Origin of the sequence: Aminobacter sp. MET-1 (assembly GCF_026521175.1) — a bacterium.
In the GTDB taxonomy this organism is placed as follows: Bacteria; Pseudomonadota; Alphaproteobacteria; order Rhizobiales; family Rhizobiaceae; genus Aminobacter.
In genome coordinates, this window is the sequence record NZ_JAMSHL010000007.1 from 1 (window position 1) to 115,099 (window position 115,099).

Below are 115,099 nucleotides of genomic sequence, written 5' to 3' on the forward strand. Positions count from 1 at the left end.
CCTGGAGTGTTTTTCTGTCGCCCCCTCCTAGGGCTCAGCGGGCGTGTTAGACACTATGGCGCGGGCGGTGGACGCCGGCGCCAACCCCGCGCGCGAGGTGGGCGCCAAGGCAGGCAAGGGTGTCTCGATCAAGGTCGAGGGTGCCGAAGGCTGGAGCGGCGGCATGCTGGGTTCAGGCCCTGGTGCCGGTGCCGAAACCACGGTCAAGGCGTTCATCGACTTCCAGAACGATGTCACGGCCAAGGACATCCGACAGGCGGTGCGCGAGGGCATGCGCTCGATCGAGCACGTCAAGCGCTTCACCACCAACGGCATGGCCACCGACCAGGGCAAGACCTCCAACATGCACGGTCTCGCCATTGCCGCCGAGGCGCTGAACAAGGAGATCCCCGAGGTCGGGCTCACCACCTTCCGCGCGCCTTATACGCCGGTGACTTTCGGTGCCATCGTCAACCATTCGCGCCACGCGCTTTTCGATCCGACCCGCAAGACCCCGACCCACGCCTGGGCGGAAGGTCATGGCGCCGTGTTTGAGGATGTCGGCCAGTGGAAGCGCAGCTGGTACTTCCCGCACGCGGGCGAGGATATGCACGCCGCCGTCAACCGCGAATGCGCCACCGTGCGCAAGACCGCCGGCCTGTTTGACGCCTCGACGCTCGGCAAGATCGAGGTGGTCGGTCCTGACGCGGCCAAGTTCATGGAGCTGCTCTACACCAATCCGTGGGAGAAGCTCGAGGTCGGCCGCTGTCGTTATGGCATCATGCTGCGCGAGGACGGTTTCATCTATGACGATGGTGTCGTCGGGCGCCTGGCACAGGATCGCTTCCATGTCACCACCACGACGGGCGGTGCGGCCCGTGTCATGAACCACATGGAGGACTACCTCCAGACCGAGTTCCCCGAACTCAATGTCTGGCTGACCTCTGTCTCCGAACAATGGGCAGTCATCGCCGTCCAAGGACCGAATTCGCGAAAGATCATCGAGCCGCTGGTCGAGGGCATCGACATGTCCGACGAGGCCATGCCGCACATGTCGGTGCGCGAGGGCAAAATTTGTGGCGTGCCGACCCGGCTGTTCCGCATGTCGTTCACCGGCGAGCGCGGCTTCGAAGTCAACGTGCCGGCCGATTACGGTCGCGCCGTCTGGGAGGCGCTTTGGGCCGAAGGCCAGAAGCACGAGGCTTGCGCCTACGGCACCGAGGCGATGCATGTGCTGCGCGCCGAGAAGGGCTACATCATCGTCGGCCAGGACACCGACGGCACGGTCACGCCCAATGACGCCGGCCTCGACTGGGCCGTGGGCAAGAAGAAGACCGACTTCGTCGGCATCCGCGGCCTGACGCGGCCGGATCTGGTCGCCAAGGGTCGCCGCCAGCTCGTCGGTCTCAAGACCCGCGATCCGCGTGACGTGCTCGAAGAGGGCGCGCAGATCGTCGAGAACCCCAAGCAGGCGATACCGATGAAGATGATCGGCCACGTCACCTCCAGCTACTGGTCGGAAAACTGTGGCCGCTCGATTGCCATGGCGCTGGTCGCCGGTGGCCGCGACCGCATCGGCGAGACGCTGTATGTGCCCATGCCCGACAAGGTGATCGAGGTGGAAGTCACCGGCACCGTGTTCTTCGACGAGAAGGGAGAGCGCCTCAATGGCTAAGGTTGCAACAGCCGTCAGGAACCCGGCTCATTCAGGCAAGAGTGTCGGTGGACAGGGCGTCGCCCTCAAGGTGCTGGAGCCGGCAAGCCGGCTATCGTTGCGCGCCCGGCCGGACGCCGTTGCCGCTCTGTCCAAGGCGCTCGGCCTGACCCTGCCGCAGAAGCCGAAGTCGTCCGCGGCCAAGGCCGGCCGCACTGCGCTTTGGCTCGGCCCGGACGAATGGCTGGTCATCGACGAGGCCGGCGGCGATCCAGTCGCCGACTGCGCTTCGGTCAAGGGCCTGCATTCGGCGGTCGACGTCTCGCACCGCAACGTGGCGATTGCGGTAACCGGCGCGCACGCGGCTGCCACGATCAGCTCAGGCTGCCCGCAGGACCTGTCGCTCACTGCCTTCCCGGTGGGCGCTGCCTCGCGCACCATCCTCGGCAAGGTCGAGATCGTGATCCTGCGGACTGGCGAAGACACCTTCCGTGTCGAGTGCTGGCGCTCGTTCTCCGACTATGTCTGGGGCTTCCTGTCGGAAGCTGCTCGCGACAGCTGACGCCGGCCTTCAGGCCGCCGGAAGAGGTGCCTTGCCCGGAACCTCGGGGCAAGGCAGGCGTTTGTCCTCGACGCTGAAGAGAGGACAGAGCCATGCCATCAATGCCAATGCAGGGGCCCGGCCGGATGCGGCCGAAACGCGAAAGACGCGCGCGCCGCAGCGACCAACGGCCTAAGGACCAGCATGTCCTGCAGGAAGAACTCGACGAGGGCCTTGAGGACAGCTTCCCCGCCAGCGACCCCGTGTCGGTGACCTCGACGACCATTTCCGGCGCGCCGGTGGCAACCGGAGCTGCAAAGAACGGGGGCCGGAAGAGCAGCTTGTGACGTCGACCGGTCGAACAATACGTCCGAAAGCACAAAAGCCGCCCTTGTGGGGCGGCTTTTGCGTCAACGTCTCGGGAGGATCAGTTGAAGCTCGGCACAATCCATGGATTGATGTCGATGCCGAGGCGCGGTTCGGTGCGGCCGGTGGCGCCGGTCGTGACCGGCCCGTCATGACGATCGCGGGTGATCGAACCTGTGGTGCCGCAATCGAGCTTCTGCTTGGTCATGGTTTGACTGCAAACAGCATGTGCGTGCGGCTTGGCGATGTGGGTGTCCTTGGCCATGGCAAAGCCGCTCGTCGCGGCAAGCGCCGCGAGCGCCAGAATAGTCCGTCGCATTGTCATCTCCGTAAATTTTTGCCGTACATGTACGGAACAACTTACAGATACGGCCGCACCTTGCGCATTGCAAGGGGTCTAGCCGTACATGTACGAAATTATTCTGACTGCACTGACTGCACTGCTACCCAGAGCACTTGCTGGGTTCGTCCGTGAGCGGCGGCGTCTCGGTTGTGGCCAGTCCGGCCAAAGCGAGGTCGCCCATCCGCATCACGTAAGCCTTCGGATCTCCGAAGGGGTAGAAGGGGAAAGTGATCAGCAGAGACACTGCACCATGGGCGATCGTCCAAAGTGCGGTGGTGATGGCGCGAGCGTCGCCCTTCAGCTTGCCGGCTGCAACGCAGGCCTCGACATGCTCGATGATGACCTGGAAGGCGGGGTTCTCCCGTTCCATCTGGTCGAAGGTCTCTTCGGGCGGGTGCCGCAGCTTCTCGGTCATGAACACGGTGCGGTATTCGTTCGGATTGCCGAGGGCGAACTCCGCATATCCGCTGAGCGCTGCCTTCAGCGCCTCGATGGGGTCTTCGGGCTGGTTCTGGCGCATCCGCTGCGCCAGCTCGGCAAAGGCGTTTTCGGCCAGCGCCATCAGAATTTCGTGCTTGTCGGCAAAGTAGGAGTACACGGACATCGGTGCGTAGCCGACGCGGGTGGCGAGCTTGCGGATGGTCAGGCCGTCATAGCCTTCCTCCCGCACCAGCGCGTGCGCCGCCGCAACCAGCTCGGCCCTCAGTTCGGCTTTCTGGATTTCGCGTCGCTGTGCTGCACTGCTGGACAAGGATACGCCCTACAACTTTCCTCGATCTGAGCGAGCGACTCTATACGCAGCCCCAAGATGCGGCAAGGCGAGGGTCGTAGCCCATCGGGGCTATGATCAATAGTCAGGTCAGGCTGTTTCGCGCTTGGGCTCGACGAAGGTCATGGTCAGCCAGCGAGCGGTCAGCGCCGGCTTCTTCTGATCCTCGATCTCGATCGTCACGTCATGGGTCGCCTGGATCCAGCCGGAGGGACGGACCTTGAGGCTGGCCAGCACGAAGCGGGTGCGGATGCGCGAACCGGTCTTCACGGGGGCGACGAACTTCAGCTCCTCGAAGCCCTGGTTGATGCCCATGCTGCCGCCTTCGACCGGCGGCAGCGTGTCGAAGGTCATGGGCGACAGCAGCGACAGCGTCAGGAAGCCATGGGCGATGGTGCCGCCGAAGGGCGTCTCGGCGGCGGCGCGTTCCGGGTCGCAATGGATGAACTGGTGGTCGTCGGTGGCGTCCGCAAACTGGTCGATCATGGTCTGGGTGACCGTCCGCCACGGCGACACGCCGATCTCCTTACCGACGCTGGCCTGAAGTTCGTCGACAGTGATCGATTTCAGGCTCATGTCGTCCCGTCCTGCATAAGAAAAAGTCATGCCCCATACCAAGTTCGAGGACTGATACAGAATCAGATCGCAGATGTCATCGTCTGCGGCGGCAATTCCGTCGCAGACTGGCCATCCGGCCCCGAAATCCTAGAACTTAAAACTACTCGGCAGGTTCCACGCCGGTATAGGCGGCTTCCTCCAGCTCGCGCTTGAGCCTGGCCTCTTCCGCCACTTTGGGGGTGATGAAGCGGCCGAGCAGCAGATAGGCCACCGGGGTCAGGAACAAGGTGGAGAGCGTGGCGAGGCCGAGGCCGCCGACGATCACCCAGCCCAGCGCGATGCGGGCCTCGGCGCCGGCGCCTTGCGCCAGCACCAGCGGCACGCCGCCGAGCACCGTACAGATCATGGTCATCATCACAGGCCGCAGGCGGATGGTCGCGGCTTCCTCGATCGCCTGGCGCACGCCCATGCCGCGGTCGCGCAGTTGGTTGGCGAATTCGACGACAAGGATGCCGTTCTTGGCCATGACGCCGACAAGCAGCACCAGGCCGATCTGGCTGTAGGCGTTCAGCGAGGTGCCCGTCAGGATCAGCGCGAAGACGGCGCAGGCGAGGCCCAGCGGCACTGTCGCCATGATGATGACGGCCGAGACGAAGCTCTCGAACTGGGCGGCGAGCACCAGAAGGATGATGACGATGGCGAAGCCGAAGATGGTCAGCATGCTGCCGCTGGTCTCATTCAGCGTTGCGGCTTCGGCAAGCGGCAAGAGCCTGCTGCCGGCGGGCAGCACGGGGCCTGCGATTTCCTGCACGCGCTTCAGCGCGTCGCCGAGGGCGAAGTCGTCAGACAGCCCCGAGGTGATGGCGACCGAGCGCTGTTGCTGCTCGCGCGACAGCGACGGCGGCACGGCGCGCTCGGACAGGGTGGCGATGGTCGACACCGGCACGAAGCGGCCGTCGGCCGCCTTGACGAAGATGTTCTCGAGGTCGGTCGAATCGTTGATCGGGTTGGTGGTCGATACAAGCTTCACGTCGTAGGAGCGGTCCTCGATGAAGACGCTTGATATCTTGCGGCCGTCGAGCATTGCCTGAAGGGCAGGGGACAGGCCCTTGATGTCGATGCCGAGGTCGGAGGCGCGTTCGCGGTCGACGGTGACAAAGAGTTGCGGCTGCGTCGCCTCGGTAGACAGGCGTGGCTGGCGGAAGCGCGGGTCCTTCTCCATTTCGGCCAGCACCTTGGCGGCGGCGTCGCCGAGTTCGGCATAGCTGTTGCCGACCAGGGCGAATTGCAGGCCGTTGCCGGCGCCCCGGATGCCAAGGCTGTTGGCCTGGGCAAGCGACGTGCGCACGCCGGGCACCTGGGCGGTGCGGGCGGTGATGTCGGCGGCGATCTGCTGCTGGGTGCGGGTGCGCTGGTCCCAGGGCGCTAGCGACAGCACCATGAAGCCGCTGTTCTTGCTGTTGCCCATGCCGCCGCTGACGAAGGTGCTTTCGATCTCGCCGGATTTGCGCAGCGGTTCGATCAGCGTTTCGATGCGGCGCATTTGCGAAGTCGTGTAGTCGAGGCTGACGCCCTGTGGCGCCGAAATGCGCAGCATCACCATCGAACGGTCTTCGGTCGGTGTCAGTTCCTGGCGCACATTGCCAAAGGCGATGTAGGCGGCACCGGCAAACAGCACCGACACCAGGATGACGATGATGGGCGCGTTGAGGCAGGCGAGCAGGCAGCTTTTGTAGATGGCGGCCAGTTTGCCGCCAAGCTTGCCGAGAATGCCGGAATGGCCGTGCTCGATGCTCTTTTCGGTCAGCATGCGCGAAGCGAGCATCGGGCACAGCGACAGTGCCACGACGGAGGACAAGAGCACGGAAATCGCCAGCACGAAGCCGAACTCGCGGAACAGGCCGCCGGTCTGGCCGGGCAGGAAGGAGATCGGGATGAACACGGCAGCGAGCGTCGCGGTCGTCGCAACGACGGCGAAGAACACCTCCTGCGTGCCGAGCACGGCCGCCGCACGCGGCCCCATGCCCTCGTTGCGCCGGCGCACGATGTTTTCAAGCACAACGATGGCGTCGTCGACGACAAGGCCCGTTGCAAGCACCATCGCCAGAAGCGTGAGGATGTTGACCGAGAAGCCGGCGAGATAGATGCCGGCAATGGTGCCGATCATCGCCACCGGCATGGCGAAGCCGGGAATCAGCGTGGCGCGCCAGTCCTGCAGGAACGCGTAGATGACGAGCAGCACGATGGTCACCGACAGGACCAGCGCGATCTCGACCTCGTGGATGGCACCCTGCACGAAGGTGGCGTCGTCGGAGGTGACGCGGATGCTCATGCCCTCGGGCAGCGTCTGCTGGATCTTTTCGGCCGCCGCGCGCACGCCCTTGGAGATGTCGAGCGTGCTCGACTGGGCCTGGCGGACGATGCCGATGCCGATGCCGGTCTTGCCGTCGGAGCGCAGCGAGGTCGAGCCTGGATCGCCGCCCAGCGTCACCTTGGCGACGTCGCCGAGCTTGGTCTTGCCGTTGATGATGATCGCCTCGAAGGCCTCAGGCGTCTGCACAGCGGCGCTCGCCCGGACGATGATGTCCTGGCTGCCGACGGTGAGCGAGCCGGCCGGCGCGTCGAAGGAGACGCTCGCCAGTGCGTTGGAGAGGTCGGCCAGCGTCAGGCCAAGGCTCGCGACCTTTGCCTGGTCGATGTCGACGCGGAAGATCTTGGCGCGGTCGCCATAGGTCTGGACGTCGGCGACGCCGTCGACCGAAGCGAGCACGTCGACGATCTGGTCCTCGACCAGGATGGTCATGTCCTCGACCGGCATGGTGTCGGAGGTGACGGCAAGACGCATCACCGCATCGGCATTGGCGTCGGCCTTGACGATGCGCGGGGCGTCCGCGTCGTCGGGCAGGGAGTTGGTGACGCGGCCGACCGCATCGCGCATGTCGGAGGCGGCGACATTGAGGTCGACGCCGTCGTTGAACTCCACAGTCACCCGGCTGCTGCCGTAGGACGAGGCGGATGAGATCGACTTCACGCCGGTGACGCGCGCCACCGCACCCTCGACCACTGCCGTCACCTCGCGGTCGACGATTTCGGCGGCAGCGTCGGAGTAGGTGGTCGAGACGGTGATGACAGGACGGTCGACGTCAGGCAGTTCGCGCACCTCGACGCCGAAGAAGGCGGCGAGGCCGGCAACCACGATCAGTGTGTTGATGACGAAGGCAAGTACGGGCCGGCGCACGAAGAGTGCGGTGATGCCCTTCTCGGCATTATCGGTGTGGTTCACGGACATTTGCGGCCCCTCGTTCAGGAGCCGCTGCGCTGGGCGCCTTCGCTGCCGGCAACGAGCAGCGCGGCGCCTTCACGCACGGCATGGATGCCTTCGGTGACGACCTGGTCGCCACTGTTCAATGCGGCGTCGACCAGCACGGTGTCGGTGTTGCGCTGGATGATGCGGACGGGCACGCGCTTGGCCTTGCCGTCGTTGAGCGCCCAGACGAAGGCGCCATCGCCGCCCCACTGGATCGCCAGCGGGTCGACGGATGGGAAGGTGTCGCCGGGGAACCGCATCGACACCTGGAACGACATGCCGGCGCGCAGTGCGTCGCCGTCATTGTCGATCCTGGCCTGGATGTGCAGGGTGCGGCTCTGCTCCTCCAGCCTGTTGTCGACGGCGCTGACCACGCCCTCGAAAAACTGGCCCGGCCGTGCCACGGAGTTGGCGGAGACCGGCTGGTCGGCTGCGATCAGTCCGGTAAAACGCTCCGGCACCCAGAAGTCGACGATGATGCGCGAACGGTCGTCGATGGTGGCGATGGTCGTCTGGCTGGTGACGTAGTTGCCGGCCTCGACCGGCAGGATTCCGACGATGCCGGAAATGGGAGCCGTGATGGCGCGGCGGTCGAGCGCCAGCGAGGCGTCGCGCACGGCAAGCTTTGCAGTATCCAACGCCAGTTCGGCCTCGCGCTGCTGCACCGTCGTTGCCGTGTTGGTGGCCCTGAGTGCCTTGATGCGCTCCAGTGCCGCCTCGGCGTCGCCCTGGTTGATGCGGGCGCGTTCGAGCGCGATCTCTTCGGAATCGGAGTCGAGCTTGGCGATGACGGCGCCAGCCTCGATCTTGTCGCCGGCCTTGACCGCGATCTCGGTCAGGCGGCCCGACGCATAGGGGTTGATGACGACCGAGTTGAGGGCGCGTCCGGTGCCGATGGCCGACAGCTGGTCGTTGATGGTGCCCGATGAAACGGGCCGGGTGACGACAGGCGTCTGGGCAGCCCCATTACGCCCGCCCTGGCGGTTGCCGCCGGCACCGTTGCCGGACTGCGTCTGTTCGGACTTGCCCGTGGAGGCCTGGGCCCAGTCGATGCCCCAGCGCGCCAGCACATCGCGCGAGCTCGGCACGAACATCACCCAGCCTGCCGCGGCGGCGAGCAGAATGACAATTGCCGAGACAAATTGCTTCCAGGCGGCCATTCGCACTCCAGTCTTGCTAAAATCGCACTGTCCGGAACCAGTCCGGACGAACGCCGCGACAAGCGGCGTGTCCCACATCATCTCGCGACATCTTGCGCGAACCCGTCAGGGCTGCGCAGGGCATCGCATTATAGCCTAATTCGATGATGGAGGCTTATGGCAATTCGCCCGCTGCCGCACATTAAATCTGCGTAATCTTTGCAGGATCGGCCGTTCAGCGCAGATCCTCGATCTCCCGGATGCGGCGTGCGCCCTCGGCTTCGAGCTTGCGGGTCAACGTGCCGATCAGCGTCTCGACGGTGACGAACAGCGCCGACGAAGAGTCCCATGCCGAGGGCACCGCGGTGCGGCCGGCGATGACATGGCGGGCGAAGCGCGCGATCGGTGACAGCCACTGGTCGGTGAACAGCACTATGGTGGTGCCGCGCTGATGTGCCTTCTCTGCGAAACGGATCAGGCTATCCTGGTAGCGCCTGATGTCGAAGATCAGCAGCGTGTCGCGCTTGTTCATGTCGATCAGCCGGTCGCGCCACAGGCTTTCCTGGCCGACAAGATGGGTCACGTTCGGCCGGATCAGATTGAGATGGGCGGCCATGTAGCGCGCCAGCGGATCGGTGAAGCGGCCGCCGATCAAATAGATGTGCGAGCGCTGGTTGGCGAGCTGGGCGACGACATCGGCCATTTGCCGCTCGGAGATGTGGCGGAAGGTCTCGCGGATGTTTTCGAGCACGGCCTCCAGCATCGGCGCGCTGGATGCGGGCAGGGGAGAAAGTGGCGTGGTCGTGCGTGATGCCGGCGACTGCAGCTGTGCTGCCAGCTCGTCCTGCAGGGCGGACTGGAACTCGGCATAGTTCTGGAAGCCGAGACGGGCAACGAAGCGCAGGATGGTCGGCGAGGACACGCCCGCCTGCTGCGAGAACTCCGCCACCGTCTTGAGGCCGACCACGGGGTAGCTGGCGATCAGCGTCTGCGCGGCGCGGCGCTCGCCGGCCGGCATGGAATCAATCTTCTCGGTGATCAGTTCTGCAACGCTTGAAACCACCATTCATCCCCCCGCTTCGGTACTGCACCGCCGCGCTCTTTTCCGGCCCTTCTGTGGCCCAGCGCTTAGTCCGGTGCATGCCTTCAAATGGCATTTGACAAACTCTGATTATGTGTATGAAATCATCCACAGGGGCGCAATGAACAAAAATACGTAACATACGATACGGCCCCGGGGATGAATGAATGGGAACGGGCCAGGCTGCTGTGCATGCCATCTCCAATGCTGTCCGCGTGACCAACAGGGCTGGTCGCAGCCCTTACGTCATCCTTTGCGATCACGCGTCGAACCACCTGCCGGCCGACTTCGGCACGCTCGGCCTCGCCGCCTCCGACATGGTCCGGCACATCGCCTGGGATCCGGGCGCGTTGCCTGTCGCCGAGCGTCTCGCCGAAGGGCTCGACGCGACGCTGATCGAATCGCGCGTGTCGCGGCTCGCCATCGACTGCAATCGCCCTCTGGCCGCACATGACCTGATCCCCGAGATCAGCGAGACGACAGCCATTCCCGGTAATGCAGGGCTGACGGCTGCCGAGCGCGAGGCGCGCATCGCGCTGTCGTGGCGGCCGTTCCATAACGCCATCGACGAGGTCGTGGCCGAGCGCCTGCGCGACGGGCGCGAGACACGGCTGGTCTCGGTCCATTCCTTTACGCCGGTCTACAAGGGGGTCTCGCGACCCTGGCACATCGGCATCATCCATGACGAGGACGGCAGGCTGGCATCGCCGCTTGTGGGTGCGCTCCATGCCCTCGAGGGCGTGACGGTGGGCGTCAACGAGCCCTATTCGCCTGAAGACCGCGTCTACTTCACCCTGGAACATCACGGCAGGTCGCGCGGGCTGCCGTGTGCGATGATCGAAATCCGCAATGACGAAATCTCGGCGCAGACCGGGCAGCGGAAATGGGCGGATCTGCTCACGGGCATCTTTGCCGAGCTCGAACCGGAGGCGGGTGAAGCAGCCCCATTCCGGCCGAGCGCCGGCCGCGCGTCTCAATCGATGGCATAACAATAAGGGGACACTCACATGGCATCACCTGGTTATTCCGAACATGACAAGAGCGAGGACGTCAAAGTCCTCCACAGCATGGGCTACGCCCAGGAACTCGAAAGGAGAATGAGCCAGTTCTCCAACTTCGCGGTTTCGTTCTCCATCATCTGTATTCTGTCGGGCGGCATCAATTCGCTCGCCCAGGCGACTTCGGGCGCCGGCGGCGCTGCCATCGGCATCGGCTGGCCGCTCGGTTGCTTCGTGTCGCTGGTCTTCGCCGTCGCAATGGCGCAGATCAGCTCGGCCTATCCGACGGCCGGCGGCCTCTATCACTGGGGTTCGATCCTCGGCAACCGCTTCACCGGCTGGCTGACCGCCTGGTTCAACCTGCTCGGCCTCGTCACCGTGCTCGGCGCCATCAATGTCGGCACCTACTACTTCTTCATGGGTGCCTTCGGCTCCAGCTATTTCGGTCTCGAAGACACCACCACCACCCGCATCATCTTCCTGGCCGTGATCACCGGGGCGCAGGCGCTGGTGAACCACATGGGTATCGGCCTCACCGCCAAGCTCACCGACTTCTCCGGCTATCTGATCTTCGCAACTGCCATCGCCTTGGCCATCGTCTGCCTGGCTGCGGCGGATACCTATGAGTTCAGCCGTCTCTTCACCTTCGCCAACTATTCGGGCGAGGCGGGTGGCAATGTCTGGCCGGCGAACTCGTCGATGTGGGTGTTCCTGCTCGGCCTTTTGCTGCCGATCTACACCATCACCGGCTACGACGCCTCGGCGCATACTTCCGAAGAAACGCTGAAGGCGGCGCATTCGGTGCCCCGCGCAATGATCGGTTCGGTGCTGTGGTCGGCCCTGTTCGGCTACATCATGCTGTGCGCCTTCGTGCTGATGCTGCCGAGCATGGACGAAGCTGCCAAGCAGGGCTGGAACGTGTTCTTCTGGGCCATGACCGAAAGGGTCAACCCGGTGGTCAAGGACCTGCTCTTTCTTGCGATCCTGATTGCGCAGTGGCTGTGCGGCCTGGCGACGGTGACGTCGACCTCGCGCATGATCTTCGCCTTCTCGCGTGACGGCGGCCTGCCGGGCTCTAAGGCGCTGGCCAAAGTCAGCCCGACCTACCGCACGCCTGTCGCGGCGATCTGGACCGGCTCGATCCTTGCCGTGCTGTTCGTCTGGGGTTCGTCGCTGGTCTCCATCGGCGACACGCCTGTCTACACCATCGTCGTGGCCTGCACGGTCATCTTCCTGTTCTTCTCCTTCACCATCCCGATCGCCCTCGGCCTGTTCGCCTGGGGTACGTCGAAGTGGGACAAGATGGGGCCGTTCGATCTCGGCGCCGGCGTCTTCAAGCTGTTTGCCATCCTGTCGATCATCGCCATGGTGCTGATCTTCGTGATCGGCATCCAGCCGCCGAACGACTGGGCGCTCTACATCACCGTCGGCTTCCTGGTGCTGACCGCCATCATCTGGTTCGGCTTCGAAGCCCGTCGCTTCCAGGGCCCGCCCATCGGCGACGAGGTGGCCAAGCGGGCGGCCGATATCGCTGCGGCCGAGCGTGCCGTCGGCGAAAGCAGTCACTGACCTCTGATCGAAAATGGCCGTGGCCGGCCTCGTGCCGGCCACTGCTTTTCCCAAACCTCTCAAAATCAATCTTCATCGATCCTCAAACAGAAGTGGCATCGCCCCGGAGCGGAAAGAAATGGCTGGAAATCTCTCATTCGATCAGTTGAAAAAGGCGGTTGCAGACGGCGAGATCGATACGGTCCTCGCTTGCGCCGTCGACATGCAGGGTCGACTGGTCGGCAAGCGATTCCTGGCCAAATATTTCGTCGAATCCGCATATGACGAGACGCATGGCTGCAACTACCTGTTGGCCAACGACATCGATATGGAGCCCGTGCCCGGCTACAAGGCGGCCAGCTGGTCGAAGGGTTATGGCGACTTCGTCATGAAGCCCGACCTCGGTACGCTGCGCCACATTCCCTGGCTCGAAAAGACCGCACTTTGCCTGGTCGACGTGCTCGACCATCACACCCATGCCGACCTTCCGCATTCGCCGCGCGCGATCCTGAAGAAGCAGGTCAAGCGGCTGCAGGAACGCGGCTATCTCGCCTATTTCGCCTCGGAACTCGAATTCTACCTGTTCAGCGAGACCTATGATTCGGCGCGCGGAAAGCACTGGCAGAACCTCGACACCGCGTCGCCCTATATCGGCGACTACCTGATCGGCATCACTACCAAGGAAGAAGGCGTGATGCGCCGCCTGCGCAACGAGATGGAAGCCGCGGGCGTTCCGATCGAGAATTCCAAGGGTGAATGGGGCCCGGGCCAGGAAGAGATCAACGTCCGCTACGCCGAAGTGCTTGAAATGGCGGACCGCCATGTCATCCTGAAGAACGGCGCCAAGGAGATCGCGGCCAGCGAAGGCAAGTCGATCAGCTTCATGGCCAAATACAATTACGGCCTCGCCGGCAACTCCAGCCACATCCACAACTCGCTGTGGAGCGCCGACGGCAAGACGCCGCTGTTCTATGAAAAGGGCGCCGAGTGGACCCTGTCGAAGCTCGGCCAGCAATGGTCGGCCGGCCAACTCAAATACGCCAAGGAATTCACCTGGTTCCTGGCGCCCTACATCAATTCCTACAAGCGTTTTCAGTCGGGCACGTTTGCGCCGACCAAGATCATGTGGAGCGAGGACAATCGTACCGCCGGCTTCCGCCTGTGCGGCGAGGGCACCAAGGGCATCCGCATGGAGTGCCGCATCGGCGGCGCCGATCTCAACCCCTATCTCGCCTTCGCGGCGCTGATCGCGGCGGGCCTTGCCGGCATCGACGAGAAGCTCGACCTGGAAAAGCCGTTTGTCGGCGACGCCTATCAGGCGGCCAGCCTGCCCGAGATCCCCAAGACGCTGCGCGACGCTGCCGACACGCTCGAGAACTCCGTCATGCTCAGGGCGGCCTTCGGCGAGGATGTCGTCGATCACTATGTGCACACGGCGCGCTGGGAACAGTTCGAATATGACCGCCGCATCACCGACTGGGAATTGCACCGCGGCTTCGAACGCTACTAGGCCGCAGGGGAGGGGCTGCCTGCCCCATATCCGCCTGCCGGCGTCTTCTCCCCGCAGTGACGGGGAGAGGGAAGGACTGCCGCGATGCCGACGCCCCCTCGCTCCGTCTGCGGGGAGAGGGTAAGGGTGAAGGCAGCGCGGCGCGCCCAAGTTTAAAGGAAGGACAACAAAATGACCGAAACGGTCAAACTCAAATCCCCCGTCGATGGCTCGATCTATGTCGAGCGCCCTGTCGCCACCGATCAGGCGGTCAATGCGGCTGTCGAACGCGCCCGCACGGCGCAGGCCGACTGGGCCCGCGTGCCGGTCGCCGAGCGCGCCGCCTATATGCTCAAGATGCTCGAGGCCCTTGTCGGCATGAGCGACGAGATCGTGCCCGAACTGGCATGGCAGATGGGCCGGCCGACCCGCTATGGCGGCGAGTTCGGCGGCGTCAAGGAACGCACTCAATACATGGTCGAGATCGCCGAGCGCGCGCTCGCGCCGGTGCCTGCGTCCAATCCCAAGGACGGTTTCCGCCGCTATGTGAAGAAGGACCCGCTCGGCGTGGTCATGGTCATTGCGCCCTGGAACTATCCTTATCTCACCGCGGTCAACACCATCGTTCCGGCGCTGATCGCCGGCTCGACCGTCATCCTCAAGCATGCCGCGCAGACGCTGCTCGTCGGCGAGCGCTTCGCCAAGGCCTTCGAGGCCGCCGGCCTGCCGAAGTATGTGTTCCAGAACCTGGTGCTGAATCACGCCCAGACCGAGAAGCTGCTTGGCTCGGGCAAGATCGACCACGTCAACTTCACCGGCTCGGTTGCCGGCGGTCGCGCCATCGAGAAGGCTGCTGCGGGCACCTTCATGACGCTCGGCCTCGAGCTCGGCGGCAAGGACCCGGCCTATGTGCTGTCGGACGCCAAGCTCGATCACGCCATCGTCAATCTCGTCGAGGGCGCGTTCTTCAATTCGGGCCAGTGCTGCTGCGGCATCGAACGCGTCTACGTCCACGAAAAGGTCTACGACCAGTTCGTCGAGGGCTTCATCGCCGAAACCAAAAACTATGCGCTCGGCAATCCGCTGGAGCAAGCGACAACCATGGGCCCGATGGCCCAGGCGCGATTTGCCGACTTCATCCGCGAGCAGAAGGCGGAAGCCCTGCGCAAGGGTGCCGTCGCCCACATGAACACCAGGGATGTGCAGGACAAGGAAGGCTCGCCCTACCTACCGGCCGAGGTGCTGACCAATGTCGACCACCAGATGTCGGTGATGCGCGACGAGAGCTTCGGCCCCATCGTCGGCATCATGAAGGTGCGCAACGACGAGGAGGCGATCGCGCTGATGAACGACAGCCCCTATGGCCTCACCGCCTCGATCTGGACCGCCGACACCGAGCACGCCATCTCGATCGGCGACCGCGTCGAGACCGGCACCGTGTTCATGAATCGCTGCGACTATCTCGATCCTGCGCTGGTCTGGACCGGCGTCAAGGATACCGGCAAGGGCGCTGCCCTGTCGCAGATCGGCTACGACAATTTGACCCGGCCGAAGTCCTATCACCTGCGCGAGAAGATCTAGGGAGCACGGCCAGAATCCGGATGACCATCCAGCCTCCCATCACCGAAGACGAACCCAAAGGTTTGGGGGGCTGGCTGATTCTGCCGATGGTAGGGTTGCTCGCGGCACCGCTGCTTGGGCTGGGGCATTTCGGCTTGCTGCTGAGCTTCGGAAAGGTTCGGTTGCCAGAGCTGCAATTGGATCTATTGAGGACTAGCTTCTTCCCGTATGTCTTTTTTTACGTCGCCAGCTCGATCTTGGGGCCGATTGGGCTTTTGGTTCTGATGTTTAGAAAGAAGCGCTCATTTCCGTCCATGTACTGGCGTTGGGCCGTCCTCAACATCGCCTTGGTCGTCATGGACTTGGCCCTAGCCGTAGCGTTCTTTGGGGGGCTTTTCCGAGGCAGGACATCGTTGCTGGATTACGTGCTGACTGCTCTATGGCGCGCCGGCGGGCTCTACGGCATCGGCATCATCTACATGCGAAGGTCTCTTCGCGTCCGCAATACCTTCATCAACTAGTGAGAAAAGACGTGTCCAAACTCGTTTCCAAATGGAACTTCCCGACAACCGTGCGTTTCGGCGCCGGCCGTATCTCCGAATTGCCCGACGCGCTTGCCGCCACCGGCATCAAGCGTCCGCTGTTCGTCACCGATCCCGGCCTTGCCAAGCTGCCGGTCGTCGCCTCGACGCTGAAGATCCTCGACGAGGCCAAGATTCCCTACGGCGTCTTTTCCGAGGTCAAGCCGAACCCGGTCGAAGCGAACCTCACCGCGGGCATTGCGGTGTTCAAGAAGGGCAAGCATGACGGCGTCATCGCCTTTGGTGGCGGCTCGGCGCTCGACCTCGGCAAGCTGATCGCCTTCCAGTCTGGTCAGACGCTTCCCGTCTGGGACTTCGAGGACATCGGCGACTGGTGGACCCGTGCCAATTCCGACGCCATCGCGCCCATCATCGCCGTGCCGACCACTGCCGGTACCGGTTCCGAAGTCGGCCGCGCTGGTGTCATCACCAATGAAGAGACCCACACCAAGAAGGTCATTTTCCATCCCAAGCTTTTGCCGGCGATCGTCATTGCCGATCCCGAGCTGTCGGTCGGCATGCCGTCCTTCATCACCGCCGGTACCGGCATGGATGCCTTCGCCCACTGCCTCGAGGCCTATTGCGCGCCCGGCTACCATCCGATGGCCGACGGCATCGCCGTCGAGGGCATCCGCCTGGTGTTCGAGAACCTGCCCAAGGCCTTTGCCAACGGCAAGGATCTGACCGCCCGCGCCCACATGATGAGCGCTGCCGCCATGGGTGCGGCCGCCTTCCAGAAGGGGCTCGGCGCCATCCACTCGCTGTCGCATCCGATCGGCGCGCTCTACGACACCCATCACGGCATGACCAACGCCGTGTTCATGCCTTACGTGCTCGCCTTCAACCGCGACGCCATCGAGGAGAAGATCGTCCGCCTTTCGGCCTATTGCGGCATCAAGGGCGGCTTCGACGGCTTTGCCAAGGCGGTCATCAAGCTGCGCAAGGAACTGAAGGTGCCGCACGCGCTGCCGGGGCTGATCAAGGGCCTCGACATGGACAAGAAGCGCAAGACCCTGATCGCCGACATGGCGGTGGTCGATCCGACCGCCGGCGGCAACCCGGTCAAGCTCACCAAGAAGGCCGCCCTCGGCTTGCTTGAAAACGCCATCGAGGGGACGGTTTGAGACAAGTGTCGGCTAAGGAACTTCCATCTTATCAACGTCAATAAAAGGGGAGGGGAAGGGCTGGGGAGCCCCGAATTAATTAGCCGGAAAACAACGGCGACGATTGCGACAACCGATTAAAAGTAGTTAACTTTTTTCCACTGCGGGGTACGGCTTCACGTAACCTTCATGTGATTGTCACATGAAGCCGATACCGCATCGCAGACGTCTCAGGGCGTTTAGTTCAACGGAGAGGACAACATGTTCAAGCTTACGGGGAAAGTGCTTTCCCTCACCGCGGCGTCGCTGATGGTGACGACTGCGATCGTTTCCGCGCAGGATCTCGCTGCGCTCGAGGCCGCCGCCAAGGCGGAAGGCCAGCTCACCACCATCGCGTTGCCACATGACTGGTGCGGTTACGGCGCGGTCATCGATGGCTTCAAGAAGAAGTATCCCGAGATCACCGTCAACGAACTGAACCCCGACGCGGGCTCCAGCGACGAGATCGAGGCCATCAAGGCCAACAAGGACAACAAGGGCCCGCAGGCGCCTGACGTCATCGACGTCGGTCTCTCCTATGGTCCGCAGGCCAAGGCCGACGGCCTGATCCAGCCCTACAAGGTATCGACCTGGGATTCGATCCCGGATACCGCCAAGGACGCTGACGGCTTCTGGTATGGCGACTATTACGGCGTGCTGTCGTTCGAAGTGAACAAGGACCTCGTCAAGAACGCCCCGCAGGATTGGGCCGATCTGCTCAAGGACGAGTACAAGAACTCGGTCGCTCTCGCCGGCGATCCGCGCGCTTCCAACCAGGCCATCCAGGGCGTTTACGCTGCCGGCCTCGGCTCGGGTGCCACCGACGCTGCTTCGGCCGCCGAGAAGGGTCTCGCCTTCTTCAAGGAGCTGAACGCCAAGGGCAACTTCGTTCCTGTTATCGGCAAGTCGGCGACGCTGGCTCAGGGCCAGACCCCGATCCTGATCACCTGGGACTACAACGCGCTTGCCGGCCGCGACACCCTCAACGGCAACCCGCCGGTTGAAGTCGTCGTTCCGAAGTCTGGCGTCGTCGCCGGCGTCTACGTGCAGGCGATCAGCGCCTACGCACCGCATCCGAACGCTGCCAAGCTGTGGATGGAGTACCTCTATTCCGACGAAGGTCAGCTCGGCTGGCTGAAGGGCTACTGCCACCCGATCCGCTTCAACGATCTCGCCAAGAACGGCAAGATCCCGCAGGACATGCTCGACAAGCTGCCGCCGGCCGCTGCCTATGAAAAGGCCGTGTTCCCGACGCTTGACGACCAGGCCAAGGCCAAGGAAGCGATCACCAAGCAGTGGGATGCCGTCGTCGGCGCCAACGTCAAGTAATCGTATCCTCTGACAGCGGGCGGCCGCTTGCGGCCGCCCGTATTTTCTCCAGAGCGTCTCGGCCGCCATTGGCATTGCGAAAACGTTCTGACACCTTGTTTCGACGCAGTTCCGGGCGGAAAACCGCCTGTCGGTTGAATTGCTCCAGCGACGGCGCCCCATGACCCAGGCCAGTATGACCACCACGGCTGATGCCGCCCGCTCCGCTCCGCCGGATGCGCGCAGCGGTTTCCGCTTGCCGACCCATTGGCTCGGCGTCGCGCCGTTCTTCATCTTCGCCCTGATGTTTCTGATCCTGCCGACGCTCTATCTTGTCATCGGCGCGTTCCAGAACGACCAGGGCCAGTACACGCTCGACAACATCCGCCAGCTGTTCCTCGACGCTTCGATCCGCGATGCCTACTGGGTGTCGATCAAGATCAGCTTCTGGTCGGCCACCATCGGCGCCTTCGTCGGCCTCGCCATGGCAATCGCCATCGTGCGTGGCGGCCTGCCGAGCTGGGTGCGTTCGTCGACCATGACGTTCTCGGGTGTCGCTTCCAATTTCGCCGGCGTGCCGTTGGCCTTCGCGTTCCTGGCGACGCTCGGCCGCCTCGGCCTGGTGACGGTGCTGTTGCGCGGCATCGGCATCGACATCTACGCCATGGGCTTCAACGTGCTGACGTCGTGGGGCCTGATCCTCGTCTACCTGTTTTTCCAGATTCCGCTGATGATCGTCATCATCACGCCGGCCATCGATGGCCTGAAGAAGGAATGGGGCGAGGCGGCCGCAACGCTTGGCGCCACCACATGGCAATATTGGCGCATGGTCGTCATTCCGGTGTTGTGGCCGAGCTTCCTCGGCACGGTCATCCTGCTGTTCGCCAATTCCTTCGGCGCCATTGCCACGGCCTATGCCTTTACCGGCTCGTCGCTCAACATCGTGCCGATCAAGCTCTATGCGCAGATCCGCGGCGACGTGCTGCACAACCCGCATCTCGGCTATGCGCTTGCCTTCGGCATGATCGTGGTCACCGGCCTCGCCAACATCTTCTACATCTGGTTCCGTACCCGCTCGGAGAGGTGGCTCAAATGAAGACCTCTCGCTTCTGGGCCTGGCTCGTCTTTATCGTCGGCGCCGCCTATTTCTTCATTCCGCTGATCGCCACCTTCGAGTTCTCGCTGCGCATGCGCCGAGGCGTCTATTCCTTCGACGCCTATCGCGTCGTGCTCGGCGACAGCCGCTTCCAGGAAACATTCGCCTATTCGGTGACGGTGGCGGTGTTCACCATCCTGCTCGGCGTGTTCCTCGTCGTGCCGACCGCCTACTGGATCAGGCTGCGCATGCCGCACCTGAGGCCTATCGTCGAGTTCATCACGCTGCTGCCGCTGGTCATCCCGGCCATCGTCATCGTCTTCGGCTACATCAGGATGTACGGTTCCAACTCGCCTCTGCCGTTCCTCGGCTCGGCACGCGGCACCGATGCGTTGCTGGTCATAGGTTATGCGACGCTGGCACTGCCCTACATGTACCGGGCCGTCGACACCGGACTGCGTACCATCGATGTGCGCACCCTGACCGAGGCGGCCCAGATCCTCGGCGCAGGCTGGGGCACGATCATCGCGCGTGTCATCCTGCCCAACGTGCTGATCGCCGTGTTGTCGGGGGCCTTCCTGACCTTCGCCATCGTCATCGGCGAGTTCACGCTTGCAAGCCTGCTCAACCGGCCGGCCTTCGGACCCTACCTGCAGAACATCGGCGCCAACCGCGCATATGAGCCGGCGGCGCTCGCGGTCATCGCCTTTGCCATCACCTGGGGCTGCATGTCGGTGATCCAGATCCTCGCCCGTTTCGCGCCGAAGTCGGCAAACCGCCCGAACTGAACAAGAAGAGCAAAAGCCAATGGCCGATCCCTTTCTTTCCATCCAGAGCGTCAAGAAGTCCTTCGGCAACGTTGCCGTGGTCAAGGATTTCAACCTCGACGTCGGCGCCGGCGAGTTCGTCTCCTTCCTCGGACCGTCGGGCTGCGGCAAGACCACCATGCTGCGCATCGTCGCCGGCTTCGAGGAGCCAAGTGCGGGCAAGGTGCTGATCGGCGGCAAGGACGTCACCGGTCTCAAGCCCAACCAGCGCAACATCGGCATGGTGTTCCAGGCCTATGCGCTGTTCCCCAACCTGACGGTCGCGCAGAACATCGGCTTCGGCCTGAAGGTCGCCGGCGTGCCCAAGGCCGAGGCGCAGGCGCGCATCCAGGAGATGCTCAACATCATCAAGCTGCCCGATTTCGGCGACCGCTACCCTTACCAGCTGTCAGGCGGCCAGCAGCAGCGTATCGCCCTGGCGCGCGCACTCGCACCCAAGCCCAAGCTGCTCCTGCTCGACGAGCCGCTGTCGGCGCTCGATGCCAAGGTGCGCATCTCGCTGCGCGAGGAAATCCGCTCGATCCAGAAGAAGCTCGGCATCACCACCATCTTCGTCACCCACGACCAGGAAGAGGCGCTGTCGATGTCCGACCGCATCGTGGTCATGAACGAAGGTCGCGCCGACCAGACCGGCACGCCGTTCGAGATCTACAACCGTCCCTCGACCAAGTTCGTCGCCAATTTCGTCGGCACCCTCAACGTGCTCGAAGGCACCGTCTCCGATGCCGCGACCGGCAAGGTCCGGATCAACACCGAGGAAGTCGGGCTCCAGGGCAAGCTCAACGGCTCCAAGTCGGGCGACACGCTGTCGCTCGCCCTGCGCCCCGAAGCAATCTCGCTCGGCCGTCGTCCCGGCACTGACACCAGCCTTACCGGCCAGATCGCCGACGTGCATTTCCTCGGCTCCGTCATCCGCGTCCGCGTCGGCGTCGGCCAGAACGTCGTCTCGCTTGACACCTTCAACAATTCCTCGACCCCGCCGCCAGTCGTCGGCGAAAAGACCGAGATCAGTTTCTCGTCCGGGGATGTGCTGGTGCTGCACTAAGCGGCGCCATCGGGCCGCCGCGCCCGGAACATCAGCTTTTGCAACAAGGCGGGGATTTCCCCGCCTTGTTTTGTTTGAGAGCAGGCGGGCGCGCCAATCACGGCTTCATCCGCGCTTCGCGCAATTGCCCAGGTAGCCAGTCTTCTGGGCTCTTCAGTGCGACTCTCTGCGGCGTGGCAGGATGGGCGCATCCGGCGGCGCGACTAATCTCCCTCCTTGTGGGGGAGATGGCTGGCAGGCCAGAGGGGGCGAAGGATCGCGAGGCCGAAGGAGGTTTGCTTCGTCCGCCTCCAGTCTTCTGACACTCGGGGAGAAGGATGGGACATCACCACCGCAGGCCTTTCCAAATCTCCCGCCGCCCTGTCTACTCCGGCCATGGCCTTCACGCTTCGCCAGCTTCAGTTCTTCGTTGCCGTTGCCGAGCAGGGCACGATCTCGCGTGCGGCGCAGAACCTGTCGATCTCGCAGTCGTCGGTGACCGAGGCGATCAAGGAACTGGAGGGAGATCTCGGCGTCGAGTTGTTCGAGCGCCATCCGCGTGGGCTCAACATCACCCACAAGGGCCACCAGTTCCTGCGCCACGCCACCAAGATCCTGGCCGACGTGTCGGACGCGCGCCGCACCTTCTTCGGCGGACAGGCGGCGACGACGGGCCAGCTCAAGCTCGGCGTCACCTCGCTGGTCGCGGGCTATGTGCTGTCGGACCTGCTGGCCCGCTATCGCCGCGCCCATCCGGCGGTCGAGATTTCGGCCATCGAAGACAATGGCGACTATCTCGAGCACCTTTTGGTCGGCGGCAAGCTCGACGTCGCCGTCATGGTGACCTCCAATTTGCGCGACCGCATGGCGCTGCAATCGGAAATCCTCGAGGTCTCGGCCTATCGCCTGTGGCTGCCGCTCGGCCATCCACTGGCGTCGGCCGAGATCATCGGCGTCGGTGACATCGCCGGCGAGCCGCTGATCATGCTCTCCGTCGACGAGATCGAGGAGAACACCGGCAAGCTGCTTTCTGCCATCGGGGCCAAGCCGCATGTTGCCTTTCGCACCCGTTCGGTCGAGGCAGTGCGCTCGCTTGTGGCGACAGGGGCAGGGGTGGCGCTTTTGCCCGACCTTGTCTACCGGCCCTGGTCGCTGGAAGGCGACCGCATCGAATCCCGCGATGTCTCCGGCTCGCTGCCAGTGGTTCAGGTGGGCATGGTCTGGCGGCGAGGCTCGTCGCTTCCGGCCGCCGCGCGCGACTTCATCGGCGTCGCCCAAGGGCAAAGAACCCTGCGCCAGAAGCTCTGAGCGCACCGGCCCGAATACCGGGATCGATACTTTGCCTTAAGGCGCAAGAGCGCCCGTTGCTCATCCGAATGCACGCGCGTTGCTCTAGGTATCGGAAAAACCGATATCACCCTTCTATCGAATGAATTTGCGAAACCTGCTCATTCGCAGCACCTTCCATATCAGGGCAATACCGCCGATCGAGAGCGGCCCCCTGCAAATGGGAGAATCGACATGAAGTCATTTTTGAAATCCTGCACAGCCATCGCCTTGGCGTGCAGCTTTTCCGGACAGGCCGTCGCGCAGGAGCTGAAGGAAGTCGGCAAGGGCGAAGGCCAGGTCAACATCATCGCCTGGCCGGGCTACATCGAGCGCGGCGAGACCGACAAGAATTACGACTGGGTCAGCGACTTCGAAAAGCAGACGGGCTGCAAGGTCAACGTCAAGACGGCCGCGACATCGGACGAAATGGTGGCGTTGATGAACGAGGGCGGCTTCGACCTCGTCACCGCCTCGGGTGACGCCTCGCTGCGCCTGGTTGCCGGCAAGCGCGTCCAGCCGATCAACACAAGCCTGATCAAGAGCTGGTCGACCGTCGATGACCGTCTCAAGGATGCGCCGTGGTTCACGGTCGAGGGCAAGCACTACGGCGTGCCCTACCAGTGGGGCCCCAACGTGCTGATGTACAACACCAACGTCTTCAAGGAAGCGCCCAAGAGCTGGAACATCGTGTTCGAGCCGATGGACCTGCCAGACGGCAAGCCCAACAAGGGGCGCGTCCAGGCCTATGATGGGCCGATTCACATCGCTGATGCCGCCAACTACCTGATGGCGCACAAGCCGGACCTTGGCATCAAGGACCCCTACGAGCTCAACGAAGACCAGTACAAGGCAGCCCTCGACCTGCTGCGCGTCCAGCGCACACTGGCCGGCCGCTACTGGCACGACGCCATGATCCAGGTCGACGACTTCAAGAATGAAGGCGTTGTCGCCTCAGGCTCGTGGCCGTTCCAGGTCAACCTGCTCAAGTCGGAGAAGCAGCCGATCGCCTCGACCATTCCGGAAGAGGGCGCCACGGGCTGGGCCGACACGACGATGATGCATGTCGAGGCTGCCAATCCGAACTGCGCTTACATGTGGCTCGAGCATTCGCTGAACCCCAAGCTGCAGGGCGATCTCGCGTCCTGGTTCGGCTCGAACCCGGCAGTGCCGGCTGCCTGCAAGGGCAACGCGCTGCTCACCGACGAAGGCTGCAAGACCAACGGCTTCGAGGACTTTGCCAAGATCAAGTTCTGGAAGACGCCGGTGTCGAAATGCGCCACCCAGAACGACCAGTGCGTGCCCTACTACCGCTGGGTGTCGGACTATATCGGCGTGATCGGCGGCCGCTGAGGCCGGCAACGAAACGATGCCCCCCTCGCCAGGCCGCTTGCGGCCAACCCTCTCCCCCGCGGGGAGAGGGGGCGGAGGGCACCAACCGACCTGAAACGACCGCGTGACGGCGGCAGACAAGCATCGGCGGCCGTGGGTCGGCCGGATGCGCAGCCATGGCATGGGCACATCACCCTGCCAGCATGGCCCAGACTTCGGAAGCTAAAGACGATGACCCCAGCAGTCGCCTTTCAGAAAACCTCCCGCCACTTCGGCGCGGTGCACGCGGTCGATGCTGTCGACCTCGAGATCAAACCCGGCGAGTTCTTTGCCATGCTGGGGCCTTCGGGCTCGGGCAAGACCACCTGCCTCAGGCTGATCGCCGGTTTCGAGCAACCGACCTCGGGCAGCATCTCGATCTTCGGTGAACGCGCCGAGGGTGTGCCGCCCTACCGGCGCAACGTCAACACGGTGTTCCAGGACTACGCGCTGTTCCCGCATCTCAACGTGCTCGACAACGTCGCCTACGGGCTGATGGTCAAGGGCATCGGCAAGGACGAGCGCCACCGCGCTGCTGAAGACGCACTCAAGCTTGTGCAGCTGCCGGGCTATGGCAGCCGCAAGCCGGGGCAGCTGTCGGGCGGCCAGCGGCAGCGCGTGGCGCTGGCGCGCGCGCTGGTCAACAAGCCCAAGGTGCTGTTGCTCGACGAGCCGCTTGGCGCGCTCGACCTCAAGCTGCGCGAGAGCATGCAGGAAGAGCTCAAGGCCTTGCAGAAGGCGCTCGGCATCACCTTCGTCTTCGTCACCCACGACCAGGGCGAGGCGCTGTCGATGGCCGACCGGGTTGCCGTGTTCAACAATGGCCGCATCATGCAGGTCGGCGCACCCGAAGACATCTACCAGCGTCCGGCTTCGCGCTTCGTCGCCGATTTCGTCGGCTCGTCCAACGTGCTGCCGCCCGAATTCGTCCAGCGTTATGCCGGCCAGCATCGCTGGGGCAGCCTGAGGCCGGAACAGATCCGCGTCGGACGCGATGCGACGGGTGACGGCGTCGCTGCACGCATCGTCTCCCGCCATTATCTCGGTGCCGCAACCAAGCTTGCGCTCGACGCCGACGGCCTCAGACTTCATGTGACAGTGCCGTCGGGCACCGCTGTCCCCGAGGACGGCGCCCATGTCGTGCTGACCTTCAACCGCGACCAGCTCCATTTGATGGATGAGCAGGCATGAGCGTCCAGGCTGTTACCGGCTCGACGGGCGCGGCTGCGATCCTGCCCAAGCGCGGCGGCCTTGCCGGGTCGCTGTCGGACCTGTTGTGGCGCCGCCCGGCGCTGCTGCTTTTCCTGATGCTGGCGCCGCCGCTCCTATGGCTCGGTGTCATCTATATCGGTTCGCTACTGGCGCTTTTGGCACAGAGCTTCTTTTCGATCGACGAGTATTCGGGCCTGATCAGCCGCCAGTTCACACTCAAGACCTATGGCGATCTGTTCCAGGCGGCGAATGTCGACATCATCGTCCGCACCGTGACGATGGCCGCGGTCGTGACGCTGGCTTCTGCCATCGTCGCATTTCCCATCGCCTACTATGCGGCACGTTATGCCCGCGGCACGTGGAAAGCGCTGTTCTATCTCGGCGTCATGCTGCCCTTGTGGTCGAGCTACCTGGTCAAGATCTATGCGTGGAAGCTGATCCTGGCCAAGGAAGGCATCCTCACCTGGCTGTTCGCCAAGCTGCATCTCTCATGGCTGCTCGACAGCTGGCTGTCGCTGCCGGTCGTCGGCGGCAACTCCTTGTCGGTGTCGTTCACCGGTACTTTCATCGTCTTCGTCTATGTCTGGCTGCCGTTCATGATCCTGCCGATCCAGGCCGCACTGGAGCGCGTGCCGGGCAATCTGGTCGAGGCATCGTCCGATCTCGGCGCTTCGCCCGGGCAGACATTCCGCAACGTGCTGTTTCCGCTGGCGCTGCCCGGCATTGTCGCAGGCTCGATCTTCACCTTCTCGCTGACGCTCGGCGACTACATCATCCCGCAGATCATCGGTACATCGAGACTGTTCATCGGCCAGGCCGTCTATGCCCAGCAGGGAACTGCCGGCAACATCCCGCTCGCCGCGGCCTTCACCGTCGTGCCTATCGTCATCATGGGGTTTTATCTGTGGGGCGCCAAACGCATGGGAGCTTTCGATGCGCTCTGACCGTTCCCAATCGGCCCCGCGCGGACTGAAGATCGCGGCTGCCGCAGGGCTTGCTTTCCTGCATCTGCCGATCCTGCTGATCTTCGTCTATGCCTTTACGACCGAGGAGAAGAGCTACCAGTGGCCGCCGCCCGGTTTCACCACGCAGTGGTTTGCGGTGACGTGGGGCCGGCCGGATGTCTGGCAGGCGCTGGGACTGTCGGTGCAGGTCGCGGCGATCTCTACGGCAATTGCGCTCGTGCTCGGCACACTCTGCGCTGCCGCCGTCAGCCAGACCCGTTTCTTCGGCCGCGAGGCGATCTCGCTGTTGGTCATCCTGCCCATCGCGTTGCCCGGCATCATTACCGGCATCGCATTGCGCTCGGCGTTCAGCCTGGCGGAGATCCCGTTCTCATTCTGGACAATCGTGCTGGGACACGCGACCTTCTGCGTCGTGGTCGTCTACAACAATGCGGTGGCGCGGTTCCGCCGTACCTCGGGTTCGCTGCTCGAGGCGTCGATGGATCTCGGCGCCGACGGTTTCCAGACGTTCCGATATGTGATCCTGCCCAACATCGGAACAGCACTTCTCGCCGGCGGCATGCTCGCCTTTGCGCTGTCGTTCGACGAGGTCATCGTCACCACTTTCACTGCCGGGCAGCAGCAGACGCTGCCGATCTGGATGCTCGAGGAGTTGGTGCGGCCGCGCCAGCGCCCGGTCACCAATGTGGTCGCCATGGTCGTGGTTCTCGCGACCCTGCTGCCCATCCTTGCCGCCTATTACCTGACCCGCGAAGGCGACCAGATCGCCGGGGCGGGGAAATGAAAACAGCGAATAGGGAGTAGTGAATAGCGAATAGAACGGCGATTGGAGAACCCTGTTCGCTACTCACTATTCGCTATTCGCTCCCAAAAGACACTGATCCAGGGAGAGCTTACATGGACACCCAAATGCTGATCGGCTCGAAGTTCGAGCGGGGCACCGAAACCGAGGAGGCGATCCTCAATCCGCGCACCGGCGAGACGATCCTGAGCCTGCCGGAGGCTTCGCCTGTTCAGATCGAAACGGCCGTGACGGCAGCCCAGAGAGCGTTCGCGAGCTGGTCGAAGACGACGCCGGCGCAGCGCTCGGGCTATCTGCTCAAGATCGCCGATCGCATCGAGGCCGAGGCGGCCGAGTTCGCCCGCCTCGAGGCGCTCAACTGCGGCAAGCCGATCAATGCCGTTCTCAACGACGAGATTCCTGCCATCGTCGACTGCTACCGCTTTTTTGCCGGCGCAGTGCGTTCGATGCCAGGGTTGGTGGCGGGCGAGTACCTGCCCGGCCACACCTCGATGATCCGACGCGATCCGGTCGGCATCGTCGCCTCCATTGCGCCGTGGAACTATCCGCTGATGATGATGGCGTGGAAGCTGGCGCCCGCGATTGCCGGCGGCAACACGGTTGTCTTCAAGCCTTCGGAGCAGACGCCACTGACGGCGCTGAAGCTGGCAAAGATCCTCGCCGATGTGTTGCCGGAGGGCGTGGTCAATGTCGTGCTCGGCCGTGGCGAGAGCGTCGGCAACACGCTGATCAACCATCAGGCGGTCAGCATGATCTCGATCACCGGCGACGTCGCCACCGGCAAGAAGGTGCTGCAGGCGGCGGCCAAATCGGTCAAGCGCACCCATCTCGAACTCGGCGGTAAGGCGCCGGTGATCGTCTTCGACGATGCCGACATCGATGCCGTGGTCAGCGGCCTGCGCGCCTTCGGCTACTATAATGCCGGCCAGGACTGCACGGCAGCCTGCCGCATCTATGCCGGCAAGAAGGTCTATGACAAGCTTGTCGCCGACCTGTCGTCGGCGGTGTCGACCATTCGCTTCGGCCAGGCCGACGACACCGAAAACGAGATCGGTCCGCTCATCTCCAGGCGCCAGCGGGACCGCGTCGCCTCCTTCGTCGAGCGCGCTTCGGAACTCAAGCACATCGAGATCACGACAGGCGGCAAACCGGGCGAGGGCGGTGGCTTCTATTACCAGCCGACGGTCGTTGCCGGTGCGCTGCAGGAAGACGAGATCGTGCGCCGTGAAGTGTTCGGCCCGGTGGTGTCCGTGACGCGTTTCTCCGACGTCGACGAGGCGGTCAACTGGGCCAATGACAGCGACTACGGCCTGGCGTCTTCAGTGTGGACCAAGGACATCTCGCGCGGCATGTCGACGGCAGCGCGGCTGCAATATGGCTGCACCTGGATCAATACGCATTTCATGCTGACCAACGAGATGCCGCATGGCGGCCTCAAGCAGTCCGGCTACGGCAAGGACATGTCGGTCTATGCGCTGGAGGACTACACCGCCGTGCGGCACGTGATGATCGCGCATGGGTAGATCTCTTCTCCCCGTTTACGGAGAAGATGCCGGTAGGCAGATGAGGGGCTGAGCCAAAGCCGATAGATCGAAACGCTGCCCCTCAACCGGCCCTTCGGGCCACCTTCTCCCCGTGAACGGGGAGAAGGAAAAAGGGAGGAAAAGACATGCATCGCCGTCAGTTTCTCGCATCCGCAACCTTTGCTGCATTGATCGCCACGGTCCCGGCCATCGGCCCGGCGTTGGCGCAGGACACGCCGCAGGCCGTCGTCGGGGCCTATCTCGCCGCGTGGAATGCGCACGACTCGGCCAAGGCGGCCGAGCATTTTGCCGACAACGTCGTCTATTACGACGCTTCGGTCGGCAAACCGGTCGAAGGCAAGGACGCCGCCAAGGCGGGCGTCATCGACAATTTCCTCAAAGCCGTGCCCGACGCCGTCTGGCAGATGAAGGGCAACCCCGTGGTGCAGGATGACCGCGTGTCGTTCGAATGGGAGTTTTCCGGCACCAACACCGGTGACTGGGCCGACGGCACCAAGGCCACCGGCAAGAAGTTCTCTTTCACCGGGGCTTCGATGTTCTCGATCAAGGACGGCAAGATCGCCAGCCAGAGCGACTATTACGACGCGCTAGGTTTCTACAAGCAGCTCGGGCTGATGTAGCCGGTCAGGCGAAGCCGTACTGCGTCATCAGCGCCGCCATGCGCTCGACGGCCAGGTCCGGCTTGTCCAGAACGTTGGCCTGGTCGGCGAGGCGGAAAATGTCGGCGTAGTGCAGGGCGCCACGGGCGGACTGCATGCCCGCCGGCATGGTGAAATGGCTCTGGTGGCCGTTGAGCCAGGCGAGGAAGACGACGCCGGCCTTGTAGTATTGCGTCGGCGCCTCGAAGATTTTTCGCGACAGCGGCACCGTCGGCTCGATTGTGCTGCGGAAGGTGGCGAGATCGTTGCTGGCCAGGGCTGACAGCGCCTTGGAGGCTTGCGGGGCGACGGCGTCGAAGATGCCAAGCAAGGCATGGCTGTGGCGCGTGCCGTCGCCTTCGATCAGGGCGGCATAGTTGAAGTCGTCGCCGGTGAAGCAGATCACGTCCTGGGGCAGCCGGTGGCGCAGTTCAACCTCATAGGCCTGGTCGAGCAGCGAGATCTTGATGCCTTCGACCTTGTCCTTGTGGTCGGCGATGATCGAAAGCACCGTCTCCAGTGTGTCCTCGAAACGCTCGCCACCCCAGTAGCCTCTCAACTCGGGATCGAACATGTCGCCCAGCCAATGCAGTACGACCTTGTCCTTGGCCTGGCCGAGAATGCGGCCATAAACCTTGCGATAGTCGTCGCGGGATTGGGCGACATGGGCGAGTGCGCGGCTCGCCATCATGATGGCGCGACCACCGTGCTTTTCGATGAAGCCGAGTTGCTCCTCATAGGCCGAGATCACGTCGTCAAGCGTGCGGGCGTCGCGCCTGTCGAGTTGATCGGTGCCGGCGCCGCAGGCGAGGTCGGCGCCCGCTACCGTGCGCGCTTCGGCCAGCGAACGGCGGATCAGCTCCTGCGCCCCGGCCCAGTCGAGCCCCATGCCGCGCTGCGAAGTGTCCATCGCCTCGGCGATGCGGAAACCGAGCGACCAGAGATGATGTCTGAAAGCCATGGTGGCATCCCAGTCGATGACAGGGTTGTTCCAGGGCGTGGCATCCGCCCACGGGTCGGAGACGACATGGGCCGCGGCATAGGCGATGCGGCTGAATGTGGGGCGCGTTGCCGGCCTATCTGTCGGCGTGCCTGACAGGGCGTAGGTCTCGACGGTACGGTCCGCCTGTGGAAGTTTCACCTGCCTGGCCATGGGTTCCTCCCCTGATCGGCTGCATCTCGTAATTTAGAACGTTCCAAATTTCAAGTTGGTATTTGACCGATCGGCGAGTGAGCGGCTCCGGATGGTCCAAGAGTTGTGCCTGCGCGCTGCTGAAAGCGCCTGAGAACGTAGTAAATCGTTTGAATATGCCAATTGTACACAATTCTGGCGCTAGGTTCGCTGGGTTTCTCTCTGACAGGTCGCCTGGAAATGGTTGCCCCGCCGTCTTGCTCGCTTGACAATTTGGAACGTTCCAATTATTGGACTCGCAAAACGGGCCGGAGATGCCCGCTTACAAGCCCTTCTGGGAGGATGGCGTTGAAGCAGTCGAAGGTGACAGTTGTCGATGTTGCGCGCGCCGCCGGCGTGTCGAAGTCGACCGTGTCGCTGGTGCTGCAAGGCAGTTCGCTGGTCAACGAGGCGACCCGCGCCAAGGTGGGCGCTGTCATTCGCGAACTCGGTTATGTCTACAACCGAAGTGCTGCCAATCTGCGCCAGTCGAAATCCAAGATCGTCGGCATCGTCGTCAACGACCTGACCAACAGCTTCTTTGCTGAGCTGGCCGTTGGCATGGACATGGTGGTGCAGTCGGCCGGCTATATCCAGTTCATGGCCAATTCAGCCGAGAATCCCGACCGCCAGGCCGAGGTGATCGCCTCGATGCGCGAGCATGGCATGGCCGGGCTGATCCTGTCGCCGGCGCGAGGGACGACGTCAGCCGATCTCAGGCCGCTGGTCGACAGCGGCATTCCCGTGGTGCTGGTGGCGCGCAACGTGCCGGGGCTCAAGGTGTCCTCCGTCGTGTCGGACGGGCACGCAGGCGCTGCGGCCGCCGTGCGCCACCTGATAGAGCTGGGTCACCGGCGCATCGCCTTCCTTGGCGGCTTCAACGACACGGCAGTATTTGACGAGCGCATGCGTGGATTCCGCGATGCGCTGGTGGAGGCGGGACTGGATGCCTCGGACGAGTTGGTGATCAGCTCGGCGCCGTCGCGTGCGGGCGGCGTGACTGCAGTCGAGCGGCTGCTTGCCATGGCGGACCGGCCGACGGCGGCCTTGTGCTTCAACGATGCGGTGGCGTTCGGCGCCTGCGACGGTTTGCGCAGTGCCCGCATCGAGCCGGGTGTCGATTTCGGCGTGATCGGCTTCGATGACGTGATCGAGGCCAAGACGGCGGTGCCGGCGCTGACCACGGTTTCGGTAGATCCGCAGGGCATGGGCCGGCGGGCGGCGCAGTTGCTGCTCAAGCAGATCAATTCGGGTGATTTCGAGCCAGAGGCACTGGTCGCCTCGGTGCGGCTGGTGGTGCGCGAAAGCTGCGGCGCGGCACGGCGGACAAAGCGAGAGGCGATGACGGCATGACGCGCTGGGGTCTGATCGGGGCGAGCACCATCGCCAAAGAATGGGTCATCGGCGCGATCCGGGCGACCGGCGGCGAGGTGGTGTCGGTCATGAGCACCAATGCCGAGCGTGGCCGGGACTATGCCCAGGCGAACGGTATCGCGAAGTCGGTGACGTCGCTGGACGACATCGTCGGCGATGCCGGTGTCGATGCCATCTACATTTCGACCACCAACGAACTGCATCTGGAGCAGGCGATTGCAGCGGCCAGGGCCGGCAAGCATGTGCTGTGCGAGAAGCCGCTGGCGCTGACGCTCGACGATGCACTGGCAATGGTGAAGGCCGCGCGTGACGCTGGCGTCGTTTTTGCGACCAACCACCATCTGCGCAATGCGGCGAGCCACCGGGCGATGCGCGATGCGATCACTGCGGGCCGTATCGGCAAGCCGCTGGCGGCGCGGGTGTTCCACGCCGTCTACCTGCCGCCGCATCTGCAGGGCTGGCGGCTCGACAAGCCGCAGGCCGGTGGCGGTGTGATCCTCGACATCACTGTGCATGACGCCGACACTTTGCGCTTCGTGCTCAATGACGATCCGGTGGAGGCCGTGGCCTTCAGCCAGACTGGCGGCATGGGACAGGCGGGGCTGGAAGACGCCGTGATGGGTGTGCTGCGCTTCAAGTCGGGCGTGATCGCCCAGTTCCACGATGCGTTCACCACCAGGTTTGCAGAGACGGGTTTCGAGGTACATGGCACCGAGGGTTCGCTCATCGCGCGCAACGTCATGACCCAGAAGCCGGTCGGTTCCGTCGTGCTGCGCAACGCTGAGGGCGAGCAGGAACTCAAGCTCGACCAGCGCAATCTCTACGAGGCGGGTTTGCAGTCGTTCCACGACGCCATATCAGGCAAGGGCAAACCGTCGGCGACGGGCGAGGATGGCGTGTGGTCGCTGGCGACAGGGCTTGCAGTGGTCAAGTCGGCCGCGACCGGCAAGGCAGTTGCCATCGAGGCGAGGCTCTGACCATGGGCAAGCACATCACCGCAGCCCAGGCTGCTGCATTGATCTCCGACGGTGCCGTCGTCTCGGTGTCGTCGTCGAGCGGGCTCGGCTGTCCCGATCTGATGCTGAGGGCGATCGGCGAGCGCTTCGACGCGACGGGACATCCGCGCGACCTGACCACCCTGCACCCCATTGCCGCCGGCGACATGAGCGGCATCAAGGGTGTCGACTACATTGCGAAGAAGGGCCTGCTCAAGAAGATCATCGGCGGCTCCTATCCGTCGGGGCCGTCGAGCGCCGAGCCGCCGCTGATCTGGCAGATGATCGGCAATGAGGAGGTGGCGGCCTACAATGTTCCCTCGGGCATCATGTTCGACATGCATCGCGAGGCAGCGGCCAAGCGGCCGGGCGTGATGACCAAGGTCGGGCTCGATACCTTCGTCGATCCCGAGCGGCAGGGCTGCGCCATGAATGCGCGTGCCGCGGCCGAACCGTTGGTCAGGAAGGTCAGCTTCGAGGGCGAGGACTGGCTGTTCTTCCCCGCGATCAAGCCTCAGGTGGCGATCATCCGGGCGACGACGGCGGACGAGCGCGGCAACCTGACCTACGAGCATGAGGGCGCCTATCTCGGCGGGCTCGACCAGGCGCTGGCCGCCCGCAACAATGGCGGCATCGTCATTGCCCAGGTGAAGCGCATCACCAAGGACGGCTCGCTGCGACCGCATGACGTGCGCGTGCCGGGCATGCTGGTCGACTACTTCGTCGTCGACCCAGAGCAGAAGCAAACGACGCAGACGGCCTACGACCCGGCGATCTCGGGTGAGATCATGCGGCCGCTCGACAGTTTCCGCGTGCCCGAGTTCAACATCCAGAAGGTGATCGCGCGCCGCGTGGCGCAGGAGCTGGAGGCGGGCAGCGCGGTCAATCTCGGCTTCGGCATATCGGCCAACGTGCCGCGCATCCTGCTGGAAGAGGGGCTGCATGGCGAGGTCACCTGGGTGATCGAGCAGGGGGCTGTTGGCGGCGTGCCGCTGCTCGACTTTGCCTTCGGCTGTGCGTCGAACGCCGACGCCTTCATGCCGTCGCCCTACCAGTTCACCTATTTCCAGGGCGCGGGCTTCGACGCCTCGCTGCTGTCCTTCCTCGAGATCGACCGCAGCGGCTCGGTCAACGTCTCCAAGCTCAGCTTCCGGCCGCATGTGACGGCGGGAGCGGGCGGTTTCGTCGACATCACTGCCCGGGCGAAGAAGATCGTCTTCTCGGGCATGTTCAATGCGGGCGCCAAGCTCGATATCGCTGGCGGCAAGCTGGTCATCGACAAGGAAGGCAAGCTCAAGAAGCTGGTCAACGAGGTCGAGCATGTCACCTTCTCGGGCCGGCGCGGCGTCGAGCAGGGCCAGGACATCACCTATGTCACCGAACGCTGCGTGATGAAGCTGACGCCTCAAGGCATCGTGCTGACCGAGATCGCGCCGGGGGTGGAACTGCAGGCGCATATCCTTGATCAGTCGGAGTTTCCGCTGATCGTCTCGGATAAGCTCAAGCTGATGGATTCTTCTCTGTTTGCAGAGGCGCCGATCGGGCTGAAACTTCCGCGCAAGGCCGAGCGCAGGCTGGAGGTCGTCAATGGCTGACCAGCGTATCAGGGTCGAATTCGACGGGCCTGTCGCAATCATCACGGCGGCCCGACCGGACAAGCTCAACGCATTTGACATCGACATGCTGAAGGCGCTGTCCCAGGCTTGCGACGAGGTCGAGGCCAATGCCGACATCCGGGTCACGATCCTCACAGGCGAGGGCAAGGCGTTTTCGGCCGGCGGCGACATCAAGGCCTGGGGCGGCATGACGCCCAGCGAGTTCGGTCATGCCTGGGTGCGCTTCGGCCATCGCGTGTTCGAAAGGCTGGCAACGCTGCGTATGCCGCTGATCGCCGCCATTAACGGCCATGCACTGGGCGGCGGGCTGGAGCTGGCGATCGCAGCCGACATCCGTATCGCCGAACGCCATGTGAAGATCGGTCTGCCCGAGACCGGGCTCGGCATGGTGCCGGGCTGGTCGGGCACGCAGCGGCTGGTGCGGCGGACCAGTGCTCAGGTGGTGCGGCGCATGGCGCTCGGTGGCGAGGTGTTTTCCGCCGACGAGGCTGTAGCCCTCGGACTTGTCGATCATGTGGTCGAGACCGGCGGGGCGGTGGCCGCGGCGCGCGACTATGCGGTACGGATCGCGGCGCGGGGCCCTGCGGCAGTCGAGGTCGCAAAACTGATGATTGCCACTGCCAATGGCGAAGACAATGGCACCGCTGTCGAGGCGCTGGGCTCTATCCTCGTCGCCAAGACCGGCGACCTCAAGGAGGGGCTCGCCGCCTTTAGCGAGAAGCGTGCCGCCAAGTTTGCAGGAGAATGGTGATGACGGTTCTGATGCGTCCCAAGCCGCTCGACGGATTCAAGGTCCGCGAGTTCAAGATGCTGATCGACGGTAAATGGACCGCCGGCGCTGAAGCCAAGACGATCGAGCGCGCCAGCCCCGGCCACGGCACGGTGGTGAGCCGTTATCAGGCCGCGACCGCTGTCGACGCGAACCGGGCGATTGCCTCGGCCCGCAAGGCGTTCGACGACGGCCACTGGCCGCGCATGACCGGCGCCGAGCGCTCGCGCATCCTGCTGCGCGCCGCCGACATCATCGACGAGCGTGCCGACGAGCTCGCTTTCCTCGACTGCATCGAGTCAGGCAAGCCGATCTCGCAGGCCAAGGGCGAACTCAGCGGCGCTTCGGACATCTGGCGCTATGCTGCGGCACTTGCCCGCGACCTGCATGGCGAGAGCTACAACACGCTGGGCGACGGTACGCTGGGCGTGGTGCTGCGCGAGGCGATCGGCGTGGTGTCGATCATCACGCCATGGAATTTCCCGTTCCTGATCGTCAGCCAGAAACTGCCCTTTGCGCTGGCTGCCGGCTGCACGGCAGTGGTCAAGCCGTCGGAACTGACGTCAGGTTCGACACTGGTGCTGGGCGAAATCCTGGAGACGGCAGGCGTTCCCGCGGGCGTGGTCAACATCATCGTCGGCACCGGCCCCGAGGCGGGCGCGCCGCTGACCAGCCATCCTGACATCGACATGGTGTCGTTCACCGGGTCGACCGGCATCGGCCGGCTGACCATGGCCAACGCTGCGCAGACGCTGAAGAAGGTCTCGCTGGAGCTTGGTGGCAAGAACCCGCAGATCGTGTTTCCCGACGCGAATCTCGACGATTTCATCGATGCGGCCGTCTTTGGCGCCTACTTCAATGCCGGCGAGTGCTGCAATGCCGGCTCGCGCCTGATCGTGCATCGCGACATCGCCGACGAGGTGACCGGCCGGATTGCTGCGCTGTCGGCCAAGGTCAAGGTCGGCGATCCGCTCGATCCTGCGACGCAGGTTGGTGCTATCATCACCCCGCAGCATCTTGCGAAGATCGTTACTTACGTGAAAGGTGCGAGCGACAATGGCGCTGACGTCGCCATCGGCGGGTCTGCCGCCGATCTCGGCCTTGGCCAGTTCATGGAGCCGACGATCCTGTCGTCGGTCGCCCCCGACATGGCGGTGGCGAGGGAGGAGGTGTTCGGACCGGTGCTTTCGGTGCTTGCCTTCGAGACTGCCGACGAGGCGATCCGCATCGCCAACGCGATCGACTATGGCCTGTCGGCCGGCGTGTGGAGCCGCGACTTCGACACCTGCCTTACCGTCGGCCGCAAGGTCCGCGCGGGCACCATCTGGATGAATACCTTCATGGACGGCGCTTCGGAACTGCCCTTCGGCGGCTATCGCCAGTCGGGCATCGGGCGCGAACTCGGACGCCATGCGGTGGAGGACTACACCGAGACCAAGACGCTCAACATGCATATCGGAGCGCGGACGGGCCACTGGATGCCGAAGGAGGCACGGGGCTGAAGCGATCGGAGGAATTCCCAGAGGCGGGGCCGAAGGGAAATGTGTCACGCAATCAGGCGTGAGGAACTTGCAACCCGGGAGGAACTGGAATGCGTAAGTTTTTGATGAGTACGGCAGCGATCGCGACACTGTTCGTGGCGCCGATGCCGCTGGCACACGCTGCCGAGAGCGTCGAGGTGCTTCATTGGTGGACGTCGGGCGGCGAGGCTGCCGCTCTCGACGTTCTCAAGAAGAACCTCGAGAGCCAGGGCGTTACCTGGAAAGACATGCCGGTGGCCGGCGGTGGCGGTGAAGCCGCGATGACGGCGCTGCGCGCCCGCGTTACCGCAGGCGATCCGCCCACGGCCGTGCAGGCGCTTGGCTTCGACATCACTGACTGGGCCAAGCAGGGCGTTGTGGGCGATCTCGGCGAAGTGGCCGACAAGGAAGGCTGGGACAAGGTCGTTCCGGTGGCCCTGCAGAACTTCGCCAAGCATGACGGAAAGTGGATCGCCGCTCCTGTGAACGTGCACTCGACCAACTGGGTGTGGATCAACAAGAAGGCGCTCGACGCTGCCGGCGGCAAGGCTCCCGAGACCTGGGACGAACTCGTCGCCGTGCTCGACAAGATGAAGGCCAACGGCATCACCCCGCTCGGCCATGGCGGCCAGGCCTGGCAGGATGCCACCATCTTCGACGCCGTCGTGCTGTCGCTCGGCACCGATTTCTACAAGTCGTCCATGATCGACCTCGACCCGGCAGCGTTGGGTTCGGACAAGATGGTCGAAGCCTTCGACCGCATGGCCAAGCTGAAGAGCTATGTCGACAAGGACTTCTCGGGCCGCGACTGGAACCTGGCCTCTGCCATGGTCATCGAAGGCAAGGCCGGCATGCAGATGATGGGTGACTGGGCCAAGGGCGAGTTCCTGAAGGCCGGCCAGAAGCCGGGCACCGACTTCGTCTGCATCCGCTTCCCCGGCACGCAGGGGGCGGTCACCTTCAACTCGGACATGTTCATGATGTTCAAGGTCGGCGACGACAAGAAGGCGGCGCAGATGAAGATGGCCGCGGACATCGAGGATCCAGCCTTCCAGTCGTCGTTCAACGTGGTCAAGGGGTCGGTGCCGGCGCGCACCGATGTGCCTGACACCGCCTTCGACGATTGCGGCAAGAAGGGCATCAAGGACCTGGCCGAAGCCAACACCAGCGGCAAGCTGTTCGGCTCGATGGCGCATGGCTATGCGGCTCCGGCCGCGGTCAAGAACGCGCTTTATGACGTCGTGACCCGCCACTTCAACGGCGAGCTCGACTCGAAGGCAGCCGCTGCCGCGCTGGTCGAGGCGGTCGCAGCCGCCAAGGGCTGAGCGATAGCTCCATAGCTTACGTGCCCCGGCTTTGGCCGGGGCCACCCACCCGTCGACATCAACCAGAGGCTGGAACAATGGCAGACCTCACGACGACCGCTGTGCCGCGCACGGCGACGGAAACGCGCGCCACGCTGCAGGAGTGGCTGCCGAAACTCGTGCTTGCGCCGAGCTTCGCAGTCATCCTGATCTTCGTCTATGGCTTCATCATCTTCACGGCCTTCCTGTCGTTTTCCGGTTCGAAGCTGTTGCCCGATTTCTCGACCTGGGTCGGCTTCAACAACTATGTGCGCCTGTTCAATCATCCGAACTGGATCGTCGCGCTGAAGAACCTGGCGATCTTCTCGGTTCTCTACATCGTCATCTGCAGTGCGATCGGGCTGGCGCTGGCCATCTTCCTCGACCAGAAGATTCGCGGCGAGGGTGTTCTCAGGCCGATCTATCTCTACCCGATGGCGCTGTCCTTCATCGTCACCGGCGTTGCCTGGAAATGGTTCCTCGATCCCGGCATCGGCCTCGAACACGTGATGCAGTCCTGGGGGTGGGAAAGCTTCTCGTTCCGCTGGATCAAGGAAGGTCCGATGGCGATCTACACCATCGTCATCGCAGCCGTCTGGCAGTCGTCAGGCTTCGTCATGGCTATGTTCCTCGCCGGCCTGCGCGGCGTCGACAACGAGATCATCAAGGCAGCCCAGATCGACGGCGCCTCGACCATGACCATCTACCGCCGGATCATCATTCCGCTGATGCGGCCGGTGTTCCTGTCGGCCTTCGTGGTGCTCGCACACCTGGCCATCAAGTCCTACGACCTTGTGGTGGCGATGACCGACGGCGGCCCCGGGACCGCGACCTGGACGCCGGCGCTATTCATGCAGAAATTCACCTTCGGCCGCAACGAAATGGGCATGGGCGCGGCCTCGGCGATCATCATGATGATGATGATCTTCACGATCATCGTGCCCTATCTCTACTCGGAACTGGGGAAGAAGAAATGAGCGCCGCTTCCCAGGACGTTGCCACCCGCAACGGCATCTTCGCCCGAGCTCTCATCTACGTCGTGCTGATCCTGTTTGCGGTCTATTACCTGCTGCCGCTCTACGTGATGATCGTCAATTCGCTGAAGCCACTGGACGAGATCCGCCAGGGCAACATGCTGGCACTGCCGCAACAGTGGACGATCGCACCTTGGCTGTCGGCATGGTCGACGGCGCAGATCGGCGTGCAGCCGACAGGGCTGAAACCCTATTTCCTCAACTCGGTGATGATGGTCGTGCCAGCCGTCGCCATCTCGACGATGCTCGGTGCGCTCAACGGCTATGTGCTGACGAAATGGCGCTTCAAGGGCGACAACATCGTCTTCGGCATGATGCTGCTCGCCTGCTTCATTCCGTTCCAGATCGTGCTGATACCGTCGGCCCGCATTCTCGGCATGACCGGGCTTGCCGGCACCATCAGCGGGCTGGTGCTGATCCACGCCATCTACGGCCTCGGCTTCACCACGCTGTTCTTCCGCAACTACTATGAGGCGTTCCCGACCGAACTGGTGCGTGCGGCGCAGATCGACGGCGCCAGCTTCTTCCAGATCTTCCGACGCATCCTTTTGCCGTCGTCAGGGCCGATCATCGTCGTCACCGTCATCTGGCAGTTCACCAACATCTGGAACGACTTCCTGTTCGGCTCGTCCTTCTCGGGCTTCAACTCCATTCCAATCACGGTGGCGCTGAACAACCTGGTCAATTCGTCGACCGGCGTGAAGGAATACAACGTCCATTTTGCCGGGGCGATCTTGGCCGCCCTGCCCACCCTCATCGTCTACATCGTCTCCGGACGCTATTTCGTGCGCGGCCTGATGGCCGGCGCGGTCAAGGGGTAAGCCCATGTCGTTCCTCAAGATCAGCAATCTCTACAAGAACTACGGTCAGGTGGAGATCCTCAAGGACATCAACATCGAGATCGACAAGGGCGGCTTCCTGGTGCTGGTCGGCCCGTCCGGTTGCGGCAAGTCGACATTGCTCAACACCATTGCCGGACTTGAGCCGATCACCTCTGGCGATATCGCCATCAACGGCAAGTCTGTGGCCGGTCTGCATCCGTCCAAGCGCGACATTGCCATGGTGTTCCAGTCCTACGCGCTCTATCCGAACATGACGGTGGCCGGAAACATCGCTTTCGGCATGGAAATCCGGGGCGTGCCCAAGGACGAGCGCGACAAGGCGATCAAGCAGGTGGCCGACATCCTGCAGATCGGGCATCTGCTCGACCGCAAGCCGAGCCAGCTCTCCGGCGGCCAGCGCCAGCGTGTGGCGATGGGACGGGCGCTGGTGCGCAATCCGCAGGTGTTCCTGTTCGACGAGCCGCTGTCCAACCTCGACGCCAAGCTGCGCGTCGACATGCGCACCGAGATCAAGCGGCTGCACCAGCGCATGAAGACGACCATCGTCTACGTCACCCACGACCAGATCGAGGCGATGACGCTGGCCTCGAAGATCGCGGTGCTGAAGGACGGCTTGCTGCAGCAATTCGGCACGCCGGCCGAAATCTACAACAGCCCGGCCAACATGTTCGTTGCCGACTTCATGGGCTCGCCGGCGATGAACCTGTTGTCGGCGCGTCTGGAAGGCGGCGAGGGCGGGCTCAACGTGGTGCTCGAGCGGCCGAGCGAGAAGCCGCTGGCGCTGCCGATCAGAACGGCCAATGGCGCGCTTGGGGCCTATTCGGGCAAGGAGGTCATCTTCGGCGTGCGACCCGAGGCGCTGACCGACCCTGACGGCGCCGACCGCAACGCCAAGTCGCTGGCCGAGGGAGAATGCCTGATCGAGGTGGTGGAGCCGGCCGGTTCGGACACCTTCGCGGTGACCAAGCTCGGCGGCAAGGAAGTGGTGGCGCGGCTGCGGGCCGATGCTGCAATCCATGCCGGTCAGAAGACGAAGCTCGCCTTCAACCTGGACAAGGCGGTGTTCTTCGACCCCAAGAGCCAGCTGCGCATCGCCTGACATGTCCGGACAGCCTGACATCGTCATCATCGGCTCAGGCGTAGGCGGCGCAACCATCGCCGCCGGCCTTGCCGCGACCGGCGCGGAAATCCTCATTCTCGAGGCCGGCGGCCATATCGCAGACCGACCGGAGAACCGCGACCAACGCGCCATCTTCCAGCGCGGGCACTTTCGGCCCGATGAGACCTGGTACGAGGCTGACGGTACCGGCTTCAACCCGGGCAACTATTACAATGTCGGCGGCAATTCGAAGTTCTACGGCGCGGTGCTGACGCGCTATCGCCGCGAGGATTTTGCCGAGATGCAGCATCTCGACGGCGTGTCGCCGGCATGGCCGTTCGCCTATGACGAGTTGGAGGCCTGGTACGGGAAGGCGGAACAGCTTTACCAGGTGCGCGGGGTGCTGGGCGAGGACCCGACGGAGCCACGGCATTCGAGCGGTTATGCCCATGCGCCTGTCGCCGACGAACCCGCGATAGCGGGCGTGCGCGCCAGGCTCAGGGCCAAGGGCGTGCAGCCTTATTCGCTGCCACTTGGCGTCGACATCGAATGTTGGCTGGCCAAGGGCAAGACGCCATGGGATGCGCATCCAAACAGTTTCGACGGCAAGATGGATGCGGAGACGACCGCGCTGGCGGCAGCGCTCAAGCATAAGAACTTCAAGCTGCAGATCGACACGCGTGTGACGCGACTGGAAGCGGCGGCAGACGGGCGGATCGTTGCTGTCCACTACCTGCACAATGGCGAGACCGCCGTGCTGCGGCCGAAGCTGGTGATCCTGTCGGCGGGCGCCGTGCAGTCGGCGGCGCTCCTGCTGCGCTCGGCCAATGATGCCAATCCGACTGGACTCGCCAACCGCTCCGACCAGGTCGGCCGCAACTTCATGAACCACAACTCGACGGCGGTGATCGCCATGAGCCCCTGGTTCCGCAACGATTCGGTCTATCAGAAGACTTTTGGCTTCAATGATTTTTACCTTTCCGACGGTGAGGGCGGGCCGCCGCTGGGCAATGTGCAACTGCTCGGGCGCATTTCGGGCACCATCCTGAAAGGTGCTATGCCTGCCGTGCCGGAGTGGTTGCTGAACCGCGTCACCGCGCATTCGATCGACTTCTACGCCATGAGCGAAGACCTGCCGTCGCCGGAAAGCCGCGTCATGGTCGACGGCGAGCGCATCGTGCTGAAATGGGTGCGCAGCAATTGGGAGGCGCATGAGCGGCTGGTGGCCAAGCTCAAGCAGGTGCTGCGCAGTGCGGGTTTTCCCGTCGTGGTCTCCCGCGCCTTCGACAAGCGCACGCCGTCACATCAATGCGGCACGGTGCGCATAGGCACCGACCCCGCCCAGGCGCCGCTCGACGTCTTCTGCCGCGCCTTCGACCACCCCAACCTGTTTGTCGTTGACGCGAGCTTCCTGCCGACATCGGCGGCGGTCAATCCGGCGCTGACGATTGCGGCGCAGGCTTTGCGCGTCGCCGACCATATTGCGAGGAAGGATCTGGCGGCATGAGCACCCAGGCGAAACCCGTGGCGCTGGTCACCGGCGCGCGCCGCGGCATCGGGCTTGCCGTGGCGAGGGCGCTGGCCGAGGCAGGCTTCGATCTTGCCATCACCGACCGTGAAGAGGACCAGACCGCGGCCGAGGCCGTGTCGGGCCTCGAAAAGCATGGCGCCAAGGTGCTGTTCGTCGCCTCCGACCTTGCCGAGATCGAGGGCCATGCGGCTACGGTCGAGACGATCGTCGATCACTTCGGCCGGCTCGACTGCCTCGTCAACAATGCCGGCATCGCGTCAAAAGTGCGCGGCGATTTCCTTGAGCTCACGTCAGAGAATTTCGACGTGATCATGGCGGTCAACCTGCGCGGCACGGTGTTCTTTACCCAGTCTGTGCTGCGGGCGATGCTCGCCATGCCGCAGCCGGGCCAGCGCCGCTCGATCATCAACATCACCTCGATCTCGGCCGAGATGACCTCGCCCGAAAGGCTCGACTACTGCATGTCGAAGGCAGGGCTTGCAGCCTTCACTCAAGGGCTGACGCTTCGGTTGGCAGGTTCCGGCATCGACGTGTTCGAGATACGTCCCGGCATCATCCGTTCGGACATGACGGCCAAGGTTTCGGAAAAATATGACCGGCTGATCGCCGACGGGCTGGTGCCGGCGGGGCGCTGGGGCGAGCCGGACGACATCGGACGTATCGCTGCGGCGCTGGCAACCGGCAGCTTCGGCTTCGCCACCGGCAGCATCATCAAGGCCGACGGGGCATTGTCCGTCGCGCGTCTGTGAGAGTTCCTGACATGACCTACGACTACATCATCACTGGTGCGGGTCCCGCCGGCTGTGTGCTTGCCAACCGGCTGAGCGAAGACGCGGACGTGCGCGTTCTGCTGCTGGAAGCCGGCGGCGGCGACTGGAACCCGTTGTTCCATATGCCGGCAGGCTTTGCCAAGATGACCAAGGGCGTGGCCAGCTGGGGCTGGGAGACGGTGCCGCAGAAGCACATGAAAAACCGGGTTCTGCGCTACACTCAGGCCAAGGTGGTCGGCGGTGGCTCCAGCATCAACGCCCAGCTCTACACGCGCGGTAACGCTGTCGACTACGATCTCTGGGCCAGCGAGGATGGCTGCACCGGTTGGGATTATCGCGCGGTGCTGCCCTATTTCAAGCGCTGCGAGGACAACCAGCGCTTTGCCGACGACTATCACTCCTATGGCGGGCCGCTGGGCGTATCGATGCCGTCGGCAGCCCTTCCGATCTGCGATGCCTATATCCGTGCCGGCCAGGAACTCGGTATTCCCTACAATCACGATTTCAACGGCCGCCAGCAGGCCGGCGTCGGCTTCTATCAGCTGACCCAGCGCAACAAGCGTCGCTCTTCGGCCTCGATGGCCTATCTCAGCCCGATCAAGGACCGGCGCAATTTGACGGTTCGCCTGGGCGCGCGGGTGACGCGCGTCGTGGTCGAAAAGGGCAGGGCCGTGGGCGTCGAGATCGCGAGCGGCAATGGCATCGAAACGATCCGTGCCGACCGCGAGGTGCTGGTGTCCTCCGGCGCCATCGGCTCGCCCAAGCTGCTGCTTCAGTCCGGCATCGGCCCGGCCGATCACCTCAGAAGCGTTGGTGTTCCCGTCGTCCACGACCTGAAGGGCGTCGGCGAAAACATGCAGGACCACCTCGACCTGTTCGTTATCTCCGAGTGCACCGGGGACCACACCTACGACAGCGTTGCCAAGCTGCACCGGACGCTGTGGGCGGGGTTGCAATATGTGCTGTTCCGCACCGGGCCCGTTACGTCGAGCCTGTTTGAGACCGGCGGGTTCTGGTATGCCGATCCTGACGCGCGTTCGCCCGACATCCAGTTCCACCTCGGTCTGGGCTCGGGTATCGAGGCTGGCGTCGCCCGGCTCAAGAATGCCGGCGTGACGCTCAATTCTGCCTATCTGCACCCGCGCTCGCGCGGCACTGTGCGACTTGCCTCAAACGACCCGGCCGCAGCGCCGCTCATCGACCCTAACTATTGGGCCGATCCGCACGACCGCAAGATGTCGATCGAAGGGCTCAGGATCGCGCGCGAGATCATGCAGCAGGCGGCCCTGAAACCCTTCGTGCTGGCCGAGCGGCTGCCCGGGCCGGACAAGGTGACCGAGGAACAACTGTTCGACTATGGCTGCGCCAACGCCAAGACCGACCATCACCCCGTCGGCACCTGCAGGATGGGCACTGACGACATGGCCGTCGTCGACCTCGAGTTGAAGGTGTGCGGCATAGAGGGGCTGCGCGTCTGCGACAGTTCTGTCATGCCGCGCGTGCCCTCCTGCAACACCAACGGCCCGACAATAATGGTTGGCGAAAAAGGCGCCGACATCATCCGCAACCGCGATCCACTGCCGGCCACGATTTTCGCCCATGAGCGCAACGATGCACGGCCACGGGCGCGGGCGGACGTGCGGTAGCAGCACCGAGGTCAAGGACCCGAGACCGGTGCTGCTGCCTACATCCTAGCCCGAGCGTGACATGCCTTTGTCCCGCAGGGCCCGCGCGCGAGCTTTGCGGGCCTTGCGATGCTCGTTGTAGGGGACCTCGACCATCCCGCATTGCAGGCAGTCGATGTATTTGCCGCAATTGGTTTCCCAGCATTGGACATCATGCGTCCAACTAAGGGCAATCCGTTCGAGATGCTGGGTCTGGGATCCCTTGAGAAGTATGAGCTCGCCTGGCCGGGAGGTTGCCCTGACATAGTCCGCTGCTTCTTTTGGCAGAAGGAAATCGATGAACTTGCCGTTTTTCCTGTCTTCCTCGGAAGGGCGGGCACGATGGCCATTCTCGCCGACGAAGATGAACTGGTCCGCGCATTGGTAGGCAAGGTCGTATGCGAGTGCAGCGCCCTTCCTCGGCCCGCCGGTGTAGTCGGAAATGAAGCCGATTACCGCGCGCTTGTTGGCGGGCTGGCTCTTGCTGAGAATGGCGATGGCGGCTGGAATGCTGTCATTGGGAGCCTTCACCGTATCGACGATGAAGGTAGGGCCTCCGTTGGTCGCGAGAATGCCGCAGCGGTTCCACGGGACAGCGAAGCTGGCAATGCGAGATATCGCCAAATCTGGTGCCAAGCCGAGTTCGACAGCGGTGGCGAATGCGGCCAGGGTCGCGATCCAGAACTCTTCACCCACGAAAGCCGTCTGCAGCTCGAAGCTTCCTTCGCTGCAGGATACGGTCACCTTGAGGAGCCGCGGGAATGAAGCTTCGGCAGAGTCCAGCCTGTAGTCAGCGGTGCCCGACCGGCCAAAGGTGACGATGCGGGCCGCCGTACGCTTTGCCATTGCCATGACATGCGGGTCGTCCGCATTGAGGATTGCAAGACCCGCAGGTTGCAAGGCCGAGACAAGTTCTCCCTTTTCCTGAGCCACGGCTTCCTTGCCGCGAAACGCCGAATAATGCTCCAAGCCGACTTTGGTGACGATGGCGACCTCAGGTCGGAGGAGCCGTGCCATCGGCTGTATGGACCCTTTGACGGTAGCACCAACCTCGGCAACGACGTAGTCCGCCTGCGATGGCGTGCTGCACAGCGTCCTCGCCAATTGCGGGATCGTGTTCTCGTAGATCTGTGCGTGGACGTTGCCCTGGCCCTCCAGAATATGGGTAAGCAGGGCGGTGGTCGTCGATTTGGCCGAACTGCCCGTTATGCCGATGTGCAGCGCCTTGGACCGGCTACGCCGCTGTTGCGCCAGCTTCAGCCTCAGGCTCTCGCCCAGGCGGGCCATGATTGCCTGTGGGCCATGCTTTCGGCGAAAAGACCGTGTGGCATTCCGGAAGGCCTTGTACATCAATCCCGTGCTCCAACGGCAGCCGGATCGCCGCTGCGGACTTGCAATTCGCGTCGCGCGGTCATTGTGCCGGTTTCTTCCGCTTGATCGCCCTCAATCGCTTGCGCGCCATAGAAGCGTAGATGCGCCTGCGATACTCGAGCATGTTAGAGAAGATCGAGCCGAATTGGTAAGCGCCTGTCGTTTCTCCGAACATCTGGTGCGCATATACCTTGCCGGTCCCGGTGTATTTTCTCCCGATGAAATGCTCGGGTATGAGGACGTGAGAAGGCCAGATCACGATATCCGGCCGATGTGTTTCGATCAGCTCGGCAATGAACAGATTGCCCGTCGTTCTCCACGGCTGATCCAACTCGGCGGGAGGAGTGCTCTCCAGGATGGATAGGATCAGATCAAGGAATGGATGGCCCGCTGCAGCCGCTACAATCGGAGCTACCAGCTGGCCGCGCAGGAACTCATTTTCATAGACGGTGTAGAGCGTTCCGTCGTCGTCGAACAGTTCATCGACCGGATGGACGCAAATGCTGTCCGCGCCAGCCATGTAGCCGCCTTCCGAATAAAGAATTTCGAAGCGCAGCAGGTCCGCTGCACCTGCATAGGCGCCGCGCTTCATGTACTCGTCGATCTGGGCGCGCGTCCTGAAGCTGCCGTTGCGAAGGAAGTCGTTGTCGTAGAGCGTGTAGTCCCAGTCCGGGTGACGGTCGACCCAGCTTTGCATCCACTGCGACGGCTGCTGCTTTGGACCTATCCAGATGTGGCCGAGCTTCTTGGGAATTTTCATGAAACGTGAATCTCCATGGGTCCAAGGCAGGAAACACCTACGCATGGCCGCTCAGCAGAGATGGAGGCAGCAACCAGAAGGCAAAGGAGCTCGTTGATGGAACTTTGTGGCGTGTGACGCGAGGCTCGTCAATCGAAAGGACTGCGTGAATCTTCGCACATCGACGTTTGAAACGGTCGTTGGATGTCGAACCATGGCACATGGGGCTCTTCCCCTTTGCACCCCCAGCCCTCGAGCGCGCGGCAGGCGATGTCAGCGCAGGCGGCGGTATGCTTGAGGTCCGAACATCATTGCGGATGTCCATCGCCAGCGGGCAGCGGGGTGGAAGGTGCAGGAATAAGACCGGCTCATTTGCCGACGGCGGGGGAGTTGGGGCGATCCCGGCAACATTGGCGGCATATGACAGCACTGGCTACAGGCAGCTTCGGCCTCGCCACCGGCAGGATCATCAAGGCCGACAGCGCATTGTCTGTCGCGCGTCTCTGAAAGTTTCGAAATGAGCTACGTCGACGCCATCACGGGGTAGGTCGCGCAGGCAGGTAGGGGTAGGCGAGCAGGACGCGGACGTGGGCTGGGCGCTGCATGGCGATCGGCAGGCTGCAAAAGGCTGCAATTGAAAGGCCCTGGATACGGGCGTATCCAGGGCCTGAAGATCTGTTCGAGGGGACCCGCTTACGGGTTCATAAGAACTTCCGTCACCTTGGTGTTGTCGTTCTTGTCCGTCTGAATCGAGACCTTGGCGCCAACCTTGACTTCCGGCGGAATCGCGACGTCTGCGCCTACGGTGAAGCTGGTGCCGTCTTCCAGGGTGATGACGCGTGCTTCCTTGTTGTATTCCTTCACCACGCCGTCGGCGGCGAAGGCAGGGAATGACATCATGCCAGCAACGGCCAAGGCGAGAACAAATTTCTTCATGATCCTGCTCCTTTGATGCTTAAGCAAATTCCCTAGTTTCACGCATGGGAGCTGTCCCCCAGCAGCGCCTAAACACGCGATCAGCGAATTGGTTCCGCACCCAGGCTCACATTAGAGGCGACTCAACTGTCGCAACGCGGCAAGAAATGCCCTGAACATAGGCAAGAGCGTCCCAACATTTACCCGTCATGTGGAAATCGGCGCCATCGAACCAACCCGTGCCGGTGTTGGCATCAACGGCTTCCGTCGCCCTAGCGTTGCCGTAGCTTGTCGTAGCGCTTGATCAGGCGGTCGCGCTTGAGCTTCGACAGGCGCTGGATCCAGAAGATGCCGTCGAGCTGGTCGATCTCGTGCTGGTGGCAGGCAGCAAGGAAGCCTTCGGCCTTCTCGGTCAGTTCTCTGCCATGGAGATCCTGATAGGCAATCTCGATTGCGGCATGGCGCTCGATCTCGTCGGTGACGCCTGGCATCGAAACGCTGCCTTCGGTGTGGCGGATCTTTTCCTGCGAAGTCCAGACGATCTGCGGGTTGACGTAGATACGCACCTGCTTCGGCTCGAGTTCAAGCAGCACCAATCGCTGGGCCACGCCGATATGAGGTGCGGTGATGCCGACGCCGGGGGCAGCGCGCATGGTGTCGAGCAGGTCGTTGGCGAGGGTGTGCAATTCCGCGTCGAACGTCGTCACCGGAGCGGCGATGGCCTGCAAGCGAGGATCGGGAAAGCGGACGATCGGCCTGATGCTCATCGGAACGCTCCCGTAACGATATCAGGCAAAGAAAGCAGGTCAGTCATCGCCCGATCGTGTTTCCTCGAGATAGGCGATCAGCGCGCGACCGGCGCCGAGCACGTGGTCGCGCGTGAGCTCTGCCGCCTTTTCGGCATTGCCCTCGACGCAGGCGTCCAGGATCGCCTGATGCTCCCTGCGGGCTCGAGCCATGCCGTCGGTGAGCGTCAGCTGCGCCCGGAGATAGCGGTCGATGCGGTCCAGCGAAGCGCGCACGATCTGGAGATAATAAGGCCGGCGGGCGGCCTCGTAGAGGCTATAATGGAAGTTGCGATTGATCTCGCCCCATCTGGCCGAGTTCGGCTCACGGCCGAACTCCTCGCAGTGGCGGCCGGCGAGAGCAAGCGTGCTGCGGTCCATGTTGGGCACGGCAAGGCGGATCACCTCGGCCTCGACCAGTGCGCGGAACTCGAAGATCTCGGCGATTTCCTCGATCGACAGGCCGGCGACGACAGCGCCCTTGTAGCGCTGGGTGGTGATCAGGCCGTTCTGCTCGAGCCGCGACAATGCCTCGCGCACAGGGATGCGACTGGTGTTGAACATCGAGGCGATCTGGTCCTGCCTGAGGTTTTCGCCCTCGGCGAGGTCGCCCTCGATGATCGCCTTGCGCAGCGCCTCATAGACGATATCGGCCGCTGATGCTGCCTGCCTGATATCGACGGTTTCCAGTTTCATGACATTACCCGCTCGCGACCGGGCGCATCGCCCGACTGCGCAAGGTGATAGGTCGAATGGCGGCCGCGGGCAACATCAGGCCGTTGCTCCAACGCCTGGCGTCAATTCTCGGGAAGGATGCGGGTGGTGCCGACCCAGAGTTCGCGCGCCGGTCCAGGTCCGACATTCCTGGCCCGATGGGGCAGGGAGGAGGGGAAGTGCAGCGTGTCGCCGGCTTTGAGAAGATACTCCTTGCCGTCGATCTCGTAGAGCATTTCGCCCTCGATCAGGTAGAGGAAGTCCTCGCCCTGGTGAGTGGTGAGCTCCGAGGCATAGCCTGAGGGCATCAGCGTGATACAGCCGTTGAGGGCGGCACCGGGAAAGCCGCGCTCGATGATCTCGTAAACACGCTCCTTGGTCTCGACATTGTAGCCGTGACGCTCGCCGGCGTGGGAGACCATCGAATGCGCATGCTCGGGCGGCTGCGACAGGAAGGTGTCGACGCTGGTCCCGAGTGCGGTGGCGACCTTGTAGAGCGAGATTAGTGACGGCGTCGAAATCCCGCGCTCGATCTGGCTGATGAAGCCTTCGGTGAGGCCGGCCTCGACAGCCACCTGCTTCATGGTCTTGCCTATGGCCTTGCGCCGCGTCCTCAGCATTTCGCCGATCGAAGCGGCAGCCGATGCCTCGGGCTCCGGCAGGCTTGCCGTCGGGCTGTCCGCCAGATCGCTTTCGAGGGGCATTGCTGTCTTTCCGCTTGACTTCATAATTTCGATGAACTTTAGTCCAGCTAAAGTCGATTGCGCAAGCGGGTTTACCCCGAACCGCCGACTGAAGGGGAAATAAACAATGCCCTCGGGGCGGCCCGGACGCAAAGAAAAAGCGTCCGAAAAAATTGGATAAAATATCCAAACTGCGCACCGAGACGAATTGCCGGCATAGCCCGGTGGGGCCAAACAGGAGGAGAAACACATGAAACATATGTTGCCGATGCTGCTCGGCGCCGCGCTCGGACTGGCGGCCACCTCGGCGATGGCGCTCGATCGCGGCGGCGCCGTGACCTTCGCCCGCTATGACGACTCGCAGATCATCGACCCTGTCTGGGCCGACCGCAATCCGGACCTGTGGCTGATCACCAGCCTCTACGAGACGCTGCTGCGCAACGGTCCCGACGGCTCGATCGTGCCTGGATTGGCCGAAACCTACGAGGTTGCTGCCGACGGCAAGTCGATCTCGCTCAAGCTGCGCGACGGCCTGAAATTCTCCGACGGCTCGCCGATGTCGGGCGACGACGTGGTGTTCTCGCTCGACCGTGCCCGCAACCCCGACGGTCCCTGGGCCGGCCTGCTCGGCTCGGTCGAGAAGGTGACGGCTGACGGCGGCAAGGTGACGCTGTCGCTAAAGCAGCCTGACCCCACGATCCCCTCGATTCTCGCCACCTTCAACACCGGCATCGTTTCCAAGGCCGCATTCGAAAAGGCAGCTGGGGCCAACGACCAGGAAAAGGCCAAGGCCTATTTCGAGAACAATCCGGTCACCTCGGGCCCCTTCACCATGAAGAGCCGCCAGGCCGGCACCGGCATGAGCTTTGCCAAGAATCCGAACTACTGGCGCCAGGGCGAAGACGGCAAGGCGCTGCCCTATCTCGACGAGGTCGACTTCGTCGTCATCCCCGATGACGCCACCCGCATCCTCAAGCTGCAGGCCGGCGAAGTCGATGTCGCCGAGTTCATTCCCTTCGCCCGCGTCGGCGAGCTGCGCAACGACGCCAAGCTGAAGATGGAGCTGTTCCCGTCGACCCGCATCATCTACGCGCCGATCAACACCCGCGAAACGCTGAAGGACGGGTCGAAGAACCCGCTCGCCGACGTCAAGGTGCGCCAGGCGCTGAACTACGCCACCGACAAGAGCATGCTGCTCAAGCTGGTGACCTTCGACACCGGCAAACCGATGACCTCGCTGATGTCGGCGGCCACGCAACTGCATTACGGCCCCGAGCCGCTCTACCCCTATAATCCCGAAAAGGCCAAGCAGCTTCTGGCCGAGGCCGGGGTCGATGGCGGGCTGAACATCAAGTTCACCACGCTTGCCGGCAGTGCCGACGACGCCACGCTGTTCACCGCGCTGCAGCAGATGTGGTCGCCGCTCGGCGTCAACCTGGCCGTCGAGCAGGTCGACAACCCGACCCGCGGCGCCAAGAACCGCTCGGGCGAGTTCGACATTCACACCTATGGCTGGGCCAACGACGTCAACGACCCAGCCCAGGTCACCGGCTGGCTCGGCTACTACAAGCAGCGCCAGGCCGTCGGCACCGGCTGGAACAACGATGAGTTCAACAAGCTGTTCGAGGCTTCGAACTCGGAGGTCGATCCGGCCAAGCGCAAGGAAGAATACAAGCGCATGCAGGAGATCTACGCCGAGAACGCGCCGCTGCTGTTCCTCTATGAGACGCCCTTTGCGGTTGCCGTGTCGAAGTCAGTCGAGGGCTACGTGCAGACGCCGCTCGGCGCCAACGACTTCGCCGAGACCTGGCGCGCCAAGTAACCCAAGCGTGACCGCTACGCGCCGGACGGGTGACCCCGTCCGGCGCGCCTTTCTCGAAGGCCAGGCCTATGCCCTCTTTGTCCTATCTTCTGGCGCGGCTGCTGCAGATCATCCCGACCTTCCTTCTGGTCATGGTCTTCATCTTCCTGCTCGTGCGCCTGCTTCCCGGCGATCCCGCCATCGCCATGGCCGATGCCAAGGCGACCGACGCGCAGATCGAGCAGATCCGCCACAATCTCGGCCTCGACCAGCCGCTGCCGATGCAGTTCGTGGTTTTCGTCAAGAACACCCTGACGGGCGATCTCGGCCGCTCGATCATGATGAAGGCGCCCGTGACCGAGGTGATCCTGAGCCGGCTGCCGACCACGGTGTTCCTGTCGCTCTATGCGGTTGCGCTCGCCATCCTGCTGGCCGGGCCGCTGGCGTTCCTCGCGGCGTCGCGGGTCAACAGTGCCACCGATGTCGCCATCCGCAGCGTCTTCCAGGTCGGGCTGTCGATGCCGGTGTTCTACATCGGGCTTCTGCTGCTCACCGTGCTTGCCGCGCAGCTGCGCTGGTTTCCGGTCGGCGGCTATGGCGAGAGCTTCCTCGACAATCTCCATCACCTGATGCTGCCGGCACTCAGCATTGCGCTCTACACGTCGGCGATCATTCTCCGGAATCTCCGGGCGTCGCTGATCGAGGTGCTCGACGCCGACTATGTGCAGTTTGCCCGCGCCAAGGGGCTGTCACCGCGCATCATCATGACAAGGCACGTGCTGCGCAACGCGCTGGTGTCGACCGTCACGCTGCTCGGCCTGTCCATCGGCAACTTGATGAGCGGCACGCTGGTCACCGAGACTGTCTTTGCCATCCCAGGCGTCGGCCGGCTGATGCTCGAGGCGATCTTCGCCCGCGACTATCCGCTGATCCAGGGGCTGACGCTGACTTTCGCCGTGCTCGTCTCCGTCGTCTTCCTGTTGACCGACGTGGTGCAGTCCTGGCTCGACCCGAGGCTTCGCCAGTCATGAGCGCCGTTGTCCATTCCCGCCCGCGTCCGGGCCGCCTCGGTGCCTTCCTGCGCCGCGCCTTCGCACGGCCGGCTTTCGTCGTGGGCTTCGCCATCATCGCGGCATCGATCGTGCTCGCCCTGTTTCCTCAGCTATTCGCGCCCTACGATCCTCTCGCCTTCGACATGAATGCCATGCAGCAGGGACCAAGCCTGGCGCACCCGTTCGGCACCGACAATTTCGGTCGCGACGTGCTTTCTCGCGTCATCTGGGCCTATCGCGTGGACATGCAGATGGCCTTCCTGGCCACCATTTTCGCATTGCTGATCGGCGTCACCGTCGGCGCCTTCGTCGGCTATTATGGCGGCCTCGCCGACACCATTTTCGGCCGCTGCGTCGACGCTGTCATCACCTTCCCGTTCCTGGTGCTGGTCATCGCTATCGTCGCCGTGCTCGGGCCAGGACTGGTCAACATGTACATCGCCATCACGGCGGTAAACTGGGTCTATTACGCCCGGCTGACGCGTGCCGAGATCATGACGCAGAAGTCGAGCGACTATGCCGCCGCGGGCAGGGTGCTCGGCTATTCCGACCGGCGGATCATCTTCCGCCACCTGCTGCCCAACGCCAGCTCGCCTATCATTGTCTATTGGATGACCGACATGGCGCTCGCCATCCTGCTCGGCTCGTCGCTCGGCTATCTCGGCCTCGGCGCCCAGCCGCCGGCTGCAGAGTGGGGCGTTCTCATCTCGGAGGGACGCAACTTCCTGCTCACTGCATGGTGGATGAGCCTGATGCCCGGTATCGCCATCGTGCTGACCGGCCTCGGCTTCAGCCTGCTCGGCGATGCACTCGCCGACCTGCTCCGGCCGAAGGGGCGCTGACATGACCAAGACTGAAACAGTCCTCGAAGTGCACGGCCTCAGGACCGAATTCGGTTCGCGCGAGCGGCCGCTTGTTGCGGTGGATGGCGTCTCCTTCGACGTCAAGGCCGGCGAAATCTTAGGCCTCGTCGGCGAGTCCGGCTCGGGCAAGAGCATCACGCTGCGCTCGATCCTCGGCATTGTCAGGCCGCGCGGCCGAGTCGCCGGCGAGATCCTGTGGAAGGGCAGGGATCTTGTACCGCTCGACGAAGCGGAGATGCGCAAGGTGCGCGGCCGCGAGATCGCGATGATCTTCCAGGAGCCGATGTCGTCGCTCAACCCGCTCCTGACGGTGGGCCTGCAGATTTCGGAGAACCTCGCGGCGCACACCACTCTCGATGCAGCAGCACGCACAGCGAGAGCGGTCGAGCTGCTCGACATGGTCGGTATTCCCGCCGCGCGCAGCCGGCTCGGCGATTATCCGCATGAATTCTCGGGCGGCATGCGCCAGCGTGTGATGATCGCCATCGCACTTGCCTCCAATCCGTCGCTGCTGTTGGCCGACGAGCCGACGACCGCGCTCGACGTCACCATCCAGGACCAGATCCTGCGCCTGATCCAGTCCCTCAGCCGCGACCTCGGCATGGCCGTCATCCTCGTCACTCACGACATGGGCGTGGTGGCGCAGACCTGCGACCGCGTGGCGGTGATGTATGGCGGGCGGCTCTGCGAGATGGGGCCGACGACTGACGTGATCGGCGACGCCCGCCATCCCTATTCACTTGGGCTGCTGCGCTCGATCCCGCGCAACGTTGCACCGCGCACGCCGCTCTATTCGATCCCCGGCGCGCCGCCGTCGCTCAACGCCCTGCCATCAGGTTGCGCCTTCACGGTGCGCTGCCCGGTGGCCGGAACCGAATGTCCCGATGTCCGTCCGCAGCTGAAATCGGCGGGGCCAGCGCGGATGGTGGCCTGCCACCGGCTGGCCGACGCGCTGGCACATTTCAGCCCGCAGGAGGCGGCGCAATGACCGTGGTCAACCCAACCGTCGAACCGCTGCTTTCCATCCGGGACCTTTCGATGCGGTTCGAAAAGCCGCGCTCGCTGTCCGACACCATCGCCCGCCGGCCACGGCAGGTGGTTTCGGCGCTGAACGGCGTCGACCTCGACGTGATGTCGGCCGAGACGCTCGGCATCGTCGGTGAATCCGGTTGTGGCAAGTCGACCCTGGCACGCTGCATCGCCGGCCTGCACCGGCCGTCGGGGGGCGACATCCTGTTCGAGGGTGAAAGTGTGGTTGGCCTGACAGGCCCGAAGCGTCGCGCCTTCAACAAGCGCGTCCAGATGATGTTCCAGGATCCTTACACCTCACTCAACCCGCGAATGACCGTGCGCGACACGCTGCGCGAGGCGCTCACGGTGCATCGCATGCGCGAGGGGCAGGCGATCGACAGGCGCATCGATGAACTGCTCGACCTCGTGCGCCTGCCCGAGGGCGCGGCGGACAAGTTCCCGCACGAATTCTCCGGCGGCCAGCGCCAGCGCATCGGCATCGCTCGGGCGCTTGCGCTCGAACCTGTCTGCCTCGTCGCCGACGAGCTGGTCTCGGCGCTCGACGTCTCGGTCCAGGCGCAGGTGGTGAACCTGCTGCTGGAGTTGCAGGATACTCTCGGGCTCACCGTGCTGTTCGTCGCCCATGACCTCAGGCTGGTGCGCCATGTCTCGCACCGCGTCGCGGTGATTTATCTCGGTGCCATCGTTGAGATCGGGCCCTCGGAAGCGCTGTTCTCGCGGCCGCTGCATCCCTATTCCAAGGCGCTGCTGGCGGCGGCCCCTTCGCTCGACCCGACCGAGCGGAACAGGGCGCCGGCACTGTCGGGTGAATTGCCGAGCCCGCTCGACATTCCCAAGGGGTGCCCGTTCCACGTCCGCTGCCCGCATGCCGCCGAACGCTGCCGCATCGACAAGCCTGTCCTGCGCCCTATGGGCGCGGGCATGGCAGCCTGCCATTTTGCCGAAACCATCACAGCCGCGTAACGCGCCGACCACCAGGACATCCAAGATGACATCGACCGAAAGGCAGGAGCAATCCCGCCGCATAGAGGCGCTTCGCCGGGAAATCGCCGCGCAGGGGCTCGACGGCTATGTCGTGCCGCGCTTCGACGAGCACCAGAGCGAATATTGCGCGCCGCATGATTGCCGGCTTGCCCATGTCACCGGCTTCACCGGTTCGGCCGGCGTGGCGATCGTCATGCGCGACCGCGCCGCGATCTTCGTCGACGGGCGCTACCAGGTGCAGGTGCGCGAGGAGATCGATCTCGACAGCTTCGCCATCGAGCATTTCTACGACGCGCCGCTCAAGGACTGGCTGCGCAAGAACCTGCGCAAGGGCGAACGCGTCGGCTTCAACCCGATGCTGCTGCCCTCGACCTGGGACCGGGATTGCGGCCAGGCGGCCGAGTCCGCCGGCGGAGCTTGGGTTGCGATTTCAGGCGATCTCGTCGACACGATCTGGACGAAGCAGCCGGAGAAGCCGCTCGGCCCGGTTATGGCCTTCGGCCGCGACTATGCGGGTGAAAGTGTCGCTGACAAGAAGCGCCGCATCGCCGCGCTGGTCGCGGCCCAGGGCGCCGACTTCCTGGTCGAGGCGCAGCCCGACAACATTTCCTGGCTGCTCAACGTGCGCGGCCGCGACGTGGCCTTCAACCCGATGCCGCATTCCTTCCTGATCATCGACACGGCCGGTCGCACCGAGTGGCTGGTCGACCATCGCAAACTGCCGAACGATCTCTCCGGCTTCGAACTCGACGGCGTCGAGATGGCTGAGCCGGCACGCCTGCTCGAACGCGTCGCGGCCTTTGCGAAAGGACAGACAGCGCTTGTCGATCCGGGTTTCGCGCCGTCGGCGGTGGCCCACGCGGCACGCGATGGGGGCGGGGAGGTCAAGCTCGCCCGCAGTCCGGTGACGCTTGCCAAGATGGAGAAGAACCCCATCGAGTTGCAGGGCTTCCGCGACTGCCACCGCCAGGACGGCGCTGCCTGGGTGCGTTTCCTTGCGTGGCTCGACCGTTATGGCGCAACGCGCGCGGCACAAGGCATGCCGGTGACCGAACTCGAAGCCGAGGAGCGCATCCTCGCGTATCGCCGCGACAACAGGCTGTTCGTCGAGCCGAGCTTCCGCACCATCTCCGCCTCGGCGGGCCATGCCGCCATGTGCCACTACAATGCGACAGCCGTGAGCAACGCCGCGATCACGCCCGAGGGAGTCTACCTGCTCGATTCCGGCGGGCAATATCTGACCGGCACCACCGACGCCACCCGCACCACGGCCCTTGCGCCCGTCAGCGACGAGATCCGCCGCGCCTACACGGCGGTGCTCAAGGGGCTGATCTCGATGCTGACGCTGAAATTCCCAGCTGGCACCTTCGGCCATCACGTCGATGCCTTTGCGCGACGTCCCCTGTGGGACCTCGGCCTCGACTACGACCATGGCACCGGCCATGGCGTCGGCCATTTCCTGTCAGTGCACGAGCAGCCGCAGCGCTTCGACCGGCGGGTCAACGAGATCGAGCTCAAGGCCGGCATGGTGACGACCATCGAACCCGGCTACTACAAAGCAGGCGAATACGGCATCCGCCTGGAAAATCAGGTCGAGGTGGTCGATGCCGGCGGTGACTTCCTGAGCTTCCGCTCGCTGACGCTCGTGCCCATCGATTTGCGCCTCGCCGACATTTCCCTGCTGTCTCCCGGCGAGACCGCCTGGCTCGACAGCTACCACGCAACGGTTCGCACGGCCCTGAGAGGCCAGCTTGCCGGCGACGATCTCGACTGGCTGGAGCGCATGTGCGCGCCCTGCGGGACGAGGGACTGAGATGCACTGGAAAAAGCTGGTACCGGCAGGTAATTCCTGTCGCCGGTGTCAGCTTGGCCGAGCGGTAAGCTCAAGCCCGGCCCGGCCCCTGTGACGGCTGAAGCTCGACGAGCGGCGTGTCTCGCGCCAGGCCTTGAGCACCGTCTCGACATTGGCATCCGTGCCGTCAGTCGTGTTCAGTTCCAGGTCATAAGTCTTGCCGGCATGGATCGTTTCGTGGTCGCGTCTGGCGCTGCCGAGCGGCCGGTCGCCGCGTGCCGCTTCGCGCTCGATCAGCAGGTCGAGCGGGCAATGCACGGCGACGAAGAACACGTCGTGGCGCTCTAAGGAGCTGGAAAGCACTTCGAGCCACCCCTCCGTATCCAGAATGTGCTCGAGGATCAGGTTGTTGCCGGCGTCGGCATAAGCGGCAAGCGACGCGTGGAACCCGTCGAAGAACGCCTTTCTGGCATCGGCCCAGACGAAGTCCCCATTGCGGAAACGGCCCAGCGGAAGAACGCCTGAGTCGCGCAGATGATCGATCGAGATATGCCAGAACGGCTTTTCGATGCGGGCCTGCAAAGCCCGCGCGATGGTGGATTTTCCGCTGCTCGATGCGCCGTGCAGGAAAATGATCTCTGCCATTGTGTTGCCTTCCGCTTGCCGTGCGGCGCGGTTGTCTTGCGTGCACGTGTCAGTGGTATGACGGCGTCATCCGCAGGCTTGCGACCCCACCGTCAGGCGAGATCGCTGCATCAGCGGGCACTGGGAAACGCAGCCGCAGGAGCACGGTCCGATTCAATTGCGGACATGACAAAAGCGCCTGCGGAGGTTTGTCGAACCTGCCGGGCGCTTGGCATCTTTGCATCTAAGTGCTTGATTTGGATGGTGGGCGTGACAGGGATTGAACCTGTGACCCCTGCAATGTCAATGCAGTGCTCTCCCGCTGAGCTACACGCCCATCCGATGGGGCGGATACACCATTTTTGATCCGGCGCGTCAATAGCGTGTTTGACGGAAATTTGCGCCTTTGTTCAAAACCCCGGTAGACGCTGGGGAAGATGGCGCTGCGCCGCACGCGGCACAGGGTGCGAAAGGGCGATACGGCGCCGGCAAAGCAAGAATCGCCCCGCGCAGGGAGCGAATCTCTTTTCTCGAGTGCAGCCTCAGGCGGCGTGCAGCATCTTTTCGACCTCGTTGACGAGATCGCGCAGGTGGAACGGCTTCGACAGCACCTTGGCGTCGCGCGGTGCCTTCGAATCGGGATTGAGCGCCACTGCGGCAAAGCCGGTGATGAACATCACCTTGAGATCTGGATCGATCTCGGTGGCGCGGCGCGCCAGCTCGATGCCGTCCATTTCCGGCATGACGATGTCGGTCAGGAGCAGCGAAAAGGGTTCCTCGCGCAGCCGCTCGTAAGCGCTTGCGCCATTGTCGAAATCGCTCACCTGGTAGCCGGCGCGTTCCAGCGCCTTGACCAGGAAGCGACGCATGTCGTCGTCGTCTTCTGCCAGAAGAATGCGTGCCATCAGTATCCCGTCCGAATCAGCGGTCGAAGCCGCCCCCCAGCAGGGGCTTCGTTAACCATCTTCTATATGAGTCCGGGACGGTAAACATCAAGTGAATGCCGCCCGCAATGGCTGACACCGCGGCACGGGCCGGGCTTTGCGATGCCGCCGCGCAACGCTGGACACGAACTCACGCAGGTGGCAATTTCATTCAATGAACAAGCGTCGCCCGCAGGTCGTTCAGGCAAGATGACCCCAGCCGAAGATTTCTCGGTGCTGCCCCCGTTCGAGGTCCGGACGAGCGCCGAGCAGCGTGTGCCATTCGTGTTCAATTCGCCGCATAGCGGCCGCTGCTATCCCGAACGCTTCCTTGCCATGTCCAAGCTCGATTCCATGGCGATCCGGCGGTCCGAGGATTGTTATGTCGACGAGCTGTTCGGTGCTGCCGTAACTCTCGGCGCGCCGATGCTGACGGCGCATTTCCCCCGTGCCTATCTCGACGTGAACCGCGAGCCGTGGGAACTCGACCCCCGAATGTTCGCCGAGCCGGTGCCGCCATTCGCCAACATCCGCTCGGCGCGTGTCGCCGGGGGGCTCGGCACGGTGCCAAAGCTGGTGGGCGAGGGGCTCGACATCTATTCTGGCCGGTTGCCGCTGTCGGAGGCGGTGGGGCGCATCGAATGCGTCTACAAACCCTATCACGAGGCGCTGAAGCGGCTTGTGACGCGCACCCATGCGCGCTTCGGCTATGCCGTCCTGGTCGATTGTCACTCGATGCCGGCTTCGATCCGCATCGGCGAAAGCGGCATGCGGCCCGACTTCATCGTCGGCGACCGCTTCGGCACCTCGGCCACATCGGCCCTTTCGCAATGCGCGATCAGCCTGCTTGCAGCGATGGGTTATTCCGTGGCGCACAACAGGCCCTATGCCGGGGGCTTCATCACCGAGCATTACGGGCGGCCGGCGCGCAACCTGCATGCGCTGCAGATCGAGATCAATCGCGGCCTCTACATGGATGAGCGCACGCTGCAGAAATCCCAGGGGTTCGATGCGCTGGCAAACGATCTGGCGCGGTTTTCCGCCGATCTGATGGCCTTGCCGGACCATCATTTCCTCGACCTGCCATTGGCTGCCGAATAGGCTGCAGCGGAATAGGTAAGCCGCTGAACCCGCTAAAAAAAAGACCGCTCCGGAGAGCGGTCGAAGTCTAGGGAGGAAACGCCCAAGGAGGGCATGGACAGGACAAATCCTGTCCGACTTCGAGATTATTGTGCGGTGCACAAAAGTCAAGGCGCTTCGGGCTTTTTTAATTCATGGTGATGTGGCTATTGCCGACGCGGTGCTGGGCGTGTCATCCACGCAACAGCAAGACATGCGTCAGGCATTGGGGGTGAATGATGGTCGAAGCCGAGTTCATGCGACGGATCGCACGTGCCGCAGCAGCCGAGACGCTGCCGCGCTTTCGCCGCCTGTCGGCGGTGGAAAACAAGCTCGCCAGCGGTTTCGATCCGGTCACCGAGGCCGACCAGGAGGCAGAACGCGCCATCCGTGCGCTGATCAACGCTGAATTCCCCGATCATGGCATCCTCGGTGAGGAGCATGGCAGCGAAAACACCGGCAACAGCCATGTCTGGGTGATCGACCCGATCGACGGCACCCGTGCCTTCATTTCCGGCCTGCCTGTCTGGGGCACGCTGGTGGGGCTGACGGTGGACGGCGATGCGGTTGCAGGTATCATGTCCCAGCCCTTCACCGGTGAGCTGTTTTATGCCGACGGCAAGGGATCGCATTATGAGGGGCCGGGCGGGCCGCGCGCGCTTTCGGTGCGCAAGACGACGTCGCTTGCGGACGCAACGATGTTCACCACCACGCCGTCGCTGTTCAAGGGCGAGATGCGCAAGCGTTACGACGTGCTCGAGAGCAAAGTGCGGTTGGCGCGCTACGGCACCGATTGCTACGCCTTCGCCATGGTGGCCGCCGGGCAGGTCGACATCGTCGTCGATCCGGGCCTCAAGCCTTATGACATCGTGGCCCTGATCCCGATCATCGAGCAGGCCGGCGGCATCGTCACCACCTTCGACGGCGGGCCAGCGGAGAATGGCGGCGACATCATCGCGGCGGCGACGCCTGAGTTGCACAAGGCGGCGATGGCGGTGCTGGCAGGCTGAGCCGGCTGCGGGCTTTCAGTCGTTGTCGTCGTCTACCAGTGCCGGCGTTCCAGGGATGAAGGCCTCGAAGGCGGCGATCAGCTGCTCGCGATAGATGTCGGCTTCCTGCAGTATCTCGTGGCGGGAGCCGTCGATGGTGAGCAGCGACGCGGCCCGCGTGTTGCGGGCATAAGCCTCGATATCCCTTGTCGCCACCACCTCGTCGGCCCCGGCAGTGACGATCAGCATCGGCACCTTGAGGGCTGCGATGAAGGCTGGATCGCGCACCGTTTCCGACGCTTTGGCCGCAGCGCGCAGCCAGGCGACCGTGGGGCCGCCGACTGAAAGCGTCGGATAGGTCTCATAGAGCAGGATGTTGCGGCGGTAGCGGCGCTCGTCGCTGGTCAGCTTGTTGATCGCAAAGGGCGTGCCCTCGCGCGGCCTTGGCCCCCAGGCGGCGTAGAGGCGTCCCAGGCCCAGCCAGCAGAGCAAGGTCGTGATGCGCTTGATGGCTTTCATCGACAGGGGCGCGCCAACCACCGACATGAACGGGGCGACGAGCACCATACGCTGGACGCGGTTGGCCATGACGGGTGCCGCAAGCAGGGCGATCAATGCGCCGCTCGAATGGGCGAGCACGAAAAACGGGCCGCGGCAGTCGGGCAGGACGATTTGCTCGAAGAAGGCCTCGAGGTCGCGGACGTAGTGGTCGAAACTCTTGACGTAGCCACGATGGCCATCGCGCAGCAGCCGCTCGGAAGCACCCTGGCCGCGCCAGTCGAACGTCGCCACGGCATGCCCGCGCACCGTGAGATCGCGGACAGTCTCGAAATATTTCTCGATGCACTCGTTGCGGCCGTTGAGCAGGATCACCGTGCCCTTGAAGGGCTGGTTGGTCGCCGGGAACAGGGCGTAGCGCAGGCGCTTGCCGTCATGGGCGGTGAAGTCGCCGGTCTTGGCGCGTTCGGGAACCGGATTGCCGGGGATTTCGTGGAACAGGTCCGTCATCAGGCGCTTCGGAACTCGCTGCCGGGGATCAGGCTACAACTGAGGGTGATAGAAAGGGTGGCTGCGAAAATCAAAGGAATTCCGACGCGGGCGGGCATCCAGTTCACAGTGTGGGAGCGTCCGAAAGGATGCGCGGCGCTGTGACGGTGGCCGCAAACTATGAGGCCGGAGGCAACTTGCGGTTTGCCTCCGGCCTCTGTCGATCCGGGAGGAAGGGACGTTACAACCCGGTTCGGCCTTATGGGCGGGGCTCTCGGCGCCGCCCTTGTCTGAACTTGGGTGCACTCTAAGCCGCCCGGCCTGAACGGATGCCGAAGGGGCGGTTCATTTTCGGTTCATAAATGGCCGCCGGAAAACCTCTGGTCGCAACGTCTTGAAATGGCTTTGGGGCACCCCCAAATGTCTCCTGCGGCGCCCAATACGGGGCCGCTGACCACCGCCGGGACGCCAGAAAGGGTGCCGGCACGGGTCATACGCAAACTTTGTTGCTCACTGGAGAACACCATGCGTCAAGTCGATTTTTCCCCGCTCTATCGCTCAACCGTTGGTTTCGATCGCCTGTTCGGCATGCTCGACGGCCTCAGCCAGCCCGAAGGCGGCACCAGCTATCCACCCTACAACATCGAGCGCACCGGCGAGGATGCCTACCGCATCAGCATGGCGGTTGCCGGCTTCTCGGAAACCGACATTTCGATCGAAGCCCATCGCAACGTGCTGACGGTCAAGGGCGAGCGTGGCACTGAAGGTGCCGGCGAAGGCTCGGAGCTGCTTTATCGCGGCATCGCCTCGCGTGCCTTCGAGCGCCGCTTCCAGCTTGCCGACCATGTCGAGGTCGTAGGCGCCAATCTCAAGAACGGCCTGTTGCACATCGACCTGAAGCGCAACATTCCCGAAGAGCACAAGCCCCGCAAGATCGAGATCACTGCCGCGGCCGCCAAGGCCAAGCAGATCGAGACCAATACGGTCAACTAAAGCAGACAGCTCCTCCCAAGGAGAAAAGGCGGCGCCCTCGGGTGCCGCCTTTTTCATATTGTCAGGAGCGGAGAAGATCGCCGAAGCGGCTGACGTCTTCGGCCGACGTGGCAAAGGACGTGACGAAGCGATAGAGCGCCTCGTTTTCCTGGACCTTGCCGGCAAGCGACGCCGGCACGTGCCATTCATAGAAGACCGCGCCGGCAGCCTGGGCCTTCTTGGCTACGTCCTTGTTGATGATGGCGAAGACCTCGTTGGCCTCGGGCTGCCAGCCGAGGCGGGCGACGGGCGAGCTTTCGATCGTCTCCGCCAGCCTGGCCGACATGGCATTGGCGTGGCGGGCCGTCTCCAGCCACAGCCCGTCTTCGAAATAGGCCTCGAACTGGGCCGAGATGAAACGCGCCTTGGAGAACAGCTGGGCCGAGCGCTTGCGCAGGAAGTGCATGTCCTTGGCGCGGTCGAGGTCGAACATGACGATCGCTTCCGCGCACCAGCAGCCGTTCTTGGTGCCGCCGAAGGAGACGATGTCGACGCCGCGCTTCCAGGTCATCTCGGCAGGCGTGGCGTCGAGCGACACCAGTGCATTGGCAAAGCGCGCGCCGTCCATGTGCAGCGGCAGGCCGTGGCGCTTGGCGACGGCCGACACCTCGGAAATCTGGTCGAGGCCGTAGACGGTGCCGACCTCGGTCGCCTGGGTGATCGAGATCGCGGTTGCGCGGCCGCCATGGATGTTCTCCCAGGCGAAACGGCTGACGGCGCGGTCGAGATTGGCGGTGTCGATGCGCCCGAGCGGGCCATCGACGGCATGAAGGCGCGAGCCTGATCCAAGGAACTCCGGCGCGCCGCATTCGTCCTCGATGATGTGAGCCTCGCGATGGCCGAAGGCGATACCGCCCGGCTTACCGTAGACGGCGAGCGACAGCGAGTTGGCGGCCGTGCCTGTGGCGACGAAGAAGACGGCGACCTCGCGCTCGAAGACCTGGCCGAAGCGCTCATAGACGGCGCGATCGAGATCGCCGTCGCCATAGGCGCGGCTGAAGCCCGCTGTGCTGGCCTGCAGGCGCGCGGCCACCTTCGGATGGGCGCCGGCCCAATTGTCTGATGCGAAGATCATGTTTTCCGTCCGTAACGTGGCTGTGGGAGACTGCTCTGAGCTAGAGCGGATTTGCATTTTTGTATCAAGTGCATGGCGGTGAAATCGTTTATGGCAGGCGAAAACCGGATTTGACCGTCTGTTCAAAAATTACGCAGCGCATGCCTTTGTTGTAATTTTCTGTCTTTCGGAGTGCGGAAAATTCGTGAATCGGTCTTGTGCGTATTCAAGAATTCTGTCATACGAAATTTAGGACAGCAGTGCTGTCTTATTTATCTGCTCAAAGCGGAACGGATTTGGCGTATGATGACGCTGCGTCCGTCTGCCGCCGTGAGCAGGGGTCGGTGACCGGGGCGGAGCTTGTCCGTTACGCCTGACCCGACTGGCGGTTCGGTGCCGGCCAAAGGCGCTGCGCCGCATGCATATCGAAGCATATCTGAAGGTGAGCGGACTGGCACGTAGCCGTCCCAAAGCGAACTGCCCGGAACGGGCCGGAATGGAGAAGAGACGATGACGGAGTTGACGCCATCTGTGACGACGGGTTTTGCACCGGCCGCGCAGACGAAAGCGGCCAACAATAAAACCGATCATCTCCGAACCACCACCGGCTATGCAGCGCATGGCCTTTACGATCCTCGCAACGAACATGACGCCTGCGGCGTCGGCTTCATCGCCCAGATGAAGGGTGTGAAGTCGCACCAGATCGTCAAGGACGGGCTGTTCATGCTCGAAAACCTGACGCATCGCGGTGCCGTGGGTGCAGATCCGCTCGTCGGTGACGGCGCCGGCGTGCTGGTGCAGATCCCCGACACCTTCTTCCGCGAGGAAATGGCCAAGCAGGGCATCGCCCTGCCTGAGGCCGGCCAGTACGGCGTCGGCCACTGGTTCATGCCGCAGGACGCGGCAATGCGCGACCATATCGACGACATCATCCGCGAGTCGGCTCAGTCTGAGGGGTTGCCGCTGATCGGCTTCCGCGACGTGCCCGTCGACAACGCCTCGCTGTCGAAGGCGCCCGAGATCGTCGCCGCCGAGCCTTACCACCGCCAGGTGTTCATCGGCCGTACTCCCGACATCGAGGATGACGAGGAATACGAGGCCCGTCTCTATCTGCTGCGCAAGGTGATCTCCGGCCGCATCTACGCCGAGAACAACAACAAGGACATCGGCGCCTATTGCGTGTCGCTGTCGGCGCGCACCGTCGTCTACAAGGGCATGTTCCTGGCCAACCAGGTCGGTGCCTATTACAAGGACCTCAGCGATCCGCGCTTCGAGACGGCGTTGATCCTCGTCCACCAGCGCTTCTCGACCAACACCTTCCCGTCGTGGAAGCTGGCGCATCCGTACCGCATGGTCGCCCACAACGGCGAAATCAACACGGTGCGCGGCAACAACAACTGGATGGCGGCACGCCAGGCCTCGGTCGACTCGGAGCTGTTCGGCAACAACATCTCCAAGCTGTGGCCGATCTCCTATGAGGGGCAGTCGGATACGGCGTGCTTCGACAACGCGCTCGAGTTCCTGTTCCAGGGCGGCTACAAGCTGGCGCATGCCATGATGATGCTGATCCCGGAAGCCTGGGCCGGCAACAAGTCGATGGATGCCGACCGCAAGGCCTTCTACGAATACCACGCAGCGCTGATGGAGCCGTGGGACGGCCCGGCCGCGGTGTGCTTCACCGACGGCCGCCAGATCGGCGCCACGCTTGACCGCAACGGCCTGCGTCCGGCCCGCTACATCGTCACCGACGACGACCGGGTGATCCTGGCGTCGGAGGCCGGCGTGCTGCCGGTCGACGAGAAGAGCATCGTCAAGAAGTGGCGCCTGCAGCCCGGCAAGATGCTGCTGATCGACCTGGCCAAGGGCCGCATCATCTCGGACGACGAAATCAAGTCCGAGATCGCCAACAGGCATCCCTACAAGAAGTGGCTGGCCAACACCCAGCTGATTCTCGAGGAGCTGAAGCCGGTTGAGCCGCGTGCTCTGCGCAAGGACGTGTCGCTGCTCGATCGCCAGCAGGCCTTCGGCTACACGCAGGAAGACACCAAGCTGCTGATGTCGCCGATGGCGACGACCGGCCAGGAAGCCGTCGGCTCGATGGGCACCGACACGCCGATCTCGGCGATGTCGGACAAGTCGAAGCTGCTTTACACCTACTTCAAGCAGAACTTTGCCCAGGTCACCAACCCGCCGATCGATCCGATCCGCGAGGAGCTGGTGATGAGCCTGGTGTCGTTCATCGGCCCACGGCCGAACATCCTCGATCTCGTAGGCACCTCCAGGCGCAAGCGCCTCGAAGTGCGCCAGCCGATCCTCACCAACGCCGACCTGGAGAAGATCCGCTCCATCGGCCACACCGAGGAAAGCTTCGACACCAAGACGATCGATGTCACCTACGCGGCCACGGAAGGTGCTGCCGGCATGCAGGGCGCCATCGAGCGCCTGTGCGAGCGCGCCGAGGCAGCGGTTGCCGGCCGCTACAACATCATCATCCTGTCCGACCGCCAGCTCGGCCCGGACCGGATTGCCATCCCGTCGCTGCTGGCGACGGCCGCCGTGCATCACCATCTGGTCCGCAAGGGCCTGCGCACGTCGGTTGGACTGGTGGTCGAATCGGGTGAGCCGCGCGAGGTGCATCATTTCTGCTGCCTCGCCGGCTACGGCGCGGAGGCGATCAACCCGTATCTGGCTTTCGACACGCTGACCGACATGCACAAGCGGGGCGATTTCCCGCCTGAGGTGGACGGCTCGGAAGTCGTCGGCCGCTACATCAAGTCGATCGGCAAGGGCATCCTCAAGGTCATGTCCAAGATGGGCATCTCGACCTACCAGTCCTATTGCGGCGCCCAGATCTTCGACGCCATCGGTCTGAAGACCGACTTCGTCGAGAAGTACTTCACCGGCACCGCGACCAACATCGAGGGCGTCGGCCTGGACGAGGTCTCGGGCGAGACGGTGGAGCGCCATACGTCGGCCTTCGGCGAGGATCCGGTGCTGCGCAACGCGCTCGACGTCGGTGGCGAGTATATGTACCGCATGCGCGGCGAAGCCCATATGTGGACGCCAGACGCGGTCGCCTCGCTGCAGCATGCCGTGCGCCAGGGTTCGTGGTCGACCTTCAAGGAGTTCTCGGCCCAGATCGACAGCGAAACGGCACGTGCCCAGCAGATCCGCGGCATGTTCCACATCAAGTCGGCGGAAGAGAGCGGCCGCAAGCCGGTCGCGCTCGACGACGTGATGCCGGCAGCCGAGATCGTCAAGCGCTTCTCGACGGGTGCCATGTCCTTCGGCTCGATCAGCCGTGAGGCGCACACGACGCTGGCCGTTGCCATGAACAAGATCGGCGGCAAGTCGAACACCGGCGAGGGCGGTGAGGAGCCGGACCGCTACCTGCCGCTGCCCGACGGTTCGGTGAACCCCGAGCGTTCGGCGATCAAGCAGGTGGCTTCAGGCCGCTTCGGCGTGACGACGGAATATCTCGTCAACTCCGACATGATGCAGATCAAGGTGGCGCAGGGGGCCAAGCCCGGCGAGGGCGGCCAGCTGCCCGGCCACAAGGTCGACGCGACGATCGCCAAGACCCGTCACTCGACCCAAGGCGTGGGCCTGATTTCGCCGCCGCCGCACCATGACATCTACTCGATCGAAGATCTGGCGCAGCTGATCTACGACCTGAAGAACGTCAACCCGGCAGCCGACGTGTCGGTCAAGCTGGTGTCGGAAGTGGGCGTCGGAACGGTTGCGGCTGGTGTCGCCAAGGCGCGCGCCGATCACATCACGATCTCAGGCTATGATGGCGGCACCGGCGCTTCGCCGCTGACCTCGCTCAAGCATGCCGGCAGCCCGTGGGAAATGGGCCTCGCCGAGACGCATCAGACGCTCGTGCTGAATGGCCTGCGTTCGCGCGTCGCGCTCCAGGTCGACGGTGGCCTGCGCACCGGCCGCGACGTCGTCATCGGCGCACTGCTGGGCGCCGACGAGTTCGGCTTCTCGACCGCGCCGCTCATCGCGGCGGGCTGCATCATGATGCGCAAATGCCATCTCAACACCTGCCCGGTCGGCGTCGCCACCCAGGATCCGGTGCTGCGCAAGCGCTTCAAGGGTACGCCCGAGCACGTCATCAACTACTTCTTCTACGTGGCGGAAGAGGTGCGCGAGCTTCTGGCCAAGATGGGCTACACCCATCTCGACCAGATCATCGGCGACGCGGACCTCCTGGAAAAGCGCGAGCTGATCAACCACTGGAAGTCGCGTGGCCTGGACTTCTCCAGGGTGTTCTACAAGCCGGATGCGCCTGCTTCGGCGACACACTGGACCGAGCGCCAGAAGCATCCGATCGACGATGTGCTCGACCGCAAGCTGATCGCCGAAGCGAAGTCAGCACTCGAAGCTCGCCAGCCGGTGAAGATCGAGGCTTCGATCCGCAACGTCGACCGCTCTGCCGGTGCGATGCTGTCGGGCGAAGTCGCCAAGCGCTTCAAGCACAAGGGCCTGCGTGAGGACACGATCTCGGTGAAGCTGACCGGCACTGCCGGCCAGTCCTTCGGGGCATTCCTGGCGCGCGGCATCTCGTTCGAGCTGGTCGGCGACGGCAACGACTATGTCGGCAAGGGCCTGTCAGGCGGCCGCATCGTCATCCGTCCGCCTGAGGATGCCAAGATCGTCGCCGAGGACTCGATCATCGTCGGCAACACCGTGCTCTACGGTGCGACCGAGGGCGAGTGCTACTTCCGCGGCGTGGCCGGCGAGCGTTTCGCAGTCCGCAACTCGGGCGCCGTCACTGTCGTCGAAGGTGTGGGCGACCATGGCTGCGAGTATATGACGGGCGGCGTGGTGGTGGTTATCGGCAAGACCGGTCGCAACTTTGCGGCGGGTATGTCGGGCGGCGTCGCCTATGTGCTCGACGAGGAAGGCGATTTCGCCGAGCGCTGCAACATGGCGATGGTCGAGCTCGAGCCGGTCCCCGAAGAGGACGACATGCTGGAGAAGCTGCACCATCACGGCGGCGACATCGCCCACAAGGGCCGCGTCGACGTGTCGGGCGACATGACCCGCCATGACGAGGAGCGCCTGGTGCAGCTGATCTCGAACCACATGCACTACACCGGTTCGACCCGCGCCAAACAGATCCTCGACGACTGGGCGAGCTACCGACCTAAATTCCGCAAGGTCATGCCGGTGGAGTACCGCCGCGCGCTGATCGAGATGGAGCGCATGCGGATGAACGTCGCGGCGGAATAGCCGCGGCCGTCCGGCCGGCGCGGCGCCCAAGACGGGCGCCCGCCATCGCATGCTTCATTTGAAGTGGTGGAATTCTACGCCCGCGCCGAGACGCTGGGCATGACTGACGAGAGCTACGATGGGCAAGGTTACAGGTTTTCTCGAGATCGACCGGCAGGTCCACAAGTACCAGCCGGCTTCCGATCGCATCCGGCATTTCCGCGAGTTCACGCTGCCGATGTCGGACAAGGAAGTGGAAAAGCAGGCGGCGCGCTGCATGGATTGCGGCATTCCGTTCTGCCACGGCCCGACGGGCTGCCCGGTCCACAACCAGATCCCCGACTGGAACGATCTGGTCTACAATGGCGACTGGACAAACGCGATCCGCAACCTCCATTCGACCAACAACTTCCCCGAATTCACCGGCCGCATCTGCCCCGCGCCTTGCGAGGAAGCCTGCACGCTGAACCTCGAGGACATTCCGGTCGCCATCAAGACCGTCGAGCAGGCGATTGCCGACAAGGCCTATGAGACCGGCTACATCAGGCCTTATCCGCCGGAAAAGAAGACCGGCAGACGCGTCGCCGTCATCGGCTCCGGGCCGACGGGCATGGCAGCCGCCCAGCAACTCGGCCGCGCCGGCCACGAAGTCCATGTCTATGAGCGCGAGAGCCGGCCCGGTGGCCTGCTGCGCTTCGGCATCCCCGACTTCAAGATGGAAAAGCACTATATCGACCGCCGCGTCGAGCAGATGGCGGGCGAGGGCGTGACCTTCCATTGCGGCGTCAATGTCGGCGTCGACAAGAAGGTCGAGGAGATGCTCGCCGAATTCGATGCCGTGCTCTATTGCGGCGGCTCCGAGGCACCGCGCCCGGCCGGCATTCCCGGCGACGACCTCAAGGGCGTGCATGACGCGATGCCTTACCTCGTCCAGCAGAACAAGCGCGTCGGCGGGGAAGACATCCAGTCGGTCGCCTGGCCGTCCGAACCCATCGTTGCCGGTGGCCTGCATGTCGTGGTCGTCGGCGGCGGCGACACGGCGTCCGACTGCGTTGGCACGGCGTTCCGCCAGGGTGCTGTGCGCGTCACTCAGCTCGACATCCGCCCGCAGCCGCCGGAAAAGGAGCACAAGCTGTCCGTGTGGCCCTACTGGGCGACCAAGATGCGCACCTCGTCGTCGCAGGCAGAGGGCGCGCAGCGCGAGTTTCAGGTGGCGACGCTCGAGTTCATCGGCGAAGACGGCCAGCTGACCGGCGTGAAGTGCTGCGAGGTCGATGAGAAGCGCAAGCCGATCCCCGGAACGGATTTTGTCATCCGCGCCGATCTCGCCTTCATCGCCATCGGCTTTGCCGGCCCGATATCAGGCGGCGTGGTGAAGGAACTCGACGGCAAGCTCGAGATCAAAACCGACAGCCGCCGCTCGTCCAACGTCGTGGCCAATGACCGCGACTACAAGACCAACATCGACAAGCTCTATGTCGCCGGCGACGTGCGCCGCGGCCAGTCGCTGGTGGTCTGGGCGATCCGCGAAGGCCGCCAGGCAGCCCACGCCATCGACGAAGCCCTGATGGGCTCGACGGTGCTGCCGCGCTGAACCGCGACAATCTCCAAACACAAAAGGCGCCGAAAGGCGCCTTTTTCGTCTCCGAGGGATTTTCGGCTATCGCTTGATGGCGGTGGTGGTCTCGGTGCTCGCTGAAGCCGGCACCTTCTTGGGCGGCCAGGAGAAATCGTCGATGCGGCCGACCGGAGCCTTCGGCGCGATGCCTTCGATGACGAGCTTTTCGCCGGGCGAGTTGGGCTCGCTTTTGACGGTCGCGGCCTGCGCGCCCATCAGTTCGGTACCACCATCGAGCTCTGGATCGCCGAGCGAGACGGGTACGGTGCGGTCGATGTTTTCAGGCACCTTGAGCTCGCCTGGCGATGCCTGGGGCAGGCCGGCCGGCACAACGGCTTCATTGATGCCTGGGGTGATGCCGAGGATCTTATCCAGCGGCTTTTCGGCATAGAAGGCGAGCTTGCGCTTGCCCGCCTTGGTGACGTTGATGCCGTCGTCGGAGCGCAGGCGCACGGGCTGGCCGTTCATGTCGGGGCCGGAAGTGACGAAGGCACCGCTTTCATCGACGAAGCCGTCCCAGACATCGACGAATTCGCTGTTCGCGGCTTCTGTCGCGGCGCGGTAGACGTCGTTGAAGGCGAGCATGTCGGTGCTCATCTTGGACGATTTGAAGGCAGGCATGCCGACCCAGAGGAAGGGCACCTTGGTGTCGGACAGCGCCTTGGCCAGCGTCTCGGCGCGGCTGGTGTACTCCTTCATCCAGGCGGTGCTCATCGGCGGTTCTCTGTTGTCGCCGACACGCATCTGCTGACGGTCGTTGGAGCCGAGCATGACCACAACGACGGCAGGCTTCTCCTGCTCGATCAGTATCTTCGCCTGCTCGGGCCAGTTGTAATAGTCGTCACGCACCAGACCCGACGAACCGCTCGTCTTGTCGATGACGCGGACCTTGGCGTTCTCGCCAAAAACGGTGGTCAGGCCCTCGGCGATGCCGGCGCCGAGAAAATCGCCGATGACGAGGATGGTGCGGGCGTCCGCCGCCTTCTCGACGACAGGCACAGCCGGCTGTGCCGGCTTGGCCGGCGCACCGGCAAGCCCTTCCTGGGGCTTGCGCGGCGCTTTGCGGACCTTCTTGGGCGGCGCGGCCTGAGGCTCTTCGAAGATGTAGGGATCGACGCGCGGCTCACGGCGCGGCATGAACAGGTCGCGCAGCGACCAGCGCCGCAAGATGCCGTCCTGTGCGAAGGCGGGGGTAGGGGCTGCGACAGGGATGGCGGTCATGGCGACCGCCACCGCAAGCAGTGGCATCGTCAGGCGCAGAACGGCTTTTTTCGAGCGACGCGACGATGCCAAACGCAACCTCCGGTGGCTATTTCTTTCGCAGCCATTTGAGCACTTCCATGCTCGGATGGCCGTCCTCCGTCAAGCCCAGCTGTGCCTGAAACGCCTTGATTGCGGAGCGCGAGCCCTCGCCGATCTTGCCGTCGGCCTTGCCGTCATAATAGCCGTGAGCCGACAGGCGCTTCTGCAACTCCTGCTTCTCTTCGAAGCTGAGCTTGGTGAAGGGCCGTTTCCAGTCCTGGACAAGACCACCATAGCCGGCGATTTCGTCGGCAAGAAGGCCCACGGCCAGCGCGTATTTGTCGGCGTTGTTGTAGCGCTTGATGACCTGGAAGTTCTTGGTCATCAGGAAGGCGGGACCGCCGCGGCCGTCGGGCACCTTGAGGGTGGCGACATCGGAGCCGCGCTTAAAGGCCTTGCCGTTGGCGCGCTCGACGCCGAGTTCCGCCCACTTGTCGAGCGTCATCGAGCCCGACGGGAACTTTCGGCCCTCGGGCAGCACGACCTCGTAGCCCCAGGTCTTACCGCCTTGCCAGCCGTTCTTCTTGAGCAGATTGGCAGCGGTGGCTAGCGCATCCGGCACCGAGTTCCAGATGTCGCGCTTGCCGTTGCCGTCGGCGTCGACTGCGTAGGCCTGGTAGCTGGTCGGGATGAACTGGGTGTGGCCCATCGCGCCGGCCCACGAGCCCATCAGATGGCTCTCGTCAATGTCGCCACGCTGCAGGATCTTCAGCGCCGCGATCAACTGGGTGCGGGCATATTTCGAGCGGCGCTCGTCGCCATAGGCAAGGGTCGCCAGCGAGCGCACGACATTGCGCATCACCTTGTCGTTCTTGAGAATCTCGCCGTAGTTCGATTCCATCGACCAGATGGCGAGCAGCACGTAGCGGTCGACGCCGTAGCTGGCCTCGATGCGGTCGAGCCACGGCTTCCACTTGCGCGCCATGGCGCGGCCGACCTCGATGGACTGGTCGTGGACGCGGTTGTCGAAATAGTCCCACACGGGTGCGGTGAATTCGGGCTGGAAGCGCGCTTTTTCAAGCACTTCCAGGTCGGCCGAGGTGACGCCTCGGAACGCACGGTTATAGGTCGACGCTGAAATGCCGTTGTCGGCGGCGACGGCGCGGAAGCCAGCGACCCAGCGTTCGAAGCCGGCCTCGGCCGAAGCCTTGCCCGCAGGCAGCAGCAGCGCGAGCGACAGGCCGGCGATCGTGGCAAATCCTGCCAGGCTTCTGGCGGTCTTGCGAAGGGGCATTCTTTCCTCCTGGAAGAGTTCGGAAAGTCGATTCATCGCCGATGCCGGTTATCAATCAGTTTACCATAGTCCCCCTGGGGACCTAAAAGCCGTGGGTCGGATTGTCCCCCGAAGGCCCAACACAATCAAGATCGCGTGATCTCGGCCTTGCTCGTGCCACCCCATTGTGCCAACGCGTTCAGTATTCTTCAATTCAGGCATGAGAATGTTGTGCCCGATATCGATTTTTCTCTTTCGGACGACCGCGCAATGAAAAGAGTTCGCAAGGCAGTATTTCCCGTCGCAGGCCTGGGCACCCGCTTTCTGCCGGCCACCAAGTCTATCCCCAAGGAGATGCTGACGGTCGTCGACCGTCCCGTCATCCAGTATGTCGTCGACGAAGCCCGCGAAGCGGGCATCGAGCACTTCATCTTCGTCACCGGCCGCAACAAAGCGGTCATCGAAGATCATTTCGACGTCCAGTTCGAGCTCTACGATACGCTTGCCCAGCGCGGCAAAAGCGATCAGCTGGAGCGGCTGCAGAAGCTGCAGCCGGCGCCGGGCCAGACGTCGTTCACCCGCCAGCAGGTGCCGCTCGGCCTCGGCCATGCTGTATGGTGCGCGCGTGAACTGGTCGGCGACGAGCCTTTCGCGCTTCTCCTTCCCGACATGATCATGCAGTCGGAAAAGAGCTGCATGCGCGAGATGGTCGAGCTTTATGCCGAGACCGGCAACAACATCATCGCCGTGCAGGAATGCGACCCGGCCGAGACGCACAAATATGGCATCGTCGGCAAGGGAAAGGCCGTTCATACCGGTTTTGCCATCGACGGCATGGTTGAGAAGCCGAAGCAGGGAACGGCACCGTCGAACCTGTTCATCAACGGCCGCTACATTCTGCAGCCGCAGATCTTCGAACTGCTGGCCAAGCAGGAGCGCGGCGCCGGCGACGAGATCCAGCTGACCGATGCCATGCTGAAGCTCGAGAAGTCGCAGCCCTTTTATGGCTATCACTATCGCGGCCGGACCTTCGACTGCGGCTCGCCGGAAGGTTTTGTCGAGGCCAATGTGGCATTTGCCCTGGCGCGCTCCGACATCAGCGGCCGCATGGCCGAAGTGATCGAAGGGCTTCTGGGCGAGGTGAAACCCAGCCGCTGAGCCCCGTCAATGTCGCCCGCGCGTCATTTTCGGGCGCGCGGCGCGGTGGCCAAGGGCCCGCAAGGCCTGTAGAACACTCCCGCCAGGTGCCCGCTCATGCGGGAGAATCGGGAACACGGTGAAACTCCGTGGCGTGCCCATCGCTGTAAGAGGGACCGTATCGGCAAAAGCCACTGTCCGGCAGGATGGGAAGGTGCTGAAAGCGGGATGAACTCGAAGCCAGAAGACCGGCCCGGCAGAGATGGTCCACCGCATGGACAGGCGGACGGACGCCGTTTCTATCGCAAGGGGACACGCGATGCCGGCCGCCCATGTTCAAACCGCCTGCGGCTCGTTCGATGCCGCGGCGCAGGACGCCGTCTACAAGGCCATCTTCACCCGTCGCGACGTGCGCAGCCATTTCCTGCCCGATCCGATAGACGACGTGGTCATGGCGCGCCTTTTGATGGCGGCGCATCACGCGCCATCGGTCGGCTTCATGCAGCCATGGAACTTCATCATCATCCGCGATGCCAAGCGCCGGGCGCTGGTGCGCGACCTGTTTTTCGCGGCGCGCGGGCAGGAGCTGCCGCATATTGTCGAGGAGAAGCAGGCGCTCTATCGCAAGCTCAAGCTCGAAGGCATCTGCGAGGCGCCGCTCAACCTGGTCGTGACCTGCGATCGGGGACGCTCGGCCAACTCGCCGCTGGGGCGCTGGCACAATCCGGAAATGGATCTCTACAGCACTGTTTGCGCGGTGCAGAACCTCTGGCTGGCGGCGCGTGCCGAAGGCATCGGCATCGGCTGGGTCAGTATCCTCGACCGTGACGCACTGAAGGCATTGCTGGCGATCCCCGAACATGTCGTGCCGGTGGCCTATCTCTGCGTTGGCCGCGTCAGCGAATTCGCCGCGCGCCCAGATCTCGAGCGCCATGGCTGGGGCAACCGGCTGCCGTTGGCCGAGCTTGTCATGAGCGAAGTGTTTGCCGGCGAGGGGGAGCAGGGGGTGAAGGAGGCGGTGGCAGGATTGGGATGAGCGGGGCGGCGGGCGTTCTTGCGCTGCCGGGTGCTCGTTTTGGGGGCTCGCAGCTCCGGCCGTTCTGGACCGTCCCGACAACTTTGCCGGCCACGGCATGGATCCGCGACACTCTCCGCTCGCTACGTCGAGGATGACGAACTGCGGGATGTGCAGGCGACACCAGTCGAAGCCGGCACGCTGAGACCCTAGCGCTGAACTTTCACGCCGACGAAGACGCTGTTGGTGGTGCTGTCGCGGTTGGAGAGCGTGCTGCTGAAGGTCTCGTGGCGCAGGCGTCCGGTGAGGCCGGTGTAGCGGTTGAGCCACCAGGTGAGGCCCGCCTCGGCACTGAGGGACAGATCATGGTCGGTTGAACCGGCGTAATCGCGCCAGCCGATGCCGGCGGCGGCGAAGCCGGTGAGGTTGGCGCGCATCTGGCGCTCGACGCCGAGACGCGCCGCATAGAGTACTGAGCCGCTTTCGCCTGCCGACGTCGAACCTTCCAGCGAGGTGGTGCCGTTGAGGGTGACGATGGTGCCGCGCATCGGCGACCACCGGAGATCTGCGGCGACGGAGGCGGCGGAGATGCTGCCCAGCCTGCCGTCGTCAAAGGTCTGGCCGACCCAGCCGGCGGAAATCTCGCCGCCGAATTTCTCGCCCATGTCGATCTCGACGCCTGCAAGGGCGGCAAACTGATTTGCCGAACGCTCGAAACCGGCGGTGTCGAACCTCAGGTCGTAGATGCGACGGCCGAACTGGATTTCGCCGAACGGGGTCAGCGCCGGCGACACCTCGTAGCCGATGCGCAGCCTGCCATTGTAGAGGGTCGAGTTCCTGTCCTTCTGCGACAGCGTGCCGCCGCCCGACAGAGCGGCGTCGCCATAGCTTTCCTTGACGGCTTCGCCCGATATGCCGAAGCGCAGCTTGCCGACGTCCTTTTCCAGGCCGAGCGAGCCGTTGAAGGTCTGCAGGGTGGGGCGCTCGGCGGTGCCGATGATGACGACGGGCGAGGTCGCCGATTCCGGGCGGACATTGTAGCCGAGGCGGGCAAGTGCGCGCATGCCTTCGGCAAGATCGAGCTGGAGGCGGCCGTCGATGCCGCCGGTGACGTCCTTGACCTCCTGCCCGGACACCGACTTGCGAAAGTTGCCATAGGCATCGACGGTGGCCGAATGGCTGTCCCAGTCGGACGCCGCATTCAGGCGGAGCGTGGTTTCAGACAGGATCGCCGACTTTCCATCCGAACTCGAATCGGCGTTGGAGGTCGCGGTGACGCCCTGTTCCAGGCTTGGCTTGAGCACGAAGGTGCCGAAGCGGATGCCCGTCGGGTCGTAGGGATTGAGCTCGGGCTGCGGCTTGCGGCCTTCGATCGCTGCCTGGCGCGCGGATTCGGGGCCGTTGTCCTCGCTGCCTTCGAAATCCACCGTCTGCTGGCGCACGGTGCCGGTGGTGGTTTCATCCTGCTCGGGGGCAGGGGTCTTCTTCGGCGCGTTCGCCGGCTGTTGCCGGCCGGCGAGCTGCTCGCGCCGCGCCTTGGCCCGGTCGCGTGCCGTGGTCGGCGGCAGCGCCTGCAAGGGGCCCGCGTCGTTGGCGAAGGCATCGTCGGCATTTGGCGGTTCACTGAACAGGCTGGCCGAGGCGTTGGCCGGCTTGTCGGGCACCGCGCCGGGACTGGCCGGCTGGTAGTCCTCGGCTTGGTTCTGCGTGTCGGCGTCCGTTGCCTGGTCCTGCGATGCGTCAGCGGGACGCTTGCGCTTCAGAGGCTTGCCCTGGTCGTCGGTGACCGCGCCGCGCAGCCCGGCATCCTGGGCGTGGACCGGCCCGGCGCACAGCACCGCTGCCACACTTGCCGTTGCCAGCAAGGCGCAGATGCGCGCACCCAAGAGGTGCCCCCTATGCTCCGGCCTGACCCGTGCCATCGTACCCACTGCTTCGCCGGCGCGAACTGCGCCGTGCTTAGCAACTGGTAAATGGCCATGGTTAATGGAGTGTTGAACTGGCCCGCCCGGAAGGGAGGCCGAGGGGCAATATTGATGGACAGCCGGCGTATGACGCGCTAACGCATGCGCCATGCACGCTGGATCGCTGAAAAAAGAGCCGGACCCGCAGGCGTCGATCGCCTCGGCACTTCGTACCATCACCACCGAGCAGGCCGGTATCGCCGCACTCGTGGCGGCGCTCGAAGGCCCGCTGGGTGAGCCTTTCGCGCGCGCCGTGTCGGTGCTCGGCCAGCTCAACGGCCGCGCCATCATCACCGGCGTCGGCAAGAGCGGACATATCGGCAAGAAGATCGCCGCCACCTTCGCCTCGACCGGCACGCCGTCCTACTTTGTCCATCCCGCCGAGGCCATACATGGCGATCTCGGCATGATCACCCGCGACGACGCCATTGTTGCCATTTCGTGGTCAGGCGAAACCGCCGAGCTAAAGGGCATCGTCGGCTATTCCAGGCGCTTCTCCATTCCGCTGATCGCCATCACCGCCGGCGACGCATCGGCGCTCGCCAGGCAGGCAGATGTCGTGCTGTCGCTGCCGCGCTCGCCCGAGGCCTGCCCGCATGGCCTTGCGCCGACAACCTCGACGCTGCTGCAGCTCGCCATCGGCGATGCGCTCGCCGTGGCTCTGCTCGAGGCACGCGGCTTTACCGCCGATCATTTCCGCACCTTCCATCCCGGCGGCCAGCTGGGCGCCAGCCTGATGCCGGTGGGCGAACTGATGCACACCGGCGACCGCATGCCGGTCGTCACGGTCGGCACCAAGATGCCGGAAGCGGTGAGGATGCTGTCGCAGAAGCGCTTCGGCTGCGTCTGCGTCATCGATGCAGATGGCAAGCTCGCCGGCATCGTTACCGATGGCGACCTTTCCCGCAATCTCGACCGCAACCTGGCTGAAACCCGGGTCGAGGAGATCATGACGACGCGGCCAAAGACGGTGCCCCGCCAGATGCTGGCGGGCGCGGCGATCGCCATGCTCAACGAGAACAATATCGGCGCGCTGATCGTGGTCGAGGGCGACCGCCCGGTCGGCCTCGTGCATTTCCACGATCTGCTCCGGATCGGCGCAGCCTAGCTTCCTCGATCCCGGGATATCCCGTTTGGCCTAGACCAAGGTCAGGCTAATCTGACTTCTTGCAAATGAGAACGCCCGGCACCCTCGTGGTTCGACAAGCTCGCCATGAGGGCCGTTGGGGCGGTTTCGACCAATTCGGTTCAGGCCTCGAACGGGCTCAGACCGGCTCCACCACCAGTTCCAGATCGGTGTCACCGGCGGCGACGACGCGCACCTGGGTGCCGACAGGCAGGTCGGGGCCGGAGACGCGCCATGTGGTGTCGCCGAGCTTGATGCGGCCACGGCCTTCCCGGATCGCCTCGGTCAGCGTCGCGGTGCGGCCGACCATCTGGGCGCCGCGCTGGTTGAGAAGCGGCTGGTCGCTTCTTTCGGAGCTGTTGTTGGTGATGCGCTTGCCGAGGTAGGCCGATGCCAGCGACAGGACGACGAAGGTAAGAACCTGGGCGTGCCAGGTCCAGGACGCCCAGTCCCACAGCTGTAGCGACAGCGCACCGACCAGCAGCGCGGCGATGCCGATCCACAGCAGGAAGACGCCGGGGGCGAAGATCTCCAGCGTCAGCAGCACGAAGCCGAGCAGCATCCAGACCCAGGGGCCGAGCTCGGTGATGAAACGCACGATCATCTGCGGTTCCTCGCTGTCGCGCCGCTCAGTTCTGCTCGGGCGGAATGCGCGGGGTGCGGGCTTGCGACTGCCGCTGCGCGCCGGCCGTGCCTTCGCTCCTGAAAACCTCCTTGGCGATTTCGCCGATGCCGCCCAGCGTGCCGATCAGCGATGACGCTTCCATGGGCATCAGCACCACCTTGCTGTTGCCGGCGGAGCCGATCTTGGCCAGCGCCTCGGTGTATTTCTGGGCGACGAAGTAGTTGATCGCCTGGACATCGCCCTTGGCGATGGCCTCGGACACGACCTGGGTGGCGCGCGCTTCGGCCTCGGCGGCGCGCTCACGCGCCTCGGCGTCGCGGAAGGCGGCTTCGCGGCGGCCTTCGGCTTCCAGCACCTGTGCTGCCTTCAGGCCCTCGGCTTCGAGGATCTGGGCGCGCTTGTTGCGTTCGGCCATCATCTGACGAGCCATCGACTCGACCAGGTTGGCCGGCGGGTTGATGTCCTTGATCTCGACACGGGTGACCTTGATGCCCCACGGGTGCGCCGCCTCGTCGACCACGCGCAGCAGCCGCTCGTTGATGGCATCGCGGTTCGACAGAAGCTCGTCGAGGTCCATCGAGCCCATGACCGTGCGGATGTTGGTCATGGTCAGGTTGAGGATGGCGTTCTGCAGGCCGGCGACCTGATAGGCCGCCTGCGGGGCGTTCAGCACCTGATAGAAGGCGACGCCGTCGACCGCCACGATGGCGTTGTCGCGGGTGATGACTTCCTGCGTGGGAACGTCGAGAACCTGCTCCATCATGTTCATCCTGGCGCCGATGCTATCGACAAAGGGGATGATCAGGTTGAGGCCGGGGGTAAGCGTCCTGGTGTAACGGCCGAAGCGCTCGACAGTGTAGTTGAAGCCCTGCGGAACGGTCTTGATGCCCTTGAACAGGACAAAGATCGCGAAGATGGCAATGGCCGGAACAACCAGATCGTAACCACTGAAATCCATTCGGCTCTCCCCACGCGTTCGCCGCGCGCAAGTCTTTGACGCGGGTTGATGCCGAGAGACTTAAGCGGCTTTCAGCATCGTTACAATGACATGGGGTCTGAATGTTTGGGGGGCAAATGCTCTGGGAGGACGGTCAAGGCTTCCGGCAACCCCGACGGGCCAGGATCAGACCCAGCCCATCAACTCGCGACGGGTGATTGCCTCGATCACCGCCATGCCCTCGGGACTGTCGTTGAGGCAGGGGATGTGGGAGAAATTCTTGCCGCCGGCATGGTGGAAGATCTCGGCGTTCTCGCCGGCGATCTCCTCAAGTGTCTCGATGCAGTCGGCCGAGAAGCCGGGATTGACGATGGCGATCGACTTGACGCCCTCCTTGGCCAGTCGCTCGACGGTCTTGTCGGTGTAGGGCTGCAGCCATTCCTGTGCACCGAAGCGCGACTGGAAAGTGGTCATCAGCTTCTTGTCGTCCATGCCGAGCCGTTCGCGCAGAAGCCTTGTCGTCTTGACGCAATGGCAGTGATAGGGGTCGCCGCGCTCGAAATAGGGTTTCGGGATGCCGTGGTAGGAGGCGAGGATCACCTCCGGCTCGAAGTCGAGTTTGGCCAGATGCTGTTCGATCGAGCGGGCCAGCGCCTCGATATAGACCGGCTCGTCGTAATAGGCTGGAACCGTGCGGATCGACGGCATGGCGCGGATTTCCATCAGCGCGCGGAACAGCTGGTCGCTGGCGGTCGCGGTCGTCGTTGCCGAGAATTGCGGGTAGAGCGGGAACATGACGATGCGGTCGCAGCCCTGGGCGATCAGCTTCTGGACCACGCTCTTGGTCGAGGGATTGCCGTAGCGCATGCCCCAGTCGACGATGACGTCGGGTAGGTCACGCAGGGCTTCGGCCAGCTTCTCGCCCTGGGCGCGGGTATAGGTGCGCAGCGGAGATTCGTCGCGCTCGGTGTTCCAGATCTTCTTGTAGTTCTCGCCCGACTTCTTTGGCCGCGTGTTGAGCACGATGCCGTAGAGGATCGGATACCACAGCGCCTTAGGCATCTCGATGACGCGCGGGTCGGAGAGGAATTCGCGCAGATAGCGCCACATCGACTTGCTGTCGGTGCCATCAGGCGTGCCGAGATTGACCAGGAGAACGCCGACCTTGCCCTTTTTCACCTGGGGGTGGCCGCCGGGAAACGGGCCGAGCGCCTTGGCGGATTTTTCGTCGATGGTGGTGGTCAGGTTCATTCGGTGTCTCCGTACTGCGGGATACCTAATTGAATGGGGCTGCCGTTCAATGTCGCGTCTGGCCGCACCCTGAGGTAGCGAATAGGGAATAGCGAATAGTGAGTAGAGAAGGCAGCCCCAATAGGCTCGGGCGCCCCACGGGTCGCGCTGGCCCTATTCGCTACTCACTATTCGCTATTCCCTATACCCCAAATGAAAAAACCCGCCCGGCGTGCCGGGCGGGCTTGTCAGGTCGGGTTTGACCTATCAGTTGGCGGCCGGGATTTCCAGCGTGCCGCCGATGTGCAGGTCCTTGGCCTTGGCTTCCGGATTGGCTTCGGCGATCGCCTTCCACTTGGTCGGGTTGCCGAGATACTTCTTGGCCAGGTCCCAGAAGGTGTCGCCGGCGGCGATGGTGTGCTTCTGGGCAGCGGCGGCGGCCGGAGCGGTCGCAGCCGGTGCGGCTTCGGCAGGCTTCGGAGCTTCGGCAGCGGGTGCCGCCGGAGTTGCAGGGGCGGGAGCTGCTTCGGCGGGCTTTGCCGGCTCGGCAGCCGGCGCAGGCGTATTGGTGGCGATTTCGACGATGCGGCCGTCGAGCTTCGGCGTGAACGGACGGTTCTTGCCGAGATAGTCGGCGACAACCTGTTCGAGGCTCGGACCGTAGTCATAGGCATTGGTGGCGTTCGAGGCGAACAGCTTGTAGCCGTCGCCGCCCTGGCGGACGTAGTTGTTGGTCGCCACCGTGTAGACCTTGGCTTCGTCGATCGGCTTCCAGGCGCCGCCGTCCATCACCTCGACCGACTTGACGCGGCCGGCATTGGCCGCGACCGACTTGTCGAACGAATACTTCAGGCCGGCGACCTGCGGGAACTTGCCCTTGCCTTCCTCGATCTCGCTGACGCCGGCCTCGAGCGAGGCGACGATATCCTTGCCGGACAGCTGGAAGGTGGCGAGCGTGTTCTGGAAGGGCAGTACCGTCAGCACTTCGCCCATGGTGACGACGCCCTGGTCGATGGAGGCACGAATGCCGCCGCCGTTCTGGAAGACGATGGTGACACCCTGGTCCTTGACGCGGTCGAGGATGGCGTCGGAGATCAGATTGCCCATGGTGCATTCGCGGGCGCGGCAGTTTTCACGGCTGCCGTCGATGAGCGCAGTGGTCTCGGAGACCTCCTTGTTCTTCAGTTCCTCGATCGGGGCGCCGAGCTCCTTGATGCGGGCGAGCACGGCTTCATCCGGTTTGATCGAGTTGTCGAGATAGATCGGGTCGCCCTTGGCTTCCTTGACGACGCCGTTGTCATCGAAGGTGACGGTGAACTCGCCGAGATACTTGGAATAGGACGCCGCCTGGGTAACCGGGACCTTGTAGCCCTCGGGGTTGTCGATCATCGTCGGGTAAGGGCCTTCGGCTTTCGCGTCGGTGTTCGACAGAAGCGAGTGCGAATGGCCGCCGACGACAACGTCGACGCCTGGGATCTTGGCGATCATCTCCTTGTCGCGCGGATAACCGACATGGGTCAGAGCGATGATCTTGTTGACGCCTGCGGCCTTCAGCTTCTCGACTTCGGCGGTGATGTTCTTGACGTCGTCCTCGATGGCGATGTTGGGGCCGGGCGAGGCGACTTCAGGCGTGTCGTTGGTGACGGCGCCGACGATGCCGATCTTCTGGCCGCCGACCTCGAGCACGATCGACGGCTTGATGCGGTCGCCGACCTTGGACTGGGCGTTCGGATGGACGTTGGCCGAGAGCACCGGGAACTGGATCTTCTCGAGGAAGGGCACCAGCGCGTCCTCGCCGTCGTCGAACTCGTGGTTGCCCACGGTCATAGCATCGAACTTCATCTGGTTGAGGAACTCGGCTTCGACCGCGCCCTTGTAAGTGGTGTAGAACAGCGAGCCCTGGAAGTTGTCGCCGCCGTTGAGCAGCAGCACGTTCTGGCCTTCCAGCTTCTTGCGCTGGTCGGCAATCGCGGTCACCAGGCGCGCCGCACCGCCAATGCACTCGCCCTTGCCCTCTTCTTCGGCCGAGCAGGTCGATTCGAACTTGTTGTTGCTTTCGATCCGGCTGTGCCAGTCGTTGATGTGAAGAATCGTCAAAGTATAGTCGGCGAATGACGGCGCGACGGAATATCCGAAGGCCGATGCCGACAAAGCCGCAATGGCAGCCAATCTCTTCATAATGAATTCTCCCGAATGACCCCCGCGAGGCATTTACCGCCTTCGCTTGACCGGAATGTTACACATTCCTTGGGGCCATGTTCACATTCCGAATTTTCGGATGCAAGGGAGAATCTGAGGCCGAAAGCCGGCTTACTTAACGCCGGCGAAACGACATTTCCGCGGGCTCTGGGTGCCGCGCTCGGGTTCGTTCGATCGTGTGCGGCGCCCACTTGCGCAGGCGCCGGCAGGATCAGACGCGACGGGTCAGGGTGAACTGCTGGTTGGTCGAGCTGGTGCAGTTCAGCTGGTTGGCCGAGATCAGCAGGCAGTTGAAGCTGATTGGCGACTGGCGGATCAGCGAGGTGCCGTTGATCTGGACCGAGTTGGCGCCGGTCATGACATAGGTGCCGTCGGACAGTTTCTGCCCGGTGTCGGTGGCGACCGTCTGGAACGCGCCGGCCTGGAAGGTCGAAAGACCGGTGCCCTTGGCATCGAGCCAGGCGCCTTCAACGCCGCTCTGCGCCCGCACTGGAGCGCCACCGCCCGAAACACCGCCGCCGCCGGTCGTGCAGCCAGCCAAGGCGGCCGCGAGCAATGCCATCACTCCGGCCGAACGAATTTTGCGCGAAGTCGTCATCAAGAATCCTCTCCTCAGTCCGCCAGCCTTCAATCGCCCGATTTCATGGCGAAGGCAAGGCTTTGGCCGCCCCTGTCGACAGTCGAAACGAGGTGCCGACACCACCGAACGGCCGGCGGGCCCATTCGTTCCAACCGATACAGCTGCCAAGCCTGATTGACAGGTTCAGGAATCGATGTAACTTTCGTATGCATTGAAACACAAATGTTCTGAGGCTGGAGGGCCCGGGACATTCTTTTGGAGTCTGGGGGGAGCATCATGGATGCGTTTTTGACCGGCCTTAAGTCGGCCGTGGACACGCTTGGCGCAACGGTGCTGTTGCCCATCGTCATTTTCATCATTGCCGTGGTTCTCGGCGCCAAGGTCGGCAAGGCGTTCCGCGCCGCCATCACCATCGGCGTCGCCTTCATCGGCATCAATCTCGTGCTCGGCCTGATGCTGGGCTCGATCGGCGATGTGGCCAAGGCCATTGTAACCAACACCGGCATCCAGCGCGACATCGTCGACGTGGGTTGGCCGTCGGCCGCGGCCATCGCCTTCGGCTCGTCTGTCGGCCTGTGGGTCATCCCCATCGGCATCGCCGTCAACATCGCGCTGCTGCTGCTGCGACTGACGCGCACGCTGAACGTCGACGTCTGGAACTTCTGGCACTTCGCCTTCGTCGGTTCGCTGGCGACCGCTGCCACGGGCAGCCTCGGCTACGGACTGGCGGTAGCAGCGCTGGTTGCCGCACTCGCGCTGCTGTTTGCCGACTGGTCGGCACGCGCCGTGCAGCAGTTCTATGGCATCCCCGGCGTTTCGGTGCCGCATCTCGCCTCGGCGCAGATCCTGCCCATCGCCATCGTGCTGAACTGGATTATGGACCGCATCCCCGGCATCAACCGCATCAACATCTCGACGGAGACCATCGAGAAGCGCTTCGGCGTGTTCGGCGAACCTGTCGTGCTCGGCCTGATCATCGGCCTCGTGCTTGGCCTGATCGCCTACTACAACGCCGGCGATTTCGGCACGGTGCTGTCCAAGGTCCTGACCACGGGCATGACGCTGGCCGCCGTGATGCTGCTCTTGCCGCGCATGGTGAAGGTCTTGATGGAAGGCCTGCTGCCGGTCTCCGACGCCGCCCAGGAATTCGTGCGCAAGCGCACCGGCGACCGCGAGCTGCTGGTCGGTCTGGACTCGGCAATCCTGATCGGCCATCCGGCCGCGATCTCGTCGTCACTGATCCTGGTGCCGATCGCCATCGTGCTGTCGATCATCCTGCCGGGCAACCGCGTCATCCTGTTCGCCGACCTTGCCGTCATCCCGTTCATCGTCGCCATGACCGCGCCGCTGCTCAAGGGCAACGTCTTCCGCATGGTGATCGTCGGCACCGTCACGCTCGCTCTCGGCTTCTACGTCGCCAACGCGCTTGCGCCGCTGTTCACCAGCGCTGCCGTGTCGTCGGGCTTCCAGATGCCTGCGAACGCTGTGCAGATCACCTCCGTCGTCGACGGCTTCCTGTGGGTGCCTTACGTGATCATCGAAGCCATCCAGTGGCTGGCGATCGGCGGGCTGGTGCTGCTGGCGGCCATCATCGCGGCGCTGTTCTTCCTCTACCGCCGCAACAGCGCGGCCTGGGAACGGGCGGCAGGCGCCGAGGATGACGGCGAAGGCACCGAGGCCGGCAGCGTGCGCTACGCGACCTCAGGCTGATCTGAAATACCGGAGCCGACGGCATGTGCAGCCGGCTCCGCCACAAGGAGACAAGGATGGCGCGAGCCCTCATGAACCACATCGACCCCGAGGCAATCGCGCTCGGGGTCGATGCCACTGATGGCGAAGCCGTCATCCGCCTGCTCGCGGGCAAGCTCGAGGCATTGGGCTATGTGAAGGGCAGCTATGCCGACGCGGTTGTCCGCCGCGAGGCGACGATGCCCACCGGCCTGCCGCTCGGCTACGCGCTCAATGTCGCCATTCCGCACACCGATCCCGAACATGTCATCAAGCCGGGCATTGCGCTGGCGGTGCTGTCGCAGCCGGTCGACTTCGCCAACATGGAAGACCCCGACGAGGCGGTTCCTGTCGGCTACGTGTTCCTGCTTGCGATCAACGACAAGGACAAGCAGATAGACATGCTTCAGGAAATCATGGACACGATCCAGAGCGAAGAGGCCCTTGCCGGGCTGAGCCGTGCTGCGTCCGCAGCCGACGTTGCCGCTGCACTGGGCTAACAGGGGGATTTCACGATGGCCAAACAGAAAACCGTTCTTTTTGCCTGCGGCACAGGCGTCGCCACCTCGACCGCCGTCAACGCCACCGTCACCGAGGCAATGAAGGCGCGCGGGCTGACTTTCAACGCCATGCAGTGCAAAGCAACCGAGGTGCCCAGCCTGGCCGACAATGTCGACCTGATCGTTGCCACCACGCCAATCTCGGCGTCGGTCACGGTGCCGGTCATCAAGGGCCTCGCCTTCCTCACCGGTATCGGTAAGGACAAGGCGCTCGACGACATCGAGGCAGAGCTGCGCAAGTAGTCGCGGGCTTCATTGCCACAAACAAAAAGGGCGCCGTCTGGCGCCCTTTTCTTTTCCGGTGACGCCGATCAGCGCACCAGGATGTTGCGGAACTGCCAGGGGTCGTCCTTGTCGATGTCCTCCTCGAACAGGCCGGGGCGGCCGTCGAGCGGGGTCCAGTCGGTGTAGTGGCCGGTGACCGGTCCGAGATATTGCTGCTGCACTTCGAGGCAGCGCTTGTAGTCCATCTCGTCGGCCTCGACGATGCCGGCCTCGGGGTTCTCGAGCGCCCAGACCATGCCGGAGAGCACGGCCGAGGTCACCTGCAGGCCGGTGGCGTTCTGATAAGGCGCAAGCTTGCGGGCCTGCTCGAGCGTCAGCTGCGAGCCGTACCAGTAGGCGTTTTTGTCGTGGCCGTAGAGCAGCACGCCGAGCTCGTCCTTGCCGTCGACCAGTTCGTCCTCGTCGAGAACGTGATGGACGGGCTGCGGCTTGCCGGCGGCACCGAACATCTCGTGCATCGACAGAACCGCGTCGTTGCAGGGGTGGTAGGCGTAGTGGCAGGTCGGGCGATAGATGACCTTGCCCTTCTTCGAGCGCACGGTGAAGAAGTCGGCGATGGAGATCGCCTCGTTGTGCGTCACCAGGAAGCCATATTGCGGGCCAGGCGTCGGGCACCAGGTGCGGACGCGGGTGTTGGCGCCCGGCTGCTCCAGATAGATCGCCGCCTTGCAGCCCTTCTTGAACTTCTTGGCGTTCTTGGGCTTCCACGTCTCGTGCGTGCCCCAGCCCAGTTCCGCCGGCTGCAGGCCCTCGGAGACGAAGCCCTCGACCGACCAGGTGTTCCAGAACACGTTCATCGGCTTGGGGTTCTTGGTGCGCTGGGTGTCGCGCTCGGCGATGTGGATGCCCTTGACGCCGGCCTTCTTCATCAACGCTGCCCAGCCGTCGCGGTCCTGCTGCGCAGGCTCCTCGAATTCGAGGCCGAGATCGTTGGCGAGGTTGACCAGCGCCTGCTTGACGAACCACGAGACCATGCCCGGGTTGGCGCCGCAGGTGGAAACGGCGGTCGGACCGCCGGGGTGCTTGCGCCTTTCGGCGAGCAGGGTTTCGCGCAGGGCGTAGTTGGTGCGCTCGCTATTGTCGGCGCTGTTGTCGAAGTAGAAACCGAGCCAGGGCTCGATGACGGTGTCGACATAGAGCGCGCCAAGCTTGCGGCTGAGATGCATGAGGTCGACCGAGCCGGTATCGACCGACAGGTTGACGCAGAAGCCCTGGCCGCCGCCGTTGGTCAGCAGGGGCGTCAGCAGCTCCTTGTAATTGTCCTTGGTTACCGCCTCCTGGATGAATTTGATGCCACGCTCATCCGCGAGTTTTCGGTTTTCGTCGCTGGGATCGATAATCACCATCCGCGACTTGTCGAATTTGAAATGGCGTTCGATGAGGGGGAGCGTTCCACGACCGATCGAGCCGAAGCCGATCATCACAACAGGACCAGTAATCTCACCGTAGACGGACCATTTTTCATTCGCCATTTTTTATGGCACTCCTTCTCACACTAAAAGAGCCGGGCCACGATTGACCCGGCTTCAACGCCTAAACCATACATGCTTATGGCAATAAAGCGAATCCGCTTCCTAGATGCTGTAGGAACCGGACGTTATGCCGCTATTGTTAGCCGGCTGGAGCCATGCCGTTGAGGAAGCCAACCAGCCTGTCACGATCGGCGGAGAGGCCCTTGTAGTCGAGCTGGTCGCGGTCGAGGCTCATCAGCTGATCGGTGAAGGAGGCGGCCAGCCGGGCGCGGTCCTCATGACGCGCAAGCACCGCCAGCGGATCGAGATAGATGCGGATGGTGAACAGGATGTCGCCCGACACCGGCAGCTTTCGCAGCGTCTGCCGCTCGACCCGGATGAAGGCGCGTCCCGCAGCGTCGGCATCGGCAAAGGTCGAGTGCGTCTCGGCCGAACGCGCGATGCGCTGGCGGTCGGAGAGTGGATGGTAGAGATCGCCATTGGCCTGGATCGACCAGTTGAAGCGCTCGACCAGCACGGCAAGCTTGTCGAACATGCGGGCGATCAGTTCGGCCATGCGCGTGCCGGGGCCGAAGCCGGGCACCGGGCCGTGGATGTGGTGGATCGGCAGGCCGAATTTTTCGGTCAGCTTCCACGACGAGGGGAAACACAGCGATCCGGCGGCCAGCCGCCAGCCGTCCTCGCCCTGCCGCATCAGGATCAGGTCTTCCTGCACCAGCTTCGAGGCGGCGATCAGGGGATTGTCGCCGGGATTGGCGATGTCGATGGCGCGATCCATGCCGGCGATGAGGCAGCGCTCGCCTTCGAGGCGATAGGTCTGGGGGAAGCGCTCGGTCAGATGCGCGACCAGCAAGTCCAGCACCTCCTGCTGGGCCGCCCGCGTTTCCGGCTCGGCGACGAACACCTTGTCGGGCACTTCGGTGTAAAGCCTGTCCTTCTCGGCCAGATAAGCGCCGAGATGGCCGTCAAGCTCGATCCAGTCGCGCGGCTCCGCCTGCTTCAGGCCGATGGCGAAGGGTTTTGATGTGCCGTCATAGGGCGTGTGCGTAACTACAGCGGTCATCCGAACCTGTCGCTTCCTGAGGTTGGGATGACTTAGCCTTTGCCTCGCATGCCGGCAATCTCAGCTCATTGGACCAGTCTGGCGGCAATGAGCCCGCGCAGCGAGTTGCCTACGAAGATCTTCGACGCGCTGGCGATATCGTCGATGGTCAGATTGGCCTCCACTGCCTCGCCTTTCTCGATCAGCTCTCCGCGCAGCACGCCGGCGAGAAGGCCGCAGGTAAGCGCTGGGGTCCTGAGCGGGGCGCCGTTGCCCATATCGAGGAAGAGGCTGGTGATCGTGCCTTCGCAGACCTGCGCTGCCTCATTGAGCAGGATCACTTCGTCGGCCGCATCGCGGGCAAACTCGGCGCGGGCGGCGTCATAGGCCTGCCGGCGCGTGGTCTTGTGGCGCAGGAGCGTGTCGGTCGAGGCAAGCCGGGGTGTGGCGATGCACAGGATCCACAGCGTGTCGGGCGACAGCGGCGCGAAGGCCTGCGTGGTCACACCGACCTTGCCGTCTTGGGAGAGGGCGAGGCGAACCCTGAGCGGCGTGTCGCCGGTGGCGGCCTTCGCCAAAGCCCGCCTGACGGCCGTAAGGTCGAAGGCGAAGCCGAGTACCTCCGCCGAGGCGGCGAGCCGGGCGAGATGGCGGTCGCCGCGCAGGAAGCCGCTTTCGGGCTCCCAGCGCAGTGTCTCGATCAGCTCGAAGCCGGCACCGAGCCGGTCGCGAAGCGTGCTTTCAGAAGACATTCCGCATACTCCGCTTCTGCCGTCGAATCGAACACCACGCCGCCGCCGACATTGTAGACGGCCTCGCCATCGGGGAAGAGCGTGATGGTGCGGATCGCCACGTTGAAGCGCATGGTGCCGCCGGGCGCGATCCAGCCGATGGAGCCGCAATAGACGTCGCGCGGCGTGCCTTCGAGATCGTGGAGGATTTCCATGGCACGGATCTTCGGCGCACCTGTTATCGAGCCGCAGGGGAAAAGGGCAGCGAAGATGCGCTCGATGGAAAGGCTTGGCAGGAGCTTGGCCCTGACGGTGCTGACCATCTGGTGCACGGTCGGATAGCTCTCGATGCGGAACAACTCGGGCACGTCGAGCGAACCGACCTCGCTGATCAACGAAATGTCGTTGCGCAAAAGGTCGACGATCATGCGGTTTTCCGCCTGGTTCTTCTCGTCGTTGCGCAGAAACTCCCTGAGTGCAGCATCCTCTTCTGATGTCTTGCCGCGCGGGGCTGTGCCCTTCATCGGATGGGTCTCGATCCAGCCTTCGCCGTCGATCTCGAAGAACAGTTCGGGCGAACGCGACAGCACGACCGGGCCGCCGAGCGAGACGAGCGAGCCGTATTTCACCGGCTGGCGCGCAATCAGCGCGTCGAAGGCATCAAGCGGCGTGCCGGTCCATTGCGCCTGTACGGGGAAGGTGAGATTGGCCTGGTAGCAGTCGCCCTGGCGAATGTGCTGGTGGAGCCGCTTGAAGCGGCGTTCGTAGTCTGCCTCGGACCATGTGGCGCGAGCGTCGAAGATCGGCCCGTTGGTTGCTGGCCCTGGTGCAGGCGGACGCATGCGGTCCGACGGCTGGTCGAATACGCCCAGGCAGATCAGCGGCGTGCGCCGCCCCTCTGGCAACAGCGGCCGGAGCTTCGGCTCGAGCAGGTAGCCTGCCTCATAGGCGAAGTAGCCGGCGAGCCACTTGCCGCTGTCATGCGCGGCCTGGGCAGCCGCGAGCGCGGTAAAGAAGTCGTCGGCGCCGTGCGCAACGATGGTTTCGCGCGGTGCCTCGAACAGCACTTCCTGGCCGGCGCGATCATCCCGGAACAGGACGAAGGGTGAAGTAAGATCTGCCATGATTTCAGGAGGCGAAGCGCCGTCTCAGTCCAGCGCTTCCAGTTCATCGATGAGGCCGCTGATGACGGCAAGGCCCTTCTGCCAGAAGGCGGGGTCGGTGGCATCCAGCCCGAATGGCTTCAGCAGCTCGGAATGGTGCTTGGTGCCGCCGGCGCGCAGCATCTCGAAATACTTGTCCTGGAAGCCACGCTCGGCGTTTTGGTAGACCGCAAACAGCGAGTTCACCAGGCAGTCGCCGAAGGCGTAGGCATAGACGTAGAAGGGCGAGTGGATGAAGTGCGGGATGTAGGTCCAGAACACTTCGTAGCCTTCGCGCAGCTTGATCGCCGGCCCCAGGCTTTCGGCCTGCACCTCGAGCCAGAACTGGCCGAGCTGGTCTGATGTCAGCTCGCCGTTCTTGCGTTCCGAATGCACCTTGCGCTCGAATTCATAGAAGGCGATCTGGCGCACGACCGTGTTGATCATGTCCTCGACCTTCTGCGCCAGCATCGCCTTGCGCTCGCGCTTGTCGGTGGTGCGGTCGAGCAGCGAGCGGAAGGTCAGCATCTCGCCGAAGACGCTTGCCGTCTCAGCCAGCGTCAGCGGCGTCGAGGCCATGAGCGCGCCCTGGCCGGCAGCCAGCACCTGGTGCACGCCGTGGCCGAGCTCATGGGCTAGGGTCATGACGTCGCGCGGCTTACCCATGTAGTTGAGCAGCACGTAAGGGTGCGCCGACGGCACTGTCGGATGGGCAAAGGCGCCCGGCGCCTTGCCGGGACGTACGGGGGCGTCGATCCAGCGGCGGTCGAAGAAGTCGCGGGCGATGTTGGCCATCTCCGGCGAGAAGTTGCCATAGGCGGTCAGCACCGTGTCGCGAGCCTCGCTCCAGCCGATGGTCGCCTGTGGCGTCTCGGGCAGGGGGGCGTTGCGGTCCCAGTGGTTCATCGCGTCCATGCCGAGCCACTTGGCCTTCATCGCATAGTAGCGGTGCGACAGGCGCGGATAGGCCTCGCGCACCGAGGCGGCAAGGGCGTCGACCACCTCGCGTTCGACGCGGTTGGCGAGGTGGCGTGAATCGGCGATGTCCTCGAAGCCGCGCCAGCGGTCGGAGATTTCCTTGTCCTTGGCCAGCGTGTTGGTGATCAGCGTGAAGACGCGCAGGTTCTTGCGGAAGGTCGCAGCGAGCGCCTCGGAGGCCGCGCGGCGCACCTCGCCATCAGGATCCTGCAGCTTGTTCAGCGCCGGCTCCAGCGTCAGCTCCTCGCCGCCGACATCGAAGCGCAGCTCGGTCATCGTCTCGTCGAACAGCCGGTTCCACGAACCGCGGCCGGTGATCGACTTCTCGTGGAACAGTTGCTCGACGCGGTCCTCGAGCTGGTAGGGCTTGTCCTTCCTGAGATCGAGCACCCAGGGTCGGTAATGGCCAAAAGCCGGATCGGCATCGAGTGCCGAAAGGATCAGCGCGTCGTCGACCAGGTTCAGCTCGAGGGCGAAGAACAGAAGATGCGCGCTGGCATCGGTCATCTTCTCCTGGATATCGCCGTAGAGCTTGGCACGCTTGGGGTCGGAGGTGTCGCCGGCATAGACCAGCCCGGCGTAGGAGACGACCCGGCCGACCAGTTCTTCAAGCGCTTCGTAGGTCTGCATGGCTTCGCCGAGCTTGCCTGCAGCGCCGCGCCCGGCCTCGACAGCGAGCGTGCCCTTCCAGCGCGCCTCGAAGGCAACGGCATCGGCCGAAGCCTTTTCCAGATCGCGCGCCAGTTCAGGCGCATCCATGCCGGCATAGAGGTCGGCGAGGTCCCATTCGGGCAAGTCACCAAGCCCGGCCGCGGCCCCTGCGGCAGCGGTGGCCTGCATCTCCTGCCCGGAATTCCAACGCATCGCGCTTCCCTTTCACTTCCCAGCCGTCGACTCAAATCTAGTGCATGGCCCGGAAAATCGGAATCGATTTTCAGAAGGAACCATGCACCACCTTAAAGTCCCGGAGCATCCTTTGCGCGTCCAAAAAGGACGCTCTGCGCCGTAAGGGATTCGTTCACCGGCTTTTTTGAAACCTTATTTAGGACCCTGTGCCAGGATGATCCACATCCAAACGGTATCAACGGGCGTATTCCGGACATTCATGGCAGGTTCGATTCTCATAGTCGATGATGATCCCGTACAGCGACGCCTCGTCGACGCAGCGGTGACCAAGTTCGGTCATTCCGCAATCGCCGCCGATGGCGGGGAGGCGGCGCTGCAGGTGCTCGACGGTCCGCGTGGCGGCGACATCGGCGTCATCATCCTCGACCTGTCCATGCCCGGCCTCGACGGCATCGGCGTTCTCAAGGCAATGCGCGAGCGCGGCATCGACGTTCCGGTTATCGTCCAGACTGCGCAGGGCGGCATCGACACGGTGGTGTCGGCGATGCGCAACGGCGCCTTCGACTTCGTGGTCAAGCCGGCATCGCCGGACAAGTTGCAGGCAGCCATCACCAATGCGCTGAAAGTCGAAGCGGTCGAGGACACCGTGCGGCGCACGGTGCGCCGTGGCAGCGGACTTTTGACCTTCCGGGATCTCGTTACGCGCAGTCCAGCGATGGACCGCGTGATCCGGCTCGGTCAGAAAGCGGCGGCCTCGAACATCCCGATCCTGATCGAGGGGGAGTCAGGCGTCGGCAAGGAACTGGTGGCGCGCGCCATCCAGGGGTCCGGCGAGCGCCGTTCGAAGCCGTTCGTCACCGTCAATTGCGGCGCCATTCCCGACAATCTGGTCGAAAGCATCCTGTTCGGCCATGAAAAGGGTTCGTTCACCGGCGCGACCGAAAAACACACCGGCAAGTTCGTCGAAGCCAACAATGGCACGCTGTTTCTCGACGAGATCGGCGACCTGCCTCTCGACGTGCAGGTCAAGCTGCTCCGGGCCGTGCAGGAAGGCGAGGTCGATCCGGTGGGCGGCCGCTCTACGGTCAAGATCGACATCCGACTGATCTCGGCGACGCATCGCAACCTTCTGCAGCAGGTCAAGGACGGCAAGTTCCGCGAAGACCTGTTCTACCGCCTCAACGTCTATCCCATCTTCGTGCCGCCGCTGCGTGAGCGCCGCGACGACATTCCGCTGCTCGTCGGCCATTTCATCTCGCGTGTCGCACCTGCGAGTCCACGCGGCCGGGTGCCGGCGATCTCGGAGAATGCGCTGGCGCTGCTTCAGTCATATGACTGGCCGGGCAACATCCGACAGTTGGAAAATGCGGTGTTCCGCGCCTGCGTCCTGTCGGAAGGCGACGTACTGACCGAAGACGAGTTTCCGCAGATCCGGGCGCAGGTCGAAGGTGTTGTCGATCTCGGCGGTACGGACAGGGTTTTGCCGGCTGCACCAGCAAAAGCTGACGGCGCCGCGGCTCAGGCAGCCCCGTCCGCTGTCGAGAAGGCGAGGCCGGGTACGCTTCGGGCGCTCGACGAGCGCGGCAATGTGCGGACGCTGGCCGATGTCGAGTTCGAGATGATCCGGCTCGCCATCGAGCACTATAACGGCCAGATGAGCGAGGTCGCGCGGCGACTGGGAATCGGTCGCTCGACGCTGTACCGTAAGCTTAAGGAATATGGAATCGATCCGGATACGGGTCGCGCCGAACGGCTTGCGTCCTGACGCGATTTTTCCGGTTTGTTCCGAATTAAAGCTTGCGTGTCGCTTGCGTGCCGCATTGCCTGCGGCGCGAGGCCCTTTTCTTTAGCGTTATTTTAGCTCTATAAACCAGCGGTTTACCAAGAAATGCGGCGATTCCATTTTGCTGGGATATCGCCACGGTGTTACCGCATTTCGCCTTCAATAAGCAGTGATTAACCATTAGGATCGATATTCGGACGCGAATCCAACAGCGTGTCCGGGCTTCAAATCCGGGGACAGATGGCAGCCTAACAGGGCCTTTTGATTTGAATAGGATCGAGAACACCGAAGGGCGTCACTCGAAATCGAATGCATGGCAAAAGTGGCTTACAGCCGCGATGCTGAGTTTTGGTTTCCTGACAGCTTCCCAGGCCACGGCCTCCGCCGAGACGCGGACACTCAAGCTTTTTTACACCCACACGGGTGAAAAGGCTGAGATCACGTTCAAGCGTAATGGCAAGTACGATCCGGCCGGCCTCAAGAAGCTCAATCAGTTCCTGCGCGACTGGCGTCGCAACGAGCCGACCAGGATGGATCCGCGTCTGTTCGACGTGGTCTGGGAGGCTTATCGTTCGGTCGGCGCCACCGACTACATCTACATCGTTTCCGCCTATCGCTCGCCGGCAACCAACTCGATGCTGCGCAGCCGCTCGGCCGGCGTGGCTGAGAAGAGCCAGCACATGCTGGGCAAGGCCATGGACTTCTTCATTCCCGGCGTGCCGCTGAAGAAGCTGCGCGACGCCGGCCTGCGCGTGCAGGCAGGCGGCGTCGGCTACTACCCGCGTTCGGGCTCGCCCTTCGTCCATATGGACGTGGGCAATGTGCGCCACTGGCCGCGCATGAGCCGCCAGGAACTGGTCTCCGTCTTCCCGAACGGCAAGACGCTGCACGTGCCGTCCGACGGCAAGCCGCTGCCCGGCTTCGAGCAGGCGCTTGCTTCCTACCAGGCCCGCAAGTCGAGCGGCGACCTGGTGCTCGCCAGTGCAGCTCCTGCCAAGCGCAGCGGCGGCCTGTTTGCAGCGCTCTTCGGCGGTGGTGCCGACGAGGACGAGGACAACGGCGATACCGCGGCGGCTCCGGCCCCGAAGACCAGGGCTCCGGCCACGCAGGTGGCGTCCGCGCAGCCGGCCAAGCCGCTTCCGGGCATTGCCATCGTCGCGCCTGAAAACGCCCAGCGTGCCGAACTGCCGCAAATGGCTGACCAGGCACCGGCGCAGGACGCGCCTGAGACCATCATCGCCGCCTTGCCGTCGCGCAGCGTGCCGCTACCGCTCAGCGCACCGCGGCCGCAGGCCGAAGTGTCGACGGAAGTTGCCATGGCAGCGCCCGAGAACGTGCCGTTCGGCGCAGCCTCGGCACCGCTCGACGCTCAGGCAGGCCCGGTCGAACAGCAGATCGCAGCCAATGTGCCGCTGCCGAGCTGGCGTCCGAACTACACGCCGCCGGCCGAGCTCAAGCCCGCAGCCGAAGGCGGCGTACTGATGGCACTGGCAAGCGACGATGCTCCGGCCATGGCGGCCGATGCCAAGATGCCGCTGCCGTCCTCCCGTCCGCAGGGCATGTCGGTCGAGGCAGCACTTGCCGCCGCCAACGACATCCCGACCGAGGACGACACCGCACAGGGCGAATATTCGGTCGCGGCCCTGTCCGAGGCCCAGCCTGAGCCGCGTTCGGTGTTCAACGAGCCGGCGCCTGCTGCTGCTCCGGCTGCCGTGATGACGTCCGCGCCCGCCGCTGACGCGGTTGGCACCTCGGCCAAGACGACGCGCAAGGCATCGCGCCCTGTCGCCCAGGAAGCCAAGCCCGAACCGAAGCCGGTCGTGGTTGCCGCCGCCCCCGATGCCGCCCGCTGGGCGCTGCGCAGCGGCGAGCAGGTGGTGACGGTGACGACCAACACAAAGGCTCCGGGCTTTGCCTACAATCTGGTCCGCACTGCGCCGAAGGAAGTCTATACGGCTGGCTTCCAGCAGGGCAACGACCAGGCGAGCGCCGCCCATCGCTTCACCGGCAACGCCGTGAAGTTCCTCTCGGTGGCCCGCTTCCCGACCAACTGATCCGACGTTCCGGACACGCATGAAAAAGCCGCGCTGGATGCAGCGCGGCTTTTTCGTCTGGAACGTCCCGGTCTCCATTCCCAACGGGAGGAGAGGGGCTGGCCTCAGTTCTTGCGCAGCGTGTTCGCCTCGGCGGCAAGCGCCTCGATGCCGGCCCAATCACCTGCCTTGACCATGTCATCGGGGGCAACCCAGGAGCCGCCGACGCAGACGACGTTGGGCAGGCTGAGATAATCCCTGGCGTTCTTGGCCGAGATGCCGCCGGTGGGGCAGAACTTCACGTCCGATATCGGCGAGGACAGCGCCTTCAAGAAAGGCGCGCCGCCGGCCTGCTCTGCCGGGAAGAATTTCAGGAAATCGAGGCCGGCCTCAAGTGCACCCATGATCTCGCCGGGAGTGATGGTGCCTGGCAGCAGCGGCACGTCGCTCGGCGCTGCGGCCGCGATCAGCTCGCGGGTCAGGCCTGGGCTGACAATGAATTTCGAACCCGCCGCAACAGCCTCGTCGAACTGGCGGGCGTTGAGGATGGTGCCGGCGCCGACGATGCAGTCCTCGACTTCGGCGGCGACGCGGCGGATGCATTCCAGCGCCCCGGGGGTACGCAGCGTGATCTCAATGGCCCTCAGGCCGCCGCGGGCCAGGGCACGCGCCAGTGGAACGGCGTCGTCCACACGGTCGATCTTCAGCACCGGGATGACCGGCTGGCCATCCAGCAGCGAAAGCAGTTTCTGGGTCTTGCTGGTCATGGCAGTCTACCTCTGTGGATTTTTCAACCGATTTAACAGACGTGTTCCGACGAGTCCACGAGCACCGTAAGCGACACGATGATGCGGGCCGTATCAGCCGAAGAGCCAGGTGCGCAGCTTCGACCAGAGACCTCCGCCTTCGCCGCCCAGCGCCTTGCGGATGGCAGCCTGTGTGCGCTCGCCAGCGATGCCGTCAGCCGTTAATCCATGGTCCGTCTGGAATCTCTTGACCGCTGCTCCGGTTCCCGGGCCGAAGATGCCGTCGGTGTCGACGGGGTAGCCGAGCATCACCAGCGCCTCCTGCAACTCGGTGACGAGCTCGCCGCGCGAACCGACATTCATGGTCTGGTCGCCGGGGGCGGGACCGTCGATCTGCCGCCGATACGCCTCGGCCAGCTTCACATGGTAGTTGTTCTTGCGGAAGCCGGGGCCGTTGTAGCCGTGACCGACGGCCTCCCAGTCGTGTCCGTTCAGTGCGTCCGTCAGCCCGGCCTTGTCGAGGTAACGCGCCATCAGCCGGGCCTGGCCCGCCGCGCCCGAGCGCGCCTCGGTCACCAATGCGTCGACATCGGCAAAACCCAGCCATTGCCAGTGCGCGCCCATCACCTGGCCGAGACCCCAGGAGGTCGATTCATAGGCGGCACCGTGATCGATGGAAGCGGCCCGGCCGAGCAATTGCCAGCGCGCCGCCTGTCCACGCGGATTGGCGATATCGCCTGCGTTGGGAGAGGCGAGGCCGGCGGCGCGGGCGTGATCCTGCTTGTCACCGGTAAGGCGCCGGTCGAAATAGTGGCCCTCGAAGCGGATCAGCGGCTCGTTGCGACCTTCGACCTTGGCAAAGACCTGGCCGGCGCTCTCGATCTCGGCAATGGCGAGCAGCGCCGCCGGCTCGAGCCCGAATTCCTTCGCCGCCTTTTCGATTTCCGCCGCCGTCTGCCTGCTGAACATGCGCCTTGCCTCCGTTGAGCCACTGCCATTCGGCCCGGTTTTGGCAGGCGTGGAAAAGCAGCGTGGCAATTTTTGCGGTCCGGCCATCCAGCGCGTGCGGAGCCGAATCATCAAGCGATTGTAATCCTTTCACTTTCCGTCTTGCGTTGAAAAAAGCGAGGCAAGGCGCTAGTGCCTGCCGCCATGACCCTTTCCACGCCCGCCCCGCTTTTTCGCGTCGCCGCCCTCTACCGCTTCTGCCGGCTGGAGCGCTACGAGACGCTGCGCCAGCCGCTTGCCGCCTTCTGCTGCGCGCGCGGCATCAAGGGCACGCTGCTGCTGGCGTCGGAAGGCATCAACGGCACGGTTGCCGGCACCGAAGGCGCGATCGGGGAACTGATCGCCTTTCTCAACGAGCAGCCGGAATTCGTCGGGCTCGACGTCAAGTATTCGAGTGCGGCCGAGATGCCGTTCCATCGCATGAAGGTGCGGCTCAAGACCGAGATCGTCACCATGGGCGTCGAGGGCATCGACCCGCTCGGCAGCGTCGGCGCCTATGTCGCCGCTGCCGACTGGAACGCGCTGATCTCCGACCCCGGTACCATCGTGATCGACACGCGCAACGACTATGAGGTGTCGATTGGTACCTTTGCCGGTGCCGTCGACCCGCAGACAAAGAGTTTTCGCGAGTTTCCAGCCTGGGTGGAGGGGCATCGCGGCGAGCTCGAAGGCAAGAAGGTGGCGATGTTCTGTACCGGCGGCATCCGCTGCGAGAAGGCGACGGCCTATGTGAAGTCACTCGGCATCGACGACGTGTTCCATCTCAAAGGCGGCATCCTTCGCTATCTCGAGGATGTGCCTGCCGAAGACAGCCTGTGGGAAGGCGAGTGCTTCGTCTTCGACGAGCGCGTGTCGGTGTCCCATGGCCTGGCAGAAGGCGAGGCGGAACTGTGCCGTGCCTGCCGCCATCCGCTGAAGCCCGAGGAACTGCTGTCGCCGAAGTTCCAGGCCGGCGTGTCCTGCCCGCATTGTTTCGAGGCGCGCAGTGACGAGGACCGCGCCCGCTATGCCGAGCGCCACAAGCAAGTAGAACTTGCAGAGAAACGCGGTCAGGGCCGCCACATCGGCAGTTGACCTGGAGCATCGTGCCCCGACGCTCGCCAATTCGGCCGGCGTCATTGTAATGTCGCGATCGTCCGCCTACCTCAACGCGACAGTCACAACCGGAGGCACATATGTTCGACCCTAAGAAGCTGCTCGACGATCTTCTCGGCTCCAAGATTCCCGGCACCGACTCCACCGTGCGCGACAAGGCCGGGCAGGCGACCCAGCTTGCCAAGGACAATCCGCTGGCCGCAGGCGCGCTGGTCGCCGTGCTGCTCGGAACCGGTGCCGGCCGTCAGGTCACTGGCACCGCGCTGAAGGTCGGCGGGCTGGCTGCCATAGGCGGGCTCGCCTACAAGGCCTACCAGAATTACAAGGCCGGCAATGCTCCCGAGCAGACCGCTGCCGCACCCGATGCCGAGCCGCAGCTTCTGCCGCCGCCGTCCAACGATTCTTTCCATCCCTCACAGGCACCGCAGGGCGAGACCGAGTTCGCGCTGACGCTGATCCGCGCCATGATTGCCGCCGCCAAGGCTGACGGCCATATCGACGAAGACGAGCGCAAGAAGATCGGCGACAAGCTCAGCCTTTCGGGCATCGGCTCCGATGCCGAGCAGTTCCTGATGCAAGAACTCAATTCGCCGCTCGATCTCGACGCCATCGTCGCTGCCGCCCAGACCGAGGCGCAGAAGGTCGAGCTCTACACGGCCTCGCGTCTTGCCATCGATCCCGACACCCGCGCCGAGCGCGGCTATCTCGATCTGCTCGCCGGCCGCCTGCAGTTGCCGGACGCGCTGGTCGACCACATCGAGGCGACGGTTTCGAGCGTCAAGGTGCCTGCTGCACCGGCCGCACCCAGCGCCAACCCGAGCGTCAATCCGCGCTGGTAGGCGCTTCAGGGGTGCGCCGGAATGTCCTTAGAAGGCGATTTTTCGCGTTAAGGATTTGTTAACCGAGCAGGCGCATCCTTTTCTTACTCGGATCGGCTCTCCTCCTCCCAAGCACGGTTCGATGAAAAACTGGGCGGTCGCCAATGACCGCCCTTTTTCTGTGAGCGACAAACTGCTCCAGTTCCCATTCCCAGCATATGGTCTTTCTCGGCCAAACTGGTTTGCTTCCGGCGGCGCGCTAAATTACTGACATCGTGACGGTCGTCGGGCCGGATGCGGGCAGGGGAGAAGGCAGCCATGTCGAGCAACAGGGTCGCGGTGATCACCGGCGCGGGCAAGGGCATCGGCAAGGCGGTGGCTACTGCATTGCTCCGCGATGGCTGGAACACCGTGTTCTGCGGCCGCAACCGGCGCGCGCTCGACGACGCCATAACGGATGCCGGCAAGACCGACGCACGCGCGCTTGCGGTGGTCTGCGACGTGACCAAGCCTGATCAGGTCGACGACATGTTCGAGACCATCACCGAAGCCTTCGGCCGCGTCGACCTGCTCTTCAACAATGCCGGCATGGGCTACAAGGCTTCGACCATCGACGAGATCCCGGTCGAGGCCTGGAACGAGGTGGTGGCGGTCAATCTCACCGGTTCGTTCCTTTGCTCGAGAGCTGCATTCGCAGCGATGCGGCGGCAGGAGCCTATGGGCGGACGCATCATCAACAACGGGTCGGTCTCGGCCCATGCCCCGCGCCCCGGCTCGGTGCCCTACACCGCGACCAAGCATGCGATCACCGGCCTGACCAAGACGTTGGCGCTCGACGGCCGTCCCTTCGACATCGCCTGCGGCCAGATCGACATCGGCAATGCGCTGACCGAAATGGCTGTGCCGATGACCGTCGGCGTCCAGCAGGCCGACGGCTCGATCGCGGCGGAAGCGGTGATGGACGTTGCCCGCGTCGCCGAGGCCGTGGTCTACATGGCCGGTCTGCCGCTCGACGCCAATGTGCTGTTCATGACGGTCATGGCGACGAAGATGCCGTATGTCGGGCGGGGGTGAACAACTTCAGAGAGTCTGTCGTTCGTCCTTAACCTCTAGGTAGCGGTTTTCATGCCTAATCCCCCGGTCGATCACGGAGGTTGGGATGAGCTGGCAGTTCTCAGATCTTATCGATCTGAAGGCGCTCCTTGTCATTGCGCTCATCTTCATACCGCTTGAGGCGTTGATCCCGCACCGTCACGAGCAGAAGACGTTGCGCAGCCATTGGCTGAACGACGCCTTCTACATGTTTTTCAACGGCATTTTGATCAAGGCCGGCCTGCTCGTCGTGGTCGGTGGAGCGCTCATCCTGATCGGATATCTGATCCCGGACAGTGTCGGCCAACTGGTCCAGTCGCAGCCGGTATGGCTGCAGGCGATCGAGGTGATCGTTGTCGCCGACATCGGCTTCTACCTGGCGCACCGCGCCTTTCACGCATTCCCCTTCCTGTGGCGGTTCCACGCGGTCCACCACAGCATCGAGGAGATGGACTGGCTGGCGGCGCATCGGGTGCACCCGATCGACCAGGTGTTGACCAAGTCTGCGTCCTACCTGCCTATCTTCGCGCTTGGCTTCTCACCGGCGGCCATCGGCATCTATGTGCTGATCTATCAATGGCAGGCGCTGCTGATTCATTCCAATGTGCGGATCAATTTCGGCCCGCTCAGATGGATCGTGGCGTCGCCGCAGTTCCATCACTGGCACCATGCCAACGAGCGGCAGGCCTATGACAAGAACTTCTCAGGACAGTTGTCCTTCCTGGATGCCATCGGCGGCACGCTCTACATGCCTGACAGGATGCCGTCCAAATATGGAACCAACGACGCGGTTCCGACAGTCTATCACGAACAGCTCGCCTATCCGTTCGTTGCGAACAGGCCGCGGCCGAAGGGCCTCGCCTCAGCCGTTGGAGACAACAAGCAATGACCAGTCGTCTGGAAGACCTGCTTGGCAAGAGCCTGATGATCGCGATTTTTCTCTATCTGGCGATCAAGCAGGCGCACACCATCGTTCAGACTGTCCTGCTTCGCGACCAGATCGATCTCTGGCCATTCCTGCTCGCAAGCCGGATTTCAGGTTTGGCTTTTCTGACGCTGATCGTCTTTCTGACGGTCATACGTCGCGCGCCGAAGAATGTATCGGCAGGCATAGAGCCAAGGGTTACGGCCATCGCAGGCACCTTCTGCCTGATGTTCCTCGCCGTGGTGCCGACAGGCGATCCGGCGCCGGAAATCATGATCGCCGCCGCCTGCCTCGCTACGCTCGGCACGATTTTGTCGATCTGGTGTGCGATCCATCTTGGCCGCTCGTTCTCGATCATGGCCGCGGCACGCCATCTGGTGGTGCAGGGACCCTATTCAATCGTCCGGCATCCGCTCTACGCTGCCGAGGCAGTGGCATCGCTGGGAGCAGCCCTCGGCGGCTGGTCCGTCTGGTCGGCACTGCTCTTTGCGGCCTGGTGTGGACTGCAATATCGCCGCATTCTGAATGAAGAAGCGATCCTGCGCGCAACCTTCCCGGAGTATGACGACTATGCCCGCCAGGTTCCGCGGATCATTCCGGGACTGGCGGCCTATCGATCCGGAAAACTCACTGCCTAGCCAGGAGCGGCGGCGAGGCTGCTGCCGTTACCTCGCCAGAAACGCTTCGATCCGGTCCAGCGCGCGCAGGATGTTCTCCTCCGAATTGGCGTAGGAGAGCCTGATGTAGCCTTCGCCGAGGATGCCGAAGTCGGGGCCGCCGATCAGCGCCACGCCGGCTTCCTCGAGCAGCGCCGACGCCAGCTCCTTGGCCTGCCAGCCGGTCCCTTCGATGTTGGGGAAGGCATAGAAAGCTCCCTTGGGCGTAATGCAGGAAATGCCGTCGATGGCGTTGAGCCCTGCGACGACGATCTTCCGCCTGGCGTCGAAGGCGCGCATCATCGCGCCGACGTCGTCCTGCGGTCCGTCTATGGCGGCGATGCCGGCATATTGGCTCGGCGCGTTGACGCAGGACCAGCAATTGACCGCAAGCTTGCGCACCTTGTCGTAGAGCCGGCCACTTTCGGGCCCGTTTGGCCAGATCGACCAGCCCATGCGCCAGCCGGTCATCGCCCAGGTCTTGGACCAGCCATTGAGCACGATCAGCCGGTCGCGGATTTCGGGGAAAGCAAGCAGCGAGGTGTGGCGCTCGCCGTCATACGTCATGACGTCGTAGATCTCGTCCGACATGATCGCGACGTGAGGGTGGGCTTCCAGTCCCCTGGCCAGCTTTTCGATCTCCTGGCACGGGGTTACGCCGCCGGTCGGATTGGCGGGTGAATTGAGGATCAGAAGCCGCGTCCTGGGTGTGATCAGCGACAGCGTTTCCTCGGCCGAGAAGGCAAAACCATTGGCCTCGCGCATCGGCACCGGCACCGGCGTTGCCCCGGTGAACTCGATCATCGACCGGTAGATGGGGAAGCCCGGATCGGGATAGAGGATTTCGGTGCCTGGTTCGCCGAACATCAGGATGGCGGCGAACATGGTCGGCTTGCCGCCGGGCATGATCATGACGCTTTCGGGCGACACTTCGACGCCAGTGGTGGCCAGCGTTCGCCGCACGACGGCTTCGCGCGTCACCAGCAGGCCGTTGGCAGGTGTGTAGCCATGGTGACCATCGCGCAGCGCCTTGATCGCCGCCTCGACGATGTGCTCGGGCGTGCGGAAGTCGGGCTGGCCAATGCCGAGATTGACGATGTCGCGGCCCTGATGGGCAAGGGCCGTCGCACGCGCGAGTACGGCGAAGGCGTTCTCTTCGCCGAGGCGGTCGAAGGCGGCAATCGTTTGGAGCATTGCGGGCATCCGTCTGGTTCTGTCGATGTCTTTGGATTCTTGCGAGAGTGAGGCCCGAGATGTCAAACACATTGGAGGAATTCTTGTCCGGGAACCTTGAGGATTGGAAGCCACGGCCGCGCCCCGAGCGCGTTGCCCTTGATGGCCGCTATGTCCGGCTGGAGCCGCTGGATGCGGCAAAGCACGGCGAACGGCTGTTCGAGATGGCGACGGCCGAGGACGCAGAGGGCCGCTTCCGCTGGCTGTTCGACACGAAACCCGGCACGCGGGCCGATTTCCAGCCCTGGCTCGACAAGTCGGCGGCAAGCGAAGACCCGCTGTTCTTCGTCGTCATCGACAAGGCGAGCGGCAAGATGGCCGGCCGCCAGACACTGATGCGCATCGATCCGGCTCATGGCGCCATCGAGATCGGCAACATCTACTGGAGCGACATCGTCGCGCGAAAACCCGCTGCGACCGAAGCGCAGTTCCTGTTCGCCCGTTACATCTTCGACCTCGGCTATCGACGCTACGAATGGAAGTGCAACAACCGCAACGAGCCTTCCAAGCGTGCCGCCGAGCGTTTCGGCTTCAAATTCGAAGGCATTTTCCGTCAGCATATGGTTGCCAAGGGCGAGAACCGCGACACCGCCTGGTATTCGATCATCGACACGGAGTGGCCGGCACTCAAGCAGGCCTATGAAGCCTGGCTCGATCCCGCCAACTTCGATGCGGCAGGCCAGCAGAAACGCCGGCTCGAAGATTATCGCGCCGATTTCGGAGCCTGAGCCCAGGCCCTGTGCGACAACAGGCCCGCCGTCTGCTGTTGGCGGGCCTGACATTGGGCGCTATGAAGCGGACCTCAGCGGATCGTCCGCAGCACCACAGCCGAGGCACAGCCGATGGACACCAAGACCCGCAATGCCGCCGTGGCAGCAGCCTGGATCATGATCGTCTTTGGCCTCGCCGCCTTCTTCATGCCCAAGGTCATGCTGGCGGTCGGCAACTATTCGACCATTGCCGCTGGCGCCATCGCCGTCCTGTTCGTCATCGCCTTCTTCGGCGTGTTCTGGCTGCGCGGGCGCAACCAGCGCAACAGCGGCAACTGAGACCGGCGCGTTTTCGCGCCACGCTTCGTCTTTTGGTCCAGCGCAAATTCCTCGCGGAAAGTTGCGTCAAACCTTTCCTGAAATGATCCTACTCGGCGGCGCGTGCCTGTGCGCCGCTGGCCATGGGCATGGCCAGTTCCGCCCTCAATCCGCCACCGGGCCTGTTGCGCAGCGTCACCTCGCCGCCGAAGCGGCGGGCGATGTTGCGGGCGATCGTCAAGCCCAGGCCGAAGCCGCCGGTCTGGCGGTTGCGCGACCCTTCGATGCGGGTAAACGGCCGGAACATCGTTTCCAGCTGCGCCTCGGGGATACCGGGGCCGTCGTCGTCGATGGCGAGCAGCACCCGGCTTTCGTCATGCGATAGCGACAGCCGCGCCCTGCCGCCATATTTGACGGCATTCTCGACCAGATTGGTAATGCATCGGCGAAGCGCGATCGTCTCGCCCATGCAGATCAGGCCGCGTGCATGCTTACGGGCCGCGTCGAAGGTGACGTTGGGGTTGGCGTCCGCGATGGAATCGACGAGCGACCAGAAGTCGATGCGCTCCGGGGCCTCGCCTCTTGCCTCATAAGTGGCGAAGTCGAGCACGGACGACGAGATCGCCTCGATGTCGGCCAGGTTCTGCATGAGGGCTGCGCGCAACGGGGATTTGCGCAACAGTTCCAGGCGCAGGCGGATGCGCGTCAGCGGGGTCCTGAGGTCGTGGGCAAGGGCCGCGGCAAGCAGCTCGCGGTCCTCGACATATTCGCGCAGCCGCGCCTGCATCGTGTTCACTGCGCGGGCGGCGGAGGTGTATTCGCTGCTGCCATGTTCAGGCAGCGGCGGGCTCTTGAGATCGTCGCCGATGCGGCGGACAGCACGTTCGAGGGCGCGGTAAGGCGCTGTCAGCCGGCGCAGGGCCCAGATCGATAGAAGCACGACAAGGCCTGCGACCGAGCCATAAAGCGGCAGGCTGTCGATGTTGAGGAGCGGGCTAAGCGGCGTCGCCTTCAATGTGAAGTTCAGCCACTGGCCGTCCTTGAACTCGATCGACACGATGAATGTGTCGGTGGTGGTGAAGTCGGAGGAGAGGTCGACGAGCTCGCGCTCGACATTGCCCATGTCGGGTTCCGGCTGGAACGTATGCTGGCCGGCATCGGCCTTGGCCTTCTCGCGGCGCACCCGCGCTTCCTCGACGCCATATTTGGACAGGCGGCCGACGATGATGTCCTCGAGCTCGGCCATCTCGTCGTCGACCGGGATGGACGAGGTGATGGCGGAGGAATCGGTGGTCGTCAGCACGTGCGGCGGCACCGACAGGCCGGCGGCGATACGCGTCCTATCCTCCGGCTTTTCCGCATACATCAGCTTGGTCAACGACAGCGCCCGGTCGTTGAGCCGCAACAGGTCGAGCATGTTGTTGGAGGTTATGCGCTCGCGCGAGACGATCGAGAGCGTCGAGACCTGGATGGCGAGCAGGCCGGCAATGACGATCAGCAGGACCCATGCAGGCAGGGACCTGGGAAGCAGCCACTTCATTCGGCTGACACCTCGGGCACGAACTGGTAGCCGCCGCCACGCACGGTCAGGATCAACTTCGGCGAGCGCGGGTCGTCTTCCATCTTGCGCCTGAGGCGGCTGACGAGGATGTCGACGCTGCGGTCGTAGCTGTAGTCGCCGTTCTGATTGGACAATTCGACAAGCTGTTCGCGGCTCAACACGCGCTGGGCGCTGCGAACCAGCGTGTGCAGCAGGTTGAACTCGGCGGTGGTCAGCTCGACGCGGACCTCGTCGGGCCGCAGCAGCCTGCGGCGCGATGCGTCGAGCGCCCAGCCGGCAAACTTGAACAGCTGCGGAACCGGGCGGTGCGTGGTGCCCGCAGCACTGGGTCGGCGCAGGACGGCACGGGTGCGGGCCAGAAGCTCCCGGGGATCGAAGGGTTTCGGCACATAGTCGTCGGCGCCCATCTCCAACCCAACGACACGGTCGATGGTTTCGGTGACGGCGGTCAGCATGATGATCGGGATCTTCGAGTGCGTGCGCAGGTCGCGACAGATATCGAGGCCGCTCTTGCCCGGCAGCATGACGTCGAGAATGATCAGGTCGACGGGCGCGCGGCGCAGTGCAGCCTGCATCTCGTCATCGTCGCGGGCCGTCGACACGCGCATGCCGTGCTTGAGGAAGAACTCCTGCAGCAGGTCGCGGATCTCCTTGTCGTCGTCGACGATGAGAATGTGGGCGTCGGCTTTCAATTCATCTGTTTCCGCATCTGCGCTGCACGGCATCCTTTCGGACATTGGCAAAATAAGGTCCGCAGCCCGAATTGACCAGTGAACTCGCGCCCGGGGCGCACAGAATTCCGGCTGTTACAATCCAGAAACAAAACTCTGCAAACCGGAAAAACGGCCGACAAGCCGGTCGGCGATAACAGCCTCACTGCTTCAGTGGTTGAGGAAATCGGAACCGAAATGCGGAAACTTGTGACCAGTTCGACGATCGTACTGCTCGCAGCGCTTTCGCTTGGTGCTGCCGATGCCGCGACGCAGACGAAAGGCACGATCACCCGGACCGATCGTTGCAACAAGCTGCAGCAGCAATTCGCTGACGAAATCACCGGACATGCCGAGGCGAAACGGGCCGCCGAAGCAAAAGCTCTTCAGAAAAAGGCGATGAAATTCTGTGCCGGCAACCAGCAGGCCCAGGGCATCCGCGCCTATGCGACAGCGCTGAAGATGCTTGGAGTGCAGCCGATCGAACCCTGATCGGCACTCTCCTGACAGCCCCCTTGTGCAAAAGGAAACTGGACATGACCACCAACAAGCCTCTCCTGACCGCCCTCGGCCTTGCCGTTGCCCTGGCCTTCTCGGCGCCCGTGCTGACCGCCAGCTCGGCAAACGCTGCTGGCGCGACCGCTGCTGCTCCCGCCGCCGGCCAGGCGACGACCGCGACCACCCCGATGGTGAAGAAGGTTGTCCATCACAAGAAGGCGCCGCATCACAAGAAGGCCAAGCACCACAAGAAGCACAAGAAGGCCGCTGCTCCGGCTGCAAAGAAGACCACGATGTAACAACCCGAGCCACGCGGTACGTGGCAAAAATTCCGCCCTGGCAGCCGCAACTCCAGGGCGGATTTTTCATGCCTTGATGACAGGATCGTTGCCGGCCGGCGTCACGCCATGGCCGGCATTTTCATGTGCGGCTCAGGCCTTGAGACTGGCCGCAAGCAGCACCAGGCCGAGCAGCATCACCAGGGCGGCGCCGCCGATCTCGATGGCATTGTGGATGCGGTTGCCGGCGCGGCCGTTGCCGGCAACGGCAACCGCCCAGTTCTTGGCGGTGACGGCCATGATGGCGAGTGCGGAGACGGTGATCGCCGTTCCCAGCGACATGGCAAGGACCGACAGGATGCCGCCGGCCCAGAGGCCGTTGAGGAAGGCGAAGCTGAGCACGATCAGCGCGCCGGTGCAGGGGCGGATGCCGACGGCGGCAACCGCCGACCATGCCGTCTTCCAGTCGAAATGCTTGCCTTCCAACATCCTGGGGTCAGGCGCATGGGAATGCCCGCAGGTCGAGCAGACTTCGCCCTCGACGTGAGCGTGGCCGTGGTGATCGTGGCCATGGTGAGCGTGCTCATGATGATCGTGCGAGTGGTCATGACCGCAAGTGGCGTGGTCGTGATCATGGCCATGCGCGTGGGCAGCCGACAGACTGTGAACAGGGGCAACACCTGCCAGGCCGAAGGCCATCGGCTTGAGCTTCTTCCACAGCAGCCAGGCGCCGAAGGCGGCGATCAGCGCGTAGCTCACCGTTTCCAGGAACCATGTCGCATTGGTCATCGACACCGAAGTGCCACGCAGTACCAGGAAGACGAGCGTCATCAGCACGATCGCCGTCAGGCCTTGGAGGAAGGCCGAGACGAAGGACAGCATGATGCCGCGGCGCAGAGCGACTTCGTTGGCCAGCATGTAGGACGAGATGACCGCTTTGCCATGGCCAGGCCCGGCGGCATGGAAGACGCCGTAGGCGAAGGACAGGCCGACCAGCACCCATACGCCGCCGCCGCCGTCGCGCATCGCCTTCAGCGCCCCCGTCAGCGACCGGTAGAATTGCTGCTGGTGGAGGTTGATCCAGTTGAGCAGTCCGGCGAACAGGCCGGTCGAGGGCACGGTCGCCTCGTTGGTGCCGATGCCGAGCGAGCTCTGCGCATGGGCAAGGCCGGAAAAATGGCTGAGCACGTAGCTGATGGCGAGAAGCGCGAAAATCACGCGGACGGTCGTCTTCTTCACTTGGTCACCCCTAGGCCTTGCAGTTCAATTCCAGTTTGGTGGCGAAGATCTTGCTCATGTCGGTGCCGGCCGGATCGTTGAAGAAGGCTTCGGTCAGGCTCGCCTGGTTCTGGGCGATGGCCTGGTCCGGATCGGGGCGGATCACCTGTCGCGTACAATTCGCAGGCAGGTCGGCGACCGTCATGTTGGCGTCGTCGGTGAAGTCGATTGCCGTATAGAAGGTCGGATCGTAGACGCCGAAGTCGAGCTTGCCGGAGAGCTTCAGCGGCTCCTTCGGCTCGGTCTCGAACAGGATGATGAGCTGCTGGTCCTCGAAGGTGGCCATGAGGTTGGCCGGGGGCTTCATCGCCACGTCCTTGCCGTCTGAAGTCACCACCTGGAAGTAATTGAATTCGCCGATGGATTCGAACACCGTCTTCGACACTTCGGCCAGTTCGGCGTCATCGAGCTTGAGGTCGGAGTTCTTGTCGAACTCCATCAGCACTGTGCTTGAGAACAGGTCGTCGAAGCGCCAGAGGTGGCGCAGCGACTTCACCGTCTTGTCGGGATTGAGCATGACATCCAGCCGCGCCTCGGCGAAGACGTGCGGGTGCACGCTGGCCGGTATCGTCATGGCCAGCAATGCCGCCGCAGAAGCGGCGAGCATCGCGGTTCGGGTGTTCAGAATCATCGCGCTGTCGGTCCGGAATTCGAGTGGTGCCGACAGTTACCAGAAAGCGGGCGAAAGTGGGACCGGGTGCCTCACTGCTTGAGATGGTCGCAAGGGTTGACCTTGAACCATTGCACCAGGAAGTCGACGAAAACGCGGATCTTGGCGGGCAGGTAGCGCCGGTGCGGGTAGACGGCGAATATGCCGCCGCCTGACAGACGGCGGTCGTCGAGAGCCGGCACCAGCCGCCCCGCCTCGATGTCGGGTGCGGCGATGAAGTCGGGCAGTATGGCGAAGCCGAGGCCGGCGACCGCGGCAGCACGCGCCGCCATGGGACTGTTGACTTCCATCGGTCCGCTTACCGAAACGGTCATGGTGTCGCCGGTATCGCTGGTGAACGGCCAGTTGGACAGCCAGCGGCCGTTGGTGTCGATGATGCAGGGGATGTTGGCGAGGTCGGTCGGGCGCTGCGGCATGCCGTATTTCGCGATCAGCTCAGGCGAGGCGCAGAGCCTGATGCCGAAGGGCGCCAGACGGCGGGCGATCAGCGACGAGTTCTCCAGCCTGGAAATGCGGATGGCGAGGTCGAAGCCTTCCTCCACCAGGTCGACAAAACGGTCATCGAGGTGGATTTCGAGCACGATGTCGGGGTGCTCCTTGGCGAAGTCGATCAGCGAATGGCCGATGGGTGCGTCGGCAAAGGTGCGCGGCGCAGACAGCTTGACGCGGCCACGCACGTCGCCTGAGGATTCGCGCACCGCATCGGCCAGGCTGTCGACCTCGCGGATGATCTCGGAGGCGCGGCGATAATAGGTGTGGCCGGCTTCGGTCAGCGAAAACTGCCTCGTCGTGCGGTTGAGCAGAAGCGCACCAAGCTCGTCTTCCAGTTCGCGCACATATTTGGACAGCAGCGCCTTGGAGCGGCCGATCTTGCGCGCCGCGGCAGAGAAGCCTTCGGCCTCGACCACGTCGATGAAGGCGCGCATCCGGGTGAGTGTGTCCATGGTGCCTGCGGTCTCGTTCAAAAATTGGCTACGACGACGCTAGGATTGTTCACACCTGGGGGTCAAGGGTCATGAGGTGGAGGCTGTCGTGCCAGGCGCGTTGGCGGGACGGTTCAGTTCGAGACCTGGGTCCTGACGGCGTCGAACCGGCCTGCCGCGAGATCCTTCTTGCTCATCGTCAGGACCAGGGTGTCGACATCGCCGAACATCCAGCCCATCAGGTTGCTGGTGGGCAGTTCGAGAAGGTCCACATCCTTGTCGAGGTCGAACTGGTGGACATAGCGGAACGGGATGTGGCCGATAGTTTGCCCCGGATTTCTACTTGCCGGAAGCTTCCAGGATCTTGCGCGCCAGTTGCACGAGTGCGAGGTCGCTGCCGGCGGGGCCGAGCAGCGACAGGCCGAACGGGGCGCCATCGACCTTGCCGAACGGCAGTGTGATCTGCGGGAAGCCCGACAGGCCCGAAAGGCAGAGCAGCCGTAGCGCCCGCTCGCGATAGGCGAGAAGGTCGTCGTTGGTGCCGTCGGCCATGGGGGCTGCGCCCGGCACGGTGGGCATCACCAGGATGCCGTCGTCGCCGAGCAGGCCGGCAAGTTCCCGGCGGAACCGCCCGCGCTTTTCCGTCTCGGCGGCATAGGTCGCCAACTCGATCGTGCGGCCGAATTCGAAACGATCCTTGACACCCGGGCCGAGATGGCGGTCGCCGGACGCGATCCAGGCGCCATGCTTCTGCCAGGCCTCGTAAGCCTGGATCCGACGGAAGCTCCAGTAGAGCTCGTCGGAGGACTGGCTGAGCGGAGCTGCGGTCGAGATCGTACCGACGGCCTTTTCGGCCAGCTTGCACATGCGGCCGTATTCGGAAGCTTCGGCTTCGCCCAACGGCAGGGCGTCGAGCGCCTCGAGCCTGATCGGCCGGGTGAGACTGCCGCCATGCGTGTCCTTGGCAACCAGAACCTTCGCAACAGTTTCATAGACGTCGATGTCGCGGGCAAACCAGCCGAACGTGTCGAGGCTCGGGGAGAGCTTCATCGTGCCGTCGAGCGAGATCAGCCCGTGGGTGGTGCGCAAGCCGATGAGGCCGCAGAAGCTGGCAGGTGCGCGGATCGAGCCGCCGGTGTCGGAGCCGATGGCGATGTCGGCAAGGCCGGCTGCGACGGCGGCGGCCGAGCCCGATGACGAGCCGCCGGTGACGCGGTCGGGAGCGGCAGGATTGATCGGGTGGGGGAAGTGCGCGTTCTGGCCCATCAGCGAGAAGGCAAGTTCGTCCGTCTGGGTCTTGCCGACGAATCGCGCGCCGGCTTCGAGAATCAACTGCACCGACGGGGCGGTCCTTTCGACGAGATGGCCCTTGGCCGCCCTATCCGGGTTGCCGCAACCGGTGACGAAGCCGGCGACGTCGTAGATGTCCTTCACCGCGAGGCGCAGGCCTGCGAGACTGCCGGATTCCTTATTGGGAACAGTGGTTTGCGGAACATCGAGGAAAGCGTTGAAAGGATCGGACGTCACGAGCATTGTTTGAAACCTGTGTACGATCCCGGCAGCATTGTTCGATGAACGTAATTTTTCAAGCCGGGGTCCGATTTTCGATTGATTGTGACGGACGAGGTGCATATATCCCCGCTTGCCCAAAGTCGCACGTGCCTGTGGGCGTCCCCCGAACCTCGAATGGCGAGGATTTCGGGACGGTACCCGGGAAGTAACGAGCCCGGTCGGTTCAGCGGCCAACCGCCGATCCGAGGACGTCTTGAAGCAACGACGGTGCGGGCCTTTCTGGTTCTCTTCCGGCTGTCCATAAGCCGGGGTTACTGAAGAGGCACACCTTCATTGCCGGCAGTGCGGACGGGTCTCCCATCCAAGCCAAGGCAGACAAAGCGAGCAGTCGCCGCAAGGCGTTCGCTCACCGCCGCGTGACAACGCGTTCATGGTTCCGGGATCTCCACAGGCCGGACTCGTGGGCAGTCGTCATGCACTTTGTCCACTGCGGGACAGACCGGTCGAGGGACGACCGCTCCCGCTGCTTGAGCTTTGCGCGGAGGCGTCCGCGCGAATGGAGAGACCTATGGCCACTCAGCGCATCCTCGACTTCCTCGCCACCTGCCGTCCGAACGGCCCCTGCCTCGTCGTCGACCTCGATGTCGTGCGTGACAATTTCCGCGCCTTCGAGAAGGCCCTGCCTGAATCCAAGATCTACTATGCCGTGAAGGCAAACCCTGCGCCGGAAATCCTGCGCATGCTTGCCGGCATGGGCTCGTCCTTCGACACCGCTTCGGTGGCCGAGATCGAGATGGCCATGGATGCCGGCGCGCCGGCCGAGCGCATCTCGTTCGGCAACACCATCAAGAAGGAGCGCGACATCGCGCGTGCCTTCGAACTCGGCATCCGCCTGTTTGCCGTCGACAGCGTCGAAGAGGTCGAGAAAGTCGCCCGCGCCGCGCCCGGCGCCCGCGTGTTCTGCCGCGTTCTGACCGATGGTGAAGGTGCCGAATGGCCGCTGTCGCGCAAGTTCGGCTGCGTGCCGGCGATGGCTGTCGACGTACTGCGCCTTGCCAAGTCGCTCGGGCTCGACGCCTATGGCGTGTCGTTCCACGTCGGCTCGCAGCAGACCGATCTGACCGCTTGGGACCGTGCGCTGGCCGACGCCAAGATGGTGTTCGCCAAGCTCGCCGAGGAAGGCATCATGCTCGGCATGGTCAACATGGGCGGCGGTTTCCCGACGCGCTACCTCAAGGACGTGCCCGCGGCGCAGGCCTATGGCCAGGCGATCTTCGAGTATCTGAGCAAGCACTTCGGCAACAACATCCCGGAGACCATCATCGAGCCGGGTCGCGGCATGGTCGGCAACGCCGGCGTCATCAAGTCGGAAGTCGTTCTGATCTCGAAGAAGGCCGACAACGACAATGTGCGCTGGGTGTTCCTCGACATCGGCAAGTTCGGCGGCCTCGCCGAGACGATGGACGAGGCGATCCGCTACCCGATCGTGACGGCCCGCGACGCGGATGAAAAGAGCCCTTGCGTGCTCGCCGGCCCGACCTGTGACTCGGCCGACGTCATGTACGAGAAGGCGCCGTATCCGCTGCCGCTGTCGCTGACCATCGGCGACGAGGTGCTGATCGAAGGCACGGGCGCCTACACGACCACCTACTCGGCGGTCGCCTTCAACGGCTTCGAGCCTCTCCGATCCTACGTGATCTGACGGCTCACAGCGGCCTCTGGGCCGGAGCCGATCAGATCACCCCAACGGGCGAGCCTATGGCGCGCCCGATCGGGTTCGCTTGTGGAACAGATCTCCGCTCGTGAAGGATCGCGGAAATGAACATCGAAGACGTCACCAAAACCTCGCCCGACATCGTGATCGTGGCTGAAACCATCGCAGACATCGCCGCGCGCGAAGCCCTGCTCGACCGGGCGATGGGCCCGAAGCGGCGCAAAAAGTCGTCG

Annotated in this window: 101 protein-coding genes, 1 tRNA gene, 1 pseudogene and 1 riboswitch (1 of these 104 cut by a window edge); of the genes and pseudogenes, 62 read left to right on the plus strand and 41 right to left on the minus strand. The window is 63.7% G+C overall.

All coding sequences use genetic code 11. The features are described 5' to 3' along the window. Positions 1-64: 64 nt before the first annotated feature. From NDO48_RS11890 to NDO48_RS11900, 3 genes and pseudogenes are all read left to right on the plus strand, one after another. A pseudogene (locus tag NDO48_RS11890) lies at positions 65-1,654 on the plus strand (glycine cleavage T C-terminal barrel domain-containing protein); the annotation flags it as partial. Further along, the gene (locus NDO48_RS11895) at positions 1,647-2,195 is read left to right on the plus strand and encodes a sarcosine oxidase subunit gamma (protein WP_026227492.1); all 549 of its coding nucleotides are present in this window, start codon (positions 1,647-1,649) and stop codon (positions 2,193-2,195) included. The pseudogene NDO48_RS11890 and the gene NDO48_RS11895, both read left to right, overlap by 8 nt. A gap of 101 nt (positions 2,196-2,296) precedes the next feature. Further along, complete coding sequence (locus NDO48_RS11900; protein ID WP_018429400.1) at positions 2,297-2,521, plus strand: hypothetical protein; 225 nt, start codon at positions 2,297-2,299, stop codon at positions 2,519-2,521. Between the two features lie 80 nt (positions 2,522-2,601). Here the strand turns inward: NDO48_RS11900 and NDO48_RS11905 are convergent, their stop codons facing one another. From NDO48_RS11905 to NDO48_RS11930, 6 genes are all read right to left on the minus strand, one after another. Beyond that, positions 2,602-2,859 (minus strand): hypothetical protein, encoded by a 258-nt coding sequence (locus tag NDO48_RS11905; RefSeq protein WP_018429399.1) that lies wholly within the window; start codon positions 2,857-2,859, stop codon positions 2,602-2,604. Between the two features lie 124 nt (positions 2,860-2,983). Continuing rightward, positions 2,984-3,634 (minus strand): TetR/AcrR family transcriptional regulator, encoded by a 651-nt coding sequence (locus tag NDO48_RS11910; RefSeq protein WP_018429398.1) that lies wholly within the window; start codon positions 3,632-3,634, stop codon positions 2,984-2,986. 108 nt (positions 3,635-3,742) lie between these two features. Then, positions 3,743-4,228, minus strand: a complete 486-nt coding sequence (locus NDO48_RS11915) for a MaoC family dehydratase (protein WP_018429397.1) — start codon at positions 4,226-4,228, stop codon at positions 3,743-3,745. 142 nt (positions 4,229-4,370) lie between these two features. After that, positions 4,371-7,499, minus strand: coding sequence for an efflux RND transporter permease subunit (locus NDO48_RS11920; protein ID WP_018429396.1), 3,129 nt, complete (start codon positions 7,497-7,499; stop codon positions 4,371-4,373). 14 nt (positions 7,500-7,513) lie between these two features. Then, positions 7,514-8,677 carry an efflux RND transporter periplasmic adaptor subunit gene (locus NDO48_RS11925; protein WP_267321511.1) on the minus strand — a complete coding sequence of 388 codons (1,164 nt, stop codon included), beginning with the start codon at positions 8,675-8,677 and terminating at the stop codon, positions 7,514-7,516. Between the two features lie 214 nt (positions 8,678-8,891). After that, entirely contained in the window at positions 8,892-9,722 is an 831-nt protein-coding gene (locus NDO48_RS11930) for an SIS domain-containing protein (protein WP_018429394.1), read from the minus strand. 182 nt (positions 9,723-9,904) lie between these two features. On the opposite strand from NDO48_RS11930, the gene NDO48_RS11935 reads away from it, so the two are divergent. The 17 genes from NDO48_RS11935 to NDO48_RS12015 all read left to right on the plus strand — a co-directional run bounded on the left by NDO48_RS11935 (position 9,905) and on the right by NDO48_RS12015 (position 29,150). Then, positions 9,905-10,726: an N-formylglutamate amidohydrolase gene (locus tag NDO48_RS11935; protein ID WP_018429393.1), complete on the plus strand. Its 822-nt coding sequence runs from the start codon at positions 9,905-9,907 to the stop codon at positions 10,724-10,726. Positions 10,727-10,744: 18 nt separating this feature from the next. Next, positions 10,745-12,304, plus strand: coding sequence for an amino acid permease (locus NDO48_RS11940; protein WP_020565945.1), 1,560 nt, complete (start codon positions 10,745-10,747; stop codon positions 12,302-12,304). Positions 12,305-12,422: 118 nt separating this feature from the next. Beyond that, positions 12,423-13,793, plus strand: coding sequence for a glutamine synthetase family protein (locus NDO48_RS11945; RefSeq protein WP_267321512.1), 1,371 nt, complete (start codon positions 12,423-12,425; stop codon positions 13,791-13,793). Between the two features lie 171 nt (positions 13,794-13,964). Next, entirely contained in the window at positions 13,965-15,353 is a 1,389-nt protein-coding gene (locus NDO48_RS11950) for an aldehyde dehydrogenase family protein (RefSeq protein ID WP_267321513.1), read from the plus strand. Positions 15,354-15,373: 20 nt separating this feature from the next. Beyond that, on the plus strand, positions 15,374-15,853 hold the full coding sequence (locus NDO48_RS11955; RefSeq protein ID WP_267321514.1) for a DUF2569 family protein: 480 nt from the start codon (positions 15,374-15,376) through the stop codon (positions 15,851-15,853). 11 nt (positions 15,854-15,864) lie between these two features. Further along, on the plus strand, positions 15,865-17,037 hold the full coding sequence (locus NDO48_RS11960; protein WP_267321515.1) for an iron-containing alcohol dehydrogenase: 1,173 nt from the start codon (positions 15,865-15,867) through the stop codon (positions 17,035-17,037). Positions 17,038-17,277: 240 nt separating this feature from the next. After that, the gene (locus NDO48_RS11965) at positions 17,278-18,384 is read left to right on the plus strand and encodes an ABC transporter substrate-binding protein (protein ID WP_018429385.1); all 1,107 of its coding nucleotides are present in this window, start codon (positions 17,278-17,280) and stop codon (positions 18,382-18,384) included. 175 nt (positions 18,385-18,559) lie between these two features. Further along, complete coding sequence (locus tag NDO48_RS11970; protein ID WP_026227490.1) at positions 18,560-19,459, plus strand: ABC transporter permease subunit; 900 nt, start codon at positions 18,560-18,562, stop codon at positions 19,457-19,459. Continuing rightward, positions 19,456-20,247: an ABC transporter permease gene (locus NDO48_RS11975; protein WP_018429383.1), complete on the plus strand. Its 792-nt coding sequence runs from the start codon at positions 19,456-19,458 to the stop codon at positions 20,245-20,247. Before NDO48_RS11970 ends, NDO48_RS11975 begins: the two co-directional genes overlap by 4 nt. Before the next feature lie 19 nt (positions 20,248-20,266). After that, positions 20,267-21,331: an ABC transporter ATP-binding protein gene (locus NDO48_RS11980; RefSeq protein WP_018429382.1), complete on the plus strand. Its 1,065-nt coding sequence runs from the start codon at positions 20,267-20,269 to the stop codon at positions 21,329-21,331. Positions 21,332-21,706: 375 nt separating this feature from the next. Next, a complete protein-coding gene (locus tag NDO48_RS11985) occupies positions 21,707-22,618 on the plus strand; it encodes a LysR substrate-binding domain-containing protein (RefSeq protein WP_018429381.1) in 912 nt (303 codons plus the stop codon). 213 nt (positions 22,619-22,831) lie between these two features. Then, on the plus strand, positions 22,832-23,989 hold the full coding sequence (locus tag NDO48_RS11990) for an ABC transporter substrate-binding protein (protein ID WP_018429380.1): 1,158 nt from the start codon (positions 22,832-22,834) through the stop codon (positions 23,987-23,989). A 210-nt stretch (positions 23,990-24,199) separates the two neighbouring features. Further along, on the plus strand, positions 24,200-25,198 hold the full coding sequence (locus tag NDO48_RS11995; protein WP_267321516.1) for an ABC transporter ATP-binding protein: 999 nt from the start codon (positions 24,200-24,202) through the stop codon (positions 25,196-25,198). After that, complete coding sequence (locus NDO48_RS12000) at positions 25,195-26,163, plus strand: ABC transporter permease (protein ID WP_267321517.1); 969 nt, start codon at positions 25,195-25,197, stop codon at positions 26,161-26,163. Before NDO48_RS11995 ends, NDO48_RS12000 begins: the two co-directional genes overlap by 4 nt. After that, on the plus strand, positions 26,153-26,968 hold the full coding sequence (locus NDO48_RS12005) for an ABC transporter permease (RefSeq protein ID WP_018429377.1): 816 nt from the start codon (positions 26,153-26,155) through the stop codon (positions 26,966-26,968). Before NDO48_RS12000 ends, NDO48_RS12005 begins: the two co-directional genes overlap by 11 nt. Positions 26,969-27,081: 113 nt before the next feature. Beyond that, positions 27,082-28,509: a gamma-aminobutyraldehyde dehydrogenase gene (locus tag NDO48_RS12010; RefSeq protein WP_018429376.1), complete on the plus strand. Its 1,428-nt coding sequence runs from the start codon at positions 27,082-27,084 to the stop codon at positions 28,507-28,509. Between the two features lie 146 nt (positions 28,510-28,655). Next, positions 28,656-29,150, plus strand: coding sequence for an ester cyclase (locus tag NDO48_RS12015; RefSeq protein ID WP_018429375.1), 495 nt, complete (start codon positions 28,656-28,658; stop codon positions 29,148-29,150). A gap of 4 nt (positions 29,151-29,154) precedes the next feature. Here the strand turns inward: NDO48_RS12015 and NDO48_RS12020 are convergent, their stop codons facing one another. Next, positions 29,155-30,321, minus strand: a complete 1,167-nt coding sequence (locus tag NDO48_RS12020) for a dihydrodipicolinate synthase family protein (protein WP_267321518.1) — start codon at positions 30,319-30,321, stop codon at positions 29,155-29,157. Positions 30,322-30,642: 321 nt separating this feature from the next. Here NDO48_RS12020 and NDO48_RS12025 point away from each other — a divergent pair, with 321 nt between their 5' ends. The 12 genes from NDO48_RS12025 (at position 30,643) to NDO48_RS12080 (ending at position 44,878) form a co-directional block, all read left to right on the plus strand. Then, the gene (locus NDO48_RS12025; protein ID WP_416377197.1) at positions 30,643-31,692 is read left to right on the plus strand and encodes a LacI family DNA-binding transcriptional regulator; all 1,050 of its coding nucleotides are present in this window, start codon (positions 30,643-30,645) and stop codon (positions 31,690-31,692) included. Further along, positions 31,689-32,690 (plus strand): Gfo/Idh/MocA family protein, encoded by a 1,002-nt coding sequence (locus NDO48_RS12030; RefSeq protein ID WP_267321520.1) that lies wholly within the window; start codon positions 31,689-31,691, stop codon positions 32,688-32,690. Before NDO48_RS12025 ends, NDO48_RS12030 begins: the two co-directional genes overlap by 4 nt. A 2-nt stretch (positions 32,691-32,692) precedes the next feature. After that, positions 32,693-34,303 carry an acyl CoA:acetate/3-ketoacid CoA transferase gene (locus NDO48_RS12035; RefSeq protein WP_267321521.1) on the plus strand — a complete coding sequence of 537 codons (1,611 nt, stop codon included), beginning with the start codon at positions 32,693-32,695 and terminating at the stop codon, positions 34,301-34,303. Further along, entirely contained in the window at positions 34,296-35,075 is a 780-nt protein-coding gene (locus tag NDO48_RS12040) for an enoyl-CoA hydratase/isomerase family protein (protein ID WP_018429370.1), read from the plus strand. The genes NDO48_RS12035 and NDO48_RS12040 overlap by 8 nt, the downstream gene beginning before the upstream one ends. Next, on the plus strand, positions 35,075-36,595 hold the full coding sequence (locus NDO48_RS12045; RefSeq protein ID WP_267321522.1) for an aldehyde dehydrogenase family protein: 1,521 nt from the start codon (positions 35,075-35,077) through the stop codon (positions 36,593-36,595). The genes NDO48_RS12040 and NDO48_RS12045 overlap by 1 nt, the downstream gene beginning before the upstream one ends. Positions 36,596-36,684: 89 nt before the next feature. Then, positions 36,685-37,938, plus strand: coding sequence for an ABC transporter substrate-binding protein (locus tag NDO48_RS12050; RefSeq protein WP_026227486.1), 1,254 nt, complete (start codon positions 36,685-36,687; stop codon positions 37,936-37,938). A gap of 77 nt (positions 37,939-38,015) precedes the next feature. After that, on the plus strand, positions 38,016-38,933 hold the full coding sequence (locus tag NDO48_RS12055) for a carbohydrate ABC transporter permease (protein WP_018429367.1): 918 nt from the start codon (positions 38,016-38,018) through the stop codon (positions 38,931-38,933). After that, positions 38,930-39,811, plus strand: a complete 882-nt coding sequence (locus NDO48_RS12060; RefSeq protein ID WP_267321523.1) for a carbohydrate ABC transporter permease — start codon at positions 38,930-38,932, stop codon at positions 39,809-39,811. The genes NDO48_RS12055 and NDO48_RS12060 overlap by 4 nt, the downstream gene beginning before the upstream one ends. Before the next feature lie 4 nt (positions 39,812-39,815). Next, positions 39,816-40,931 (plus strand): ABC transporter ATP-binding protein, encoded by a 1,116-nt coding sequence (locus tag NDO48_RS12065; protein WP_018429365.1) that lies wholly within the window; start codon positions 39,816-39,818, stop codon positions 40,929-40,931. A gap of 1 nt (position 40,932) precedes the next feature. Then, complete coding sequence (locus NDO48_RS12070) at positions 40,933-42,438, plus strand: GMC oxidoreductase (protein ID WP_267321524.1); 1,506 nt, start codon at positions 40,933-40,935, stop codon at positions 42,436-42,438. Next, positions 42,435-43,211, plus strand: coding sequence for a 3-ketoacyl-ACP reductase (locus tag NDO48_RS12075; protein WP_018429363.1), 777 nt, complete (start codon positions 42,435-42,437; stop codon positions 43,209-43,211). Before NDO48_RS12070 ends, NDO48_RS12075 begins: the two co-directional genes overlap by 4 nt. Before the next feature lie 11 nt (positions 43,212-43,222). Then, positions 43,223-44,878 carry a GMC family oxidoreductase gene (locus NDO48_RS12080; RefSeq protein ID WP_267321525.1) on the plus strand — a complete coding sequence of 552 codons (1,656 nt, stop codon included), beginning with the start codon at positions 43,223-43,225 and terminating at the stop codon, positions 44,876-44,878. Between the two features lie 45 nt (positions 44,879-44,923). Here NDO48_RS12080 and NDO48_RS12085 read toward each other — a convergent pair whose 3' ends face one another. From NDO48_RS12085 to NDO48_RS12110, 6 genes are all read right to left on the minus strand, one after another. Beyond that, the gene (locus NDO48_RS12085; RefSeq protein ID WP_267321526.1) at positions 44,924-46,246 is read right to left on the minus strand and encodes a Mur ligase family protein; all 1,323 of its coding nucleotides are present in this window, start codon (positions 46,244-46,246) and stop codon (positions 44,924-44,926) included. A 61-nt stretch (positions 46,247-46,307) separates the two neighbouring features. Continuing rightward, positions 46,308-47,027 carry a glycosyltransferase family 32 protein gene (locus NDO48_RS12090; RefSeq protein WP_267321527.1) on the minus strand — a complete coding sequence of 240 codons (720 nt, stop codon included), beginning with the start codon at positions 47,025-47,027 and terminating at the stop codon, positions 46,308-46,310. 672 nt (positions 47,028-47,699) lie between these two features. Then, positions 47,700-47,942, minus strand: a complete 243-nt coding sequence (locus tag NDO48_RS12095; RefSeq protein ID WP_018429359.1) for a DUF1344 domain-containing protein — start codon at positions 47,940-47,942, stop codon at positions 47,700-47,702. Positions 47,943-48,193: 251 nt separating this feature from the next. After that, a complete protein-coding gene (locus tag NDO48_RS12100) occupies positions 48,194-48,688 on the minus strand; it encodes a peptide deformylase (RefSeq protein ID WP_267321528.1) in 495 nt (164 codons plus the stop codon). Between the two features lie 39 nt (positions 48,689-48,727). Then, positions 48,728-49,402: a GntR family transcriptional regulator gene (locus tag NDO48_RS12105; RefSeq protein ID WP_018429357.1), complete on the minus strand. Its 675-nt coding sequence runs from the start codon at positions 49,400-49,402 to the stop codon at positions 48,728-48,730. 101 nt (positions 49,403-49,503) lie between these two features. Next, positions 49,504-50,124: a helix-turn-helix domain-containing protein gene (locus NDO48_RS12110; protein ID WP_018429356.1), complete on the minus strand. Its 621-nt coding sequence runs from the start codon at positions 50,122-50,124 to the stop codon at positions 49,504-49,506. Positions 50,125-50,353: 229 nt separating this feature from the next. Between NDO48_RS12110 and NDO48_RS12115 the strand changes: the two genes are divergently transcribed. The 6 genes from NDO48_RS12115 (at position 50,354) to NDO48_RS12140 (ending at position 57,648) form a co-directional block, all read left to right on the plus strand. Beyond that, positions 50,354-51,925, plus strand: a complete 1,572-nt coding sequence (locus tag NDO48_RS12115) for an ABC transporter substrate-binding protein (RefSeq protein WP_040456314.1) — start codon at positions 50,354-50,356, stop codon at positions 51,923-51,925. A gap of 68 nt (positions 51,926-51,993) precedes the next feature. Further along, positions 51,994-52,935 (plus strand): ABC transporter permease, encoded by a 942-nt coding sequence (locus tag NDO48_RS12120; protein WP_267321529.1) that lies wholly within the window; start codon positions 51,994-51,996, stop codon positions 52,933-52,935. Further along, positions 52,932-53,798: an ABC transporter permease gene (locus NDO48_RS12125; RefSeq protein ID WP_018429353.1), complete on the plus strand. Its 867-nt coding sequence runs from the start codon at positions 52,932-52,934 to the stop codon at positions 53,796-53,798. Before NDO48_RS12120 ends, NDO48_RS12125 begins: the two co-directional genes overlap by 4 nt. Before the next feature lies 1 nt (position 53,799). Then, positions 53,800-54,807, plus strand: a complete 1,008-nt coding sequence (locus NDO48_RS12130; protein WP_040456935.1) for an ABC transporter ATP-binding protein — start codon at positions 53,800-53,802, stop codon at positions 54,805-54,807. Next, positions 54,804-55,814 carry an ABC transporter ATP-binding protein gene (locus tag NDO48_RS12135; protein WP_018429351.1) on the plus strand — a complete coding sequence of 337 codons (1,011 nt, stop codon included), beginning with the start codon at positions 54,804-54,806 and terminating at the stop codon, positions 55,812-55,814. Before NDO48_RS12130 ends, NDO48_RS12135 begins: the two co-directional genes overlap by 4 nt. A gap of 25 nt (positions 55,815-55,839) precedes the next feature. After that, positions 55,840-57,648: an aminopeptidase P family protein gene (locus NDO48_RS12140; RefSeq protein ID WP_267321530.1), complete on the plus strand. Its 1,809-nt coding sequence runs from the start codon at positions 55,840-55,842 to the stop codon at positions 57,646-57,648. A 48-nt stretch (positions 57,649-57,696) separates the two neighbouring features. On the opposite strand, the gene NDO48_RS12145 is transcribed toward NDO48_RS12140, so the two are convergent. The 3 genes from NDO48_RS12145 to cpdR all read right to left on the minus strand — a co-directional run bounded on the left by NDO48_RS12145 (position 57,697) and on the right by cpdR (position 59,156). Next, positions 57,697-58,272, minus strand: coding sequence for a chloramphenicol phosphotransferase CPT family protein (locus NDO48_RS12145; RefSeq protein WP_018429349.1), 576 nt, complete (start codon positions 58,270-58,272; stop codon positions 57,697-57,699). 241 nt (positions 58,273-58,513) lie between these two features. Further along, a tRNA-Val gene (locus NDO48_RS12150) sits at positions 58,514-58,588 on the minus strand. A gap of 205 nt (positions 58,589-58,793) precedes the next feature. Then, positions 58,794-59,156, minus strand: a complete 363-nt coding sequence (gene cpdR / locus NDO48_RS12155; protein ID WP_018429348.1) for a cell cycle two-component system response regulator CpdR — start codon at positions 59,154-59,156, stop codon at positions 58,794-58,796. A gap of 228 nt (positions 59,157-59,384) precedes the next feature. Between cpdR and NDO48_RS12160 the strand changes: the two genes are divergently transcribed. Then, positions 59,385-60,275 (plus strand): N-formylglutamate amidohydrolase, encoded by an 891-nt coding sequence (locus NDO48_RS12160; RefSeq protein WP_085941125.1) that lies wholly within the window; start codon positions 59,385-59,387, stop codon positions 60,273-60,275. Between the two features lie 254 nt (positions 60,276-60,529). Continuing rightward, the gene (gene hisN / locus NDO48_RS12165) at positions 60,530-61,303 is read left to right on the plus strand and encodes a histidinol-phosphatase (RefSeq protein WP_018429346.1); all 774 of its coding nucleotides are present in this window, start codon (positions 60,530-60,532) and stop codon (positions 61,301-61,303) included. Between the two features lie 15 nt (positions 61,304-61,318). Here the strand turns inward: hisN and NDO48_RS12170 are convergent, their stop codons facing one another. Further along, a complete protein-coding gene (locus NDO48_RS12170; RefSeq protein ID WP_018429345.1) occupies positions 61,319-62,290 on the minus strand; it encodes an alpha/beta fold hydrolase in 972 nt (323 codons plus the stop codon). A gap of 504 nt (positions 62,291-62,794) precedes the next feature. Between NDO48_RS12170 and NDO48_RS12175 the strand changes: the two genes are divergently transcribed. After that, on the plus strand, positions 62,795-63,262 hold the full coding sequence (locus NDO48_RS12175) for an Hsp20 family protein (protein WP_018429344.1): 468 nt from the start codon (positions 62,795-62,797) through the stop codon (positions 63,260-63,262). Positions 63,263-63,323: 61 nt separating this feature from the next. Here the strand turns inward: NDO48_RS12175 and NDO48_RS12180 are convergent, their stop codons facing one another. Further along, entirely contained in the window at positions 63,324-64,376 is a 1,053-nt protein-coding gene (locus tag NDO48_RS12180) for a threonine aldolase family protein (protein WP_018429343.1), read from the minus strand. Between the two features lie 489 nt (positions 64,377-64,865). Between NDO48_RS12180 and gltB the strand changes: the two genes are divergently transcribed. Further along, entirely contained in the window at positions 64,866-69,596 is a 4,731-nt protein-coding gene (gene gltB, locus NDO48_RS12185) for a glutamate synthase large subunit (RefSeq protein ID WP_026227482.1), read from the plus strand. 118 nt (positions 69,597-69,714) lie between these two features. Beyond that, positions 69,715-71,169: a glutamate synthase subunit beta gene (locus NDO48_RS12190; RefSeq protein ID WP_018429341.1), complete on the plus strand. Its 1,455-nt coding sequence runs from the start codon at positions 69,715-69,717 to the stop codon at positions 71,167-71,169. Between the two features lie 66 nt (positions 71,170-71,235). On the opposite strand, the gene NDO48_RS12195 is transcribed toward NDO48_RS12190, so the two are convergent. Both NDO48_RS12195 and NDO48_RS12200 read right to left on the minus strand, forming a co-directional pair. Beyond that, complete coding sequence (locus NDO48_RS12195; RefSeq protein WP_018429340.1) at positions 71,236-72,486, minus strand: DUF459 domain-containing protein; 1,251 nt, start codon at positions 72,484-72,486, stop codon at positions 71,236-71,238. Positions 72,487-72,502: 16 nt separating this feature from the next. Then, positions 72,503-73,729 (minus strand): lytic murein transglycosylase, encoded by a 1,227-nt coding sequence (locus tag NDO48_RS12200; RefSeq protein WP_026227481.1) that lies wholly within the window; start codon positions 73,727-73,729, stop codon positions 72,503-72,505. Between the two features lie 249 nt (positions 73,730-73,978). On the opposite strand from NDO48_RS12200, the gene galU reads away from it, so the two are divergent. Further along, on the plus strand, positions 73,979-74,866 hold the full coding sequence (gene galU, locus NDO48_RS12205) for a UTP--glucose-1-phosphate uridylyltransferase GalU (protein WP_018429338.1): 888 nt from the start codon (positions 73,979-73,981) through the stop codon (positions 74,864-74,866). Between the two features lie 67 nt (positions 74,867-74,933). Then, positions 74,934-75,117, plus strand: a riboswitch (cobalamin riboswitch). Positions 75,118-75,164: 47 nt separating this feature from the next. Beyond that, positions 75,165-75,881 (plus strand): 5,6-dimethylbenzimidazole synthase, encoded by a 717-nt coding sequence (bluB, locus tag NDO48_RS12210; RefSeq protein WP_267321531.1) that lies wholly within the window; start codon positions 75,165-75,167, stop codon positions 75,879-75,881. Positions 75,882-76,069: 188 nt separating this feature from the next. Here bluB and NDO48_RS12215 read toward each other — a convergent pair whose 3' ends face one another. After that, positions 76,070-77,746 (minus strand): outer membrane beta-barrel protein, encoded by a 1,677-nt coding sequence (locus tag NDO48_RS12215; RefSeq protein ID WP_267321532.1) that lies wholly within the window; start codon positions 77,744-77,746, stop codon positions 76,070-76,072. Between the two features lie 187 nt (positions 77,747-77,933). Here NDO48_RS12215 and NDO48_RS12220 point away from each other — a divergent pair, with 187 nt between their 5' ends. Next, the gene (locus NDO48_RS12220; RefSeq protein WP_267321533.1) at positions 77,934-78,932 is read left to right on the plus strand and encodes a KpsF/GutQ family sugar-phosphate isomerase; all 999 of its coding nucleotides are present in this window, start codon (positions 77,934-77,936) and stop codon (positions 78,930-78,932) included. A 157-nt stretch (positions 78,933-79,089) separates the two neighbouring features. On the opposite strand, the gene NDO48_RS12225 is transcribed toward NDO48_RS12220, so the two are convergent. The 5 genes from NDO48_RS12225 to NDO48_RS12245 form a co-directional block, all read right to left on the minus strand. After that, a complete protein-coding gene (locus NDO48_RS12225) occupies positions 79,090-79,554 on the minus strand; it encodes an NfeD family protein (RefSeq protein ID WP_018429334.1) in 465 nt (154 codons plus the stop codon). 25 nt (positions 79,555-79,579) lie between these two features. Next, complete coding sequence (locus NDO48_RS12230) at positions 79,580-80,533, minus strand: SPFH domain-containing protein (protein WP_018429333.1); 954 nt, start codon at positions 80,531-80,533, stop codon at positions 79,580-79,582. 165 nt (positions 80,534-80,698) lie between these two features. Then, complete coding sequence (gene hemH, locus NDO48_RS12235; RefSeq protein WP_018429332.1) at positions 80,699-81,763, minus strand: ferrochelatase; 1,065 nt, start codon at positions 81,761-81,763, stop codon at positions 80,699-80,701. 246 nt (positions 81,764-82,009) lie between these two features. Beyond that, a complete protein-coding gene (locus NDO48_RS12240; RefSeq protein ID WP_267321534.1) occupies positions 82,010-83,920 on the minus strand; it encodes a 5'-nucleotidase C-terminal domain-containing protein in 1,911 nt (636 codons plus the stop codon). 232 nt (positions 83,921-84,152) lie between these two features. Next, complete coding sequence (locus tag NDO48_RS12245) at positions 84,153-84,539, minus strand: hypothetical protein (protein WP_026227479.1); 387 nt, start codon at positions 84,537-84,539, stop codon at positions 84,153-84,155. 258 nt (positions 84,540-84,797) lie between these two features. Here NDO48_RS12245 and NDO48_RS12250 point away from each other — a divergent pair, with 258 nt between their 5' ends. From NDO48_RS12250 to NDO48_RS12260, 3 genes are read left to right on the plus strand one after another with little or no spacing between them, the layout of a single operon-like run. Beyond that, on the plus strand, positions 84,798-86,231 hold the full coding sequence (locus NDO48_RS12250) for a PTS galactitol transporter subunit IIC (protein ID WP_018429329.1): 1,434 nt from the start codon (positions 84,798-84,800) through the stop codon (positions 86,229-86,231). A gap of 56 nt (positions 86,232-86,287) precedes the next feature. After that, positions 86,288-86,749, plus strand: coding sequence for a PTS sugar transporter subunit IIA (locus NDO48_RS12255; RefSeq protein WP_018429328.1), 462 nt, complete (start codon positions 86,288-86,290; stop codon positions 86,747-86,749). Positions 86,750-86,764: 15 nt separating this feature from the next. Continuing rightward, on the plus strand, positions 86,765-87,052 hold the full coding sequence (locus NDO48_RS12260; RefSeq protein ID WP_018429327.1) for a PTS sugar transporter subunit IIB: 288 nt from the start codon (positions 86,765-86,767) through the stop codon (positions 87,050-87,052). A 68-nt stretch (positions 87,053-87,120) separates the two neighbouring features. Here NDO48_RS12260 and NDO48_RS12265 read toward each other — a convergent pair whose 3' ends face one another. The 5 genes from NDO48_RS12265 to NDO48_RS12285 all read right to left on the minus strand — a co-directional run bounded on the left by NDO48_RS12265 (position 87,121) and on the right by NDO48_RS12285 (position 93,323). Beyond that, positions 87,121-88,566 (minus strand): homospermidine synthase, encoded by a 1,446-nt coding sequence (locus tag NDO48_RS12265; protein WP_267321535.1) that lies wholly within the window; start codon positions 88,564-88,566, stop codon positions 87,121-87,123. Positions 88,567-88,705: 139 nt separating this feature from the next. Then, positions 88,706-89,629 (minus strand): heme-dependent oxidative N-demethylase family protein, encoded by a 924-nt coding sequence (locus NDO48_RS12270; protein ID WP_018429325.1) that lies wholly within the window; start codon positions 89,627-89,629, stop codon positions 88,706-88,708. Between the two features lie 65 nt (positions 89,630-89,694). Further along, the gene (locus NDO48_RS12275) at positions 89,695-90,360 is read right to left on the minus strand and encodes an aminotransferase class IV family protein (RefSeq protein WP_267321536.1); all 666 of its coding nucleotides are present in this window, start codon (positions 90,358-90,360) and stop codon (positions 89,695-89,697) included. Beyond that, on the minus strand, positions 90,309-91,463 hold the full coding sequence (locus tag NDO48_RS12280; protein ID WP_267321537.1) for an aminodeoxychorismate synthase component I: 1,155 nt from the start codon (positions 91,461-91,463) through the stop codon (positions 90,309-90,311). Before NDO48_RS12280 ends, NDO48_RS12275 begins: the two co-directional genes overlap by 52 nt. Before the next feature lie 24 nt (positions 91,464-91,487). Continuing rightward, the gene (locus NDO48_RS12285; RefSeq protein WP_026227476.1) at positions 91,488-93,323 is read right to left on the minus strand and encodes a M3 family oligoendopeptidase; all 1,836 of its coding nucleotides are present in this window, start codon (positions 93,321-93,323) and stop codon (positions 91,488-91,490) included. Between the two features lie 241 nt (positions 93,324-93,564). On the opposite strand from NDO48_RS12285, the gene NDO48_RS12290 reads away from it, so the two are divergent. Then, entirely contained in the window at positions 93,565-95,070 is a 1,506-nt protein-coding gene (locus NDO48_RS12290; protein WP_267321538.1) for a sigma-54-dependent transcriptional regulator, read from the plus strand. A gap of 356 nt (positions 95,071-95,426) precedes the next feature. Then, positions 95,427-97,142 carry a DUF882 domain-containing protein gene (locus tag NDO48_RS12295; RefSeq protein ID WP_018429320.1) on the plus strand — a complete coding sequence of 572 codons (1,716 nt, stop codon included), beginning with the start codon at positions 95,427-95,429 and terminating at the stop codon, positions 97,140-97,142. Between the two features lie 104 nt (positions 97,143-97,246). On the opposite strand, the gene NDO48_RS12300 is transcribed toward NDO48_RS12295, so the two are convergent. Both NDO48_RS12300 and NDO48_RS12305 read right to left on the minus strand, forming a co-directional pair. Further along, positions 97,247-97,888 carry a 2-dehydro-3-deoxy-phosphogluconate aldolase gene (locus NDO48_RS12300; protein WP_018429319.1) on the minus strand — a complete coding sequence of 214 codons (642 nt, stop codon included), beginning with the start codon at positions 97,886-97,888 and terminating at the stop codon, positions 97,247-97,249. Between the two features lie 93 nt (positions 97,889-97,981). After that, positions 97,982-98,836: an N-acetylmuramidase domain-containing protein gene (locus tag NDO48_RS12305; RefSeq protein WP_267321539.1), complete on the minus strand. Its 855-nt coding sequence runs from the start codon at positions 98,834-98,836 to the stop codon at positions 97,982-97,984. 183 nt (positions 98,837-99,019) lie between these two features. Between NDO48_RS12305 and NDO48_RS12310 the strand changes: the two genes are divergently transcribed. The 5 genes from NDO48_RS12310 (at position 99,020) to NDO48_RS12330 (ending at position 103,443) form a co-directional block, all read left to right on the plus strand. Next, on the plus strand, positions 99,020-99,949 hold the full coding sequence (locus NDO48_RS12310; protein ID WP_267321540.1) for a rhodanese-related sulfurtransferase: 930 nt from the start codon (positions 99,020-99,022) through the stop codon (positions 99,947-99,949). A 101-nt stretch (positions 99,950-100,050) separates the two neighbouring features. Beyond that, positions 100,051-100,809, plus strand: a complete 759-nt coding sequence (locus NDO48_RS12315) for a tellurite resistance TerB family protein (protein ID WP_267321541.1) — start codon at positions 100,051-100,053, stop codon at positions 100,807-100,809. A gap of 297 nt (positions 100,810-101,106) precedes the next feature. Beyond that, positions 101,107-101,862 carry an SDR family oxidoreductase gene (locus tag NDO48_RS12320; RefSeq protein ID WP_267321542.1) on the plus strand — a complete coding sequence of 252 codons (756 nt, stop codon included), beginning with the start codon at positions 101,107-101,109 and terminating at the stop codon, positions 101,860-101,862. An 85-nt stretch (positions 101,863-101,947) separates the two neighbouring features. Next, positions 101,948-102,769: a sterol desaturase family protein gene (locus NDO48_RS12325; protein ID WP_267321543.1), complete on the plus strand. Its 822-nt coding sequence runs from the start codon at positions 101,948-101,950 to the stop codon at positions 102,767-102,769. Then, positions 102,766-103,443: a methyltransferase family protein gene (locus NDO48_RS12330; protein ID WP_267321544.1), complete on the plus strand. Its 678-nt coding sequence runs from the start codon at positions 102,766-102,768 to the stop codon at positions 103,441-103,443. The genes NDO48_RS12325 and NDO48_RS12330 overlap by 4 nt, the downstream gene beginning before the upstream one ends. Before the next feature lie 27 nt (positions 103,444-103,470). Here the strand turns inward: NDO48_RS12330 and NDO48_RS12335 are convergent, their stop codons facing one another. Further along, positions 103,471-104,655: a pyridoxal phosphate-dependent aminotransferase gene (locus tag NDO48_RS12335; protein ID WP_267321545.1), complete on the minus strand. Its 1,185-nt coding sequence runs from the start codon at positions 104,653-104,655 to the stop codon at positions 103,471-103,473. Between the two features lie 83 nt (positions 104,656-104,738). On the opposite strand from NDO48_RS12335, the gene NDO48_RS12340 reads away from it, so the two are divergent. Continuing rightward, positions 104,739-105,422, plus strand: a complete 684-nt coding sequence (locus tag NDO48_RS12340; protein WP_026227473.1) for a GNAT family N-acetyltransferase — start codon at positions 104,739-104,741, stop codon at positions 105,420-105,422. A gap of 114 nt (positions 105,423-105,536) precedes the next feature. Continuing rightward, a complete protein-coding gene (locus tag NDO48_RS12345) occupies positions 105,537-105,743 on the plus strand; it encodes a hypothetical protein (protein ID WP_018429309.1) in 207 nt (68 codons plus the stop codon). A gap of 88 nt (positions 105,744-105,831) precedes the next feature. Here the strand turns inward: NDO48_RS12345 and NDO48_RS12350 are convergent, their stop codons facing one another. Further along, positions 105,832-107,262, minus strand: coding sequence for an ATP-binding protein (locus NDO48_RS12350; protein WP_267321546.1), 1,431 nt, complete (start codon positions 107,260-107,262; stop codon positions 105,832-105,834). Continuing rightward, positions 107,259-107,975: a response regulator gene (locus NDO48_RS12355; RefSeq protein WP_267321547.1), complete on the minus strand. Its 717-nt coding sequence runs from the start codon at positions 107,973-107,975 to the stop codon at positions 107,259-107,261. The genes NDO48_RS12350 and NDO48_RS12355 overlap by 4 nt, the downstream gene beginning before the upstream one ends. A 78-nt stretch (positions 107,976-108,053) precedes the next feature. Between NDO48_RS12355 and NDO48_RS12360 the strand changes: the two genes are divergently transcribed. Both NDO48_RS12360 and NDO48_RS12365 read left to right on the plus strand, forming a co-directional pair. After that, on the plus strand, positions 108,054-108,485 hold the full coding sequence (locus NDO48_RS12360) for a hypothetical protein (protein WP_245262212.1): 432 nt from the start codon (positions 108,054-108,056) through the stop codon (positions 108,483-108,485). 44 nt (positions 108,486-108,529) lie between these two features. Continuing rightward, the gene (locus NDO48_RS12365; protein ID WP_018429305.1) at positions 108,530-108,790 is read left to right on the plus strand and encodes a hypothetical protein; all 261 of its coding nucleotides are present in this window, start codon (positions 108,530-108,532) and stop codon (positions 108,788-108,790) included. Between the two features lie 132 nt (positions 108,791-108,922). Here the strand turns inward: NDO48_RS12365 and NDO48_RS12370 are convergent, their stop codons facing one another. The 5 genes from NDO48_RS12370 to NDO48_RS12390 all read right to left on the minus strand — a co-directional run bounded on the left by NDO48_RS12370 (position 108,923) and on the right by NDO48_RS12390 (position 113,173). Then, the gene (locus NDO48_RS12370; RefSeq protein WP_018429304.1) at positions 108,923-110,008 is read right to left on the minus strand and encodes a nickel/cobalt transporter; all 1,086 of its coding nucleotides are present in this window, start codon (positions 110,006-110,008) and stop codon (positions 108,923-108,925) included. A 10-nt stretch (positions 110,009-110,018) separates the two neighbouring features. Next, complete coding sequence (locus NDO48_RS12375) at positions 110,019-110,678, minus strand: DUF1007 family protein (protein ID WP_018429303.1); 660 nt, start codon at positions 110,676-110,678, stop codon at positions 110,019-110,021. 71 nt (positions 110,679-110,749) lie between these two features. After that, positions 110,750-111,661: a LysR family transcriptional regulator gene (locus NDO48_RS12380; protein WP_026227470.1), complete on the minus strand. Its 912-nt coding sequence runs from the start codon at positions 111,659-111,661 to the stop codon at positions 110,750-110,752. A 113-nt stretch (positions 111,662-111,774) separates the two neighbouring features. After that, positions 111,775-111,912: a DUF1963 domain-containing protein gene (locus NDO48_RS12385; RefSeq protein WP_018429301.1), complete on the minus strand. Its 138-nt coding sequence runs from the start codon at positions 111,910-111,912 to the stop codon at positions 111,775-111,777. A gap of 67 nt (positions 111,913-111,979) precedes the next feature. After that, positions 111,980-113,173 (minus strand): amidase, encoded by a 1,194-nt coding sequence (locus NDO48_RS12390; RefSeq protein ID WP_267321548.1) that lies wholly within the window; start codon positions 113,171-113,173, stop codon positions 111,980-111,982. A 547-nt stretch (positions 113,174-113,720) separates the two neighbouring features. Here NDO48_RS12390 and odc2 point away from each other — a divergent pair. After that, complete coding sequence (gene odc2, locus NDO48_RS12395) at positions 113,721-114,854, plus strand: ornithine/lysine decarboxylase (protein ID WP_267321549.1); 1,134 nt, start codon at positions 113,721-113,723, stop codon at positions 114,852-114,854. Between the two features lie 116 nt (positions 114,855-114,970). Next, positions 114,971-115,099, plus strand: the 5' portion of a protein-coding gene (locus NDO48_RS12400) for a GNAT family N-acetyltransferase (protein ID WP_267321550.1). The gene runs 438 nt beyond the window's last position; only the first 129 of its 567 coding nucleotides appear in the window; the start codon lies at positions 114,971-114,973; its stop codon lies beyond the right edge, outside the window.

Bases quoted from the DNA above. Each gene is read 5' to 3' on its own strand.
- NDO48_RS11895 (WP_026227492.1), top strand. From the start codon at position 1,647: ATGGCTAAGGTTGCAACAGCCGTCAGGAACCCGGCTCATTCAGGCAAG.
- NDO48_RS11900 (WP_018429400.1), top strand. From the start codon at position 2,297: ATGCCAATGCAGGGGCCCGGCCGGATGCGGCCGAAACGCGAAAGACGC.
- NDO48_RS11905 (WP_018429399.1), bottom strand. From the start codon at position 2,859: ATGCGACGGACTATTCTGGCGCTCGCGGCGCTTGCCGCGACGAGCGGC.
- NDO48_RS11915 (WP_018429397.1), bottom strand. From the start codon at position 4,228: ATGAGCCTGAAATCGATCACTGTCGACGAACTTCAGGCCAGCGTCGGT.
- NDO48_RS11920 (WP_018429396.1), bottom strand. From the start codon at position 7,499: ATGTCCGTGAACCACACCGATAATGCCGAGAAGGGCATCACCGCACTC.
- NDO48_RS11925 (WP_267321511.1), bottom strand. From the start codon at position 8,677: ATGGCCGCCTGGAAGCAATTTGTCTCGGCAATTGTCATTCTGCTCGCC.
- NDO48_RS11930 (WP_018429394.1), bottom strand. From the start codon at position 9,722: ATGGTGGTTTCAAGCGTTGCAGAACTGATCACCGAGAAGATTGATTCC.
- NDO48_RS11935 (WP_018429393.1), top strand. From the start codon at position 9,905: ATGGGAACGGGCCAGGCTGCTGTGCATGCCATCTCCAATGCTGTCCGC.
- NDO48_RS11940 (WP_020565945.1), top strand. From the start codon at position 10,745: ATGGCATCACCTGGTTATTCCGAACATGACAAGAGCGAGGACGTCAAA.
- NDO48_RS11945 (WP_267321512.1), top strand. From the start codon at position 12,423: ATGGCTGGAAATCTCTCATTCGATCAGTTGAAAAAGGCGGTTGCAGAC.
- NDO48_RS11950 (WP_267321513.1), top strand. From the start codon at position 13,965: ATGACCGAAACGGTCAAACTCAAATCCCCCGTCGATGGCTCGATCTAT.
- NDO48_RS11955 (WP_267321514.1), top strand. From the start codon at position 15,374: ATGACCATCCAGCCTCCCATCACCGAAGACGAACCCAAAGGTTTGGGG.
- NDO48_RS11965 (WP_018429385.1), top strand. From the start codon at position 17,278: ATGTTCAAGCTTACGGGGAAAGTGCTTTCCCTCACCGCGGCGTCGCTG.
- NDO48_RS11970 (WP_026227490.1), top strand. From the start codon at position 18,560: ATGACCACCACGGCTGATGCCGCCCGCTCCGCTCCGCCGGATGCGCGC.
- NDO48_RS11975 (WP_018429383.1), top strand. From the start codon at position 19,456: ATGAAGACCTCTCGCTTCTGGGCCTGGCTCGTCTTTATCGTCGGCGCC.
- NDO48_RS11980 (WP_018429382.1), top strand. From the start codon at position 20,267: ATGGCCGATCCCTTTCTTTCCATCCAGAGCGTCAAGAAGTCCTTCGGC.
- NDO48_RS11985 (WP_018429381.1), top strand. From the start codon at position 21,707: ATGGCCTTCACGCTTCGCCAGCTTCAGTTCTTCGTTGCCGTTGCCGAG.
- NDO48_RS11990 (WP_018429380.1), top strand. From the start codon at position 22,832: ATGAAGTCATTTTTGAAATCCTGCACAGCCATCGCCTTGGCGTGCAGC.
- NDO48_RS11995 (WP_267321516.1), top strand. From the start codon at position 24,200: ATGACCCCAGCAGTCGCCTTTCAGAAAACCTCCCGCCACTTCGGCGCG.
- NDO48_RS12000 (WP_267321517.1), top strand. From the start codon at position 25,195: ATGAGCGTCCAGGCTGTTACCGGCTCGACGGGCGCGGCTGCGATCCTG.
- NDO48_RS12005 (WP_018429377.1), top strand. From the start codon at position 26,153: ATGCGCTCTGACCGTTCCCAATCGGCCCCGCGCGGACTGAAGATCGCG.
- NDO48_RS12010 (WP_018429376.1), top strand. From the start codon at position 27,082: ATGGACACCCAAATGCTGATCGGCTCGAAGTTCGAGCGGGGCACCGAA.
- NDO48_RS12015 (WP_018429375.1), top strand. From the start codon at position 28,656: ATGCATCGCCGTCAGTTTCTCGCATCCGCAACCTTTGCTGCATTGATC.
- NDO48_RS12020 (WP_267321518.1), bottom strand. From the start codon at position 30,321: ATGGCCAGGCAGGTGAAACTTCCACAGGCGGACCGTACCGTCGAGACC.
- NDO48_RS12025 (WP_416377197.1), top strand. From the start codon at position 30,643: ATGGCGTTGAAGCAGTCGAAGGTGACAGTTGTCGATGTTGCGCGCGCC.
- NDO48_RS12030 (WP_267321520.1), top strand. From the start codon at position 31,689: ATGACGCGCTGGGGTCTGATCGGGGCGAGCACCATCGCCAAAGAATGG.
- NDO48_RS12035 (WP_267321521.1), top strand. From the start codon at position 32,693: ATGGGCAAGCACATCACCGCAGCCCAGGCTGCTGCATTGATCTCCGAC.
- NDO48_RS12040 (WP_018429370.1), top strand. From the start codon at position 34,296: ATGGCTGACCAGCGTATCAGGGTCGAATTCGACGGGCCTGTCGCAATC.
- NDO48_RS12045 (WP_267321522.1), top strand. From the start codon at position 35,075: ATGACGGTTCTGATGCGTCCCAAGCCGCTCGACGGATTCAAGGTCCGC.
- NDO48_RS12050 (WP_026227486.1), top strand. From the start codon at position 36,685: ATGCGTAAGTTTTTGATGAGTACGGCAGCGATCGCGACACTGTTCGTG.
- NDO48_RS12055 (WP_018429367.1), top strand. From the start codon at position 38,016: ATGGCAGACCTCACGACGACCGCTGTGCCGCGCACGGCGACGGAAACG.
- NDO48_RS12060 (WP_267321523.1), top strand. From the start codon at position 38,930: ATGAGCGCCGCTTCCCAGGACGTTGCCACCCGCAACGGCATCTTCGCC.
- NDO48_RS12065 (WP_018429365.1), top strand. From the start codon at position 39,816: ATGTCGTTCCTCAAGATCAGCAATCTCTACAAGAACTACGGTCAGGTG.
- NDO48_RS12070 (WP_267321524.1), top strand. From the start codon at position 40,933: ATGTCCGGACAGCCTGACATCGTCATCATCGGCTCAGGCGTAGGCGGC.
- NDO48_RS12075 (WP_018429363.1), top strand. From the start codon at position 42,435: ATGAGCACCCAGGCGAAACCCGTGGCGCTGGTCACCGGCGCGCGCCGC.
- NDO48_RS12080 (WP_267321525.1), top strand. From the start codon at position 43,223: ATGACCTACGACTACATCATCACTGGTGCGGGTCCCGCCGGCTGTGTG.
- NDO48_RS12085 (WP_267321526.1), bottom strand. From the start codon at position 46,246: ATGTACAAGGCCTTCCGGAATGCCACACGGTCTTTTCGCCGAAAGCAT.
- NDO48_RS12090 (WP_267321527.1), bottom strand. From the start codon at position 47,027: ATGAAAATTCCCAAGAAGCTCGGCCACATCTGGATAGGTCCAAAGCAG.
- NDO48_RS12095 (WP_018429359.1), bottom strand. From the start codon at position 47,942: ATGAAGAAATTTGTTCTCGCCTTGGCCGTTGCTGGCATGATGTCATTC.
- NDO48_RS12100 (WP_267321528.1), bottom strand. From the start codon at position 48,688: ATGAGCATCAGGCCGATCGTCCGCTTTCCCGATCCTCGCTTGCAGGCC.
- NDO48_RS12105 (WP_018429357.1), bottom strand. From the start codon at position 49,402: ATGAAACTGGAAACCGTCGATATCAGGCAGGCAGCATCAGCGGCCGAT.
- NDO48_RS12110 (WP_018429356.1), bottom strand. From the start codon at position 50,124: ATGCCCCTCGAAAGCGATCTGGCGGACAGCCCGACGGCAAGCCTGCCG.
- NDO48_RS12115 (WP_040456314.1), top strand. From the start codon at position 50,354: ATGAAACATATGTTGCCGATGCTGCTCGGCGCCGCGCTCGGACTGGCG.
- NDO48_RS12120 (WP_267321529.1), top strand. From the start codon at position 51,994: ATGCCCTCTTTGTCCTATCTTCTGGCGCGGCTGCTGCAGATCATCCCG.
- NDO48_RS12125 (WP_018429353.1), top strand. From the start codon at position 52,932: ATGAGCGCCGTTGTCCATTCCCGCCCGCGTCCGGGCCGCCTCGGTGCC.
- NDO48_RS12130 (WP_040456935.1), top strand. From the start codon at position 53,800: ATGACCAAGACTGAAACAGTCCTCGAAGTGCACGGCCTCAGGACCGAA.
- NDO48_RS12135 (WP_018429351.1), top strand. From the start codon at position 54,804: ATGACCGTGGTCAACCCAACCGTCGAACCGCTGCTTTCCATCCGGGAC.
- NDO48_RS12140 (WP_267321530.1), top strand. From the start codon at position 55,840: ATGACATCGACCGAAAGGCAGGAGCAATCCCGCCGCATAGAGGCGCTT.
- NDO48_RS12145 (WP_018429349.1), bottom strand. From the start codon at position 58,272: ATGGCAGAGATCATTTTCCTGCACGGCGCATCGAGCAGCGGAAAATCC.
- cpdR (WP_018429348.1), bottom strand. From the start codon at position 59,156: ATGGCACGCATTCTTCTGGCAGAAGACGACGACGACATGCGTCGCTTC.
- NDO48_RS12160 (WP_085941125.1), top strand. From the start codon at position 59,385: ATGACCCCAGCCGAAGATTTCTCGGTGCTGCCCCCGTTCGAGGTCCGG.
- hisN (WP_018429346.1), top strand. From the start codon at position 60,530: ATGATGGTCGAAGCCGAGTTCATGCGACGGATCGCACGTGCCGCAGCA.
- NDO48_RS12170 (WP_018429345.1), bottom strand. From the start codon at position 62,290: ATGACGGACCTGTTCCACGAAATCCCCGGCAATCCGGTTCCCGAACGC.
- NDO48_RS12175 (WP_018429344.1), top strand. From the start codon at position 62,795: ATGCGTCAAGTCGATTTTTCCCCGCTCTATCGCTCAACCGTTGGTTTC.
- NDO48_RS12180 (WP_018429343.1), bottom strand. From the start codon at position 64,376: ATGATCTTCGCATCAGACAATTGGGCCGGCGCCCATCCGAAGGTGGCC.
- gltB (WP_026227482.1), top strand. From the start codon at position 64,866: ATGACGGAGTTGACGCCATCTGTGACGACGGGTTTTGCACCGGCCGCG.
- NDO48_RS12190 (WP_018429341.1), top strand. From the start codon at position 69,715: ATGGGCAAGGTTACAGGTTTTCTCGAGATCGACCGGCAGGTCCACAAG.
- NDO48_RS12200 (WP_026227481.1), bottom strand. From the start codon at position 73,729: ATGCCCCTTCGCAAGACCGCCAGAAGCCTGGCAGGATTTGCCACGATC.
- galU (WP_018429338.1), top strand. From the start codon at position 73,979: ATGAAAAGAGTTCGCAAGGCAGTATTTCCCGTCGCAGGCCTGGGCACC.
- bluB (WP_267321531.1), top strand. From the start codon at position 75,165: ATGCCGGCCGCCCATGTTCAAACCGCCTGCGGCTCGTTCGATGCCGCG.
- NDO48_RS12220 (WP_267321533.1), top strand. From the start codon at position 77,934: ATGCACGCTGGATCGCTGAAAAAAGAGCCGGACCCGCAGGCGTCGATC.
- NDO48_RS12225 (WP_018429334.1), bottom strand. From the start codon at position 79,554: ATGATCGTGCGTTTCATCACCGAGCTCGGCCCCTGGGTCTGGATGCTG.
- NDO48_RS12230 (WP_018429333.1), bottom strand. From the start codon at position 80,533: ATGGATTTCAGTGGTTACGATCTGGTTGTTCCGGCCATTGCCATCTTC.
- hemH (WP_018429332.1), bottom strand. From the start codon at position 81,763: ATGAACCTGACCACCACCATCGACGAAAAATCCGCCAAGGCGCTCGGC.
- NDO48_RS12240 (WP_267321534.1), bottom strand. From the start codon at position 83,920: ATGAAGAGATTGGCTGCCATTGCGGCTTTGTCGGCATCGGCCTTCGGA.
- NDO48_RS12245 (WP_026227479.1), bottom strand. From the start codon at position 84,539: ATGACGACTTCGCGCAAAATTCGTTCGGCCGGAGTGATGGCATTGCTC.
- NDO48_RS12250 (WP_018429329.1), top strand. From the start codon at position 84,798: ATGGATGCGTTTTTGACCGGCCTTAAGTCGGCCGTGGACACGCTTGGC.
- NDO48_RS12255 (WP_018429328.1), top strand. From the start codon at position 86,288: ATGGCGCGAGCCCTCATGAACCACATCGACCCCGAGGCAATCGCGCTC.
- NDO48_RS12260 (WP_018429327.1), top strand. From the start codon at position 86,765: ATGGCCAAACAGAAAACCGTTCTTTTTGCCTGCGGCACAGGCGTCGCC.
- NDO48_RS12265 (WP_267321535.1), bottom strand. From the start codon at position 88,566: ATGGCGAATGAAAAATGGTCCGTCTACGGTGAGATTACTGGTCCTGTT.
- NDO48_RS12270 (WP_018429325.1), bottom strand. From the start codon at position 89,629: ATGACCGCTGTAGTTACGCACACGCCCTATGACGGCACATCAAAACCC.
- NDO48_RS12275 (WP_267321536.1), bottom strand. From the start codon at position 90,360: ATGTCTTCTGAAAGCACGCTTCGCGACCGGCTCGGTGCCGGCTTCGAG.
- NDO48_RS12280 (WP_267321537.1), bottom strand. From the start codon at position 91,463: ATGGCAGATCTTACTTCACCCTTCGTCCTGTTCCGGGATGATCGCGCC.
- NDO48_RS12285 (WP_026227476.1), bottom strand. From the start codon at position 93,323: ATGCGTTGGAATTCCGGGCAGGAGATGCAGGCCACCGCTGCCGCAGGG.
- NDO48_RS12290 (WP_267321538.1), top strand. From the start codon at position 93,565: ATGGCAGGTTCGATTCTCATAGTCGATGATGATCCCGTACAGCGACGC.
- NDO48_RS12295 (WP_018429320.1), top strand. From the start codon at position 95,427: ATGCTGAGTTTTGGTTTCCTGACAGCTTCCCAGGCCACGGCCTCCGCC.
- NDO48_RS12300 (WP_018429319.1), bottom strand. From the start codon at position 97,888: ATGACCAGCAAGACCCAGAAACTGCTTTCGCTGCTGGATGGCCAGCCG.
- NDO48_RS12305 (WP_267321539.1), bottom strand. From the start codon at position 98,836: ATGTTCAGCAGGCAGACGGCGGCGGAAATCGAAAAGGCGGCGAAGGAA.
- NDO48_RS12310 (WP_267321540.1), top strand. From the start codon at position 99,020: ATGACCCTTTCCACGCCCGCCCCGCTTTTTCGCGTCGCCGCCCTCTAC.
- NDO48_RS12315 (WP_267321541.1), top strand. From the start codon at position 100,051: ATGTTCGACCCTAAGAAGCTGCTCGACGATCTTCTCGGCTCCAAGATT.
- NDO48_RS12320 (WP_267321542.1), top strand. From the start codon at position 101,107: ATGTCGAGCAACAGGGTCGCGGTGATCACCGGCGCGGGCAAGGGCATC.
- NDO48_RS12325 (WP_267321543.1), top strand. From the start codon at position 101,948: ATGAGCTGGCAGTTCTCAGATCTTATCGATCTGAAGGCGCTCCTTGTC.
- NDO48_RS12330 (WP_267321544.1), top strand. From the start codon at position 102,766: ATGACCAGTCGTCTGGAAGACCTGCTTGGCAAGAGCCTGATGATCGCG.
- NDO48_RS12335 (WP_267321545.1), bottom strand. From the start codon at position 104,655: ATGCTCCAAACGATTGCCGCCTTCGACCGCCTCGGCGAAGAGAACGCC.
- NDO48_RS12345 (WP_018429309.1), top strand. From the start codon at position 105,537: ATGGACACCAAGACCCGCAATGCCGCCGTGGCAGCAGCCTGGATCATG.
- NDO48_RS12350 (WP_267321546.1), bottom strand. From the start codon at position 107,262: ATGAAGTGGCTGCTTCCCAGGTCCCTGCCTGCATGGGTCCTGCTGATC.
- NDO48_RS12365 (WP_018429305.1), top strand. From the start codon at position 108,530: ATGACCACCAACAAGCCTCTCCTGACCGCCCTCGGCCTTGCCGTTGCC.
- NDO48_RS12375 (WP_018429303.1), bottom strand. From the start codon at position 110,678: ATGATTCTGAACACCCGAACCGCGATGCTCGCCGCTTCTGCGGCGGCA.
- NDO48_RS12380 (WP_026227470.1), bottom strand. From the start codon at position 111,661: ATGGACACACTCACCCGGATGCGCGCCTTCATCGACGTGGTCGAGGCC.
- NDO48_RS12390 (WP_267321548.1), bottom strand. From the start codon at position 113,173: ATGCTCGTGACGTCCGATCCTTTCAACGCTTTCCTCGATGTTCCGCAA.
- odc2 (WP_267321549.1), top strand. From the start codon at position 113,721: ATGGCCACTCAGCGCATCCTCGACTTCCTCGCCACCTGCCGTCCGAAC.